Raw genomic sequence first — 112,537 nt, 5'->3', positions numbered from 1 at the left:
GTGAAGGGCGCGAGCTGGTGCTCGGGGTCGGCGGCCGGCCAGAACACGTAGGTGTCGAAGCCGAGTTCCACGGTCCACTCGGTGAGGGTGTCCACCCACTGGCGAACCTCGCCCACGAGCCCGTGGCCGGTCCGGTGCGCGCCGAGCGAGCCGATCGCGCCGGTCACGTTGTAGACGCGGCGCAGTGTGCTCGGGTCGCGGCCCGCCGCCACGGCCGCCTCGTCGATGATCCGCTGGCGGGACGGCACCTCCTGCGGCGGGACGTAGATGTTCAGCGGGGAGATCCAGCCGTCGGCCGCCCGGCCGGCCAGCGCGAGCATCTTCGGTCCCTGGGCGCCGAGCCAGAGCCCGACGGGCTCCGGGGGCACCGGCCCGGCCTGGTAGCCGCCGACCGCGTGGTAGGGGCTGTCGAGCCGGACGGCGCCGCCGGCCAGGGCGGTGCGCAGCAGTCCGAGGGACTCCTCGGCGTACGCCACCATGTCCTGGCCGCGCCGCGCCGGGCCGCCCATCGAGGCGATGGCGTCGGGGATCCCGCCGCCGCCGACACCGAGATGGACCCGTCCGCCGGTGAGCACGCTCAGCGAGGCGGCGGCCTTGGCGAGCATCACCGGCGGCCGCAGCTGGAGGTCGGCGACGTCGGTGAGGAAGGAGATCTGGTCGGTGAGGGCGGCCATGTGGGAGATCAGGGTCCAGGCGTCCAGGTGGCCGGGCTGGTAGGGGTGGTCCTGGACGGCGATGTGGTCGAGGCCCGCGTCCTCCGCCCGGCGGGCCAGGAGCCGGGTCAAGGGCCATGCCACGGCGGCGGGTTCGAGGCTCACTCCGAAGGAGAGCGGCCGTTGGTAGTCGGTCATGGGTCTACGGTCCTCCGGATCGCTTCAAAGCCGAAGCGACGGGTAAGGTGCTAATCTTTGGTAAGTGGATGCCATTCATGACGACACCTGCCCGAGCTTCGCGGGCACCCTCGAACTGATCGGGCGCCGCTGGACCGGCTCGGTCCTTCAGGCCGCCGCCCAGGGCGCCCGCCGCTTCGGCGAGTACCGGGCCCTGATCACCGGAGTCTCCGACCGGCTGCTCTCCCAGCGCCTGAAGGAACTGGAGGCGGCGGGCCTCGTCGAACGCACCGTCATCCCCACCACGCCGGTCCAGATCCTCTACCAACTGTCGCCGGACGGCCAGGAGTTGGTGGACGCCCTGCGGCCGCTCGCGGCGTGGAACACACGGCGCGGCGCGCACCCCCGGGGCGCCGGGCGGGTCCCGGCGGCGTGACCAACCGGCATCGGGCCGCGCACGCGCGGGACGGCTCCGGCCACTCAGGCGGGAGAGTCGTAGCCGGTGGACAGGGAGAGTCCGCGCCAGACGGCGAGCTCATCGGCGACCGCCGCGAGTTTGGCCTCGACCCGGGCCACGCAGTCCGCGCCGAGCTGCAGGCGCAGCGGCGGCTCCTCGGCCCGGGCGAGCGCGACGATGGCGGCGGCGGCCTTGGCCGGGTCGCCGGGCTGCGCGTGGTTGGTCTGCCGGGCCCAGTCGCGGGTCTGGCCGGCCGAACCGGAGTAGTCCTCGATCGTCTGCCGGGTGTGGTGCAGGGAGCTGCCGTCGAGGAAGTCGGTGCGGAACACGCCGGGCTCCACCACCGTGGTGAGGATGCCCAGGGGCAGGAGTTCCGCCCGCATCGCCTCGCTGATGCCCTCCACGGCGAACTTGGTCCCGGCGTAGACGCCCCAGCCCGCGCCGGCCGTGAAGCCTCCGACCGAGCTGATGTTGATGACGCGGCCGGAGCGCCGGCGGCGCATGACGGGCAGGACGGCCCGGCTGACGGCCAGCAGTCCGAAGACGTTGGTGTCGAACACGGCCCGGGCCTCCTCGTCGGAGGCCTCCTCCACCGCGCCGACGAGGCCCCGGCCGGCGTTGTTGACGAGGACGTCGATCCGCCCGAAGCGTTCCACCGCCGCCGCGACCGCCTCCCGGACGCCGGCCTCGTCGGTCACGTCGAGGGCGACGGCCAGCAGCCGCTCCCCGGCGTCGGGCAGCGCCTCGCGGACCGCCTTCGGGTCACGTGCCGTGGCGACGACGGCGTCGCCGTCGGCCAGTGCCCGGCGGGCGATCTCCAGGCCGAATCCACGGGACGCCCCGGTGATGAACCACACCTGCACAACAGCCTCCGATGATCGTTGATGCCCGGACGGACCCCCTGTCCGCCGGGTGCCGGCGCCGGCCCCGCTGTCCGTCACCGGTCACGCGGACCGGTGGGCGGCGGTGGACGCCACCGGCCGGGGACGGGGCGGCGGAAGCCGTTCCCCGTCCCGGTGGATGGGCAGGCGCGTGCCCGTCAGGGGCAGCCCGGTGCCCCCGTGCCGCTCGGCGATGATCTCCGCCACGATGGACACGGCCGTCCCTTCCGGGGTGCGCGCGCCGAGATCCAGACCGATCGGCGAGCGCAGCCGGCCGATCTCACGCTCCGAGAGACCGGACTCGCGCAGCCTCGCCAGGCGGTCCTCGTGGGTACGCCGGGACCCCATGGCCCCGACGTAGGCGACCGGCGACCGCAGCGCCCGTTCGAGCAGCGGCACGTCGAACCTGGCGTCGTGCGTCAGGACGCACAGCACCGTCCGGTGGTCGACCTCGGTGGCCTCCAGATAGCGGTGCGGCCAGTCGGCGACCACGTCGTCGGCCTCCGGGAAGCGCGCACGGGTCGCGAACACCGGGCGCGCGTCGCACACGGTGACGTGGTAGCCGAGGTACTTGCCCAGCCGGACGAGCGCTGCGGCGAAGTCGACGGCGCCGAACACGATCATTCGCGGCGGCGTGACACGAACCTCGACCAGGAGGGTGAGCGGCCGACCGGGGTTTGTCTCGTCCCCGCCCAGCACGACCGTGCCGGTGCGCCCGGCGTCGAGCATGGCCCGGGCCTGCGCCGACGCGCTGCGGGTGAGCGGGCCCTGACCGTCCAGGGTGCCTTCGTACGATCCGTCGGGGCGGACGACCAGCCCGTGTCCCAGCAGCTCAGCCGGCCCGTCGACGACCCGGGCGAGCGCGACCGGCTCGCCCGAGCGGACGGCGGACAGGGCCGAGGCGACCACCGTCCGCTCCGGTCCGCCGGCCCGGACGGGTACCACGAGGACGTCGATGACGCCGCCGCAGGTCAGGCCCACCGCGAACGCGGTCTCATCGCTGTAGCCGAAGCTCTCGCGCACGGGCCGGCCGTCCTCCAGGGCCTGCCGGCACAGCTCGTACACGGCGCCCTCGACACACCCGCCGGAGACCGACCCGACGGCGGCGCCCTCGCGGTCCACGGCCAGCGCGGCGCCGGGTTCCCGGGGCGCGCTTCCGCTGACCCCGACGACGGTCGCCACGGCGAAGTCCCGGCCCTGCCCGAGCCACCCGTCGACGGAGCCGGCGATGTCCAGCAATGTCTTCCTCCTTACGGTTCCCCGCGGTTCGGAGCACGAACGCGGCTCAGAGCATGAGCTGGTCGATGGTGAAGGGCAGGGAGCGCAGGCGCCGGCCCGTGGCGTGGCGGACGGCGTTGCCGATGGCCGCGGCGAGCCCGACCAGACCGATCTCGCCGACGCCCTTGGTGCCGACGGCCGTCGCGCGGTCGGGACCGCCCACGAACAGCACGTCCATGTCGGGCACGTCCGCGTTGACGGGCATGAGGTAGTCGCCGAAGGTGGCGTTGGCGATGCGCCCGGTGCCCTGGTCGGTGAGGGTCTCCTCGAACAGGGCCTGGCTGATGCCGCCGACCGTGCCGCCGATGATCTGGCCTGCGGCGGTCCTCTCGTTGAGGATCCGCCCGCCGTCGATCGCGGACACCACCCGGGCGACGCGCAGCAGGCCGAGCGCCGGGTCGACGCGCACCTCGACGAACTTCGCTCCGAAGGCACCCGCGAGGGCCATCCCCAGGTCCTCGGACCGGGGAGGTGTGCTCCTGCCGTCGGCGCTCAGCTCCTCCAGTCCGTGGCGGGCCAGGATGTCGACGAAGGACTCTCCCCCGGTCGGGTCCCCGGTGCGGTGGAGGCGTCCCCCGGCGATGGTGACGTCGCCGGGCACCGCCCCCCGCAGCGGGGAGGCGGGGTCGTCGGCCACCACGTCCAGGAACTCCCGCACCAGCCGCCGGCACGCCGCGTGGACGGCGTTGGCGAGCGCGCCGGTGAGGCCGGAGCCGCCCGCCTGGGGCGCGTACGGCATGTCGGAGTCGCCGAGGTCGAAGCGGACCCGGTCGATCTCCAGGCCGAGGAGCCCGGCCGCCAGCTGGGTCATCACCGTGTACGTACCGGTGCCGATGTCGACGGCGGCGCTGCGCACATAGGCCGAGCCGTCCCGGCGCACCGAGACGCGTGCCTGGCAGGGCACCTGGTAGAAGGGGTAGGAGACACCGGCCACGCCGTATCCGACGAGCCAGCGGCCGTCCCGCATCGAACCGGGTTCCGGAGTGCGCCGGGACCAGCCGAAGCGCTCGGCGCCCCGCAGGTAGCACTCCCGCAGCGCGTTGCTCGACCAGGGCAGGCCCGACAGCGGGTGCTCCTGGGCGAGGTTGCGCAGCCGGAACTCCACGGGGTCCATGCCGACGGCGTGGGCGACGTCGTCGATGGCCGACTCCAGGGCGAAGTTGCCCTGGCCCTCGGCCGGTGCCCGCATGGAGCCGGGGCAGGGGATGTTGAGCCGCGCCTGCTTGTCCTCGGTGAGCACATGGGGACAGGCGTAGGCGACGGCCGAGCCGAACGACACCGGTTCGTAGTCGTCGTCCTCCATGGCCACCGAGGACAGGCCGTGGTGCTCGATGGCGAGGAGGTCGCCGTCGCGCGTGGCACCGATCCTGATCCGCTGGACGCTGTTCGGCCGGTGTCCCACCGAGGTGAACATCTGGGGGCGGGTCAGGACGAGCTTGACGGGCCGCCCGACCTGCCGGGCCGCCAGCGCGGTGAGGATGACGTGCGGCCACACCCGCAGTCCGGCTCCGAAGCCGCCGCCGACGAACGGCGCGAGGACCCGGATGCCGCTCTCGGGCACCTTGAAGACGACGGCCAGCGTGGTGCGGACGTTGTGCGGCCACTGGGTGGAGTCGTGAACCGTGAGCGCGTCGCCGTGCCACGACGCCAGCGTGGTCATCAGCCCCAGCGGGTTGTTGGTGTTGTCGGGGGTGGTGTACGTGCCCTCGACGACGACGTCGGCCCGGGCGAAGCCGGCGGCGACGTCGCCCTTGCGGGTGTCCAGTCCCCACGGATCGTCCACGATCTCGGCCCGGGGGTCGTCGAGGTCGAGCACGGCCTTGGTCGCCTCGTAGTCGACATGCACCAGCCGCGCCGCGTGCCGCGCCTGCTCGGCGCTCTCGGCGACGACGACGGCGACGTGCTGGCCGTGGTGGAGGATCCGGTCGTCCTGCAGCGGCGCCGGCGGCGATCCGCCCAAGAGCGTCAGCGGACCGCGCGCCAGCTCGGGCGCGGTAAGGTGGGTGATGACCGCCAGCACGCCCGGGGCCGCCCCGGCCCGCGACACGTCGATGTCCCGGATGCGTCCGGCGGCGACGGTGCTGCCCACCAGGGCGGCGTGGACCATGCCGGGCAGGGAGAAGTCGTTGGGGTAGCGCGCCCCCCCGGTCACTTTCAGCGGGGCGTCCACGCGCTCGATGCCCGCGCCGACGATGCCACCGGTCCCGAGGGTCGTCATGATCGTGCTCCTGCCACCGTCTCGAGGGTGCGGACGAGGGTGCGCTCGGCCAGGTCCACCTTGAACGCGGTGCCCGGCAGCGGCCGGGCGCCTTCCAGTGCGGCCCGCCCCGCCGCGCGGAACACCTCCGCGGTCGCGCGGGAGCCGCGCAGCACCTCCTCGGCGCCCCAGGCACGCCAGGGCACGGTGCCCACGCCGCCGAGCGCGACGCGCGCCTCCCGGACGAGCCCGTCCTCCAGGACGAGGGCCACGCCGGCCGAGGTCAGGGCGAACTCGTACGAGGCTCGGTCGCGGACCTTGAGGTAGTGCGAGCGCGCGGCGGCCGGAAGGAGCGGGATCTCGACCGCGGTGATCAGCTCGCCGTGCCGCAGCACGTTCTCGACGTGCGGGGAGTCTCCCGGCGGGAGGTGGAACCGGGTGAGCGGGACCGACCGCGGGCCGTCGGTGCCCTGGAGGTGGACGACGGTGTCGAGGGCCGCCAGGGGCACCGCCAGGTCCGAGGCGTGCAGGGCGATGCAGTGGTCGCTGGTGCCGAGGACGGCGTGCATGCGGTGCATGCCGTCGACGGCGGCGCAGCCGGACCCGGGTGCGCGCTTGTTGCAGGCGGGGACCGTGGGGTCCCGGAAGTAGCGGCAGCGGGCCCGCTGGAGCAGGTTGCCGCCGATCGTGGCCATGTTGCGCAGCTGGGTCGACGCCCCGAGCAGCAGGGCCTCCCGGACGAACGGCAGGCGTTCGCGCACGACGGTGTCGGCGGCGAGTTCCTCCATCGTCGTCAGCGCGCCGACCCGGATCGTGGTCCCGGTGTGCGTGATGCCGCCGAGCGGGAGGCGGGTGATGTCGAGGAGCCGCCCGGGCCTCAGCACCCCGTCCTTCATGAGGTCCAGCTGCGTGGTCCCGCCGGCGAGGTACGAGGTGTGCGGGTCGGCGGTGGCCTCGGCGACCGCCTGGGCGACGTCGGTGGCCCGGGCATAGGCGAAGGGATGCACGATCAGCGCTCCCCGGTGACGTCGCGGATGGCCGCGCGGATGTTCGGATAGGCGCCGCAACGGCAGAGGTTGCCGCTCATGAACTCGCGGATGTCCTCGTCGGTGCCGGCCCGTCCCTCGGCGAGGAGGCAGACCGCGGACATGATCTGTCCCGGAGTACAGTAGCCGCACTGGAACGCGTCATGGCGCGCGAAGGCGGCCTGCACGGGGTGCGGCCCGCCGTCCGGGGACAGCCCCTCGACGGTGGTGACCTCCCGGCCCTCGCACTGGGCGGCCAGGACGAGGCAGGCGACCACGCGCTTCCCGTCGACCATGACCGTGCAGGCACCGCAGGCGCCCTGGTCGCACCCCTTCTTCGCGCCGGTGAGGCCCAGGTGGTCACGGAGCGCGTCGAGGAGGGTGACGCGAGCATCGACCCGGAGGGCGTGCGCGGTGCCGTTGACGGTGAGCGTGACGTCGACGTGCGGCACGACGGGAGGCGACTGCCCGGAGCGGCGTGCCTCGGTCGCTGGGTGCTTCATGGCGCCTCGATTTCTTGAGCCCCGGGGAGACCCTGGGGAAGGACATGCATGACTATTCCCTGGGAGCGGGGCCCACGTACCAGGGGTGACCCCTGGTCGAGCCCCTGGGGTACCCGCGCCACCCGCCGTCTCGCCGTCTCGCCGTCTCGCCGCAGGGCTCGCTGTCGCACAATGTGCGTCAGCGCCCGACGGCGAATCAGCTCGGCCTCCGCGAAGAGAAAGGGCCAAACGGACGGTGTCACCGCCTCATGTGCTGGGACGAAGCGCCGAGTGCGCGCTGCTCGACGACCTGCTCTCGGCGGTTTCGCGCGGCGAGAGCCGGTCCCTGGTCGTCCGCGGTGAAGCGGGCGTGGGAAAAACGACTCTGCTCGACCACCTCGTCGCCGGCGCGCTGGGCTTTCAGGTCGTCCGCGTCACCGGTGTGCAGGCCGAGATGGAGCTGGCCTACGCGGGCCTCCACCAGCTGTGTTCCTCGATGGCCGAGCAGGTCGCCGTGCTGCCGGCCGGTCAACGCGATGCCCTGCAGGGGGCGCTCGGCCTCGGTTCGGTGCGTCCCCCGGACGGCTTCCAGGTCGCCCTGGCCACGCTCGGCATCCTGTCCGAGGCCGCCCGTGAGCGGCCGCTGCTCTGCGTCGTGGACGACGCGCAGTGGCTCGACCGCGCCTCGATGCAGGCCCTGGCGTTCACCGCGCGAAGGCTGCGGGCCGAATCGGTCGCCCTCGTCTTCGGCGTACGGACCCCGGACGGCGTGGAGGACGGGGACAGCCGGGCGAGCGGAATCCCCGAGCTCCTCGTGGAGGGGCTGCCCGATGAAGCGGCGCGCTCGCTCCTCATGTCGCTGCTGCCCGGCCGCTGGGACGAGCAGGTCGTCGACCGGATCGTCGCCGAGGCCCGTGGAATCCCGCTCGCCCTGGTGGAGCTGCCCAAGGAGTCGACGCCGACGGAGTACGCGGGCGGCTTCGGCCTGCCGCGCGCGACCCCGGCCGGCGACCGCGTCCGGGCCGCCCATGCCGGCCGCATCGCGGGACTGCCGCCCGAGACCCGCCGCCTGCTCCTCGCGGCCGCCGCGGAGCCGACCGGCGATCCGGTCCTGCTCTGGCGCGCGGCCGAGCGACTCGGCTTGAGCGCGGCCGCCGCCTCACCCGCCGTCGCCCTCGGGCTCCTCGTGATCTCCGACCGGGTCGGCTTCTCGCACCCCACCGTCCGCTCCACCGTCTACTGGCAGGCGACCCACGACGAACGCTGCGCCGCGCACCGCGCGCTCGCGGACGTCACCGACCCGCTGACGGACCCCGACCGCCGTGCCTGGCACGCGGCGCGGGGCGCCGAGGGCCCTGACGAAAGGATCGCCGCGGACCTGGAACAGTCCGCGGCGCGGGCGCGGGTCCGCGGGGGCCTGGCCGCCGCGGCGGCGTTCATGTCCCGGTCGGCCGAACTCACCCCCGACCCGGTCCGCCGTCGGGAACGGGCCTTGCGGGCCGCGCGGGCGGCCCGTTCCGCGGGAAGCCCCGACGATGCCCTGCGACTGCTCTCCATGGTCGAAGCGGGCCCCGTCGACGAGCGCCGCCAGGGCGAACTCGACCTGCTGCGGGCCCAGATCGCCTTCGCCACCAAGCGCGGCCGCGACAGCGCCTCCCTGTTCCTGCGGGCCGCCCGCCGGCTCGAACCACACGACGTCGAACTGGCCCGCGACACCTATCTCGAAGCGATCAGCGCCGCCATGTTCGCCGGGCCGCAGGACGCCGGCGGCCAGGCCGAGATGAGCCGGGCGGCCCTCGACGCCCCGCCCGCCCCTCACCCGCCACGCCCCGTCGACCTCCTGCTCGACGGTACGGCGACCCGGATCGCCCTCGGGCACGCCGCCGGCGTCGACACCCTCAGGACGGCGCTCGCCGCCTTCCGCGACCCGGCACTCCCCGAGCCGGACGGGCTGCGGTGGCTGTGGATGGCCGGCGCGACGGCGGTCGGCCTGTGGGACCAGGAGGGCTGGGACGACCTCTCCGGCACGTACCTCAGGCTCACCAGGCGGACCGGCCAGACCGCCGCGCTGCCACTCGCCCTGACGATGCGTACCGTCATGCACACCTGCGTCGGCGAGCTGGACCTCGCGTCCGCCCTGGTGGAGGAGGTGCAGCTGGTCTCGGAGGCCGTCGGCACCCCGCCGCCGCTGTACGGGGCCCTGCTGCTCTCCGCGTGGCGGGGCCATGAGGCCGAGGTCGCCCGGCTGAGCAGGACCGCGGAGGCCGAGGCATCACGTCGGGGCGAGGGCAACGGGCCCGTGATGGGCAACCTCGCGCGGGCCATCGTCGCCAACAGCATCGGCCGCTACCAGGACGCGCTGGCGGCGGCGCGCGAAGCGTGCCGGGGAAGCCGGCCGCTGGAGGTGGGCGGAGCGACCTGGGCGCTGTCGGAGTTCATCGAGGCCGCCGCCCGCGCGGGGGCACCCGGCGAGGCGGCGGACGCCCTGCGGCGCCTGACCGAGGTGACCGGCCCCAGCGGCACGGACTGGGCCCTGGGCGTCGAAGCCCGCGCCCGGGCCCTCGTCGGCGGCTCGGGCGAAGCCGAGGACCGGTACCGGGAGGCCGTCGACCGGCTCTCCCGGACCCGGATCCGCGGCGACCTCGCCCGTACGCACCTCCTGTACGGCGAGTGGCTCCGCCGCAAGCGCCGCCGCCAGGCGGCCCGGACGCAGTTGCGGACCGCGTACGACCTGTTCACCGCCATGGGCATGACGGCGTTCGCGGCCCGATCCGCGCGCGAGCTCCAAGCCGCCGGGATGACCGTGACCATGCCCACGGCCGTCGCCGCGAGCGAACTCACGGCTCAGGAGAGCCAGATCGTCCGGCTGGTCCGCGAGGGACTCACCAACGCCGAGATCGGGACCCGGCTGTTCATCAGCCCCCGCACCGTCGAATGGCACCTGCGGAAGATCTTCGGGAAGCAGGGCCTCTCCTCCCGCCGTCAGCTACGGAACCCCGCGAACCACGGCAGGGGCTGACGGCGTCGGCCTACGACCGCAGGCCGGGGGTGTTCCCGATGAAGTGGTCGAACCCCAGCGGGGGGCGTCCGAGCAGCTCGGCAATGTCGTTCGTGGCCCGGTCGTACCGGTTCTCGCCGTGCAGCCGTGCCATCGTGGCGATGTGCTCGAAGACGTGGGGCGGCAGGTCCTGGGCCCTGAGGTCGCGGTCCAGCCACTCCTCGTACGGCACGTCGACGTAGGTGACGGCATGGCCCAGGGCGGCGGAGAACTCGGCCGCGACGGCCGTCATGTCACGCGAGCGCGCCCCGGTCAGTTCGTAGACGCGGCGGGCCGGCGGCGCCGGATCGAGCAGGAGCCGGGCGACGACCTCCGCGACGTCGGCCGCGGCGACCGGTGAGGTCCGGGCCGAGCCGAACGGCAGGCGGATCGTGCGGTCCCGCAGGATCGAGGCGACGGCGATCCGCGCGAACAGCGGATTCTCCATGAACACCGTGGGCCGGACATGGACGACCGGCACGCCCGACCAGTCGAGGACCTGCTCGGCCAGCCAGTGCAGCCGCTGCTGGCGGGACTCGGCACCACTGGTGAGGTCCATCTGCGAGACCGTCATCTGCGAGATGCTCACCAGCAGATCGAGGCCCTCGCCGTCCCGCGCGGCCGCGGCGACCGTCGTCGCGGCCTCCAGGTACGCCGGCGACACACCCATCCCGAAGTAGGCCCGGCGGCAGCCCGCCAACGCCCCCACCACGTCGGCGCCACGGGTGAGGTCACCGACCACCACCTCGACGCCGTCCACCGCCCGCAGCGCCGAGGCCCGCTCGTCGTCGTGGTGCACGAGCGCCCGGACCGGCACTCCCCCGGCCCGCAACCGGTCGAGGACCGCTCGTCCGACTCCGCCGACGCGCCCACCGACACCAGTGACGAGGACAGGTTCGATCCCCACCGCGACCACCTCCTGCCCTCCGGACCGGGCAGCCACTCCGCTCGGCCGTTCGGGACGACCCTACGGCCGGCGGGTCGTCCACGCAGCCACCTTCGGCAGGAACCGCCCGCTCTCGGTTGGATGACCCGCACCTGTGCACGGTGCGGGCCGCGGTGACGCCGACAGGCGTGGACCGCCCTGCGCCGACCGGCCCCGCTTCGTCTGCGGCGCAGCGGGTGGTCTCAGCTGTGGCCGACGATGACGGAGATGCCCCAGCCGATCGACGCGAGCACCACCGCGAAGAGCAGGCCGGCCAGGGCGTAGCCGACCGGGCCGGGGGTGGTCCGTCCGGTCGACGGGCCGTCGGCGGGGCCGGGCGGGTTGAGCAGGCGCAGGCCGAGGGCGAACAGTGCGGGCAGTCCGGCGCCGGTGAGCAGGCCCACCACGACGATCCTCCACACGGCGTCCAGGTTGATCCAGGAGTTCACGAGCCCACCTCGTCCTTGGCCTTGCCCTTCGCCTTGGCTGCGGCGGACTCCGGGATCACCGAGCCGGTCCACGCGGCGTTGACGTTCTCGGGTGTCACCGCCGGGTAGCGGGAGGCGGCGAAGAAGGCGACCGACGCCAGCACCAGCACCACGAAGATCACCACCACGCCGGCCGTCCCGCCGATCCCGTTCGCGACCCAGTAGGCCGCCGCGCCGACCAGCGCCGCAGCCGGGAGGGTGAACAGCCAGGCCGTCACCATCCGGCGGGCGAGCTGCCAGCGGACCACGGCGCCCTTCCAGCCGACTCCCGAGCCCAGGATCGATCCGGTGGCCACGTGCGTGGTGGAGAGCGAGTAGCCGAAGTCGGTGGAGCAGAGGATCACGGCGGCCGACGCCGACTCGGCGGCCATCCCCTGGGGCGGCGCGATCTCCACCAATCCCTTGCCCAGCGCCCGGATCACCCGCCAGCCGCCGGCGTACGTGCCCAGGGCGATGGCCACCGCGCAGGAGAGGATCACCCAGTCGGGGGCCTTCGCCCCGGCCGGCAGGGTGCCGTTGGCGATCAGGGCGAGGGTGATGACGCCCATGGTCTTCTGCGCGTCGTTGGTGCCGTGGGCGAGCGAGACCATGGAGGCCGAGCCGATCTGGCCCAGCCGGAACCCGCGCTCGCGCGGGAGCTCGGACACGTCCCGGGTGATGCGGGCGACCAGCAGGGTGCCGGCCACGGCCACCAGACCGGCGATGAACGGCGACAGCGCCGCCGGCACGATCACCTTGGAGACCAGGCCCTGCCACTTGACGGCCGAGGAGCCGGCCGCCGCCACCGTCGCCCCGATCACCCCGCCGATCAGCGCGTGCGAAGAACTGGAGGGAATACCCAGGTACCAGGTGGCCAGGTTCCACAGGATGCTGCCGGTCAGACCGGCACACACCACCGTCAGGGTCACCTCCCCGCTGGCGACCAGGCCGTTGGCGATGGTCGCCGCCACCGCGGTCGACAGGAACGCGCCGACCAGGTTCAGCACCGCCGAGACCGCGACCGCGACGCGCGGCGGCAGGGCCCCGGTGACGATCGAGGTCGCCATCGCGTTGCCGGTGTCGTGGAAGCCGTTGGTGAAGTCGAAGCCCAGCGCCGTGACGACCATCAACGCCAGGACCGCGTCGTTGCCGGTCACGCACCCGAACCTAACCCGCCCGGCGGAGCCGTCCCGGTCCCGTACCGCCCCGGCACGCCGGACGGCGGCGGCCCGCCATCCGGTCGGACCAGCACCGGGGCACCATGGCACGCTGCGCTCCGGGACGGCCTACCGGCCCTGCGACAACAGGTCGCACGGGGCATCCGTACTCGAACACCAGGTCGTCCGCCAACAGTGGCGGCTCACCCGATCGGGTCACTTTCACCACCGGTACAGGACGGTGACGATTCGGGTGCGGAACACTCGGGTCCCTCCCGCCCGGGGCGCTGTGCGGCGATGGCGGGCCGGGGCGCACCGATACCGGAGGGTGGCATGACCGTTCAGGACCCCTCGGATGACGGGCCCGCCCGGCGCGACGAGTTCACCGAGCTGTACCGGCGGGTGGCAGCGGCCGGTCTGCTGCGTCGGCGCCCGCTGTACTACGCCTGCCGCGCCACGGTGCTGTTCGCCGCGCTGGCGGGGCTGCTGGCCGGCTTCGTCGCGCTCGGCGCGAGCTGGTGGCAGCTCGGCCTGGCGCCGCTGTTCGCCCTGCTGTTCGGCCAGTTGGCGCTGCTCGGCCACGATGTGGCGCACCGCGCGGTGTTCGCCGACCGCCGGGCCACCGACCTGGCGGGCATCGTGCTGGGCAACCTGGTGGTCGGCATGAGCTACGGCTGGTGGGTCGACGACCACAACCGGCACCACGCCCATCCGAACCGGGTGGGCCACGACCCCGCCGCCGACTCCCTGCTCTTCGTCCGCAGCACCGAACAGGCCCGGCGGACCAGGGGGTTGCGGCGGCTGGTGGCGCGCCACCAGGCGGAGCTGTTCTTCCCGCTGCTGTCCCTTCAGGCGCTCGGCCTGCTGGTCGCCACCGGCGTGACCCTCGTCCGCGGCACCGTGCGCCACCCGGTCCTGGAGCGCACCCTCGCCGCCCTGCACCACGTCCTCGCCGCGGCCCTCACGGCCGTCGTCCTCGCTCCGCTCCAGGCGTTCGCCTTCACCGTCCTGTTCGCGGCACTGCTCGGCGTCTACCTGGGCTGCGTCTTCGCCCCCAACCACAAGGGCATGCCGCTGACCGGCCCGGACGCCGGGCACGCCGGCTTCCTCCGGCGGCAGGTGCTGCCCTCCCGCAACCTGCGGGCGGGCCGGGCCGTCCACGTCCTCTTCGGCGGCCTCGGGTACCAGATCGAGCACCACCTCTTCCCGGCCATGCCGGCGGCGGCGCTGCGCCCGGCCTCGCACCTGGTGCGCGCCTACTGCGCGGAGATCGGCGTGCCGTACGCCGAGGCCGGCCTGACCAGCAGCTTCCGGGAGATCCTGCGGGACCTGCGTGCGGTCGGCCGCTCCGTCCCGGCCCGCCCGGGGGCCGCGGCCGCGGCGGAGACCGCCCGGTGAGCGGGCTGCTGCCCCGGCCGGTGGCACCCGCCGGGGCCGGTCCGGCCGCGGCAGGCGGGCGGCTGCGGGTGGTGATCGTCGCCGAGGCCTTCGCCCCGCAGCTCAACGGCGTGGCCCACAGCGTGCTGCGGACCGCCGAGCACCTGCTGGCCCGGGGCCACTCCCCGCTCGTGGTGGCACCGGCAAGCCGCGGCGCGCCCCGGCACCGCGCCGGCTCCGACGACCGGGCGTACGGCTACCCGGTGGTCCGCGTCCCGTCGCTGCCGCTGCCCGGCTACCCGGAGGTGCGGATCGCCGTCCCCGGGCGCCGGGTGGCCGACGCCCTCCAACGGCACCGCCCGCACGTGGTGCACCTGGCCGGCCCGTTCGCGCTCGGGGCCGCCGGCTCCGCCGCAGCCCGGCGCGCGGGCGTCCCGGTCGTGGCGGTGTACCAGACCGACCTCGCCGCCTACGCCCGGACCTACCTCCCCGTCGCCGGAGCGGCCGGGGAACGGCTGGCCTGGCACCGGCTGCGGCGCATCCACGCGGCGGCCGCACGGACCCTCGCGCCGTCCCGGTCCTCGCTCGCCGCCCTGACCGCCCACGGGATCCCCCGGATCCACCTGTGGCCGCGCGGCGTCGACCGCGACCGGTTCCACCCCGGCCACCGCGACGAGGGGCTGCGCCGGCGCCTCGGCGCGCCCGGCGACGTCCTGGTCGGCTACGTCGGACGCCTGGCGCCGGAGAAGCAGGTCCACCGGCTGGCCGAGGTCTCCCGCCTCCCGGGCGTCCGGCTGGTGGTCGTCGGCGACGGCCCCTGCCGGGCCCGACTGGCCGCCGCCATGCCGGACGCGCTGTTCCTGGGCCCCCGCACCGGGCCGGAACTCGCCCGGCTCTACGCCTCGTTCGACCTCTTCGCGCACCCCGGTCCGTTCGAGACCTTCGGCCAGACCCTCCAGGAGGCGATGGCCAGCGGCCTGCCCGTCATCGCCCCGGCGGCCGGCGGACCGCTCGACCTCGTCCTCCCCGGCCGCACCGGCTTCCTCGTCCCGCCCGGACCGGGGCCCGGTTTCCGGGAGGCGGTGGAGCGGCTCGCCCACGACGCGGACCTCCGCGGGACGTTCGGCCGGGCCGGCCGGGCCGCGGTGGCGGAACGCGGCTGGGAGGCGGTGGGCGACCGGCTCGTCGACCACTACCGGCTCGTGGTCGCGGAGTCCTCCGCGACAGAGCGCACCTGAGACCGCGGAACGGACCGTCATGAACCAGCAGCTCGCCGCCGCCTACGTACCCGGCGCCCGTCCGGACGCCGAGACCGCCGTGTTCCTGCACGGGCTGGGCGGCTGGACCCACAACTGGGCCGCGCTGATCGACCGCCTCCGGGCGTCGGTGCACTGCCTGGCCCTCGACCTCCCCGGCTTCGGCCGCTCCGCTCCCCCGCCCGACGGCCGGGTCACCGTCGGGCGCCAGGCCGCGGCCGTTGCCGGCCACCTCGCGCGCGCAGGGCACCGCCGCGTCCACCTGGTCGGCAACTCCCTCGGCGGCCTGACCGCCCTCCACCTCGCCGACCGCCACCCGGAGCTGGTCGCCACGCTGACCCTCGTCTCTCCGGTCCTGCCCGCCCTCCCGCCGCTCCAGGCCCTGCGGATCGCCCTGCTCGGCCTGCCGGGCGCCTCCCGCCTGCACACCCGGCGGCTCGCCGCGCGCGGCCCCGACCGGGACCTCGACGACCTCTACACCCTGATCTACGCCGACCCGTCCCGCGTCGACGCCGCGCAGCGCGCCACCGAGGCCCGCGAACGGACGCGCCGGGCCGCGCTCCCCCATGCCCAGGACATGCTGGCCGAGGGCGTGCGCGCGGTCGTCCGCGCCCACCTGCGGCCCGGCGGGGCGTCACCCTGGCGCCAGGCCACCCGGGTGACCGCCCCCACCCTGCTCGTCTACGGCCGCGACGACCGCCTCGTCCCGTTCCGCACCGCGGCCCGGGCCTACGCCGCGTTCCCCGACGCCCGGCTGCTCACCCTGCCCGGCGTCGGCCACGTCGCCATGCAGGAACGCCCCGACGCCGTGGCGGCGGCCTTCCGCACCCTGATCGCCCGGTCCCCCGCCGCCCACCGGTGACTGTCGCACCGCCGGACCGTCCGGTTCCGGGGGCGCGCGGAGCCGGTGCACTCCTGCTCGTGTCGGGCAGCGCGAGGATCGGGAGGCGTGCCTACCGGTCGAACGGCCGTGGTCATCGGTACGCTCCTCGACACGACGCTTCCTGACGGGAAGCAGACTCCTTTGACGGTGGCTACCGCCCCGCGCGACACGGTCGGCAGCGACCGGGGCGGACGCCGGCGCCCCGGCGCTTTCGCCGCCGGCCACGGCGGAACAACAACTCAGGAGGGCATCGCATGGACAAGAAGGCCCTGCCGCTCGTCCTCGTGGGCGCCGCACTCGCCATGGTCGTGGCTGCCGGGGCAGCGGGGGCGAGCACGAACGCGGTGACGGCCACGCCGCGATCGTTGAAGTGGGGCCCGTGCCCGCCGGAGGCCGCCACGTCCCCCCGGCTTGAGTGCACGACGCTCGACGTACCGCTGGACTACCGCGATCCCGACGGCCGGCAGATCGAGATCGCCGTCTCCCGACTGGCGAGCGAGGCTCCTTCGAAGCGCCGCGGTGTGCTGCTGACCAACCCGGGCGGCCCCGGCAGCGCCGGGCTCGACTACCCGGCCCTGCTCGCCGGCGCCGGGCTGCCGGAGGACGTCCTCGACTCCTACGACGTGATCGGCTTCGACCCGCGCGGCATCGGCCGCAGCACGCCGGTCACCTGCGACCTGACACCGCAGCAGCGGGCACGCGGCAACTTCCCGCCGTACGCGCACACCTCGGCCGACGTCGCCCGGGAGGCGCCGTTCGCGCGGGCCGTCGCCGAACAGTGCGCCACGTCGCGGACCGCGTGGATGCTGCCGTACACCACCACCGCGAACACCGCGCGCGACATGGACCGGATCCGGGCGGCACTGGGCGAGCCGAAGGTCTCCTACCTCGGCGCCTCCTACGGCAGCTACCTCGGCGCGGTGTACACGACGCTGTTCCCCGCACGCGGCGACCGGATCGTGCTCGACAGCAACATGGGCCCCGACGGCTACGGCCTGGAGAACTTCCGCCTGCTCGGCCGCGGCATGGAGGACCGGTTCCCGGACTTCGCCGCGTACGCGGCCGCGCACCCCGAGTACGGCCTGGGCACCACACCGAAGCAGGTGAGCGCCAAGTTCTTCGAACTCGCGCAGCGGCTTGACGCCGAACCGGTCGGCGGCATCGACGGCAGCCTGTTCCGCGGGGTGACGTTCGAGCGCCTCTACGTCGAGGCCCTCCTGCCCACACTGGCCACGGAATGGCAGGCGCTGGACCAGGGCGAACCGCTTCCGACTTCCCCGCCGCCGATCCCGGAGAACTTCCTGGCCGGCCACCTGTACGTGACCTGCGGTGACTCGCGCTGGCCCGGCGAGGTCCGCGACTACCAGCGCAACGCCGCGATCGACCGGCTGAGGTACCCGATGCTCGGCGGGATCACCGGAAACATCAAGCCCTGCGCGTACTGGCCGGACAACCGGGTCGAGCCCCCGGTGCGGATCGGCGACCACGGCCCGTCGAACATCCTGATGGCGCAGAACGAACGCGACCCGGGGACACCACTGGTCGGTGCCCTGAAGCTGCGTCGGGCACTCGGGGCCCGGGCCACGATGGTGACCGTCGACCAGGGCGGACACGGCGTCTACCCGTTCGGCCGCAACATGTGCGCGAACACCGTCGTGACGGCGTTCCTGGCCGACGGGCAGCGCCCGGCCGAGGACCTCGCCTGCACGGCGGAGCCGAACAGGTGACGCGAGCGGACGGGTTCCCCGTGCGCGGCCGGCCGGACGGCCGCCTGCCGCCCCTTCGGGCGTGCGGCCGTCCCGGCGGTGTTCCTCCCGGACCGGGGAACCCCGGTCGTCACCGGTCGTCCGGGCCCCCGCCGGCGGCCTCCTGCTCCCTCCTGGAGACCTGGTAGAAGGCGATGGCCCAATCGGCGGCGGTCCGCTTCAGCAGCACACCGAGGTGGACGTGGATCGCAGGGCGGTCGATGAAGGAGAAGTCGGCGTTCAGGTAGCCGAGGACGAGGTCGTCGGCGAGGCGCCTGGTCTCCAGGACGCGGTACTCGGCGGTCATGCCCAGGGGCTGGGAGTCGTAGTAGGCGGCGATGCCGGGGCGTCCGACGCTGTAGGGGTGCAGGCCCTGGAAGACGGCGTCGTCGGTGAAGTGGGCGGCCGCCCGGTCGGGCTGGTGCTCGTCGACGGCGGCCTTCCAGCCGTCGAGGACGCCGCGCAGGATCGTCTCGCCGTCCGCGGTGCGCTGGCTCATAGCGTTTCTCCCGGGGGGGGGGCGGGTGCGGGTGGTCAGTGGCCGGCGCTCATGCCACCGTCGACGTGGAGGATCTCGCCGGTGACGAACGGCGCGTTCTCCAGGAAGACGACCGCCTCGACGATGTCGCCGATCTCGCCCAGGCGGCCGACGGGGTGCAGGCCGGCGAGGAACCGGTGGGTCTGCGGGTCGTGCATCGGGGTGCGGATGGTGCCCGGGGAGACGGCGTTGACGCGGATGCCGCGGGTCGCGTACTCGATGGCGAGGGACTTGGTGGCGGACTGCAGGCCGCCCTTGGTGAGCGAGGCGAGGACGGACGGGACGCGGGCGTCGGCGTTGTCGACCAGGCTGGTGGTGATGTTGACGATGTGTCCGCCGCCCTGGGCGAGCATCTGGCCGACGGCGAGCTGGGTGAGGCGGAAGAACCCGGCCAGGTTGATGCCGGTGACGGCGGCGAAGTCCTCGGCGGTGTAGTCCGTGAACGGCTTGGCGACGAACACGCCCGCGTTGTTGACCAGGGTGTCGACGCGGCCGAAGCGCTCGACGGCGGCGGAGATCACCCGTTCGGCGGTGGCCGGGTCCGCGATGTCGCCCCGGACGGCCAGGACGCCCGCGTCGTCGGCGGGGGCGATGGTGCGCGAGGTGGCGACGACCGCGTGGCCGAGCTTGCGGTAGGCCTCGACCAGGCCGGCGCCGATGCCTTGCGAGGCGCCCGTGATGACGGCGACCTTCTGAGCGTTCATGCCCATGACATACCTCCGGAGGGGTGACCGAGCGCGAGCTCGGCGGTTGGGGGGCGGGACTCCTCGACCTCGGCTTCCGCCGCCGGTCGACTCCTCGACGGTAGGCCGCATCCGGCGCGCGCAACAAGGCGAAACCGCCCCGGCGCCGCGACCGGCTTCCTCCCTGCTGGAAGGCCACGCCTCCCAGCCCTGCTCAGCGCCCCTCACGCGTCCCGGGGCGGTACGGGTCGCCGGCCGGCAGCCAGACCTCCCCGCCGCGCAGGCCGAGGTCTCCGACGCCGTCACAGAGCGCGTCGACCGCGGCCAGCACCGCGGCCCGCCGCTCGTCCGCGCGCCGCACCAGCGACCACGTCCAGTGGACCTCCGGCGCCACCACCGGGCGCCGCACCAGGTCCGGCGGCAGCGCCGAACCTTGTCCCTTGGGCGAGTTGACGACAGGTCGGCCGAGCCGGCGGACGTGGTCGAAGAACCCCGGGCCGGTCACCCCGCCGTCCGCGATCCGCTCCGCCCGCGCACCCGCCTCCCGCGCCAGCTCCTCGGCGAAGACGTTCCAGGACGCCCAGGAGGTGGCGTCCTCGTCCACCAGCACCACCGCCTCGCCCGCCCGCACCGCACCGGCGCCCGGCCCCGGGGACACGGCGTACAGCCGGTCCGCACCCACCAGCCGCGCCACCAGGCCCAACCGCTCCAGGTCCTCCTCCCGCACCCAGCACACCGCCAGGTCCAGACCCCCGTCCGCCACCCGCACGGCCTGGGTGTGCGAGGGCGCGACCCAGGCGTCCACGTGCACCCGCGCCACCGCCGCCGTCCGGGCGGACAGGTCCGGCGGCAGCCAGTTGACGTACCCCAGCCGCACGGGCTGCGCATCCGACAGCCGCCCGGCCCGCCGCCGCAGGTCCTCGGCCCGCTCCAGCAGGGCGCGCGCGTGCGGCAGCAGCGCGGTCCCCGCCGGCGTGAGCGCCACCGAACGCCGGTCCCGGTCGAACAGCACCACCCCGAGATCGCGCTCCAGCGCCTTGACCTGCTGGGACAGGGACGGCCCGGCGATCAGCAACCGGGCGGCGGCCCGGCCGAAGTTCAGCTCCTCGGCGACCGCGACGAAGTACCGCAACTGGCGCAACTCCACGCCCCCATGCTACGGCGGTAGGAGCCTGCGCCTACCAGCAACGAGCACACCGGTCGTGGCGCCGCACCGGCATCGGACGCACGATGGGCAGAGCGAGAAAGGAGCAGAACCCATGAACGAGTTCCTGGTCGAGATCACCACCACCGTGCCCGAGGGAACCACCCCCGAGGAGGTCGACCGCCGCCGGGCCGCCGAGGCCGCCCGCGCCCGCGAGCTGGCCGCCGCCGGCCACCTCACCCGCCTGTGGCGCCCGGTCGGCGAAGCCCGCAGCATCGGCATCTGGCGGGCCGCCGACGAGGACGAACTCCACGAGAAGATCCTGGGCACCCTCCCCCTGCGCCCCTGGATGACCATCACCGTGACCGCGCTCGAACCCCACCCCAACGACCCCGCACGGAAGTGAGGCCCAGTCGGCATTCGGCGTCGGCGCGTCCTCCTCCACGACTGTTTCCGGACATCCCGAATGCATGATCGGCCGTCCCGCCCGAAGGTTGATCATCCGCCGCGGGGAATGGGTAGCTTGTCGCGCATGCGAGAGATACCCGACGCTGGGCATCGGGAAATGGTGATGGAGGTCCTGAAGGAAGACTTCCTCGGGATCCCCGTCGCCGAGGCCGCGAAGTGCGTTCCGCGCATCGACCGGCCACAGGCCGAATTCTGCGCCATCACGATCGACAATGAGCTGCGGAACGCCGGATTCCACTGCCCACCCTCCCTGATTCACGACCTCGTGGCGATGCAGCAACTGCTGGTCCCCGCCCCCGACGATGCACTGGCATTGGCACTGGCGCGCGCATACGTCTTCTGGGTCCACCTGGACGACACATGCGGCCGCAGCAGGAGCGGCGTGCTGGACCTCTTCGCGGACATCGGGACCGGCCCGAGGCCGCCGGGCCGGCACGCGTCCCGCTTCAGCGACTACGCCGAGCTGGTGTTCGCCGACCTGGCGGGCTTCTGCAGCCCCGCGTTCCTGGGTATATACCGGTCATTCATCCACGAAGCGCTGACCGGCGTCCTCCTGGAGACGGAGTGCGGGACGGATCGTCATCGCTTTCTGGACACCGGATACATTCGCTCCCGGTCCGGATTCTGCGAGGCGTACGCCACGGCCCTGCAGTTCGTCGACCCTTGTATGGATTTCGTGGAAAACCTGGCCTTCTGGGGCGCCGCCATGGGCCAGCTCGTGGTGTTCCTCAACGACATCAACGATGTCCTCTCCTTCTACAAGGAGGCCCTTGACGGTCGGGATTTCACCGTCAGCAGCATCTACGGTGAATCGGTCCGGAACGGGATCCCTTACCGCGACGCCTATCGCGCGAAGCTCGACAGCGGCCTGCGTGCGCAACGGCGCATCATCGAGCTGGCCGGCCCCGAGCGGACACCGCATGTCGAGAACTACCTGCACGGGTACTGGTACTGGCACCTGCACGTCGACCGATACGGCTGGGGCGACCTGATCCCGGGCTTGGAGCGAATCGAAATCTGACAGGAGCCGCCATGGCCTCGGCCTCCGCACCAACCCCGCCCCGACCGCCGCTCGCCCCGCGCGCGCTGCCGATACTGGGGCACAGTCTCGCCCTGGTGAGCGATCCGCTGGCATGGCTCCGGGAGTGCGACAGCACCGAACCCGTACGCACCGTCAGAACCGGTACGCGCGAGGCGTTCCTGGTCTGCCACCCCGAACTCGTCCACCGCATGCTCGTCACCCACGTCGACGCCTTCGACAAGGGCGGACCGTTCTTCAGCCGGGTCAGGGAACTCCTCGGCGACGGTCTGGCGTCGGCCTCGCACAGCGATCACCAGAAGCAGCGGCGGATCGTCCAGCCCGCCTTCGCGTCCGACCATCTCGCACGCTACGAACAGGCCTTCCGCGAGGAGTCCGAGGCGCTGACGGCGTCGTGGCAGCCGGGCGAGACCGTCGATCTCCTGGCCGACGCACAGGCGATGATGACGAGGGTGCTGTGCCGGACCGTCGTCCCCGGCATCGAATCCGCCGAAGCCGCGCTGATCGCCGCGCAGTTCCCGGTGCTGATCGCCGGACTCTTCACCCGGACCGTCGTCCCGTACCGCTGGATCAACAGCCTGCCGACACCCGGCAACCGCCGGTTCTCCCGCGCTCGTGACGGGGTGTGGGCCGCGGCCGACCGCATCGTGGCCGCCGCACGCACGGACCCCGAGGCCGAGGGAATGCTCGCCGCTCTCGTCGCCGCCAGTGCCGACAACCCCGACCTGGCGATCACCGACGAGAACCTCCGCCACCAGATAGGCACGTTCTTCCTGGCGGGCATCGAGACCACCGCAAGCCTCGTCGCCTGGACGTTCTTCCTCCTGACCGGGCACCCCGCCGTCGAGCAGCGGCTGTACGGGGAGATCGATGCGGCGCCCGAAGCCTCCACCCGCCGACCCGGAGGACTCCGCGGCCTTCCCCACCTGCGCAACGTGCTCACCGAGGCGCTGCGCCTCTACCCGCCGGTCCCCATGCTCACCCGGGCCTCCACCGCGCAGGTGACCCTGGACCGCTACACGTTCCCGCCCGGGACGGACTTCTACTTCAGCGCCTACCAGCTCCAGCACGACGAATCCGTCTTCGCGGAGGCCGAACGCTTCCTCCCCGACCGCTGGAACGCCCCACCGACCGCCGCCCAGCGCCAGGCGTTCATCCCGTTCGTCGCGGGGAAGCGCAAGTGCATCGGGGACACCTTCGCCCTGACCGCCGCCACCCATCTGGTCGCCGCCATCTGCACGCGCTGGCGCCTGCGCGCTCGCCCCGGGAGCACCGTCCGGCCCGTGATGCGTGCCAGCCTCACCCCCGCCGGCCTGCGCCTGATCGCCGAAGCACGATGACCGACGACTCCCTACACCGGCCCGGCGTGCGCCTCGCGGTGCTGGACGTGGACGGCACGCTGCTGCCGCAGAGCCCCGGAGCCGAACTGCCGGGCAGGCTGGCGGCCGCACGGCTGGTCCGGGACGACGGGTGGCAAGCACTGTCGGACTTCCTGAGCACCCTGCCGGAGGGCGCCTTGGAACAGTCGGCGACCGCGGCAACGGCCTACTCCCTGTTCGGAGCCATGCTGAAGGGAGCGTCGGCGGCCGCGGTCGAGCAGGTGACGGCCCGGCTCTGGGCGTCACGCCGCGATCAGGTGTTCGCGTTCGCCCACCCCTTGGTACAGACCCTCCGCGCCCGGGGATTCGTCCCGGCACTGGTGTCCGTCGGCCCGCACGGGCTCGTCGCCGCACTGGCACGGGAACTGGGCATCGCCCTGTACCGGGGCACCCGGCTGGACGTCGCAACCGGCCGCTGCACGGGCCGGGTCCAGGACGTGGCGGGCCGAAAGCCCGAGGTGGCGGAGGAACTCGTGGCCGAGGCCGGGGACGGCACGGTCGACTGGCCCGGATCGCTCGCGATCGGGAACTCCCTCGCCGACGCCCGGCTCCTGGAACGCGTCGGCACCCCGTTGGCCTTCGAACCGACCCCGGCGCTGCGGAGCCGCGCGCAGGCACGTGGATGGCCCGTGGTGGACCGCACCACGCTGCTCCCCCGCCTGCGCCGGCCGGGCCTGCGACCGGCCACCCGGCCAGAGCGGAACCTCGACGACGGACCCGCCGCCGGGGCCCGCGCACGGCTGGTGGAACACGTCAGCCGTCAGGTCGGTGCCGACGGCGCGGTGGCCGGCCGCTGCCGCAGCCGGGTCATCGAGTCTGCGCTGATGCTGGAACTGCTCCGCCGGGAGGACGCCGAACCCCTCGCGCGCCGGAATCTGACCGGCTTCCTGACCCGGGCGGCCTCGGCACCCGCCGCCGGCCCGACGGGCGAGTTCGACACCGCCCTCGTCGCGGCCGTCCTGGACGGCAGGCCGGTCCGTGAGCCGGCCGCGCTGATCCGACGCGTCCTGGAGGGATTCGAGCACGGCACCTCGGCCCGCAAGACCGCGGCCCTGCACGCGATCCTCGCCGTCACCGGCGCCGCTCCCTGGCCCCGCCCCCTCACCGTCCCGCACGACACGGCGACCGAGGCCGGCTGGACCCGGCTGCTGCTCGCCGCGCTGGCCGTGCTCGCCGAGCCGCACGCCCCGGCCCCCTCCTCCCCCGCCGCGACCCGGCTGCTGGGGCTGCTGGAATCGCGGCCGGACGCCGTGTGGGAGCAGAACGTCCTCGCGCACCTGGTCGCCCTCCTGGCCGTCCACCGGATCCGGCCCGGCCACCCCGTCGTGCGCCGCGGCATCGCCGCGCTGCTGGCCTGCCGCAACACCGACGGCGGACTGCCGTTCATCGCCGCGGAGGAGGTGTTCTGCACCGCCACCGCCGGGCTGGCCCTCGCACGGTCCGGCGCCGCCGACCCGGCGCTGCTGCGCACGATGGGCGACCAGCTGGCCGGGCTCCAGGCCCCGGCCGGCGGCTGGGGCTACGCCCGCGGTGTCACGCAGACGGACGCGGACGACACCGCCTACGCGATGCAGTTCCTGCACACGCTCGACCCCGCGCGCTACCGCGAACCCCTCACCCGGGCCCGCGCCCACCTCGCCACGCTGCCCGGCCCGGACGGCGGTGTGCCCACCTTCCTGCCCGGCGGGCCGTCCGAAGCCGCCATGACCGCCGCCACGATCACCGCCCTCGCCCCCTACCACCGCCATCACCGGGAACTCCTCACCCGCGCCACCGCCCACCTCCTCTCCGCACAACACCCCGACGGCACCTACGAACGCAGCTGGAGCCTCGCCGAAGCCAACGCCGTGTTCCGCGCGCACCTGGCCCTGCGCACCGCACAACGCCTGAACACCGGCCCCGCGAACCGCACGGCCGAAGCGATCCGCCGCACGCACGAAAGGCTGATCCGGACCCAGCACCCGGACGGCGGCTGGGGCCACACGCCCGAGCGCCCCAGCGACGCCACGAGCACCGCGTACAGCCTGATCGCGCTGGCCGACTCCGGCCACACCACGGCGTGCGCCCGCGCCGTGGCCCACCTCGTCGAACGACAGGATCCGGATGGGGGCTTCACCGACATCACCGACCAGGCGGCCCCTCGTCCCCTGCCCTACGCCGTCCCCGTCCTCACCGGCAACTTCGTCCTCCTCGCCCTGAGCTGCATGCCATGACCGGCCCGGCCCCTGATCCGGCCGCGCGACCCTCGAACGGCACTGCGCGTCGCCCCGCCGCCGTCGGCCGTCGGAGCGCCGCTCAAATATGACCGGCCGTCTTGATAAGTTCAAGGAACTCCGCCGCGGGCTCGCGCGGCGGCTCCGGGCCACAACTGCCCGGCGTCCGTGAACCGTTGGGAGTCAACATGGGCTTCGACCACCCCTCGATCCGCACCCGATCGGAAGGCGGTGTCCTGTTCGCCACCCTCGACGCCGGCCCGCTCAACCTGATCGGCGTCGACCTGGTCCGCGACCTGGCCGGGCTCATCGACACGCTGTACACGGACGTCAGCGACGTGCGGGTCGTCGTCTTCGACAGCGCCTCCCCCGAGTACTTCTCGGCACATGTGGACCTTGCGGCCGTTCCGCAGTACACCGCCGAGGCCGCGAAGGCCGGCGGCCCGGGCGACGCCTCGCTCGGCATGCTCCTGCACAGGCTGGCGCGGGTCCCGGTGATCACCATCGCCAAGGTGCGCGGTCGGGCCCGCGGCGGCGGCAACGAGCTGGCCCTGGCCTGCGACATGGTCTTCGCCTCTCGACAGAACGCGGTCTTCGGGCAGTTCGAGGTCGGCACCGGCGCCCTGCCCGGCGCCGGCGGCATCCAGCACCTGACCCGGCGGCTGGGCCGGGCGCGGGCCGTCGAGGCCATCGTGGGCGCGGAGGACTTCGACGCGGACCTCGCCGAGCGATACGGCTGGATCAACCGCGCCCTGCCCGACGACGAGCTGGACGGCTTCGTCGAGCGACTGGCCCAGCGCATCGCCGGCTTCCCGCCCGAGGGGGTCAGGGCCGCCAAGCGCGCCATCGGCGATCTCACGCTGGCGGACCCCGCGCAGGTCCGCTCCGACGCCGCCGTCTTCCAGAGCCTCGTCGCCCTGCCGCAGACGCGCGAGCGCCTGGACCGTCTCTCGCGCCGGGGCCTCCAGACACCCGGCGACCTTGAGGCCGACCTGGGCAAGGCCGTGGGACGGCTCCCCCACCGGCCCGACGCCGGAAGCACTGCTTGACAAATCGAAAGACGACCGGCCATATTGCAAGCAGTAGAAGGAGTGTGCACCATGCCGCGACCCAGCATGCGCGAACACCTGATCGAAGCCGCGCACGATCGCTTCCACGAGTACGGCTTCAACGGCATCGGCATCAAGGACATCACCGACACCGCCGGCACGCCGAAGGGTTCATTCTACAACCACTTCGACAGCAAGGAGGCCATGGCCGTCGAGGTCATGCGCCGCTACGCCGACTCGCGCGGCATGGACATGCTCGCCGACAAGTCCGTACCTCCCGTCGAGCGCATCCGCGAACACTTCGCCTACCTGATGGCGGACTTGGAGCGGTACGACTACGCCCGGGGCTGCATGTTCGGCAACTTCGGGGTGGAGCTGTCCACACAGAGCCCCGCGATCCGGGACGAGGTGGGCGACCGGCTCGGGCGGTGGGCCTCCGCGCTCGCCTCGGCGCTGGACGAGGCCCGCGCGGCCGGGACTCTGGCAAGCGACGTGGACAGCTCGGCCCTGGCCCGATTCCTGGTGAGCGCGTGGGAGGGGGCGTCCATGCAGGCGAAGGTCGTCCGCGGCAGCGCACCGCTGGACGACTTCTTCACCGTGTTCGATTCGCTGACCACCTGACCCGGCGACCGGCACCGGAGACGGACGCCGGCCGCCCCCGGATCGGTTCTGCGGAACGTCGACGGCCGAGCCGATGACCTCGGGGCCGAAGCAGTCGGGAACGGGCCGGGCCGGCAGCACGGATCAATGGACGCCCCGAGGGGACGGCCCCAGGTGAGGCGCGCACGGCCTCCCGTGGGGCGGCGCCTAGTTCGCCCGCCACCACCGGGTGATGACGTCGGCGTAGTCGTCGGCGTTCTCCTCCCAGGCGAAGTGGCCGGCGTCGATGATGTCGAGCCTGCTGTGGGGCAGGTTCGCGTGGAGGTACTCGGCGTTCTCCGGCGGCACGACCGCGTCGTCGCGTCCGGCGAGAATCTGGACCGGCGTCTCCAGAGTGGGCAGCAGTTCGCGCAGGACCGGCAGCTCGGCCGGATAGGCGCGGACGTAGGGCAACTGCTCGACGAAACGCTGACCGACATAGGAGGCGAGGTAGTCCTCCCGCACCACATCCGGCAGCCGGTAGCCGTTGATGGTCTGGATCGCGACGGTGACGGCCGCCTTGGCGCCCATGGCCCGGTACGGGGCCAGGTCCTCGGCCAGCACCCAGTCCTTCAGGGGGTTTCCCAGCGCCAGGGGGACGGCCGTCCCGCCCGTGCCCACGACCAGGGTCCGGAACCGGCCGGGATGCCGCGCGGCGGCGAACAAGGACGCGGCCGTACCGATGTCCGGGCCCACGACATGCGGGCTCACCAGTCCGAACTCATCGGCGATCCGGACGATGAACTCGCCCATCGCCGTGGGCGAGAGCAGGTCGGCGCGGAGCTCGGAGTGCCCGAACCCCGGCAGGTCCACCGCGACCAGGCGAGCGTACCGGGCCAGCTTCGACCAGGTCGCGTCATAGGAGTAGAGGCTCTCCGGCCAGGGGCTCAGCAGCAGCGCCTCGCGCTCGTGCGGCTCGTCGCTCTCGGCATACCTGATCGACAGCCCGTCGATCGTGCGGAACCTGGGCTTGATCTCGGTCATCGCGTTGCCCTTCCTCTGTTGCGTTCTAGGCATCCAGCAAATCTAAGATGACCGGTCATATTCACTCTGTCAACCCTGGCACGAATGAGCCCGTGGCCGATGGGGCCTCGGGCGCCCCGCCGAGGCGGATCGCAATCGCCACCGCCCCGGAGACCGAAGCCCATCGACACAACGCCCGCCCCGGCCTCAGCCGAGCCGCACGGCAGCACGACCGGCCGCCGGCCCGACCGGCCCCGCCGGAGAAGCCACCGGCCCGAACCCGGCTGCGGCCGTCGCCGATCGCACTGATCATTGCCGCTACCTCCACCGGCAAGCCGGCAAGCCCCTCAGCACCTTCCTCGGCGCGGCGGGCACCCCCGTCCCCACCCCGCTGCGTGCCCAAGGCCTGTCCGATAGTTGATCTTGTGGCGGATCGAGATGAGCTGACGGACACGGCGTGGGGGCGGAAAGAGCCGCCCTCGGCCGGTCGCGAGGAGGACTGACCACCAAGCTCCACCTCGCCGTCGACGGGCGGGGCACTTCGCTGTCGATCGTGCTCACCCCGGGCAACGTCAACGACACCACCGCGTTCGCGGACGTCCTCGACGGGTTCCGGGTCGCACGCGCCGACACAGGCCGCCCACGCACGACACCGGACCGCGCGCTGGGCGACAGGGCCTGCTCCGGCGCCGGGGCATCGCCATAACGATCCCCGAACGCCTCGACCAGGCGGCCGACCGACGACGCCGAGGGCGTACCGGCGGCCATCCACCCACCGGTGCGAGGCCTCCTTGCATGCTGGTGTCGTCGCCGTGTGTGACAGCGGCGGGATCGCGCCTGCCACGATAGGTGCCCGTTCACGGCGCCGAGACCGTCGCCGACCTGGTCGAGATCCTGCCGGGTGGGCCGAGCACCGAGTCGACCGTCGAGTCCGTCAACGGACGTGCCGGCCCGGCCGTGCACCACGGACGCCGTGCCATCGCGGTGATCGGCTTCGAAGTGGCCAGGGCAGCGTCACCAGCCTGTGGATCGTGCTCAACCCGGCCAAAATGCACGACTGGCATCGTCCACTGACGGGCCCGGGCGAACATCCGCCGCGCGGGCCCGTCGGGTCAGCGCGCGAGCCAGTCCTGATAGGCAGTCCCGGCGATGACGGCGCCGTCCTTGGCGATGAGGGCCTTGCCCCGGGCGGCGGCGAACATACCGGCCGTGTCGTCGGTGACGACGGTGCGGTGGTCGCCGTGGGCGACGAGAGTGATCCTGCCCAGTTCGTCGAGCCGGAAGACCTCGGGGCCGGCAACGTTACGGGTGCCCCGCAGCGGGACACCCACGCTGACGTCGGCCACGGCCTGGGCGACGTCAGCCGAGGCCATCGGCTGGACGAGCGTGGGGGGCAGGCGGACGCTGTGCTCGTCGGAGGTCCAGGACAGCGCCGGGTCGATGAACTCGAAGAACTGCGTGGCGCGGACAATCGAGTACGGCACGGGGCCGGCCTTGAGGATATCCTCCTGCAGCACCTTGGCGCGGTAGTACACCAGGTCCGGCACCAAGTCGGCGCCCACGATCGAGAGGATGACCGCGTGGCCGACGCCGGCGGCCTCGGCGGCTGTCAGCAGGTTGTCCATGGTCTGCTGGAAGAACGCGGGTGAGGCTTCGTCGAAGGTCGGCGAGTTCGTCACGTTGACGACGACGTCGGCGCCGTTCAGTGCCTCCGCCAGGCCCTCCCCGCTGAGCAGGTCCAGACCGGTGGACGGAGAATGCGGCACTGCCTCGTGCCCGTTCGCCTTGAGGATCGTGACGACCTGCGATCCGATCAGCCCGGTCCCACCGATGACTGCGATCTTCATTTCTTCACCCTTTCTTGCCGACTTTTTTTAGGAGTAGAGCAACGGCTTCTACACCTCGACGAATCCGACCGTCTCGTCGAGCGGCGCCCGGCCGGTACGGGGGTGACTTACCGTGACATCCTCGAATCCGATCGACATTCCGCAGAAGAGGATCAGTTCGTCCGGCGGTGACAGGATCTCGGCGACGGTCCCGTGAAACTTCGCCCACGCCATCTGCGCGCAACTGTGAAGCCCTTCGGCGCGCAGCAGCAGCATCACGGTCTGCAGATACATGCCAAGGTCGGACCACTGGGGTCGACCCAGGTCGCGGTCGACGTAGCAGAACAGGGCGGCGGGTGCACCGAAGCAGTTCCAGTTCTCGGACGCGGCCCTCTGTCGCGCCTCCACGTCCTCGCGCGAGATGCCGAGCGCGCCGTAGCGCTGCTTGCCGAAATCGGATCGGCGCTCGTGGTACGGGGATTTCAGTGTGGGCGGGTACATCTCGTACTCCGGCTCGTCCCAGGGATCGCCCGCGGCGAGGCGCTCGCCTGCGCGCTTCTTGAGCGCTGCCAGCGGGGCGCCGGTCAGCAGGTAGGCGTGCCACGGCTGGAGGTTCGATCCGGATGGCGCCCAAGCCGCCGCGGACAGCACGCGCGTCAGTACCTCCCTCGGGACTGGTCGGTCGGTGAATCCACGAACCGCCCGTCGGCTCATGACTGCCTCGTAGACGTCCAAAGTCTCCTACCTTCCGAGCGGATCAGCATGTCCGCCGGCTGCTGGGAAGTCCTGTTCCTGGCTGGCCGTCTCGTGCGGCGGACTGCCGCAGCACGTGGTGGAGCGCGGCCTCTTCTGTTGCGGTCAGGGGCGAGGCGCGCGATGATCCCGCCGCGGTGCGACTTCCTCCGCACTGACGGGGACGCGCATCGGCAGCCCTGCCCGGGTACTCATCCGCCGAGGGCCGCCTCGCCCCGGTGCCGGATCGGGATGTCGGCTCCGGCCGGAGTCGGTCAGTAGTCCCAGACGGCCGGCACGAAACGGAAGGCGTCGCCGGCGACCGCCACGTGGCAGACGGACGGGAACGGCACGTGGGCCGCCAGCAATTGTTCGCCGGTCGCCGCCATCTCTGTCAGGAGACGGACCCGGACGCGGGCCGATTCCTCGGGGTCGTGCTCGAAGCCGTTGTACCAGCCGGGTTTGTCGAACCCGCACTGGAACACGGCGTCGCCGACGAATGTGAGCCGGTCGCCGCCGGACTCCAGGCGGACGATGCTGTGGCCGGGGGTGTGGCCGCCGGTACGAACGACCCTCACTCCTGGCGCCACCTCGTGCTCCTTCTCGAACGGCTCGAGCCGGCCGCGGTACAGCTCCAGGAACTTCGAGGCGGTCGTACGCAGTACCTTCGGCACCGCTTCCGGCATGGCGGTGCGGGAGAAGTCGGGCGCTTCCCAGAACTCGGCCTCGGCGGACGCCAGGTGGACCCGCAGGTTCGTGCGCAGCCGGCCCCTCAACCCCTCGACGAGCAGCCCGCCGATGTGGTCCATGTGCAGGTGGGTGAGTACCACGTCGGTCACGGATGCCGGATCGATCCCGGCCGCGTCGAGTCGCATGGCCAACTGCCCGGCCCGCGGGAAGCCGGGGAATTCCGTCCCCAGCCCGGAATCGATGAGGATGGTTCGGCCACCGCTGCGGACGACGGCCACATTCACCGGATAGACGAGCATCTCCGGCAGGAAGTTCTCGCCGAGCCAGGCGGACAGGTCGGCCTCGGCGGCGTTGGTGGCCAACGTCTCGGCCGCAATCTGCAGTGTTCCGTCGCTGATCACCATCACATCGATGTCGCCGACCTTCAGCGCATAGCGGGACGGCACCAGTTCGCCGTGCACCGGCGAGTCCGGGTGTGTGGGCTTCATGGTGTTCTCCTCGTGAAGAGCGTCGACCGAAGCACCGACGGCGCCATGGGGTACGCCGTCCTGTCATTCCCTATGACCGGACAGCAGCCCGATCCGTGACAGCCGCTGTGGCCCTCGCCCCCGCCCCGCCCTCACGATCACATCCGGGGTCGGCCCAAGCGATTCCGCGACGCGGAGACATCGGTGATGTCTCGCTGACACGCTCAGTAGCAGTGTCGGTGTCGGAGTCAGGTGGGTCAACTCGCGACGGTTGAATACCCGAGCCCACCAGTACCTCGGCCGGTCTACGGCCACACCCCTCGGGCACCGCGGTCGACACGCCGGACGCGCTGCTGTTCGCGGCCCGTACGGGGGTGCGCGCCCTGGAGCGAGGAGGTACCACTGGAGGAGACTGTTCAGGTGGTGGCGAAGGCGGCCTCGGGCCGAGTGCGGTTCCGCATGGTCGTCACCACCGGCGGCTGAATGGCCTCCGCCATCCGGCGCCCGACACGAAGGAGCCGAGATGCAGGTAGCAGTGGTCACGTTCGACGGGTTCAACGAGCTCGACAGCTTCATCGCCTCAGCCCTGATCAACCGGTGCCGGGAGGACGGCCTGGAGGCCTTCATCACGACGCCGACACCGGTGATCAGGTCGATGAACGGCGTGGAGGTGACCGGTCAGCGCCCGATCGAGTTCGCGGCCGAGGCCGACGCCGTGCTGATCGGCAGCGGTATCCGGACCCGCGACGTGGTCGCGGACGACCGGCTGATCTCGATGCTGCCGCTCGACCCCACGCGGCAGTTGATCGGCTCGCAGTGCTCCGGCGCGCTGGTCCTGGCCCGTCTCGGGCTCCTGGCCGGCATGCCGGCCTGCACGGACCGCACCAGCCGCCCCTTCGTCGAGGCCGGCGGCCTCACCGTGCTCGACGCGCCCTTCCACGCCGAGGGCAACATCGCCACCGCCGGTGGCTGCCTGGCCTCCCAGTACCTCGCCACCTGGGTCATCACCCGCACCCTCGGCGAGGGCGCCGCCCGCGACGTCCTCGACTACGTCGCCCCCGTCGGCGAGAACCGGGAGACCGTCGACCGCGCCCTGCACGCCATCCGCACCGGCCGGCCGGCCCTCCGCTGACCGGCACCCCCGTGAACGTCCTCACCACGGCGGCTCGCACGGTCACCCACACGTCCGGTGCCTCGGTCCCTTCGCCCCCGAGCCGCCGGGTTGGATAGGGACTGCGGTCAGGTCACGCGTAGTGCCGCCACCACAGGTTCCACATCCCGTCCGACGACCGCTGGGCGCAGTAGTAGTACTGGACGCCGTCACCGTAGGGGTTGCCGTACGTGTTCTGGTTCTCCTGCTGCGCAACCCAGTTGCACGTGGACTGCGAGACGTACGCGGCCCCCGTGTAGTCGTTGACGATGGACACGCTCGGTGCCGCCGAGGCGGACCCCTCCCCCGCCACGACCAGGCCGGCCGTCGCGGCCCCGGCCAGGAAGACGGCAGCCGACGCCCGCTTGATTCGATCGTTCAACAATGTGCTGATCCCCTCGGTTCGGCAGCTGGTTCAGGAGCTGACGCGCGAGCTGGACACGAATGGCGTCAGCCAGGTGTGCATGCCCGACCTCGGCTCGGCGAAACCATCCTCCTCGAAGGTGCCCCTCGTGGCGCCGAAGCCGAGTTGGCGGCCGAACAGTGCGGCGATCTCGTCATTCTGGCAAGTCCCGGCGCTTCCTGACCTCCCGTCGTGCCGCCACGGTGCCGCGAGTGCGACACGGGACAACTACCACCGAGATGGTGAGGGTGTGTCAAGGGCACCCCCGCGCCCACCTGGTTCAGCCGGGAGCTCACAGGGACAACCAACCCCGCTCTCAGAGGCCACAATGTCCAACCGCAAGCACCCACGCACTACTCGACGCGGTCTTCAGTGCGAGCGCCGTCGCGACGGGCTGGTTCGAGCCGCTGTCGTGGCATTCTCGACCACCGCGCCCGCAGCCCTGGTCGGCCTCACCGTACGGCTTCTCCATCTCCGATGACCGGAGGCCGGGCAATCGGCACAGGCCAACCCAGGGTGGTTCAGCCAAGGAACCCGATCCTATCCGGAATAGCACGCTCCTCTTCATGATTGACCTATCCGTATGGTCACAGGAAGGGGGCGAGGGTGACCGACCTGAAGGTGTTCCGGCGGAACGCCGGCGGCCGTGAGGTCGAGCTGCGGGGCTCGACGGTGACACGGGAGCGCGATCTGCAGCGGCGGGTCGAGGAGGCGCTGGAGGCGATGCTGGGGGTGCGGCTCCTGGCCTCGGAGTATCCGACCGGGCCGTGGCACCAGGGGCGGATCGACACGCTTGGCCTGGACGAGAACGACACCCCGGTGGTGATCGAGTTCAAGCGAGGTCGCGACGCCGGGGTGATCACGCAGGCGACGTCCTACCTGGTCTGGTTGACGGCCCACCGGCACGAGTTCGAGGCGCTGGTGTGCAGACAGCTGGGGTCCGAGGCGGCGGAGGCGGTCGACTGGCGCCGGCCCCGGGTGATCTGCGTGGCGGGCGAGTTCTCCCGCCACGACCGGGCTGCCGCATCCCTCCACCAGCGGGATCGCCGGGTCGACCTCGTGCGGTACCGGCTCTTCGGCCCCGACTTGCTGACACTGCAGTTGGTCGAGACGGTTCCCGGGTTCGCCGGGTCGGCACAGTCGGCACCGTCGGTGCCGACCGAGCCGGTCGTCGAGGTCGACCGCACGCCGGAGGGGGCGGGGGCGCCGGCGAACGAGCAGGTGGCGGTGCCCGAGTGCCTGCGGGAGCTGTACCGCGAGCTGGACGAGGCGCTGACCGCGGCCGGCGAGCTGGAGGTGGTACCACTCAAGCACTACATCGCCTACAAGCGGCTGCTGAACGTGGCCTCCGTGATCTTCCGCTCGTCGCCGTCGCACCGGGCGATTCTGCTGTACCTGCGGCTGGACCCCGACACGGTGGAGCTGGAGGAAGGCTTCACGCGGAACGTGCGCAACAAGGGCCACCTTGGTACGGGCGACCTGGAGGTGCGCATCGCCTCGTCGGAAGACGTCGAGAAGGCGGTGCCGCTGATCCGGCGGGCGGTCGAGGAGTCCTAACCCGAGTGGAAGGGGCGGCTGGAGCCTGGTGCTCCGGCCGCCCCTTTACGTCTACAGCCGGTCGGCCGGGTGGTCTCGGTCATGTCACATCTCCGGCCCGGCGAGTTCGAAGTCGTCCTGGGACAGCTCTGCCCGCAGCCGCCGCTCGGCGATCTCGGCGTAGTGCGGTGAGAGTTCGACGCCGACGAAGCGCCGGCCTTCGCGCAGGGCGGCAATGCCGGTCGATCCGCTGCCGGTGAAGGGGTCGAGGACGGTGCCGTCCTCGGGGCAGATCCGGACGAGCTGCTGCATGACCTCCAGCGGCTTCTGAGTGATGTGGACCCGGTCCTTGCGAGGCTGGCTGGCCGTGAAGTGGCCTGGCAGGTAGAGGTCCCGGGTGTTGTCGAGGGTGCCCTTGACGCCCCAGGTGATGAACTCGGCGGACTGCTTGAAGCCGCCCTTCCTCGGCCGGCTGGCGGGCTTGATCCACGGGATGGTGCCCTGCCAGGTCCACCCGGCCATCTGGAGAGCGTCGACTGTGGTGGGCTCCTGCCTCCAGTCGGTGAAGACCATCGCGACGGCGTGCTCGGTGCTCGCCCGGTAAGCCTCGGTGAGCAGTTCGGTGAGCCAGGAGCGGTAGGAGCGCTGGTCGCGGTTCTCTCCGGGGAAGGTCTTCAGGTCGTGGGCGGAATTGGACGTCACGTACTTGGCGCGGGCGTCGCGGCCGGTGCGCTCGGAGCTGGTGCGCCCACCGCTGTTGTACGGCGGGTCAGTGATGACCGCGTTGACGGACTCGTCGGGCAGGGTCTTCAGCACGGTGAGGGCATCGCCTCGGTGGAGGGTGAAGCGGCTCATGGTGGCCTTCCTCGGAGCAGGGTGAACCCGCTCCGGGCGGCGCCCTGCGGCAGCCGCGGGGAGCGGGGATGCAGGGGAAGGTAGTCGCGATCGGCGGCCGTGCCTAACGGGCGGCGTTGCGTATTCCCGCTGGTCCGGCGTTGTTTGGTGCGGCCGGGATCGGGCTCTACTGTCTCGCCATGCCAACCGGGCAGCGGGCCAAGCCGGCCGCATCCGACGCGTTGGTCTGTCGTGTCCCCCGTCTGGTGGGCCTGCGGCTTCTCCCCTTGCGCATTCCGAGGAGCGATTCGTGTTCCGCCTGAGATTACGAGCGCGGCCGGCTGCCGCGCGTGACCCGAGACCGGCGTCCGGGAGCTACCAACTCCTCTGACCCGGGCCCGCCCTGAGAGGCGGATTCACCACCGGTGCGGTGCCGGCGACTTCTTCGCACGAGGGGCCGGCACCGCGTCTCCTACGAACCCCGAGGAGCCGCTGCGATGCAGCACGCCCTGGCACAGCCATGCCTCGACCCGCCGGCCCCGGTCGTCCCGGCCGGCCGCCCCGCCGAACGGCGGCGACGATGAGGAAGTCCGCGGGCGCCCTCGTCAGCCTCATTGCCGTCGGCCCGCTGGTCCTGGCCCTGCCGATCGTGGTCGCCGCCGGGAGCGCCTCCGCCACCTGCCTTCCCGGCGGCGATGCGCAGGCGGTGGACACCGCCGTCGTCGCCCAGCAGGTCAAGGCGATCCTGAACGGCTCCAGCCCGCTCAGCGGACCGGGCGTGGCCGGGCTGGACAAGCCGGACGAACAGGTCCCCAACGCCCAGGCCATCCAGGCCACCGGTGTCGCGATGCACATCCCCGTACGCGGGCAGGTCGTCGCGCTGGCGACCGCGCTCCAGGAGAGCGGACTGCGCAACATCAACTACGGAGACCGCGACTCGCTGGGGCTGTTCCAGCAGCGGCCTTCGCAGGGCTGGGGCACGGCCGAGCAGATCATGCAGCCGGTGTACGCCTCGACGAAGTTCTACGAGGGACTCAAGCGGGTCTCCGGCTGGGATTCGATGACGACTACCCAGGCCGCGCAGGCGGTGCAGCGTTCCGGCTTCCCGGACGCGTACGCCAAGTGGGAGCCGTTGGCGACGGCGCTCCAGCAGGCGATCGCCCCGCTACTGGCCGATCCTGGCACCGGCCCGGCCTCGTCGCCCGGGCCCAGCGCGAGCCAGTCTCCCACCGGCCCCTCCACCGCGAGTCCGCCGGCGAGCGGTGGCTGCTCGACGTCGGGCGGCGACGGCAGCAACTTCGGGGCGATCCCGCCCGGCACCCTCCCCGAGGGGTACTCGATCCCGGCCGACGCACCACCCCAGGTGCAGACCGCGATCCGCTGGGCGCTCGGCCAGCTCGGCACGCCCTACCAGTGGGGCGGTTCCTGCGCCGACTCGCACGGCGCCGACCCGATGGGCCGCTGCGACTGCTCCTCGCTCATGCAGATGGCCTACCGGGCGGCCGGGGCCACGTTGACCCGGACGACCTACACACAGGTCAGCGAGGGCACGGCCGTCTCGGCCAGCGCCCTGAAGCCCGGCGATCTGCTATTCACCCGGGGCAACGCCCTGCGGCCCGAGCACGTCGGGATGTTCATCGGCGGCGGGCTCGTCGTGCACGCCCCCAAGACCGGCGACGTGGTCAAGATCTCGACCCTCGCCGAGTGGCAGCCGCAGGTTCTCGCGGCCCGCCGAGTCGTCTGACCGGCGCTTCTCCCCCCTCCCCTTTCTGCTCCGCCCTGGCACGTTCTTTGCGCGCCTGAAATCGAACTGAGGTTCCCCTTTTGCTTCTCGCCAACGCGGCCACGCTGCTCGCCTACGACCCTGGGATCACCCCTAACGAGGGCGGCCTGCCCGGCCTCACCGTCCTCAAGCAGGTCATGGGCAGCCTGAACCTGTTCGGCATCATCGCGGTCGTCGGCGCGCTCGCGGTCAGCGCCGGAGTGTGGGCCTGGGGCCACCACTCCGGCGGCCACCAGGCCGAGGCCAACGGCAAGAAGGGCGTCCTCGTGAGCGCGGGTGCCGCCCTACTCCTCGGCGCGGCCAACGGCGTCGTTGCCTTCTTCAGCGGACTCGGCAGCCAGGTCAAGTAGCCATGCAGAAACGTTCCTTCTCTTCTGTCTGGCGCAGCGGCACCTCCGGCGGTGCCCTGGTGCGCTGCCGGGTGCTGCTGGGCACCGTCGTCCTGGTGGCGCTCGTCGCCCTGGCCGGCCTGCTCTCCTACGCCACCCGCGAGAGCCGTACGCCGTCCAGCCGTCCTGCTGCGGCTTCGAGCTCGCCCGCTCTGCCCACTTCGTCCCCATCTGCGTCTGCGGCGGCGGGGAGCCGGGCGGCGGCGCTACCGGTGCCGCCGGACACCCGCGACCCGATCGCCTTCGGGAAGGCCGCGGCGGTGGCCCTGTGGTCGTACGACACCCGGTCGTACTCGCAGCCCGAGTTGGCGGCCGCGCTCCACCGGTGGCTGACGGCCGAGGGACAGTACGTCGACGCCGACTCGGTCGAGCGCCAGGTGCCCTCGCCGCTGCTGTGGGGGCGGATGGCCGACTCCGGCCAGTTCGCCACCGCGACCGCGGCCGAAGCCCACTTCCCGGGGGCCTTCACCCGGGCGCTGCAGTCCGATCCGGGGGCGATCACCCGGGCGTACGTCTACGCCGTGACCGTGTCCGGCAAGCAGTCGATCTCGTGGAACGGCGCGCCCGAGGGCGGCGCCGAGGACCGCTCGACCACCCTCGCCGTGCAGTGCCGCCCCGACCGTCCCTGCGCCCTGGTCGGCGTGATGCCGTCCGTCGCGCCGTAGCTCCGACCCGAGAAAGGAGGTACCCCTCGTGGGTGTCTGCGACATCCCCCTGATGAGCCAGGTCTGCACCGTGGTCGACGCGGTCAGCTTCGCCTCGAACCCCGGCAAGTCCATCACCGACGGCATCGGCGCGTGGATCGCCAAGAGCATGGGTGAGCTGGCGGCCAGTGCCGTCGACCTCGCCGCCAAGGCGGTCGACCAGACCACCGCCATCGACCTGTCCGCCCCCTGGTTCCGGGACAACTACCAGCTCATCCTGCCCATCGGTCTGATTCTGACCGTCGGCACGTTCTGCGCGCAGCTGATCCTGGCCGCCTGGCGACGGGACGAGCGCGCTCTCGCCCAGGCTGCCTGGGGCACCATGACCGGTGTCCTGTTCTCCTTCGGCGCGATCAGCTTGACCGCCGTGGCCGTCACCGTGGTCGACGCGCTGTCCGCCGGGCTGTTCAAAGCCGCGAACACGAGCGTCGACGACGCGATCCGGCGTCTGGTGAAGGTGTCCCAGCTGGGGGCGATGTTCCCCCTCGGCTGGGCGATCCCCTCGCTCGTCGCGGTCGGCTGCGCGGTCGGCGCGTTCCTCTACTGGGCGGTGATGGTCGCCCGCAAGGTCGGTGTCCTGGTCCTGGTCGCGCTCGCCGCGTTCGCGGGTGCCGGCGGAGGCTGGGAGGTCGCCAAGCGCTGGCGACGCGGCTGGATCGAGGCCACCGCCACCCTGGTCGTGTCGAAACTGCTGATGACCGTGGTGTTCCTCGTCGGCGTCTCCGCGATCGGCAAGACGGACGCCAAGGACGGGCTCGGCGCGCTGTCCGACGCCATGGCCGGCATCGTGATCATGGCTCTGGTGCTCCTGTGCCCTTACGCGGTCTACAAGTTCGTCCACTGGGCGACCGACAGCGGCGGCCACGACGACCTCCACCGCACCGGCGTCGCGGGCATGGCGGTCGCCGCCGGCGCGGCCAAGACCGCCGGCAGCCTTGCGATGCAGGCGGGCACCGGGGTTCCCGCGCCGCAGGGCCCCAGCGAGGTCCCCGGCGTGGACGGCGGAGGTGTCTCCTCCGGCATCGACCCGACCGGACGGATCAGCAAGGAGGGCATCGACGCCGGCCCCGCGCAGCAGCCGACGACCTTCCGATTCGGCGAAGACCCGAGCGCGCCCGGCGACCGCGGCCGGTCCCTGGTCACCCGGCCCGGCCTCGCGGCCCTGGTCACCCGCCCCTCCTCCGAGGGCGACGGCGGGCAGCCGCAGGCCGACGGCGACGCGGCGCAGAACGCCGCGTCCGCCCCGAGCACCCGGGGTTTCTTCAACGCTGGGACGGTCACGCCGCCAAGCTCGGGTTCGCCGGCCCCCTCGGTCCCGGCCACGCCGTCCGCATCAGCGGCCACCCCGAGTCCGGAGAGGCCGCCTGCCGACGGGCCACCGCCGGCCGGGATGTCCACGCCGGATCCGGTCCGGTTCATCTACCCGAACGACCCACCCGCGTCCGGTTCCTGACCGGACCGCCACCCGGGGCGGGCCGATTCCTCCGGCCCGCCCCGGCCCCACCCCCCTGTGCCCACTGCCCGCACGCTCACAGGCTGGATCGCCCCATGCCCTCCGCACCGAAGTCCGACGCCGCTCCTGCGACGGTCAAGTTCCCCCACCGCTCCAGGCGCGGCATCCTCCTCGGCCTCAGCGCCTCGCAGTTGATCGCCGTCTCGGCGACCGGACTGCTCCTGCTCGCCGTGCTCGTCGCCCGCGGTGTCGTCGGCGCCCTGCAGCTTGTCCCGCTGTGGGCGTCCGTGGCCGCGTTCGTCTTCGTCCGCTACCGGGGCCGCACGCTCGCCGACTGGGCGCCGATCGCCGTCCGCTACGCGCTCCGCCGCTTCCGGGGCCAGCTGGTCTGGCTCGCCCGTCCCTCCCGCCGGCCGGTGCGCGAGGGTCTGCTGCACCTGCCCGGCAGCGCGGCCAGCCTGCGCGTGGTCACCGCCCCGGACCGCCGGTACGGCGCCGTCCACGACCCGCACGCCGGCACCCTCACCGCGGTCGTCAAGGTCTCCTCCCGTGCCTACGCCCTGCTCGACCCCGGCACCCAGAACGCCAACGTCAACGGCTGGGGCCGCGCGCTGGCGGCGCTCGCCCGCACCGGGCACGTCGCCCGTATCCAGGTGATCGAGCGCACCGTCCCCGACTCCGGCAACGCGCTACGCCGGTACTGGGAGGAGCACGGCGCCCGGGACGCCCCGCTGGCCGGTGCCCTCTACGGCGAGCTGATCCGCAACGCCGGACCGGCCGCCGCCCCGCACGAGTCCTACGTCGCCATCGCGCTGGACTTCAAGGCCGCCCGGCGCCTGATCAACCAGGCCGGCGGCGGCCTCGCCGGAGGCTTCAGCGTGTTGGCTCAGCTGACCTCCGCGTTCGAGCAGGCCGCCCGCACCGCGGGCCTCAACTCGAACGGCTGGCTGTCCGCCAACGAGATCGCCGCCGTCGCGCGCACCGCCTACGACCCCAAGTCGCTCGCAGCGCTGGACCGCTGGTCCGAGGACGGCCGCCCGGCCGCCGACCCGGCGGCCGCGGGCCCGGTGGTCGTGGTGGAGAAGGCCGACCACATCTCGACAGACTCCGCCCACCACTCCACCTACTGGGTGGAGAACTGGCCGCGCACCGAGACGTCACCGGGCTTCCTGCACCAGGTGATGTTCGCCTCAGGGGTGCGCCGCACCGTCTCCCTGTCCTACGAGCCGAAGGACCTGGACGCCGCGATGCGCGACGTCCAGCGGAAGAAGGCGAGCGTGATCGCCGACTCGGCCGAGCGCGCCCGCAAGGGCCAGGTCGTCTCCGAGGCCGACTCGGTGGAGTACCAGGACATCCAGGCCCGCGAGCGGCAGCTGATCGCCGGGCACGCCGACGTCGCCCTGACCGGCCTGCTGACCGTCTCCGCCGACACCGAGGACGAACTGCGCTCCGCCTGCGCGGTGGTGGAGACCGCCGCTGTCGGCGCCCAGCTCGACCTTCGTCCGCTCACCTGGCAGCAGGCCGAGGCGTTCACCGCCTCCGCCCTGCCGTTCGCCCTCGCCGCCTGATGCCGGTTCCCCTCCCTGCTGAAAGAGCACCCCGATGCCGGCCACCACCCCGACCGCGCAGGACTTCGTCCCCTACGCGACCGCCGCGATCGACTTCCACCGCGCGCTGAACGTCCCCACCGGTCCGCTCGTCGCTTCCCGGGCCGAGCTGGACTCCCTGCACGCCCACCTCGTCGCCCTGCACGGCCTGCTCGACGCCCACGCCCAGCGCACTTCCCCGCTGCTGCCGGGCGAGGGCGACCACCTGAAGGCCACCCGCACCCGCTTGTGGCAGGCCGCCGAGCACCTGCACGCCGCCTACCACTCCTCGCCCCGGCCGGGCAGCGGCGAGGTCCCCGACGCCGAAGCGTGCCGCGCCCGCCGGCCCGAGGGCGCGCCAGAGCTGACCATCTGCCGCCGCCACCAGGAGGCCGCCCGGCTGGTCCGCCGCCGTGCCACTCCCGCCGACCTCCACTCCCCCTTCACCGGCCTCGTCCGCCGCTGACCCCGGAATCCGTGATCATGCCCAGGAACCGCGCCACCGCCAGCCCCCTGTTCGTCCCCCAAAAGACCACCCGCACCCAACAGCGCGCCGCCCGAGCCGAGTTCGCCAAAGCCCGCTCCAAGGCCCGCCGCGCCCAAGCCCCGGCCAAACGCCGCGTCATCGAAGGCGTCGACCCCGAACTCCAGGCCACCTACCCCGCCTCCGGCCGGCCGGGCCGTGCCTCCGCCCGCGGCGGCAGGCTCCGCCTGCCCAAGCACCGCATGACCACCGCCGTCGCCGGCGGCGCCTACCCCTTCCTGGCGGAGGCCGGACTCGGCGCCGAGGGGATCTTCATCGGCCGCGACCTCCACGCCGAAGGCTCCTTCTGCTACGACCCGTTCACCCTCTACAACTCCGGCCGCATAGAGGGCTTCACGAACCCCAACGCGGTCCTGTGCGGCGTGATCGGCATGGGCAAGTCCGCCCTCGCCAAATCCATCGCCACCCGGGCCGTCGCCCACGGCTACAAGATCTACATCCCGTCCGACCCGAAGGGCGAGTGGAGCGGCCTGGCCGAGGCACTCGGCGGCCAGACCATCGCGCTCGGCCCCGGCCTGCCCGGGAAACTCAACCCGCTGGACGCACCCGCGCGTCCGGACGGCGTCGCAGAGGACGACTGGACCGGCGAGGTCCGCAAGCGGCGCCTCCTGCTGCTGGCGAGCCTCGCGGCCACCGTCCTCAAGCGCGACCTGCTACCCATGGAGCACACTGGCCTCGACGTCGCACTCGACCTGGTCGTGGCCGAAGCCGAAGCGTCGCGGACGGTGCCGCTACTGAGCGACGTTGCCCAAGTCCTCGGCCATCCCGAGCGCCTGGACACGGCGCTCGGCACGGACGCCGGCGGCCTCGGCCGCGCCGTCGACGACCTGGCGCACGCCCTTCGCCGGCTCGTCCACGGCGACCTCAGCGGCATGTTCGACGCGCCCTCCACGGTGATGTTCGACCCGAACGCGCCGATGCTGTCGATCGACCTCTCGCGGCTCGGCAGCAGCGGCGACGACACGGCCCTGGTGCTGGCCATGACCTGCGCGAGCGCGTGGATGGAGTCCGCGCTCGCCGACCCCGGCGGCGGCCGGCGCTGGGTGATCTACGACGAGGCGTGGCGGATCATGCGGCACGTCGGCCTCCTGGAGCGCATGCAGCAGCAGTGGAAGCTCAGCCGAGGCCTCGGCATCGCCAACCTGCTGATCCTGCACCGGCTTTCCGACCTACTGTCGGCCGGTGACGCCGGATCGCGCGGGCGCGTCCTCGCCGAGGGCCTCCTCGCCGACTGCAGCACCCGGATCATCTATCGGCAGGAGCCGGACCAGGTCTCGGCGTCCATGGTCCTGCTCGGCCTCACGGGCGTCGAAGCCCAGGCCATCGCGGCGCTTCCCCGCGGCCGGGGCCTGTGGAAGGTCGCGGGCCTGTCCTTCATCGTCCAGCACCTCCTCCACCCCGCCGAACGGCCGCTCTACGACACCGACTTCCGTATGGCCGCCTGATGGAGGACGCGATCTGCCACTCCACGGGCAGACTGCGTTCCTGGGCTTACGAGGGCGGCCAACGCCGGCCCCTGCCCGGTCGCAACCGACGTCCGGCTCGCCGCGCAGGCGACCTCCCGGTCGGTCAACCCCCGCCCTCACCGGCCAACCCGCGGAAGCCGTCCAGCCTGCCTCCGTCATCTCGATCCGCTCAACGGGACCGGGCCGCTGACCTCCGGAAGGAGCCCTCCCTGCTCCGCCCAAGCAGACCCCGCTTCGCCGAAGCCCATCGTCCACCGCCCGAAGCGGAGTCCCATCATGCCAGCCGAAGCCCCCCGCAACCTGCCCGACGTCGCCGTCGGACACCATCCCGACCACGGCATCGTCGCCGCCCTGCCAACCCAGTCAGCCGCCGCCCAGTGGATGCTGGAACGGCTGGAGTTCCAGCGCGTCCCCGACCATCCGAGCCTGTACGCGCTGACCGACCAACACCGCCAGGCCTCCGAGCGGGCCGCCTGGGCCGTCAAGCTGCTCAACGGCGCCGGCTACCGCGTCGACACCGACATGTCCCTGGCTCCCGAGAACACCGACAGGCGAGAACGGACGCAGACGCGGCCAACCGCCGTCGAACCAGAGCACGCCCAGGCGCCGGACACCGGTCCGGACGTCGCTTTCGCCGAGCACCCGACCCTGGGCATCGTCGCTGCCGTCGGAAACCACTACCCCTTCAGCCCGGGCATCTTCCTGGACACCGACGGCTGGCGCCACCACCGGGACCTGGACGTCTACCTCTCCCCGCCGGCCGCCACCCGAGCGGAGTCGCTCGACGCCGTGGCCCGCACCGTCACGGGGCTGCGGCGCGGGAGCTTCCAGGTCGCAATGGAGCCCCGGCTCGCTCGGGACATCGCTGCTCGACGTGACCCGGTCAGCAGCGCGTTCACCACCCACAAGTTCCGCGTCGACGGGGCCGCCCTCGCCGACAGCCCCGGCGTCCGGCCGGCCTCCACCGCGAAGTCCGCCGGCCCCGCCGCGCCACCCCCTGCCCCGGTAGACCCGCGCATCGCGTTTGTGCGCGCCCGATAGACACCGCCCCCATGAGCAAGGAGCAGACAATGGCCGTGAAGAAGGTTTGGACGATCGCCCACACGTGCGGCCACGAAGACGAGAGGGACCTCGGCGACCGCCCGGCCGACCGCCGGGCCGGTTTCGCCGACTGGCTCTCCCGGCAGGACTGCATCGACTGCTGGCGCGCCGCGAGGGACGGCGGTGAGGCGGACAAGGCCGCCTGGCTGGCCGCGAAGCGCACCGCCGAGCAGGTCGAGTCGGAGGCCTGGTCCGCGCAGTACCGGATGCCGCCGCTTGAGGGCACCGAGCGGGGCATTGCCTGGGGCGTGCGCTGCCGCCACCAGGTCCTGGCCGCCGCCTACACCACCCTCGTCCTGGAGGGCGGGATGCCGGAGGCCGAGTGGGAGCAGGTCGAGGTGCGGGCCCGCACCGTCACCCGCGCAGGCTGGTGGATCGACCAGCGCTCCTCCGAACCCGGCGACCTGGAGGAGCTGCTGGAAGCTGCTGCGGACGCGGACCGGCCGACCGAGAACCCCTTCGTATGACCGCCTGGTGCCCTGCCCCAGCAGGCAGCGCACCAGACCAGTTCCCCTCCGCCAGTCCCCGTAGCGGGAAGTTCTCGCTGCTTCTCGTACGTCTGCCGCACGTTCGGTCGAGGCGGTCGTGGAGGGCCTCCCGCTGCTCCCAGCTGAGGTACGTCCCAGCCGAGGGTCGTCCCGCAGGGCGCCCGTGCCCCGGATGGAGCGGAGTGAGACAGCCGCTCGGCGCGCTCACAGGGCCAGGGCGGGCTTGGTTGCCCACGTCTCATCATGATTACTTCGTTGCGCCGCGGAGTTCAGTCGTCCTAGCGTGCCGGTACGAGAAGTGGCGGCTGTCGGGAGCGGCCTGAAAGCACTAGAGGGGTCCATGTATCTGGCACGCGTGCAGGCCGAAAACTTCCGTATCTTCGGCGGGCCCGCCACCGGCTCGGATCCCGGGTCGGCTCTGGACCTCACTCTTCGGCCGGGCCTCAGTGTCCTGGTCGGGGAGAACGACAGCGGCAAGAGCGCCGTGGTCGACGCGATCCGGCTGTGCCTGACGTCGAACGCCGACTTCACCCGCGTCACAGCGGACGACCTCCACTATGGTCCTGGGGGCAGGGCCGACTACCTGCAGATCAGCTGCACGTTCGAAGGCCTCGACGAAAGCGAGCTCGGCTCCTTCGGGGAGTTCTTGACCTCACTGCCGGGTGAGGCCCCCCGGCTGACCGTGACCCTGCGGGCCGAGCCGTTCGACGCGGATGCGCCCCACCGCCTGTCGGTCAGGGTCCGCGCAGGCGACACGCCGCTCGACGGCGAAGTCCGCGAGCGACTGCGCGCGACCTACCTGCGGCCGCTGCGCGACGCCGAAGGAGAGATGAGGGCCGGCCGCAACTCCCGGCTGTCGCAGATCCTCACTCAGTACCCCGGGATGAAGGAGCAGCGCGCGGACGACTTCAAGCCCGCCGAGGACAGTGCCGGCACCCTGGTGGGCATCCTTCAGCGCGCCGACCACCACATCAACGCCAACGCGTTGGTGCAGAAAGCCCGCAACGAACTCAACAGCGGATACATGAGCCGATTCACCATCGGCCAGGACACCCTCTCCGGCGCGATCAGCATCGCCACGACCGCATCGCTCCAGAGCGTCCTCGAACGCCTCGAGCTGGCCTTCGCACCCGATCCCGGCCTCACCGAGTCCACCCGTCACGGTCTCGGCTACAACAACGCCCTGTTCATGGCCGCCGAACTCCTCCTGCTGGGCCGGGAGAGTACCTCCCCGATCCTCCTCATCGAGGAGCCCGAGGCCCACATGCACCCGCAGTTGCAGACCCGCGTCGTCGACCTGCTCCAGGAACGCAGCCGGGGCGAGTCCCCGGTCCAGATCGTCGCCACCACTCACAGCCCGCACATCGCCTCCAGCGTGCCGGTGGAACGCCTGACTCTCGTGGCCCAGGGACAGACCTTCCCTCTCCGGCCAGAATGCACCGAACTGGACCCCTCGGACTACGCGTTCCTCAGCCGGTTCCTGGACGCCACCAAAGCAAACCTCTTCTTCGCCCGGGCCGTCGCCATGGTCGAGGGAGACGCGGAGGTACTGCTCCTGCCAGCTCTCGCCCGCGCTGCTGGCCACTCGTTCGCCGAGAACGGCGTGAGCATCGTGAACGTCGGCAGCACCCGTCTGTTCAGATATTCCCGGATCTTCCAACGCAAGGACTCCGTCCTCCCCCCGGTCCGCGTGGCCTGCGTCACGGACATGGATCTGGCCCCCGACAGAGCGGACGACAAGATGGCCAAGGGACTCAAGCGGTGGAGCGATCTCACCGAGGCCCAGCGGAGCGAACTGATCGTCGAGAAGCAGGAGCATGACGGCGGGGTTGTCCGGACTTTCGTGTCGAACTGGTGGACCCTCGAATATGACCTGGCCCGTGCATCGTGGCCGATGGCGACGCTGATGCACCAGGCGATCAGTGCGGCTAAGGGCACTACGTGGCCGACTGCGGAGGACCTCGTAGGGATCGAGGAGACCGCTGCGACGGAGGTGAGAAAGTGGCGGGAAGACGAGCTCACCCTGGAGCAGTGCGCGCTCAGAATCTACCGTCCGCTGCGTGTGGGGGGCACCAGCAAGCCGATCGCGGCCCAGCATGCTGCCCGCCTGCTGGAGACCTCAGGCATCACGTCCAATGACCTGCCGGCCTACCTGGTAGAGGCGGTCGGCTACCTGTGCGGGAGCACCCAGCCGTGACGCTGCCTCTGTCCCTCACGGCCCTGGATCGCGCCAGCATCGAGGCCACGGCCCGGAGCATGGGCCTCGTCCTGGCGCTTCCCGAACAGTTCGCATTCTTGGAGGCCCGCGGCCCGCTGCACCTGCAGGCAGCCCCAGGCTCGGGCAAGACCACCCTGGTCGCGCTGAAACTCGCGCTGGTGGCGGACGGCTGGTCGTCCGACCGCCAGGGCATCTGCGTCCTGTCCCATACCAACACCGCCACCCAGGAGATCACGAGCCGGCTGACCGGGCGGGCACGGCGGCTGGAGCACTACCCGCACTTCGTCGGGACGATCCAGTCGTTCGTCCACACCTTCCTCGCGCTCCCGGCCCTGCGTTCGCTGAAGATCTCCACCCGCAGCGTCGACGACCGCGCCTTCGCCGCCCAGGCCCGCAGGCTTCTGGACCTGGGTCGGTTCAGAACGCTCAGGACGTTCACACGGCAACGGGAGGCCGACGGGCTCAGAATTGTCACCGAGGCCACCTACCTCTTTGACCCTGCCGAGCCGGAACTGCAGATCCAGGTCGACAACCTCAACCGCGGCACAGCCAGCTACAAGCAGCTGATGAAGCTGAAGAAGGACCTCTCCCTGCGCGGTGTCTTCCGCTACGCCGACATGTACGCGATCGCCGCGCGCCACCTGCACCAGCACCCCCGCCTGGCCGCCGGCCTGCGCTCCCGGTTCCCCTTCGTCCTGATCGACGAGATGCAGGACACCGGCGAGGAGCAGCTCCGCCTACTGGAGGCGGTGTTCGGGGAGGGCGCCGTCGTGCAGTGCGTGGGAGACGTCAACCAGCGCATCCTCGGCGCGGACGGCGACGGGCCGGCGGCAGGAGGGTTTCCCTGCGAGGAGGCGATGGAGCTCCCGGTGAGCCTGCGTTTCGGCGCGGGTCCGGCGAGAGTGGCGAGCAGGTTGGCGGTCCACCGACCGCAGGAGATCCGCGGCCACGGCCCGGAGAGCGCTCTGGCCGTCATCACCTTCACCGAGGACAGCATCGCCCGCGTTGTGCCCGCCTTCGGTGAGCTCGTCCGGCAGACAGTGCCGGACGAAGCCGCCGCCTCGTACCCGCCGAAGGTCCTCGGCGCCCGCGCGAGCCCGGGAACCTCACAGCTCTTTCCCCGCGCGCTCGGCTGCTACCTGCCACGGCCGGACACCGGAGCGACAGTGGAGGTGAGCCGGCTGCTGCACGCCTACCGCAGCGCCAGGACGGTCCTGCTGAACACCGGCCACACCGGCCCCGCGATCACGGTCCTGTGGGGAGCCGTCCGCGCATTGCTCTGGGAGCTGCAGCCGCCGACCACCGCCCCGACGCTGCCCGACAGCCTGCCGCCGTTCCCTCAGCTCGACCGCACCCCCGGCACAACCGGCCACCGCCTGCGCGTGCTCCTGGTCAAAGCGCTGCACCGCGACTGCGACGACCCCGCAACCTGGCGTGCCTTCCTCGACCGCCTCGGGGAACTCATCCAGGAGGCTGTCGGCGCCGGTGTCTGGATGAACGACGACACCCGAGCCCGCTGGCTGGCCTACACGCCGGCTCCGGCTGCCCCGGACGGGTCTCCGCCGCCGATGCTCACGGCCACCGTCGCAAGTGCGAAGGGCGAGACGCACTGCGCGACTCTTGTCCTCGAGTGCGCCACCAAGAACGGGAGAGGCCACGATCTGGGCAGCCTTCTCCCCGTGATCACCGGGGAGAATCCCGCCAGCGCACTCAAGGCCACCGGCCGGCACGCCGCGATGACCACCTTCGTCGCGGCCACCCGCGCCAGACACCTGCTCGCACTCGCCGTCCACGAGGACCGCGCGAACCCCCACCTTGGAGCCCTGGCACGCGACGGCTGGTCCATAATCAGCCTCTGAGGGGGCACGTAACGCGGGCAATCAACCTGACCAGAAGTGGCAGCAGCGTGGCGCCACGCTCCACAGCCACGAGAAGCTGCCACATGGTTCCGACCCCCGGGGTCGGAACCCTATCTCCGGAAGTAATAGCGGATCGCCAACCTCCGCAGCCACGCCGGACATTCCCGAGCAATCGGCGCCGCCATCCGTACCGGGCTGGCGTGTGGCAAGTCCGAAGGGGAGACCGCCGCAAGGGTTCGGGTGGCAACCAAATGACGCCCATCGAGCGTCTGGTGACCGCGGCACCCGCGCCCGTCTATCGGACACAACGAGTGTTGTAGCACCCTGCGGAGGACGCCTACCCGCGTTGCCCGGCGGATGAAGCCATCCCCCTCCAAGAAGAACTGTCGAAGTGCGAAGTTCAGTCCCAGCCACGACTTCTACCGCGCTGGCGCCTGCGCCCTTCTCCGGGCCTGGCCGCCCCTTGGATACCACCGATCCTCGGCCGGGCCAAACCGCCAGCTCTGCGGACCCTCTCCCTATCAGCCCGCCCGCCGGGCCCCGCCGCCCGTCCGAGAGGCTCGCCGTGATCGCCCATCTGCAGCGTGCCACCACCACCGGCGCGCTGATTCCCGCCCTCTACGGGCAGGACGATCCCCGCTACCGGCTGCGGCCCCGGCTGATCACCGCGGACTACCGGGGCGCCGACAAGCAGCTCCCCCTCTTCCCCGACCCGCAGGAGGTCCTCGGCCGCGGTGTCCTCGACGCCTCGGCCGCACGGATCGGCGCCCGGGCACCCGAGCGGCCGGTGTGGATGTGCTCCGTCCGCTCCGATCCCCGTCACCCGGACCTAACCGACGCGCAGTGGGCCGATGTCTCACGGCGGCTGGTCGCCGCAACCGGGCTCGCCCCCGAAGACGACCCGGACGGCTGCCGGTGGGCCGCGATCCGCAACCTCGACCGTTCCGTGCACATCGTCGCCACCGTCGTACGCAAGGACGGTGGCGTCCACAACACCTACCGGGACGCCTTCCACGCGCAGGCCGAATGCAACCGCATCGCCGCCGAATTCGGGCACCTCACCCGATCCGTCCCCTCCGTCACCACCGCCAAGGACTACCGCATGCCCACCCCAGTGATCAGCATCAATATCGAGCCGAGCGGCAGCGCCGTCGCGAAGGGCTCCAGCGACAACCTGTCGGCCGCTCTGCTCAAGCACGCGGGCTTCCAGGAGAAGGCGGACTGGTACGGACGCCGCCACCGGCTGCCGTCCACCACCGCTGCGGCCGACCGCGCGGCCATCGCCACGCACGCCACCGAGATGCTGCGCGCCGCCCGCTACAGCGTCGACCTCGACCCCCGGCTCGACACCGCCCTACCGGCCGCCACCGCCGCCCGACACGGACTCGCCACCGCCGGCGAACAGATCCTCCAGCTCACCGATCAGATCCGCGGCGCCACCGACTTCGCGGAGTTCTCCGAGGTCCTCGACCAGCTGCTCGACCCGGACGACGGTGTGCTCCTCCGGGTCCACGAGGCCTTGGAGGCCGCGTCCGAGCAGATCACCGACCTCGATCCCGACCAGTTCGCGCTGTCCGACCGCTTCGGCGTCGCGTCCGACTTGGTCGCCGCCGCCCAAGGCGAGCTGGGCGAAGCGCTCGACGAGGTACAGCGCGCCCGGTCCCACGAGACCCGCTTCGACAGCGCCTGGGCCGCTACGCCCTACTCCGCTGCCGCCACCAACGCGGCCCGCGCCACCTCGCCCGCCGTCGCCGCCCGCGGCGTGAACGCTGCCGCACTGCCCGCCGCCGCACCATCGTCCGCAGCACGCCCCGCCGGCCGCAGCCGCTGACCCGCCTTCTCTCAACGCACAGGAGCAGAACCGTGATCCGCGCAAGAGCCGAGCGCGCCTCACCCCCGCCCGCTCGACACCTCAGGAACCGCCTTGCCCTCCCCGCGCACCAGCGCGCCGTCAACGGCCACCGGGTCCGACGCGCTCCTCTACCTCCTCTTTGGCATCCTCGGCGCCGCACTCGCCTTCGGCTCCCTTGCCTGGCTGACCGGCAACCTCGCCAACTCCTTCGTCGGCAGCGGACCGTGGGCCCCGTTCCGTGCCACCGATGCCCTCCTGCACCCCGACGTACTGTGGCCGAACCTGAGCGACATCGCGCTGCTGGTCGGTGCCCGCGTCGTCCCCGGTCTGCTCACCCTGGTTCTGAGCACGACCGGCCTGGTGCTGTGGATTCGCTGGCGCGGCGGCGCCCGGACCGGACTCGCCCGCAAGGCCGACCTCGCCCCGCTGCTGGACAAGGAAGTCACCGCGAAGGCCCGCAGCCTGCGCCCGAGCCTGAACGACCGGGAGTGCAAAAGAGGTCGCGCCGAACGACCGGGGCATCCTGGTCGGCACGCTCTCCCCCGGTAGGGCCAAGGTGCGCGCGTCCTGGGAGGACGTCCTCGTCGCCATCATGGCGCCGCGCTCCGGGAAGACGTCCGGCCTGGCGATCCCGGCGATCCTCGCCGCACCCGGCCCCGTCCTGCTCACCAGCAACAAGGCCGCGAACGACGCCTACACCACCACGGTCGACGCTCGGGCGCAGGTGGGCACGGTGTGGACGCTCGACCCGCAGCAGATCGCCCACCACCCGCGCGAGATGTGGTGGGACATCCTCGCCGACGCCCGTGACCTCGCCGGTGCAAAGCGGCTCGCCGGACACTTCGTGACCGCCTCGGTGGACGAGTCCAGCGGCTCGGACTTCTGGTCGACCGCGGCGAGCAACACCCTGGGCGCGCTGTTCCTCGCCGCCGCCAGCCACCGGCGCCCGATCACCGACGTCCTCGGCTGGCTCGCGTCCCCCGCCGACCGCACCCCCGTCGACCTGCTGTCCGACGCCGGCCACCACGCCGTCGCCGCCCAGCTCCAGGGCACCGTCAGCGGCGCGACCGAGACTCGTGACGGCATCTACGAGACCGCGCGGCAGTACGCGAGCTGCCTGCTGGACCCGGAGATCGCCGCGTGGGTGACCCCAGCGGACGGCCTGCCCGAGTTCAAGCCGTTCGACTTCGCCACCTCCCGCGACACCCTGTACCTCCTCAGCAAGGACGGCGGCGGCTCCGCCAGCGCGATCATCGCGGCGGCGGCCGACGCCGTGATGCGGGCAGCCGTGATCGTCGCCGAGCGCTCCGGCGGCCGCCTCGACCCGCCCGCGCTGTGCATACTCGACGAGGCCGCCAACGTCTGCCGCATCAGCGACCTCCCGGACCTCTACTCCCACCTGGGAAGCCGGGGCGTCATCCCGATGACCATCCTGCAGTCCTACCGGCAGGGCCAGCGCTGCTGGGGCGAGGCCGGCATGGATGCCCTGTGGTCCGCCGCCACCGTGAAGGTGATCGGCAGCGGCATCGACGACGCCGACTTCGCGGACAAGCTATCCCGGCAGATCGGCGAACACGACATCCAGACCACCTCGGTCTCGACGAGCGACGGCGGTAAGTCCACGTCGGTGTCGATGCGAACCGAGCGGATCCTGCCGCCGGACCGGATCCGCGCCCTGCCCAAGGGCAAGATCCTGCTGTTCGCCACCGGCATGCGGGTCGCGATGCTCGACCTCAAGCCCTGGTACAAGGAGCCGTCGGCGAAGACGATCGCCCCGGCCTCCACCCGCGCCACCAAGGCCATCACCGCGCGTGCCCTCGCCAAGGCCGCCAACCGCGACGACTTCGGACTCGCATCGTGAGCCTCGCCGCCGGCCGTGCCACCGCCATGCGCGGGCAGGCCCGCCGCTTCTCCCCATCCATATCCGCCGAAGGGCCGTCCCACATGTCCGCTTCCGTCCCTCCCATCACCCCTGGCCACCCGACTTCCGCCGTCGGTCGGCCGGCCCTCCGGGTCCTCTCCCTGGGCGCCGGGGTCCAGAGCACCTCGCTGCTGCTCCTGGCCGCCGATGGGCATCTGCCCGGTCTCGACCTCGCGATCTTCGCCGACACCGGGTGGGAACCCCAGGCCGTCTACGACCACCTCGACCGGGTCGAGCGGGAGATCGCCGGACCGGCCGGCATCCCGATCCTGCGGGTCTCCTCCGGCAACATCCGCGATGACGCGCTCGACCCGACCAAGCGCTTCGCCTCGATGCCGCTGCACATCCTCAACCCCGACGGCGGCGAAGGCATGTCGCGAAGGCAGTGCACGGGCCAGTACAAGATCCGGCCGATCAAGGAGAAGGTCCGGGAGCTGCTCGGCCATCCGCACCCGCAGCGGATCCCGGCCGAAGTGTTCGTCGAGCAGTGGATCGGCATCAGCGTGGACGAATTCCACCGGGCGAAGGACGCCGACGTCGCCTACATGAAGAATCGATTCCCCTTGATCGAGGAGGGCTTCTCCCGGTCGGACTGTCTGCGGCTGCTGCGCTCACGCGGCTTCGGCTCGACGCCCAAGAGCAGCTGCCTGGGCTGCCCGTACCACGGCAATGCCCAGTGGCGCGCCCTGCGTGACGATTCGCCCGAGGAGTGGGCCGACGTCGTGGCGTTCGACCACGCGATCCGCGCGGGCAATGCCAGGGCAACGGCGGAGGGCACCCCGCTGCTCGGGCAGGCGTACCTGCACCGCAGCCGCCGCCCGCTCGACGAGGCGCCGGTCGACCGGGTCACCGCCCACGAATGGTCCGGCCGCCAGGGGGACATCTTCGACGCCATCGCCGACGCCGAACTGGAGAACGGCGAGGCGGACGGCTGCTCCCCGTGGGCCTGCCGCTCCGGCACTCCGATAACAGCCGATCTCACTCTTGCCGCCTGAATTCCTATCCAGCCTAGAGGAGTTGGCAATGCCCGAGCGCATCCCTTCATTCCGCCCACCGCCCTCCGAGCGCTTGGCGGGCTCCCCGGCCGTCCGCCGGGGCGGCCAGTGGTGGCTCGTCACCGGCACCGGGTCGATCCTCGCGACCGACCCAACGTTCACCGGTGAGCTGGATCGCTTCGCCGCCGCGATGGCCGCCGCCGACCGCCAGGTCACCCGCATCCGCGACGAACGGGCCGCCAGCCTCAAGGACAGGCGGTGATGGACGCGCTGTTCAAGGGCGAGCAGGCCGTCCTCGGCGCGGTCCTGCTCGACCCGGCCCAACTCCACACGCTGTCCTGGCTGGAGCCCACCGACTTCTACCGACCGGCCCACCAGGCCCTCTTCGCCGCGATGCGGACGCTCAGCGCCCAGGAGCGGCCGACCCGCGGGGCCGACGGCAGCGTGCCGCTGTCCTGGGTGACCGACACCGTGTCCGAGGCCGGTCACCGCGTGCGCGGGCTGAGCGCCTCGTACGCGCACACCCTGATCGCCGCGTGTCCGCGCCCGCAGAACGCCCCGGTATACGGCCGGATGGTGCTCGAAGGGTCCATACACCGAACGGTGACGGAGCACGCCGTCCGACTGGAGCACATCGCCCGGACCGACGCCGAGCAGCACCAGGTCGACGACGTCCTCCACCACGCCGATTTCCTGGCGGGCGTACTCGGCGACCTTGCAAGCCGCTGGGGCATCGAGCCCCGGCTCATCCTGCCACCGACGAGCCGGAGGATCGCGACGCCGTCCGCGCCGCAGGTCGGGCCCGAGCACACCGAGGACGAGCGGTTCCTGCTGGCCGTTCTCATCGACCAGCCCGCGGCGATGGCGGAGGTCTACGACTGGCTGCGGCCCGGCGACTTCGCCGACGCCGGCCACGGCCAGATCTACCGCTGCCTTGGCGCCCTTCACCACCGGGGAGAGCCGATCGACGAGGTGACCGCCCTGTGGGAGATCCAGCGGCGCGGCCTGCTGGCCGACGGCTCGCTCTCACGCGAACACGTCGAGAGCCTCTTCGGGGGACCAGGCGCGGGCTCGGCCGAGTGGCTGGGTGACCAGGTCATCCGCGCCTCCGTCGTCCGCACCGCCGCCGCAGCCGCCACCGCGATCAGGGCTCTCGCCGAGAGCGAGGCCGTGGCGCCCGGCCGTCTCATCGGCCACGCCCTGCACGCCTTCGGGCCGCTGGACGACGTGCGAGCCCGCTGGAACAAGGCTGTTCGTCCACCACAAGCGCCCCCGCCCGAAGCCGACCGCGCCGTCCAGGTAACCGCCGCGCTCGCCCGCAGCCCAACGCCAGCGATCAGCCGCTCAACCGCGCTCCCCTTGCCCGACACGGCCGCAGGTCTGCCTACGCGCCGAAGCCGCGCCGCCGGCCACCCATGAGGGCGGACGGCTGCGCGCCGAGTCCGTGGAGAGCCTGGAGCCCGGCTGGGTGACCGCCACTCCCGGGCTCGGCCGCCCAGCCCGGCTCACCGCCCTTGGCAACGGCGTCGTCCCGCAACAAGCGGCCGGGGCTCTGGAGTTGCTGGCCCCTCCTCCTATGCCTCGCTGCCTCCGCCGCCGGGTCCGGTAGGCGGCTTCTACCTGCTCTTTCCGGCCGTACCAAATCGCGGATTCTCCGGACTCTTCTCCCCGGCAGCCGCACGGACCGAAGGGGGCTGCCGTGCCTGCGCACGCTCCGGCCCGCCGGGCTCGCGCCCGTGCACCGCCGACCGCCGCACGACCGAAGGACTCCCTTGAGCACCACCCTCGCCAAGCAGGCCCAGGGCAGCAGCTACCGAGCTGTCCTGGGCTCGCCGCACGTCACCCGCCTGCTCGTGGGCACCCTGATCGGCCGCCTGCCCACCGGCATGGCCCCGGTCGCGATCCTGCTGCTGGTGCGGTCCGAGCACGGCTCCCTCGCCCTGGCCGGGCTGCTCGGCGCCCTGTACGGTCTGGCCTCGGCGATCGGCCAGCCGCTGCTCGGCCGCCTGGTCGACCGCTACGGCCAAACCGCGATCCTCTACGCCTCGGCGCCGGTGGCGAGCGCGGCGTTCCTGCTGCTGCCGTGCACCGGCCCGACCCGGCACCCTGCACTCGCCTCACTGGTCGTCCTGGTCGCCGGCCTCGCGACTCCGCCTCTGGAGGCGGGCCTTCGAGCCTTGTGGCCGCATGTCCTGCCCGACCCCGATCGCCGGCGCGCCGCGCTCTCCCTGGACAGCAGCACCCAGGGCCTGGTGTTCGTGATCGGCCCGCTCCTGGCCACCGGCTTCGCAGCCGGCGCCGGAGCCACCGCCGCACTGGCCGCGACCGCGGCACTCGGCCTGCTCGGCACCGGGATGGTCGTCACCGCCGAGCCCTCTTCCTCCTGGACACCGAACGCCACGGCCGGCCGTACGCACTCGCTGGGCCCTCTGCGGGTGCCGGGTCTGCGGGTCCTGTTCGCCGCGCTCGCCGGGACCGGCGTCGCGCTCGGCGCGGTGAACGTTCTCGCCCTCGCCGCCGCTGAACGTCACCACGCCGGGTGGCTGGCCGGGGTGATGCCGGCCGCGCTGTCCGTCGGCAGCATGCTCGGCGGCCTGGCCTACGGCCGGCGCGTGTGGCCCGGCGCTCCGGCCCGGCACCTGGTGACCGCCGCGACCGGCTTCGCCGCCGGGTGGGTGGTGCTGCTGCCCGACCCGGTGCCCGTCGTCGCCATGCTCGGCGCCGTCCTGCCCGGAAGCTTCCTCGCCCCGCTGCTGACCGCCGCCTTCCTCACCGTCGACCGCCTCACGCCCGAAGGCGAATCGACGGAGGCGTTCGCCTGGCTCATCGCCTGCATCGGCGTCGGCCAGGCCGCCGGCACCGGCCTCTCCTCCCTCGCCAGTGCGGCCGGTCCGCTGCTCGTCGCCGTCGTCCCGCTCGCCGGGGCCTGCGTCGCGCTCTGGCTGCTGCGCCGCTTCAACGACCTGCTCTCCGCCTGACCCACCCCAGCTGAAAGAACCATCATGAACGCCACTCTCCTCGCCGTAACTCCCCTCCCCACCATGCACGTTGTGTGGGACTGGAACGGGACGATCAAGGACGACCTCGATGACCACGTCAACGCGCTGAACGCGACCCTGCCCGCGCTCGGCGGCGACCTCGTCGACCGCGAGACCTACCGGGCCAAGCACACCGTGCCGATCCCGAACTTCTACGCCCGGCTGCTCGGCCGTGAGATCACCGAGCAGGAGTGGCTGGACAGCGACAGCGCGTTCCTCGATCACCTGCGCGCCCAGCCCGTCCGCATCCGGGACGGCGCCGTCGAGCTGATGACGGCGCTGCGCGAGGCCGGACACACCCAGTCGCTGCTGTCACTGTGCCCGCACGACACCCTGCTGCGCGAGGTCGACGAGGCCGGGATCGGGCACTTCTTCGTCCGCGTGGAGGGCCGCACCGGTGCGTCCGGCGGCACCAAGGCCGCACCGCTCGCCGCCCACCTCTCCGCCCTCGGTCTCACCGGTCAGGGCCGCCGGGTGCTGCTGGTCGGCGATGCCGTCGACGACGCGGACGCAGCCCACGCCAACGGTGCGCACGCGGTCCTCCACACCGGCGGCCTCCACCACCCCGCCAAGCTCGCAGCCGCCGGCCACCCCTTGGCCGACGCCCTCGCCGACGCCGTCGCGCTCGGGTCGCGCCTCATCGCCCGGGCCGCTCACCCGGCCTGCGTCTAGCGCGAACTGACGGCCTCACCAAACCGCCGGATCTGCGGATCCTCCTCCCAGCCGATCTCCCTGGAGCACACCCGTGGCCCGCCGCCGAAGAAGAGCGTCCCCACCCACCGCGCGCACCCCGTCCACCGGAACCACCTGGATGTGCCATGTCCGAGCCGATCGCGGGCCTCCCCGAGCCCGAACCGATCCGTATCCCCGACGAAGACCTCGACGACCTCGCCAGCACCCTGGCCCGCACCATCGCCGAGGTCCGCCAACATGGCGTCATCCTCGACCGCCTCGGTGCCGACTCCGACCCGCTCGGGTATGAGGAGCCGGAGAGCACCGACGCTGAACCCGAAAGCCCGGCTTCGGTGTTCATCCTGGCCATGGGCGGCGCGGAGTACACCGCCGAGCTGGCGGCCCTCGCCAACTGGGTGACCCACGTGCTCCTGCCGACCTACGGCCGGGAGATCAGCTCCACCCGGCCCTGGTGCTCGCGCTGGCACGAGCACCAGGAGGCCGTCGCCCGCCTGCACGGGCTCTGGCTCGCGTGGCAGCAGCTGACCGACGCGGAAGCCGGCCTCACCGGCCCCGCGACGTGGCACCGCGACCACCTCGACCACACACTCCTCCAACTGCGAGCCCCGGACGGCCCGTTCGCCGCGTGCACCACCAGCCCGGCCCGGGCCAACCACCGCGTCCTGACCACGCCCGACCAGCTGGGGACCGCCGCGTGAAGGACACCGACTTCCGGCTCGACGGCCTGGAACCCGCCGACGAGCAGACGGCAGCCGTGTACGACTGCACCTGGATGCACGACTACCAGACGATCTCCCAGCACGACGCGGGCGACCGCAGTTTCATCGTCGCCTTCAACCCCGTGGCCACCTGGGACGTCCCCAACATGCCCAACATCGTCTCGTTCGACGTCGTGCGCGACAGCAGGCAGGCAACGTTCAGCATGCACAGCTTCGAGCACGCCACCTTCGCGTTCGCCCAGAACTGGCTCGTCAACCGCGGCTGCCCCCCGGACGCGCTCGCGCCGATCGCCGACGTCCCCAAGCCCGCCGACGAGCTGACCGTCCGAGTCGAGGACCGCATCCGGAACTCAGGCGAGCGACTTGAGGTCGTCGAGCGCCAGGTCATCGACGGGGACGACACCGAGGGCTGGAGCATCGCCGTTGACCGCCAGGACAAGGACCTGCCCGTCCGGCTGTTCCTCGAGTCGCTCAATCCGGACCAGTACACCTACACGGTACGCGAGGGAGCGTTCGCGGACTTCGCCGCCGCCGGGGAGTGGCTGGAGGAGCGCTTCACCCCGCTGCCCGAGGCGCCCGAGTACCGCCTCGAAGCGGAGGCGCTGCGGACCAGCGCCGCCCTGTCCCGAACCGCCGCGCTCCCGCTCGCGCCAAGTCCCGTGACGACCTCCGCCGCCACGCCCGTCAGCCCCGCGCAGTCCCCCGGAAGGTCTCTGTGAGCGCCAAGTTCGCCTTCGCCGCGCACCCCGACGCCATCGCCGACCTGCGCCAACTGCCCCAGGCCATCCGGGACCAGGCCCTACTGCACCTGCAGGACCTGGTCCACGGCGAGCGCGTCGCCAGCCGCCTCGACGGACGGCTGGAGGGCTGCCACAAAGTCGTCCTCGGTGCGGGCGGCGAATGGGCCACCCACCGCCTGGTCGTGCAGTTCCGCGACGCCCCGCCCACGTCCAAGCACGCCCGCGAGGTCTACCTCGTCGCGGCCGGCGCCCGGCTCGACTACGCGGTCTACCGCTCCGCCCAGAACCGCCTGGGCCGCACCGGGCTCAGCATCACCCCCGGCATGGACCCGGCCCAGGAAGCCCGCATCCGGGCTGCCCAGGAGGCCCGTGTCCAGGCCGCCCGCGCCCGCTCCGCGCGCGCCCCGCAGAGCCGTGGCACCGCCGCTGCCGCTTACACCACCTCCTCGCCCGGCTTCGCCCCCGCTGCTTCCCGAAAGGCCTGATGATGACCTCCGACACCACTCCCAACCGCTCCTCCCTCGCCGGTTGGCTCACCGAGGCCGCCCATACCGTCGCCGGAACCCTCACCGCCGAGTACTCGGTCCCGGCCTCCCGGTCCTACCTGCATCCGGTGCTCGGCCCGCTCGCCGCCGGGCCCCGCGTCGTCGGCGAGCTGAACGACCGGCTGGAGGACCTGCTCGACGAGCCGCTGCCAACCACTCCCGCCGGCCTGTTCGCCCTGGCCTCCTACGCCTCCGCCCTCGGCTGGCTGACCGAGTCACTCGCCGAACTCACCGCCGCCGTCGATGCGATCTGCACGCGCGCCGGAATCCCCGCGCTGGAGCCCGGCACCGAGGCCGCGCTCGTACCGGGCGAGGACGATGAGGGCTTCGACTACTCCTTCAGCGCCCGGGAGTTGGCCGCGATCCGCTCCGCCGCCGAGGCCGCAGGAATGACACCCGGTGCCTACGTCGAGGTCCTCGCCGACTCCCTGCGGGCCGCCGCCGTCATCACCGACGCCTGCATGGAGATCAGCAGCGGCCTGATCGAGGACGCCCAGTACATCCTCGACGAGGCCACCAGCGACGTCCGTATCAGCGACGGCCCCGGCAGCCTCCCCACCCTGGTCCGCTCCCTGCTGACCCGCATGGAGGCAGCCGAATGAACCCCCACGACCCGCTCAAGAAGCCCGGCGCCCACCTCGTCCACGAACGGCTCGGCGTCGACAATCCGTGGGAACTGCACCGCCGCCACCCCGACGACCGTGCCCTCGCCCGGCTGGGTTTCGCCGTCGCCACCGCCGCCCGCGACTTCGACACCCTCCACACGGAACTCGTCGCCAAGGCGCAGCAGGTGATCGAGCGGCTGGATCCGATCGCCCGGGGCGACCACGCCTCGATGCTCGGGATCAACGGCATCCTGCAGTCCGCCGGCCTGAAGGTCGAGATGCTCACCGCTCGGCGGGGAGCGGCCTATCAGCAGCTCACCGGCGCCCTGACCGCGTACGAGCTGTGCACGGACGCCTCCGGGCTGCCGTCCGCCGAGCCCGCGCTCACTCGTGGGCAGGCGGAGAGGCACACACGAGCCCCCGGTGCGCCGGACCTGCTGAACGTCTCCTCCCGGTACGGCCGGCACCTCCTGGAGTTCAACGCCCTGGTCGCGATCGATCGCGGGGACCTGCGGCTGTGCGAGAGCCCCACCGGCGGCTACACGTACCTGTCGGGTCTGCGGGAGGAGGGTCCGGCGGTCTGGGTGGACACCGTCGAGGAGTTGATCGACGAGGGTCTCGTCGCCGCCGACGCCAGCACCTCGTCCTACCGGCCTGGTCATCTCCTGTCGCTGACGGAGAGCGGCCAGGCGCTCCTGGACGCCGCCCGCGCCGACGACCGGCGCGTCCTCGCAGCCCGGTCCCGCACCGCCGGCCCCAGCACGCCACCGGCCGTCGGACCGGATACCGCCGCACCGATCGCGGCCAGCCGCCCCTCCCGCTCCCGCTGACCAGGAACCGCCGCCATGTCCGAGCAGCCCCTCACCGAGTTCCCCCGCACCGACGCCCAGCAGGTCGAGGTCGCCCTGCGTCGTCTGGCCCCGAAGTGGACCACCCACGTCATCCACACGATCGCCAAGTACGGTCCCGAGCTGCGCTGGCGCGACATCAGCCAGCACCTCCCCGAGCTCATTCCCACCAACCTCAGTAAGCGCCTCGCCGGTATGACCGAGGCCGGCCTGCTGAGCCGGGACGCCGAGTTCGACCGCTGGGCACCCTTCCGGCTCAGCAGCCGTGCGCGCACGCTGGGGCCCGTCTACCGCGAGCTGGTGCAGTGGTCCGCCGACCACCTCCCCGGCGCGCCGACCGGCCGCTACGACCGCATCGAAGACGCGTTGCAGCGCCTGCAGTTGACGGGCACCACCAAGCTGGTCGGGCTGCTGGCCGAGAACGGCCGGATGCGCTTCACCCATCTCGCGGACGACGCCGGCCTGCCCGGCACCGCGCTGACGGCTCGCCTCCACCGCCTCCAGGAGGACGGCCTGGTCACCCGCACCGGCCCCGGCGCGGCGACCCCTACGCCCTCACCCCCGCCGGGCGCGCCCTCGGCCCCGTCTACGGGGCCGTCCAGAAGTGGGACGACCGGCACACCGCGCCCCGCCCGGCCCCGGTGCCGACCGCTACCCGCACCCTCACCGACGGGGCGAACGCCGTGCGAACCGCGGCGGCACTTCGCCGAAGTGCCGTTCCCGCCGCCTTCTTCAGCCACGCCCAGCAGCCGCAGCCGCGCGTACCCGCCGCCGCGACCGCGGCCTCCCATCCCGCCCGTGGACGGTGAGGGCCCTGCGCACCTCCATCAGTCCGTTGATCATCCGCCCGCTGGCCGCCGCCGGCTGGTTTCCCACACCAGCGCCCGGCGGCGGTGCCCGCTTCACCAGCCCCTGCCGGACTGCTGTCCTCACCTGCGAGGGCCCCGGTGACGGTCCAGGTGCCTGGACCGTCACTGGCTTCGCCGCCCCGGGTGCCGCTCCCGTGTGGCGCGCCCGGTTCGGCCTCGGTACTCCCGCCGAGATCACCGCTGCTTTCACCGCTGTCCTCGCCGCCGGCCTGCGCACCCGCCACCGCGACTACCTGGTCGGCGGCCCGCGCCACCGCCCCGGCACGCCGGCCTCCGTCCTGGCCGACCGCGGTTGGCGGCCCGAGCCCGGTCCCAAGGGCTTCCACGACCAGGTCGCGCCGGACCAGACCGCCGTCTACCGGCACCGCCTCGGCCACCAGTCGCACGACGCGGAGGCCGCCGGCCGGACCCCTCCCACCTGGAGCATGCTCGCCGGCGACCCGACGGCTCCCTCATGGCGTGCGGAGTTCACCATCGGCGTGCCCTTCTACGCGCTGGTGAACGCCACCCTCGCGTTCAGCGACCCGGCACCCGGGCAGCGGCCCTCCATCCGCGCCCGTGTCCGCCAAGCGCCGAATGGCCCGACCGCCGCATCCACCGCGTCCGTTTCCCGGCCCGCGCCCGCCGCCGCGCGCCGCCGCTGACCCCGGAAGGCCTCCGATGCCGAGCACCACCGCCAGGGCGCGCGAGTACCAGGTCGCGCCCCGCTACCTTGCCGGGTCCACCCACACCGGCGACCCCGGTCTGCAGCCCCTGCTCGACGCCGGCTGGGCCCTGAGCCGCGACGAGCTGGGCAACGTCTTCGTCACCTCGCCCGATCACACGGTCCGCACCGGATTCCTGCCCAAGGGCGAGCGCGGCGACCTGTGGATGATCACCGCTCACCCCAACGCCTTCGCCCCGCCCTCGTGGCAGGTGACCCTCGACCTGTCAGCCCCACCCGAGATCGTCGGTGAGTTCACCACCGCCCTCGCCACCGGACCAGACTCCGTCCTGGCCGGCGCCACCGGCGGCTACGACGTGACGGACCGCTTCCTCGACGAACACGGCTGGCATCTGGCGCGCGAACGGGCGACGGCCGTCTTCCGCTCGCCCGACGGGTTGGTGGCGCTGCACCGGCAGCTCGGCTACCTGCGCCCCGAGGCAGAGGTGGCCGGCGACGTCGAGCGCTGGCTGTTCGAGGTCGGCCCGCCCGGCCATCGCTGGTACGCCACCGCCACCTCGGACCTCCCCGACCACCTCCTGGAGACGCTCACGATCGCCGTCGCCAGCCCGGAACTGGTCCAGCGCTACCTGCGGCACTCCGAACTGGGACACCTTCCGGCCCAGGCCACCGCGGTGCCGACCGCGCCGAGCCCCCTGGAAGTCGCGCGGATCCGGGCGGCGACCGCCCGCTCCGCACCGGCCCCGAGGGCGGCGGGCGCATCCGTGCTCGCCTACACCACCGCCACCCGGCCCGCCGCGCTCACGATGCCCACGCCCGCCGGCCGTGCCCGCTGACCCGCCGCGAGGACCTGCCATGCCCGACACGCCCGACAAGCCCCGCGCGTACCGGATCGCGCCGCGCTACCTCGCGAACGCGGACGCCGACGGGTCCGGAGCCGTCCAGCCGCTGCTCGACGCCGGGTGGGCCCTCAGTCGGGACGACGAGGGGAACACCTTCGTCACCGCGCCGGACCTGCGCGCCCGCCTGGCACACCTTCCCGAGAGCGACGGCCGGACCCTGTGGAAGATCAGCGCGAGCCCGGACGCCTTCGCGCCGCCGGAGTGGCTGGTCACCTTCGACAACCAGACTCCGCCCGAGGTCGTCGCGGACTTCACCACCGCACTCGCCGACGCCTACACCCGCGGCCCCAGCGCCTACCTCGGCGGCGACGGTCAGACCGTCGGGGTCGACACGTGCCTCCAACTCCTCGCCGAGGAGTGGAGCTTGGACCCCACCACCCCCTTCCTCACCTACCAGTCCCCCGACCGCCTCGTCCGGCTCCAGGTCCGGGACAACCCCTTGCGGCACGAGGCCCAGATGGCCGGGGACACCGAGCGCTGGCTGTTCGAGGCCGGACCGCCCGGCCAGGTCTGGTACGCGACCGCGTCCTCGCGCCTGCCCGAGCACCTCCTGCAGGCCCTGACGACCGCCGTCACCGACCCGTCCCCGGTCCAGCGGTCCATGCGGCGCATCGACCTGGAGCACCTCCCCGCCGAGGCCACCGCGACGCCGACCGCACCGACCCCGATGGAGGTCGCGCGGATTCGCGCGGCCACCGCCCGCTCGGTCTCCTCCGCTTCCTCACGCCAGCCCCCGCCGGCCGCACAGCTCTTCCCGCCCGTGCCCATCAGCACGATCGCCGCCACAACTCCCCGAAGGAGCCCACCGTGAGCAGGCCCCTGCTCGGCCAACCCCTCGACCCCGCCGAGGCCAGCGTCCTCCGCTACCTCACGGAGGGCTACACCATCGCCGAAGTCGCCCACCGGCAGGCAACCCGCACCGCAGCCGTCCACAACCGCGCCGCCAGAGCCCGCCGGAAGCTGGGCGCTGGCACCCTCGACCACGCCGTCCAGCTCTACGCCGAGCAGCAGGCCGCCCAGGCCGCTACCGCACGCGCTCCCACTGAGCAGGCACCGTTGGAGAACACCGTGTCCGACCCCACCGCCCTCGACCACGCTGACGCCCTGATCGAGTAAGCCTGGGGCCGTCCGATCGCCGAACGGGAGAAAGCAGCGGTCCGCCGGCCTGTCGAGGACCCCCTGCTCCGCGCCGCCATGCACACCAGGAGCCACCTCACCGTGGTCTCCAACTCCGTCGCCGTGCACCGGGACCGTCTGCACGCGCTCACCCGGCCCGGTCACGTGCCGGCCTTCTACGAACTCGACCGCATCACCGACACCGCGAGCGCGCTGCGGACGGCCTACGCCGAGAGCAGCACCGCTCTCACCGCGATCCGCGACCTCGTCGACGCCCGCGAGCACGCGCTCAAGGCCGGCGGCGGCCGGGACGCTGAGCGCGTGCGGGCCGCCACCACCCGCACCGCGCCCTCCCGTCCACTGGGCCTGTCCGCCGGCCAACCCGCCCCTCCACCCGCCGTGCGCACGCCTGCACCGATGAACCGCCGGTAGCCGCCGGTCAGTCCGCTGCCCGGCGGTGGTCGTCGCCGGGGTCGACCGCGCCCACCACGCGGGCCAGCTCCTCCAGCGTCAGCTCCACCCTCTGCCCGTCCTCCAGCCGGGCCTGCACCGCGTCGTCCCGGGCCTCGGCGGCGCGGCCTGCCGTGGGAACGGCCCACTGCCCGTCGGCGATCATCACGACGTCGCCCATCGTCCACGGCCGCCCCGCGCTGCGGAACTTGCGCTCCAGCGCCGCCATGTCTCGGCGGCCTCTGCTCGGCCCCAATGCCGTTCTCCCCCTTCGGGCCTCGGTACGGCCCCGCGCCGTAACCCTTCTCCAGCACCTCGCGCCTCCGGCGCATTCCCCCAGTTCGCCCACGGCAGACCGGACGGCCCCGGAAAGGACTACGACCTTCAGCGTGAGCCATGCCAACGTACTCATGTCGCCGAAACCGCAGGTCAACGACGGGACCCGGCCCCGTGAACACCTCCTCCAGCATCCTCCCCTCCCCGTCCGTCCAACCATCGATCAGCGCAGCTGGCTCTCCTCCGGCGGTTCCGCCGAGCCGGTCCTGGCCCTGCTCGCCGGTCTGGGCTGGCCTGTCATGGACACCCACGAGGGGGACGTGCACTGCACCAGCCCGGACGGACTGGTCTACGTTGGCTGGCTGCCGGAGGACCCTTCCGCCTGGCGGCGCGGGATCGTCTGGCGCATCCAGGTCCGTCCCTCCGCCGGCCCACCGTGGGCCCAGGAGTTCGGCGCCACCACCCCGTCCGAGGCCTTCGCCGGATTCCTGGCCGCACTCATCGCAAACCCGGGCCACTGATCCACAACCCCCACTACCGGAGGACCACTTGGACACCCCCCGCCTCGACCACACCGTCGCGCACGGCACACCCCGCAACCACCTCGGCCTCGCCCTCCACGACTCGCAGATCATCTGCACCGACGGCTTCCGCCTCTCGGTGCTCGCCCCCGACCCCGCCGACGCGCTCCTGCTGCCCACCGAAACGCTCGAAATCGGCTTCCCCACCCAGCGCCCGGAGCCGTGGACGCAATGGTGCACCTACCTCGAATCGGACGACGAGGACGACCCCACCGAATCCGTGTACCTGCACGTCCCCGTTCCCCTGGTCCGGGCCCTGATCGAGGCCCACGGCGGCGAAGCCCCCCTCGTTCCACGCCAGCGCACCTAACCGACCTGCCCCCAACGACGTTCAACAAGGAGTACACACCTGAAGCTCACCATCGATCCCGCGCGCGTTCCCCGCCCCGCCATCGGCGTGGTGGGCCCGGCCAACGCCCTCTCCGTCCCGCCCAATCCACCACCTTCGTCCTGGGTCTCGCCCTCGGCGCGAGCGGCCTGCTACCGACCCTCAACGATGCCCGCGACAACGGCCTGCGCCGCGACACCAGGGTGCTCTCTCGCCTGGCGAAGACGCCCAGCGGTGCTACCGCCCACCAGATCGGCGAAACCCTCGGTCTTCGCGACCGCGCGGTCGCGAGGTCCCCTCGCCCGCCTGGCCGCCGACGGCCTGGTGCTCCTGCCGCCCGAGAACGCCCCGCTGCCGCTGCGCTTCTACCGCCTGGCGGACTGAACCCCGCTGCAATCGACCGAGAGAACCTGATGGCCACCCATACCCCGCCTGCCCCGAAGAGCCCGGCCGTCCTGCGCGACCTGCTCCGCCTCGACCTCCCGTGATCACGACCCGATTTCCCCTTCCTTCCTGGAGGCCCGCCATGCCCCAGCACTTCACCGTCCGCGACCTCCTCGCCCAGCTCCAGGGCATCGACCCGGACCTGCGGGTCCGACTCGCCGTCAACCCCGACTGGCCGTTCGCCCACTACATCGGCGCCGAGGTCGTCGTGCACGGCGGCATCGCCTACATCAGCGATGACGGCCAGGACGGCTACCTCCCGCCCGCCGTCCGCGAGCACCTCGCCTGGGCCTGAATCCGCCGAGCCCCCTCGCCCGAAGGAGTCCCGAATCCCCACCGGCTTCCGCCCCGGCCTGCCCCGCCCCCTCGACCGCTTCGCCGTCCACCCCATGCCGTCATGGGCCATCGGAGCGACCGTCCACAGCGTTCCCGCCAGCCCCGGCCATCCCATCAAGGTGTTGTGGACCCCACGCACCGTACCCAGACTCCCCTTCGGCCGGATCCTGCTCCGATGGGAACCCGCTTCAAAGGCCGGCTGGGACGTCACCGCCCGCCTCGGCCTCGCCACCACCGACGTGCATCTCGCCACCTGGCCCGCCGCTGACGACGACTGGCCCGGCCTCATCCGTCCCACCCTGCGCGAGGTCACCGGGCTGTGCTCCGCCCTCGCTGTCGCAACCTCCGCCCTCGACTTCGCCAACCGGCTCGCCGAATCCTGACCGAGGCCGACCGAGGCCGCCCCGCCCACCGGCGGGGCGGCCTCGCCGTACAGCCGGCCGCTCCGCCCCGCGCACTCTCGGCACCGGAGATCGAGCAGAGGTCAGGGGAGGACGAGCACGTCGGCCGCATTCCGGATAGGACTGCCCAAGTCGACCGCTCCTAAGCTGGCCGAGGCTTCGCCCCCGGCCAGGAAGGACCGCTGCATGCCTATGAGCAAAGATCCCTACCGCCCTCGGCCGTTCGCACTGTTGGCCTTCGGCCTTCTCGCCACTCTCGGTGCCACCACCGCGATCGCCGCGGCGTTCTTCGACACGTACGCGTTGTGCGCCGTCGGCTTGTTCGTCCTCGGCGGATCCGCCCTCGGCGCCTACCGCACCGCCCAAGCCGCCGACGTCCGAACCGACCACGTCGTCCTCCAGCGTCTGCGGCAGGCCCCCGTCCTCGACGCCGATGCCCTGGCTACCGACCTCGACCTACGCCCGGCGGCCGTCCGGCTGAGCCTTCACCGGCTATCCCGGAACGGCGACCTTCCCGCCTCCAACGGCTCGTCCGCCAGGCGGTGACCAACACGACAGCGAAGGGGACCGCCACCTGCCCGGTGGCGGTCCCCTTCGCTGTGTCCTATACCGGCGGAGAGTTCTTATCCCGCGCGCGTCGTATTCCTGGTCTGCCCGGGCGCGGCCGGCCAGGCTGCCCCTGCCGCGCCAGGACTTGCAACCGGTACCCAGGTACAGGTTTATGGTCGGAGACGTCCCCGCCGCACGCTGCGGAGACGGAATGGGAGCGAGCCATGACTGGCCTGAGCTGGGTTCCGACGTCCTGCACCCTACCCACCGAACAACAGCCGCTGCGGATCGCGGAGTGGGACCAGCTGTTCACCGAGACCCTGACCGAGGTAACCCGCCCGTGCCAGCTTCGGCTGCACCTGGTGCTCGCTGGCGGTCTGGGAGTCGAGGAGCGGGTGCGCGACCTGGCCTCCCGGGAAAGCGGATGCTGCTCGTTCTTTACCTTCACCGTCACGCCGGACCACGGTGGCACCGACGACGTGCACCTGGACGTCGAGGTCGACGCGGCGCACGAGAGAGTGCTGGCGGCTCTGCACCTACGAGCGGCGGACGCTGCGGTCGGCGCCGGGCGGTCTCAGTGAGCGCCGAGGGCCTGCGCTCCGGCCAGGTCGCCGAGGCGGCCGGGGTCAACGTCCAGACGCTGCGCTACTACGAGCGGCGCGGCCTGCTCCCAGAACCGGATCGCAGTCCGGGCGGCCACCGTCTCTACGACGACCAGGCCGTCACCGTGCTGCGGGTCATCAAGGCCGCCCAACGCCTCGGCTTCACCCTGGAGGAGGTCGCCGAGCTGCTGGAGACCGGCCGCCACCGCCACGGCCGCCCCGTCCCCGGGCTCCAGGAACGCGCCCGGGCCAAGCTCGCCGAGGTCGAGCAGAAGATCGCCGACCTGACCACAATCCGCGACGCCCTGCTTGCGGCCGTCGACGCCGGCTGCGACGACCTGACCTTCTGCGCGGGCAGCCCCTGCTGCCCCATCCCCTTCACCGACCTCGCCCAGGAGAACCGCCATGCCGGACCCTGCTGCTGACCAGCCCACCGCCCGCACCCCCAAGGCCCTGGGAGCACTCGCGGCCCTGGCCTGCGTGGCGTGCTGCGCGCTACCCGTCCTGATCACCGCCGGGGTCGTCGGCGCCGGAGCAGGGGCGGTAGTGGGCTGGTTGCCCGCGATCGCCGCCGCCCTGGCCATGCTCGCCGCCGGTACCTGGTGGTACAGCCAGCGCCGACGCTCCTGCTCCTGCTCGCCGAAGGCCGATGGACAGGGCGGGTGCGGCTGCGGGAAGACCGCCGACCCGCTGAAGATCAGCGCCTCGGACTCGAGGCAGAACCGGTAGACGGGCGCGACGGCCCGTTCCCACCCCCTGATGCGCCAGCGGACCGAGTGCCCTGGCGTTCGTGTCGGCATCGTCTTCTCGGATCGGAGCTCTCAGTTGTCTGTAGACGTACGTAGCGGGGGCGGCTTCCTGGGCCGGGTCGCGGCCCGGCCTCCGGCGGCGGTCATCGCGGGGACGGTCGCCGCGGCCCTGGGGGCCAACCTCGTCCTGTGGCTGGTCGGTCTGGGCTTCGGCGGCTCGTTCCAGTTCACCGAGGCCGACGGGTCGCTGCACACCACCACGGCGCCACAGGGCGTCATCACCATGACGGTGCTGCCCATGAGTGCCGGCCTGGTTCTGGCCGCGCTGCTGGCGGCGGCCGGGAAGCGGCGTGCCGTCCTGCGGTCGGCCCAGGCTGTGGGGGCGGGTGCCGCGTTGGCCACGGCGGCGAAGCCGTTCACCGCCGGTTTCGATGCGCCCAGCACGATCGCGCTCACCGGCATGCACATCGTGATCGCCGCCCTCGTGGTCCTCTGCCTGGAAGCACTGGCCTGCCGTGAGGAAGCCGCGGCCGGCGACCCGCTGACGATCACCCCAGCCGGACGTCCGTAGGGTTGCCGGTCATGACCGTCCTGCGCTCCATCGCCCTGTTCGTGGCCGCCGCCCTGTTCGAGATCGGCGGGGCCTGGCTGGTGTGGCAGGGTGTGCGCGAGCACAAGGGCTGGGCCTGGATCGGCGCCGGCGTCATTGCCCTCGGTGTGTACGGCTTCGTCGCCACCCTGCAGGAGGACGCCAACTTCGGGCGCATCCTCGCCGCGTACGGCGGCGTGTTCGTCGCCGGGTCCCTGGCCTGGGGGATGGCGGTGGACGGCTACCGGCCGGACCGCGCCGACGTGATCGGTGCCCTGATCTGCCTGGCAGGCGTCGCCGTCATCATGTACGCACCGCGCGGTCACTGACCTGCTCGCCATGCACCGGCTCTGATTCCTCGGCGGTCGGCAAGACGCTCTCAGGGGTAAGAGCTCGACGGCCAGCCACGTATCCGCTCCAGTCCCGGACAGCGCGTTTGCTCCAGTAGACGGCGGTGTTGATGTGCAGGTCCAACAGGTCACTGACTACCGGTGCAGGCAGGTCCTCGGAATCGATCCCCTCATAAAAACAGCAGGTCAGCAGCCTGCGCCGATCACGCCGAGTGTTGCATCGGATGCAATACCGCCCATTACTCCAAGTACAGCCCGGCGAACGTGCCGTCGAACCCCAGGGCGATCTGTCCCTGGGCGAGCGTCGGGTAGTGCGTCCAGCTCGGGTCGGTGAGCATCGAGTCGAAGTCCTTGCGGGTGATCTCGGGCTCCAGCCACTGGTTCCCGCAACGACAGCGGACCCAGACGTTGCGACGGTGGTTGATCAGCAGCCAGTCGCGCCTGGCCCGGCAGGCGGAGCACTCCACCGGCATACCGCGCAGCGCGAGCTCGTGCGGGCACTGTGCTCCGCGGACCGCATCCGGCCCGTTCGGCGGCGCCTTCTCGTACTCCAGTTGCAGCAGGGGGTCACTGTCCGTCGGCTGCGTGATGGCCGCGGTTGGGGCGGCAGTGGACTGTTCGGTGGTTCTGGGCACGGGCTCTCCGTTCGGGCGGTGCGGGTTCTGCCTAGCACCTGGTGGAACCGGGTGTCGAGGGGTTTCGGGGTGCTGGTCCGGCGAACGGCGCGTCCGCCGGACCAGCTGGTCAGCGTCGGGGTGCTGGGCGTCGGGCGTCGGTGGCCGAACGGGCGGGTGCCGGCGGTTCCGCGCGGGTGGGCATGCGGCTGGAGGCCGGCTTGACGTGGGTGGTGCCGGTCGTCGGTTTGTCGGAGCGGCTGGGGGGCGAGGGCAGATCAGCGATGCGGCGGATGCGCCAGACGAGCACGTCTTCGGTGTTGCGGGCGGTGCCGAGTTCCCGCCAGGAGGTGGCTTCCTCCAGGAGGGCCTGTGGGTCGTGGCCGGCCTTCTCGGCTTCGGCGAGGGTGGCGGCCAGGGCGTCACGCCGGGCGGGGGGACCGGTGCGGTTCTCCGGTTCGCCGAGGGCGGCTCGGATGGTGGCTTCGTGGCGGCGACGTTCGGGCTCGGGCAGGGCCTGGCCCAGCTCGCGCATCGCCCGCATCGGGGTGGCGGCGGTCTGCTGGTAGGCGGCGCGGAGGTGGTCGGCCGCCTGCCGTGAGGCGGCGGCCTGTTGGGCGTGGCCCCGAGCGGAGTGCCAGCGGGCGGCGGCCAGGGTGAGCAGGACGAGGGTGGACAGGACCATCGCGGTGGCGCCGCCGTCCTCTCCGCGTCCCAGCGCGCCGCCAGCCTGGACGATTCCGCGGGCGGCGGAGCGCAGGGCGCGGATGTCGGCGTTCTCGGCGCGGACGTGGCTGCGGGTGGCGCGTTCGAAGGCTCGGGCGGCGTCTCGCAGGGCGGCGCGGCCGGCGGCCGGGGAGGTCTGGGCGAGTGCATCGAGGAGTTCACCGGCGCCGACGAGCTGGGCAGCGGCTTCGTCGCCGCCGTTGCCGAGGAGTGCGGTGGCGTGTTCGGCGATGCCGGCGGCGTCCCGGCGCTGCCGGGCGGGGGCGGACCGGCCGGTGCGCGGCGTGTCGGTCCTGGGCTGGGCGGTGTCGGCGGGGCTGTCGGTGAGGCGGCGGCGGATCCGTGGCAGGGAGAGGTCCGGGGCGAGGGTGGACCCGGCGAACCAGACCGGCTCGCTGTCGCGGTTGCGGTCGCCGGGGAGGGCGACGTTGTAGCCGAGGACATCGCCGGAGGGGGCGTGGCGGAGCTTCACCCGCAGACCGGCCTCGCGCAGCCGGGTGAAGAACTCGTCCTCGGTGGCGGCTCCGACGATGGCCTGGCGGACGGCTTCGCGCAGGACTTCGCGTGGGGTCTCGGTGCGGCCGGTGCGTTCGGCTTTGAAGCGTTCCTGGCTGGTGGGGGTCTTGGCGGCGGTGCCGTCGCCGGGGTTGAGCCGGCGCAGGCCGTAGTCCTCTTCGATGCGGCGGGCTTCCGCCTGGGCCTTGCGGCGGTCGAAGGAGAGGTTGGCGAGGCGGCCGTCCTGGCGGACGAGGGTGGCGGCGATGTGGATGTGGTCCTCGGCGTGGCGGACGGCGACCCAGCGGCAGGCGGTGGTTTCGCCGTTGGGGGCGATGCCGGTGGCGTGGACGATGCGGCGGGCGATGGTGGCCCAGTCGTTGTCGTCGAGGTGGCGGTCGCCGGGGTCGGCGCGAACTGAGCAGTGCCAGATGGTGGTGTCCGGGGCGCGGTCGCCGATGGCCTTGACGGGCTGGTCGAGTTGGGTGGCGAGCTGGGCGATGGTGTGGTGGGGGTTGCGGCCGGGGTCGGGGGCGAAGTCGTTCCAGGAGGCGACGAGGTGCTGGTCGGTGTGTTCGTCGCGTTTGCCGGGGCCGTAGAGGTAGCGGACGAGGCCGTAGGTGCCGCCGGTGCCGGTGCGGATCTTGGGGATCACCGGCGAACCATCCAGGCGACGGCGTCGTCGACCGCGCCGATGGAGGCTTCGATGCGCTCCAGAAGGTGACGGAGGTCGGCGGCGGACCGGCCGCCGGCGTTGAGGAAGTGGGCGACCTGGTTGAGGTTGTTTCCGATGGCGCCGAGTTGGCGGTTGGACTCCATGAGTTCCTGGATGCCGCGGCGGTAGTCGGCGACGGCGGCGTTCGGGTCGGTGCTCGCGGCGGCGGCGAGGACGGCGGCGGCGGTGTAGCCGCCGGGGGCGAGGCCGGCCTGCTCGGCGGCGTGCTGGAGGAGGGACCACTCGGGGTCGCTGAAACGGGGGCAGACGCGGTTGGTGCGCGGGACGGGCTGGCGCAAGCGGCGGCGGGTGGCGGCGCGGGCGGCTTCGGCGGGCGGCGGGTTCTGCGGCTCCTCCCCCTTCGTCGGCACCCCTGGGCCGACTCCCCGGTCGGCGGCAGGCCCCCCTGGGTCTGCCGCCCGGGGAGCCTCCGCACCCTTGGGGGCGGAGGCGGGGTAAGGACTCCTTACCCCACAACTTGCTCCGCCAGGAGCCCCATTGGGGTCACGTACCGGCCCCGGGGTGGCACCGTCTCGGCCGGACGCGGTCACCGGCTGGCCTCGGCGTCGCCCTGTCGGATCTCGCGGACGAGGTCCTCCACGAAGTCGAGGGCGAGCACCGGGTGGCGCAGAGTCCAGGTGCGGCAGTTCTCGCCGCGCTGGACGGTCCGGGTGCCGTCGGGCTGGGTCTCGACCTGGTGGAGGTGGCCCCGCTGGTGCAGGACAGTGAGCCAGGAGTCCGCCTCGGCCCAGGTGGCGGGGGTGGTGCGCACGGTGGTGCTCCCGTTCGGTGGCAGTGCGGGTGGGCGGCCGGCCGGGGTGACCTGCTCGGTCACCCCGGCCGGTGCGGTGTAGGTCAGGTGCGGTCGGCGGTGACCGGCTGGGCCTCCGGGTTGCGCAGCTGGGCCATCAGCTGGGTCAGGGTCGCGCTGGACAACGGGATCTGCTGACCGCGGATCGCCTGGGCGACGACCTTGCGGGTCAGCTTGTTGTCCTCGGCCGCGACCGCCTCCCGGGCGATGGCCAGCAGTTCCTCGGTGTCCGGGTCAACGCGGCGGTCGTCTGCTGCGCGGTCACTGACCGGCCGGACGCTGTCCGGCTGACCGCCCAGGTCAGAGGGACTGGGCGCGGTGACCGGGGCGGAGCGGGCCAGCCGACCGACGGCTGCCCGGTCACTGGCCAGGCGGGCGGTGACCGGCTGACCGCCCAGGTCGGAGGAGCTGACCTCGGTGACCGGGGTCAGCCGTGGCCGGAGCTCGGCCAGGTTGACCGGCTGGCCGGACTGACCGGCGGTCAGCGGGCTGGTCTGCCCGGAGCGGGGTGTCCGGGCGGTGTCCGGGGCAGCGTCGTTCTCGGCGTTCCGGTCAGCCGAGGTGACCGAGCCGCGGGCGATGAGGATGTAGAGGTGGACGGCGCCGGCCAGGGCGAGCGGGGCGATGGTGGAGAGCACCGCGACCACCATGTCGCCCAGCCGCAGGCCGCCGTCGCCAGCGTGCAGCTGGTTCAGCCGGATCGCGTGCAGGGCGTTCGCCCACAGGCTCGCCCCGGTGGCCGCGCCGAAGAGCAGCCACACGTAGGCGCGGGCCCGTAGCGGGGCGTCGCGCAGCACCAGCAGGGTGCGCACGCCATAGCCGACGAAGCCGTCGATGATGAGCGGGAAGAGGTAGCTGAGCGGCTCACGGACATGGACGGCGACGGCCATCTGCTGGAGCGCGTCGTACGACAGCGCGCAACCTGCGGCGCCGAGGGCGATGACGACGGCCCGGTCCCAGCCGGTGACGTGCGCGGGCGTCGGGGTGGTCTCGGTGGCGGTGCTCACGCGGCCGTCCCGAAGGCGTGGCGGCCGAGCTGGTCGGCGGAGTCGCCGGTCGTGGCGGCGCGGGCGGCGTCTTCGGCGATCCGGCGGTGGCGGATCGCGCGGCGGGTCTCGCGGTAGAGCTTGAGGGCGTGTTCGTCGCTGATCTTGAGGAGTCGGGCGAGGCGGTCGACGGGGACGTCGTGGCGGTAGGCGGCGAGGACCACCGCGCGGCGTTCGGCCTTGGTGAGGTGGATGTCGCGTCCGGCGAGGGTGTCGTTGACGCGGCTGTGGTCGAGGCGTTCGACGATCCGGGTGTGCAGGGGCTCTCGCTCCTCCTCGGTGAGGCCACCGCGGACGCCGTGGGTGTCGCCGGCTTCGAGGGCGGCGTCCAGGCAGGCTCGGGCGACGGGGCACTGGGCGCACAGCGCCTTGGCGGTGGCGATCTTGTCGGTGTCCTCGGGGCCGGGGAAGAAGGTCTCGGGGTCGACGGGGTTGTACTCGGTCGGGTTGCAGACGGCCTGGTCCTGCCAGGTGTGGTCGCCGAGGGAGCGGTGGCGGACCAGGGTGGTCGGCGTCGTGGTGCTGGTCATGCGGGGTTGCTCCGATCGCTCTCCGCGCGCAGGGCGGCGTCGGCAGAGAGGTGTGCTGGGTCGGTGAGGGATGTGCGGCGCACCGGGGCGGCCGGGGCGGCGGCCGTTCAGGCGGCGCGCTGGGGGCGTCTGCGGTCGACCGGCTCGAACTCGACCCGGGTGGTCATCTGGGCGAGCCGGGAGGTGACGCGGTCACCGAGGTAGGCCTTGAGGTCTCTGATCTGCAGGTTGGTGGTGATCAGGGTCGGCAGGCAGTGGTTGTAGCGGCGGTTGATCAGCCGGTAGGTCTGTTCTTCGACGAACTCGCTCGACTTGGCGGCGCCGAGGTCGTCGAGAATCAGCAGCGGCACCCGGCTGTAGGCGGTGAGGACCCGCTCGGCGTCGGTGTCGGAGCTGGGCCGCAGCTCGGCGTAGAGGTCGGCGGCGGTGGTCGCCCGCCAGCGCACGCCGATGCCGGCCTGCACCAGCGCCCGCACCGCGCCGTACGCCTGGTGGGTCTTGCCGGCGCCGGTCACCCCGGCCATCAGCAAGCTGGGGCCGGTGGCCACCTGCCGCCGGGCGCCCTTGCTCGGGGCGACGGCCTGGTCGGCGACCTGCCGGGTCCAGGCGAGGACCAGGGGGTGGTCGGCCACCGCGTCGCGGTAGCGCGGCGGCATTCCGGCGGACAGGGCCTGCTCCGCCGAAAACGGCTCCGGCTCGTCGGGGAGGGCGTCGACCGTGGCGCGGTCGATGCCCCGGGCGGCGAGGATCCGGGCCATCCGGTCGAGAACCGACGGGCCCTCGGCGAGGGTCTGCGGATCGCGGTGGGTGCGCATCACAGCTCCTCGGCGTAGGCGGCGGCGTCGACCGGGTTGGTCCACCCCTGGTGGGCGGGCACGTTAGGCCAGGATCCCGGCCGCGCCAAACCGCGGCCGTGTGCGTTCATGGCGTCGTTGACCAGGCTCGGCAGCCGGGACGGGTGGCCCTGGATCTCGGCGAACCGGCGCAGTCCGGATCGGATGTGCTCGACCGCGATGCCCTCGTCCAGCAGCGTCTTGACGACCTTGCCGAGGTGGCCGAGCACGCTGCCCGGTGGGCGCTGGGCGCAGGCGGTGACGTATTCGCCGACGAGCTGGTTGGCCGAGACGGTGGCAGCGTCGGGCGCCTGGCGCCCCGTAGGTGAAGACGATCCAGGATCCAAGATCCTGGATCCGGGCGTCGAGTCCTCGGAGAGGGTTCGACGAACCTTCGGGGAGCCTTCGACGAATGCGGCTTGACCTGTGGTTTCCTCGTCCGCCGGAACCGGCGGCTGATCGGGGACGGCCGCCCGGGAGATGTCGGCGGCAGGTGCCGTCGGCGCGGGCACCGAGGGCTCGGGGTGCTGCTCGATGGCCGCGGGAGCGTTCGCCGAGGGTTCGGCGAACACTCGGGGAGCGCTCGCGCCGTCCTCGCGAGAAGGGCCCGCCGCGTCGGCGAGGGCGGACCGCTGGATGCACGGCCCCTTGCAGACGCCGCACCGCTCCGGCTCGCAGTGCGGGCAGGCGGGAAGGCGGCTGAGCGAGGGCTTGTCGATCTTCTGGTGGTTGCGCCAGGTCGGGTAATGGAAGTACCGGCGGCCGTCACAGCCGGTGTACCGGCAGATCGCTCCGGCGGTCGCGAGCTGCTGGAGGTGGTCTTCGACATCAGCGCGGGTGATCTCCTCGCGCAGCGGCCAGACGAGGCCGTAGACGATCGCCGCGACGTCGCGGTGGCGGCCGTGGTCGTCGGCGTGGTTGGTCATGCCGAGGAAGGTGACCATCGCCGGGATGGAGACCTCGGCGAGCGTCTCGCTCACCCAGGTCTCGGGCTTGACGGAGCGGATGCGCGCCATGTCAGCGGCTCCGAACCGCGTCGTTCGTGCGGACGGCGAGCTGCCCGTCGGCGAGGTGGAGAGTATGCGGACGCGTCCAGTCGGTGTCCGGGTGGGCCCGGACGATCCACCGGGCGACGACCCTTCTGGCGACGGGGCTCAGGTGGACCGGGCGGCCTGCGGCGTCGGTCGCCCGGGCGTACGCGTGGGGCCACTGCGTCGCCGGGTCGGTGAAGTCGACGGTGATGGCGGCGGCGCCCGGGATCATGTCCGCGAGCTTGGCGGCGAGGCGAGGGCCTGCGCCCGTGGGCGGGCAGGCCAGGGTTCCGCTGGGTATGGCGGGCATGCAATACTCCGTGCTTCGTAGGAGCGTGCGCGGCGGTCCTCGTGCGAAGAAGTCCCGCTGCGCGCGTGGTAGCGAATCGACGCCTTCCGGGGCGTCGGCCCGGCGTCCGGAGTTGGTAGCTCCAGGGCGCCGGTCTCATGTCAGGGCGCGGACGGCCCGGTCCTTCGGGCCGATCCCTCCCCTTCGTCCGCCGGCCCTCGCGGCGGGAGCAGCACCATAGGGGCAGCGCGGTCCACAGATCCACCCCCTTCCCGAGCGCCGGACACCGCATCCGCGACGACGAGCGCGCTCTCACTCACGGTGATCCCGCCGACGCCGCATCGACCCACCGGTGACCGGAGGCGCGGCAGCCGTCCAGGCCGGGATTGAGCTGAAAGTTCATTATGTGATTCCCCATCACGCAGGCCATGGACGATCACGGTGCGAGGTCGACATTAAGGATCACCCCGAATATCGGTCAATAAATTCCAGCCGTCTACGCGGGTAGGAGTGCCGACTTTTCGGAGACTGAGAAACGATCTTGATTGGCCGGCCCGGCAACGCTCCGCAGGCAAGGTCACCCCGAGAGACAGGGCGATGACCTCGACTTCTCACTGTGAGCAAGCAGCCGATTTCAGATACTTAGCGTTACGTGACGAATACCACTCGCAATCCGCCGCTCGTTCGTACCCCTATATGCGTCACCGAAGCAGCATTCTTCCGGCAGGTATATTCACTGCCCGAGGCCGCCGAAGAAGGCACCTCACCGAGAATCAGGCATGCACTATTTAGGGTTGAACAAGATGCGCGCAATAGCCGTGCGGGAGTTCGGCGGCCCAGAGGTACTGGAGCTGACCGAGATGCCCGAGCCGGACGGCCGCCCCGGCCACCTTCGACTCCGCACCCGGTTGGCCGGCGTCAACTACGCCGACATCCACCTGCGCGAGGGCACCTACCCGGCCCCGATGCCGGCCCCGTTCATCCCGGGGAACGAGGTCCTGGGCATCGCCGAGGACGGACGGCGCTACGTCGCCCTCGGCCGCGGCGGCGGCTACGCCGAGACGACCGTCGTCCACCGCAGACTCGCCTACGAGGTACCGGACAACGTCGCCGACCACGACGCCGTCGCCCTGACCCTCCAGGGCAACACCGCCTGGCACCTGCTCTTCACCGACCTGCGCGTCACGGCCGAGGACACGCTCCTGGTCCCGGCCGCGGCCGGCGGCGTCGGCTCGCTCGCCGTCCAGCTCGCCAAGCACGCCGGTGCGAAGGTCGTCGCCATGGCCTCCAGCGAGGAGAAGCGCCGCACCGCCGTCGAGCTGGGCGCGGACGCCACCGTCGACTCCTCCACCACCGACGCCCTCACCGAGCGGATCCTCGACGCCGCGGGCGGCCCCGTCAGCGCCGCCATGGAGATGACCGGCGGCGACGTCTTCCACGCCACGCTCGCCGCGCTCAGCCCGCGCGGCCGGATGTCCGTCTTCGGGGCCGTCACCGGGTCGGAGGGCCTGGTGCCCATCGCCAGCCTGCTCGCCGCCTCGAAGGCCGTCAGCGGCTTCTGGCTCCCCAACCTCTACCCGACGCGCACGCACCTCAAGGACTCGATGGCCGCGCTGTTCGCGGCGGTCGCCGAGGGCTGGCTCAAGCCCCTCAACGGCCCGGTCTACAAGCTCGGTCAGGCCCGTCAGGCCCACCACGACCTCGCGGCCCGTCTCACCGCCGGCAAGGTCGTCCTTGACGTCGACCGCTGACCAGCCACTCACCCTCAGCACTCGCGCACCCGCACCCGCACCCGACGGGTTAACGCGAGACGGCGCTCTCGCGCCGCCGCGCGGCGCAACGACTCCCCCGGAGCCGCTCATGCAGACCACCACCACACCCGCGATCGATGCCGTGCCCGGGCAGCGCCCGAGCGACGCACCGAGCAAGCCGCCGTCCTCTCTCGCGGCCCGCGCGTTCGCCGTGCAGCAGGCCTTCACCCGCCTGCCCGGCGACGTGCACCCGCTGCGCGCCATCGCCGGCGCCGCCGGCCTCGACGACGCCACCACGCACCGCATCCTGCAGACCGGCGTCGGCGACGGCGTCTTCGAACAGGTCGGCCGGGGCCGCTACCGCCTCGGCACCGGCACCGCCCGCGCCGGCGTCCAGGCCATGGCCCACTCCCCCGGCGCCGCCTCCACCCACGGCATCCTCGAACGCCTCCACCAGGCCACCGGCGGCCTCGCCCTGCTCTACGTCCTCTCCCCCTTCGGTGGCGCGAAGCGCCTGTGCACCGACTACGCCATTGGCGACACCGACCCGGCCGAGGTCGGCATGACCGCAGAGGACGTCGTCTCCGTCTCCCGCTCCCTGCGCACCGGCGCCTCCGGGCGCGCCATCCTCGCCTACCTCCCGCAGACCATCCAGGACCTGGTCCTCGCCGAAGAGATCCCGCCCACCGCGGGCCCGGGCGTCATCCGCGACAACGACGCACTCACCGCCTCCCTCGACGAGATACGGCGGCTCGGCTTCGGCGTCGGCCGCCAGGAGTGCATGCCCGGCTGGGACTCCGTCGCCGCCCCGGTCCACTGGCACGACTCGATCATGGGCGCCGTCCTCATGCTCAAGCGCTCCACCGAGATGCCGACCGACCTGCGCCCGCTGATCTTCCACACGCTCAAAGCCGCCGAGAGCATCAGCGAACTGACCACCAGCCCGCTCGCGGCCACCCTGTAGCCGCAGCGCGCGAGGAGGCTCGGCGCTGCCGCCCGTGACCGACATCGGGCGGCAGCGCCGAGGTCTGGGGCTGCAGGCCCGCCAGGAGGCAGGCCACCCGGCCGATGCTCCGGCCTGACGCTCAAGCCGCCGCAAGGGCGGGAAGAGCGCACTCACAAGGGTGCGTGCGTGGGAGAACACCCAGGCTGTGCAGCAGGTGAACGACCAGGCCGGGTGAAGAGGGGGCCGCGCCCGCGCCCAGCCGCGCGTAGAAGCGGGTCATCTGCGACTTGAGCGCGCGGTGGCTCGGACCGCCGTGTTCGGCGAGGTCTGCGAGCGTGTAGCCGCGGACGAGTTCCCTCATGACATCCAGATCCTGCGGCTTGACGAGCTCCCGGGCGTCACGCGGATCCGCCGAGGGTGTCAGGAGGCGCGTACGGCAGCCGATGTCAACCGCCTGGACCCGGGTGGCCGCGCCCAGAGCCCAGAGCGTCTTCCGGACCCGCCGCGTTCCGCCGGTTCTAGAGGTGTTGTAGTGCTGGCCGACCTCCTGGTCAGTCATACCGGTGGCGAGCAAACCGAGGACAGTGCGTTCGGCGGTGGCCAGCACCGGTCGGACCCGACAGGTGGGGCAGGCGGTGCCTCGGACCCAGCGTCCGACGGCCCCGTCCGAAGTAGCCCGGCACCGACAGGGGTGGCCGTCGGGTAGCAGCCGGGCCCCGTGCAGGCGGTGGATGGTCATGACGGTACGTCCCGGGCCTTCGGGGATTCCCAGCTCGGTGCCGAGCTGACCGAGGACGTAGACGATCTTCCCACGTGTGAGCCCCAGCAGGCCGGCGGTCTCGGTGACGCTGTGGCCGAGGACCAGGCGCCGCGCGATCTCGCGCTCGTCCTCGCTCAGGTCGCGATTGAGAAACCTAGGCCGGACGGGGGCGGGCAGGAGCATCACCCGGTGCGCGATGTCGATGCCCTGGGATCGGCTGGCCGCTCCCAGGTTGTCCAAGGCCCGGGCCACCAGCTCGTCGGCCGCGGTCTCGTTCGGGCTCGCGACACCGAGTCCGAGTCGGCGGGCGATCCCACGGCTGGACACCCCGCGGGCGACGAGCGCCATCGCCTGCTGCTGGTCCCAGGTCAGGGCGAGGCGCTCGCCGCAGTACGGGCAGGCCCAGCTAAGGACGCGACGTGGCAGCGGACCGTCGGCTGCACGGATCAGGAGGTTCGTCATGCCTCCGGCCAGGATCCGCACGCGCATGGGTGACCGTTCGGTTCTTCCTGTCCGGCACCGCCGAGACGAGTGCGGAGGGCAAGGCCGTCGTCCGTCAGCAGACGGGCTGCCAACAGCAGGACCAAGCCCAGCGCGTAGGCGGTGCCCGCCAGCACCACGGGTCCGTGGATCGCCTGCTCGTGGTGGAGTGCCGCCATCGTCGCCGCTCCGCCGGCCAGTGCCAGGAGCAGGCTGGCCGCCCCGGCGAGCAGGGCCGGGAGGAGCCGGGCGCGGTGGGGCATCAGGTCGTCCCGGCCGGCCGCGCGGTCCGGTCGTTCGGTCCGCCGAGCCTGGTGTTCGGCCAGCCGTCGCCGAGCGCGTTCAATGGCACGAGGCCGGTCAGGAGGGCACGGGCAGCGGCCTGCGGCCGGGAACGGACTCCCAGAGTGCGGAGGATGTCCTGGAGGTAGGTCTTGACGGTGCCCTCCGTCAGGTGGAGCCGCTTCGCGGTCGCCTTTGGGTCCTCCCCGCCGACCAGGGCGGCGAGCACCTCCCGGTGGCGGCGGGGCAGCGGCAGTCCGCTGGGGTTGAGCACCGGTACGTCCTCGGTCCGCACCCATCCCCAGGCGGCGCCGAGGGCGGCGGCGTGGTGGCGGTGCGGCGTTCCGAGCTTGAAGGTCAGCGCCGTCACGGCATCGCCGACCCTCGCCTCGGCGATGCCAGTGGCGCGGCTGACCGCCGCGTTCAGGTGACCGCCGGCCACCTGGCGCAGGAGCAGGACCTCGGCCTCGGTCAGGTTCGGCTTGTCGGGCAGGGAATCGGGCATGGCGAAGCTCCTCGCGATGAGATCGAGCGGAGGGAGAGAGTGAGCGAGCGGGGCCGGGTTACGGGGCCAACCGGGGAAGGTCGAGCGCGGCCAGCAGCTCGGGGCCGATCCGGCGGGCGGCGTGCGGGCCGATGGTGAGGATCAGATCGCCGCGACGGGCGAGGGATGCGGCCACGACCGCGGGGCCGGGCCGGCACGGACCGGGCCCGGGAATCACCAGGGTGCCGCCGAAGTCCGCGCGGGCGAGGGCCTCGATGCCGTCGGCGTGACACTGGGAGGGGGCCAGGGTCGAGTGGACGGGCAGCACCACGGTGCGGTTGGCCTCGCGCAAGGCGTCGGCGATCCGCTCAGCGAGCGCTTCGGTGCGCAGGTGACCGACCGGCTCGTACACCGCGATCACCGCGCCCTCGGTGAGCATCCAGGCGCCTTGGATGGCGGCGGCGATCTCGTCCGGGTGCTGGGCGTAGGACTCCGCCACGGCGACACCGCCGACCGTGCCCAGGCAGGTCAGCGACCGCTCGACGCCCGGGAACGCCCCCAGCCCGTCGGCCAGGTCCGTGCCGGACAGCCCGAGCGCCCAGCCTGCCGCGAACGCCGCCGCGACGCCGAGAGCATCCTGGGTGCCAGTGACGGGCACCGTGACGGCGAACCGCTCGCCGTCGGCCTGGAGGGTGATCTGGTGGTCCTCACCGCTCCACAGCGCCCTGAGGACCTGCACGTCCATGCCGTCGCCCCGGCCGACCGCCACCACTCTGGGACCCGGCGTTCGGCGCAGCCGTTCCAGCAGTTCGGCGCAGCCCGGCTGGCCGGACCACACCACCACGGCCTCGCTGCGGCGGGCGAGGGCCTCGACCTCGTCCAGCGCGTCCTCTCGGGTCGCGACCGCCGGCGGCGTCGCGTCGACCGCGGTGATCAGCGTGACCGCCGGCCGGAGCCCCTCCCCGAGGGCGTGGTGGTCCCGCCCGGGCGCGGGGGCTTCGTGGAGCGCGGTGTCCGGGCAGAGGTCGACGACCAGGACCTCGCCGCCGCCGTCGTAGCCGGGGGCGTCGCCTCGCGGAGCGGCGTTGAGGATCCAGCCCGGGTCGCGGACGGCGAGCGCGCAGGTCAGGGCGGCTGCGGCCGTCGCGGTGCTGTGGCTGCCCGCGACGGCGACAACGGTGGGCGCGGTGGCGGCGAGCAGCTCGATCGCCCGACCGTGGCCCATCGTCGGCAGGCCCCGGCCGCTCGCGAGGTCCAGGATCTGCGGCACGGCCGTGTTGTCCCCGCCCCAGATCAGGCTTGTCGTTCGCTGGTCCACGGGCTGGGGCACCGCACCGGTGCGGTCGAGGTGCCGGAGCAGTTCGCTGCGGTGGCCGTCCGGCCGCGATTCGATCGTCACCCGGGAGTTGCGGCGGGCGAGGTAGGCCGCGAGCCCGGCCATTCCGGGGCTGTGGGGGTCGGGGAAGTGAGGGGCGGCCAGGACGTCGGGCAGCGGCAGTGGTCGGGCCGGGCCTCTCCGGTCCGCCGGCGCCGTGCTCACGCCGCCACCGCTGCGGCCAGGCCCTGGTCCGCGAGTTCGATGAGCTGGGCGGCGATTTGTCCCAGGTCCGCGCCCTTGGCGCCGACCACGGCGAGCATGGACCGGTCGGGCGCGCCGACCAGCGTGAGGGTCTGGCCGAGCCGGTCCTCGATCACGCTGTGGCCCCACGGGCACTCGCCCGAGGTGAGAGCGCCGACGATGCCGACGCTGTTGATGCTCACGGCGCCCAGCGCCGACATCGCGGCCGCCCAGCGGTCGGCGTCGTCGGTGCCGATGCCGGGCGAGGTTCCCACGACGAGCCCCTCGGGGCTGACGTGGATGGCGGCGACAGCACCGGCGGTGCCGGCCACCAGAGCGCCGAGGAACGGCGGTTGCGGGTAGGGCTTCACGATGGCTCCTTGGCCAGAAGGTGAGGGACTTAGGGGGCACGACGAAGAGAAGAAGGCCGGGCGCGGCTACCGGAGGTCACGGGCCTCGGGGCCCGCCCAGGGGTTCCGTCCGCCCCGAGCCGTCGGCTGCTGCGCGGAAGGCGACCGGGCCGCCGGACGCCTGCTCTCCGCTACGGCCGTAGAGGGCCTGACCCGGGGTGTCGATCGCTCCCGCCGCCAGGAACCAGCCCAGCTCGCTGAGGAGCACCACCAGGCGTTCCCACGCCTCAGCGCTGTCGACCACCATCGAGCGCGTCCACATGACCACGCCCCGCGCGGTGCCGGTCTCCAAGGCGTTCTGTACGGCGCGCCAGCCGGCCCGTCCCTCCAGCGCGAGCAGCGGCCCCATGTCGGTGAACACAGCGGCCACCACCCACTCGCGGGTCTCCGCGTACTGGCGGGAGTGGGTCTCCAGCACCCCGCCAGGGTCTCCGCTGGGTGAGGCGATGTAGACCGCTACGGGCACCCGGCCCGGCGATCGAGGTACGTCCGAAGGCATGTCATTACTGTCACGCCGACGTCGCTCTCAGCGAACCCGCGCATCGTACGACTTCGGAAGGTCGCGGTGGGGCGAAGTCGTACGGTGCGTAGGAGTTCACGCCGCACCGGTCCCGCCGTACCGTCAGGGACAGACCGCCGGGCTGGGCTCGACGGGGTCCAGGTCCAGCAGCCGGGCCACCCGGGCCGCCGTACCGGGCCCGTCGGCGAACACCGTGGTGATCCCCAACGCCTCGGCGGGCGCCAGGTTGGGACGGTGGTCGTCCACGAACACGCAGTCGGAGCCGGCCAGGCCCATACGCTCCAGCGTCCGCCGGTAGATCGCCGGATCGGGCTTCGCGACGCCTTCCGTCCCGCTGATGACCCGCACGTCGAAGAGGTCCCAGACCCCGGTCGCCGTGTACGGGTTGTACGGGTCGACGCCGTAGGAGTTCGACAGCAGGGCGACCGTGATCCCGGCAGCCCGGGCCCGCTCCGCCAGCTCCACCATCTGCGCCACGGCCCGCACCCCGCTGTGGACGCGCCCCATCAGGTTGTCGCCGGACACACCCAGGAGCACCGCGGTCCGCCGGTTCCACTCGGCCTGCGACATCCGCCCCAGCTCCAGCTCCACGTACAGCGCCCGCCCCGCCGGATCGTCCTCCAGCGTGCGCCGCCAGGCGTCGGCGGGAAGGCCCTCGCCGGCGCACCACGCCTGCGAGGACTGGCCGATCGGAGTGGTCATCACTCCCGCGAAGTCGAGTATCAGGCCGCGGTAGGACACACGCACTCCAAGCAGACGGGTCGGACTCCCCCTCACCGGCCGGTGGGAGAGATCCCCAGGATCCCAGACAACTTCCGGATCCTGGAGGCCCCGGCGCGTCCGGCCCGCTGGATGATCACCCCCGGGATGGCCTGGTGCGTGGCCCACTCGGGATGGGCCGAGCAGACCTCCAGCAGCGTGTCCAGCGAGGCGTCCCACAGCCGCGCGTCGCACTGTGCCAGCGCGACATCGAGCTGCATCCGGTTGTGCGCGGCCTGCGTCAGGCCGGACGGGTCGAACCGGCGGGACAGGTCCAGCGCCCGGCCGGCGTTCCCCAGGGTGACGTTGATCCCCACGGCCTGGGCCCCCGCGTAGGACGGACCGAACTGCAGTCCGTTCCCGAACACATCGCGCCCCAGCCGGGCCGCGACCGCGTGGGCCTGGGAAAGCAGGTCCGCCGCCCGGTCGGAGTCCCCGAGCCTGGAGGCGGCGACCGCCGCGAAGACGATGTTCTTCCCGTATGCCGCCAGCAACCCGGCGCCCTGCTCGGAGAACCTCGGCTCGGCACGTACCGCCGCCGCCTCGGCCTCCCGAAGCGCCTGCTCCACGCGCGCGTCCCGCAGCAGCACACGCGCTCGGGCGGACCCCAGCATCGACACCCGCACCGGATCGGCGGCGAGCTCCGCGTGCCGGATGGCGAGTCCGACGGCCGCGTACGCGAGATCCCGCGCGCCGAGGAAGTTCGCGATCAGCCCGGCCGCTCGGTAGGCGTCGGAGAGCAGGGCGCTCGCGGCGGCCTCCTGGCCGGCCGGCGTCCCCTGGGCGTACAACGCCACCGACCGCAGGAACGGCGCCGCGAGGACACCGGCCTCGGTGTACGCCCCGCGCCAGTAGACCCGCCACAACCGCTCGGCGGCCTCGGCGAGATCGGCGGCACCTGGCGCAGTGCCCTCGGCGGGATCGGCCAGCACGCCTGCGGCGGTGTCGTGGACCGTTCGGGACAACTCTCGGAGCATCGCGCGGTCGTCCCGACCCATCCCGCGCCGCGGAGCCTGCTGGCCGAGGATCACCGACACGTCGGAGTGCAGCGCCTCCGCCAGCCGCAGCAGCGTCGGCAGCGACACGTTCCCGCCCTGCTCCGCCTTCTGGATCGTGTGCAAGGACAGGCCGCTGCGAGCCGCGAGAGCCTCCTGGGTCACCTCCTTGCCCCGGAGCATCTTGATCCGCTCACCGGTGGTGAAGTCCTGCCATTGACTCACTGGTCTCCCCCTCGACTGGAACGGCACACGGTCCGATCGCCCCCGTGCGGGCTGGCGACCGGACCGCGGTGTCACCTGCGACGCGGCAACGCGAAGAGGTGGCCTTGCTCAATGCGGAGTTACACGTTCAGCGCCGGCGGAGGTCGCCGCGCATGATGCCGGCGACGAAGGCGTCGTACTCGGCGTCGTCGAAGATGTGCGGCGGCTTGTGCCTGTTCTTCGAGTCGCGGATCGCCACGATGGCGTTGTCGAGGAAGGCGACCTCTACACAGTTGGTTCCGCCGCTGCTGGCGGTCTGCCACTCGGCTCCGGCGAATTGCTCGTCGAGCCAGGCGGGGTCGAGGTCGTTCTTGTTCATGACGCGAGTTCCTTGGCGATCGTCTTGAGCAGGGATAGAGATGCCTTCTGGCCGAGGGCATCGGACTTCAGGTGTTGGCTGGTGGTGCGGTAGACCCCCACCGACTCCGGGTCGGTCAGGTGGAGCCGTGTACGAGTCGCCTCGATGGTGACCGTGTCGCCACCGGTGGCGAACGACATCAGCATGAACGATCCGTCCATGCCCGCGTGCGCGCCGGCGCTCAGCGGCAGAACCTGGATCGTGGTGTTCGGATCGCTCTTCAGCAGGTCGATGAGGTGATCGATCTGAGCCCTGGCGACCGCCCGGCCGCCGACCTCCTGCCGCAGGAGCCCTTCGGGGATCACGGACCAGATCTTCAGGGGCGGTTGGCGCTCGGCCATGGCCTGCCGGTGCTCCGCGCGCATGGCGATGAAGCGTTCGATGTCCTCGGCGGTGGTCCAGGCCCGGCTGCCTTCCACGATCGCCCGCTCGTAGCCGGGAATCTGGAGGAGGCCGTGCAGGGCACCCGAATTCCAGTGGAACAGGTCGAGGGCTTCCTCGATCTCGGTCAGGTAGTCGCTGAGGGGGTCCTCGACGACGCCCTGGTAGCGCTGGTGCCAGTCCGGTTCGCCGGCGCGTCGGACCAGCTCTCGCCACTGTTCGCGCCGGGCCTCGTCGTGGATCTGCAGGACCTCGAAGAAGTGCGCGAGGGCTTGGAGCTTGACCCCCTGCGTCCCGTTCTCGATCTTGCTGACGGTCGATAGCGCCTTGTAGCCGAGCCGCTGGGCGGCCTCCTCCAGGCTCCACCCCAGCGCCTCGCGGGCGCGCCGGATCTCTGCCCCCAGGCGCCTTCGGCGCGGGGTCGGATCGACGGGCATCGCACCTCCTGAAGTCCGGAACCGCAGCTTCCTGGGGAAAGCGTAGTGCCCCTGCCGCCGTGCGCATATGACAGATCGCCAGAAGGAAAGGTTTTCCTACCCGAGCCCCTTGCCCTTCCGCCAAGGGCGGGCCCATCATCGAATCCCGAACCAGCGCAGAGTGTCCCGACGAACACGGATTGCAATTGTGGACTCCGCATCCACGGCCGGGCCCGGCGGCACCCATCTGCCGGAACTGGCACTGCGACGGACATCTGATGCTCCGTCAGATCACCTAGAATCGTAGGCTCCCCGGCGCCGCCTCGTCGGCCGGCCCCAGGGGCTGGAGCCGCTGTTCAGCGAGCTCAAGACCACGATTCCCGACTACGTGAGGTTGATCGATGCCCGAGAAGGTCACCAAGGAGAAGGTGCTCGTCTACGTCGTGCGCGACGGGCGGCTGCTGGTGTTCCGGCACACCGACTACAGCTACGAGGAGGTCGGCATCCAGGTCCCGGCCGGCAGCATCCGGCCGGGCGAGACCCCGGAGGCCGCCGCGTTGAGGGAGGCCCGGGAGGAGACCGGGTTCGCGGACTTCAAGGTCGTGCGCAAGCTCGGCGAGACCGAGTACGACATCAGCCCGTACCGGTTCGAGATCCAGCACCGGCACGTCTTCCACCTGGAGCTCACCGAGCCCACCCCGGAGCGGTGGACGAGCCAGGAGGACCACGACGGCGAGCAGGAGCCCACCCGCTTCGAGTGCTTCTGGATCCCGCTGGAGGCCGCGCACATCCTCCAGTCCGGCCAGGGCGCCCTGCTGGGACGCCTGTCCGACTAACCCCTCCGGTCACGGCAGCAAGGGAGGCAGCCGATGCACCGCACCACCGAACAGCACCACCCGATCGACCGGCTCTACCGGAGCCTGGAGCCCGAGGACACCGGCACCGCGGTGTCGGTGATCGTGAAGCTGCGCGGGGAGACCTGCGACATCGACTGCCCCCACTGCTACGAGAAGCGCAAGGAGGTACCCGGCGGAGCCCGGATCAGCCCCGACCAGATCGGACAGCTGGCCCGGCTCTTCCGGCACCGCCCGCTCGCCGTCGAACTCCACGGCGGCGAGCCGCTGACCGCCGGCCGCGAGGCCGTCGCCGCGGTCCTGCGCGAAATCGCCGCCCAGCCGCAGGTCATGCGCGTGTCGATGCAGACCAACGGCGTCCAGCTCGACGAGCAGTGGCTCGACCTCTTCGACGAGCTGTGCCCCGGCCTGCAGATCGGCGTCTCCCTCGACGGCGACGCCCAGGGCAACGCCTGGCGCATCGGCTATGACGGCGAACCCGTCTACCCGCGCGTCGTCCAGGCGCTGGAGCTGCTGGCCGCCCGGGGCCGCAAGGTCGGCGTCATCACCACCGTGACCCCGGCCGTACTGGGCCGCGCCGAGCAGGTCCTGGACCACCTCGCGTCCTTCGAGGCAGTCAACGCGGTCAGCTTCGTGCCCTGCTTCGACAGCACCATCCACCGATCCACCGCCACCAGGGCCAGGCGCGTCCCCGCGAGTCGCCTGCTCCAGCAGGCCGCCCTCGCACTCGGCGGCAGCCCGAAGTGGGCGATCCACCCGGACGAGTACGCCGAGTTCGTGCTGGCCGCCACCGCGCGCTGGATCGGCTCCGGGTACTTCACCCGTCTCAAGCTGGAGCCGGCCGTCTCCACGATCCGGCGCCTGCGCGGCCTGGACAGCGGCTTCTGCCACTTCTCCGATCTCAAGTGCGACCACGTCTTCACCCTCTACCCCGACAACCGGTTCGGAAGCTGCGACGAACTTCCCTGGCCCCAAGCACGCCTGGCGCGGCTCGACGAGATCGGCGACCAACACGGTGTGGCCCGGCTTCAGCAGGACAATCTCCTGCTGAACCAAGGCAAGGCGCTGATGGCCAAGTGCACGACCTGCGACTACCGCAGCACGTGCGGCGGCGGCTGCATCGCCACCCGATGGCGCCAGGACCCGGCCGCGGACGGCGACGCCTACTGCGACCACCGGATGCGCATCGTCGACGGCATCGCCGCCCTCCTCTCCCAGCCCGCCCACCCCGAGGGCGCCTGGTGCCGGGCCCTCCGCTGGCGCCCGCGCACCCCGAACAGCATGCACGACGTGAACGCCTTCACCACCCGCTGGGACGACCCCGCCGCCACCCGCATCGAGGTGCGGCTGCACGTCAGCGAGCACGGCAACATCAACACCGTCGGCCTGCCCGGCGTCCACGAGGCCGACGACCTCGATCCCGCCCACCCGCAGTGGCGCGAGGCGATCGAGGCCGGAGTCCGTCCCCTGGTCGACGTCCTCACCAGCCGGTGGTGCCTGATCACCTACGACAGCTGCCAGGGCCACGCCTACCCGGGTCTGGACCTCGAACCCGCCGAACTGCGGGTCGGCCTCCTGCCGCGAGACCGAGCCGAGTACGCCCGGACCGCTGCGGCCCTGTGCCGCGCGGCCACCTCCGCCGCGTTGCCCGGCGGCATCGAGGTCCACACCGCCCGCTCCGAACTGACCTGCGAGACCTCAGGCACCACCACGGCGGTCCTCGACCTCAGCCTCCGTCCGGACCACCATCAGGACTGGGACGCCTACTTCGCCAACCTGGACACCGCTGTCCGTGCCCTCACCGGCGCGCTGACGGCCGAGCGCCCGTCGGGCACCGCCTGCGCCTGCCCGCTGCCGGCCCCGGCCGATGTGGTCGGGGCGGTGGCGGGGTGAGGTCCGGCGACGAGGCGACCGTCCACCAACTGCTCGGGCGCATCGCCTACTTCCATGCCATGTTCATCGAACCCACGCTCGCCGTGGACCCGACCGCAACCGTAGGGCAGCCGTGCTGTAACCACCGTCCCCTTCCGAAGGGCGTGCGGCCGACCGCGGACGGGCTGCTGGCCGACACCGCGTGGGCGGTCCTCGACGAGATCGCCGCAACCCTCAGCGCCTACGCCAGGCAGTGCCCGGCGTACGAGCCGGGCTGCTGCGCGACGTGCCGCGTCGCCTCCTCGACTGCCGCCGTCGCCGAGGCCTGGCTGGTAGCCGAACGCCGCGCCTACCACCGTCCTCCACCGCACGGCCGAACCCGGCAGGCCTGCCGCGAGGCCGCCGCCACCCGCCTGACCCGCGTCTTCGTCCTCCAGCACCACGCGCCCTGCCCTGTGGCCAAGGGCGGCGAGACAGCCGACTCCTGGCTGCTTCCCAGCGCGGACGAGCTGCCACTGACCGGCGAACTGCTCGCCCTGTGGCACGACCCGCCGGCCGGCGGCGGCAGCCCGGTCGTCAGCTGGCTCAACCACTGCACCGACCTCGACGACATCCGCCGCGTCCTCGAAGCAAGGAGACCCACCCCGTGATCCACGTAGCCGAGACCGTCGGCGTCGGCAGCATCGAGAACTTCCTCGCCTCCGACGAGCGGATCCACCTCGCCGCCCTGATGCACGACGTCCTGGCCACCGTCGACGCCGTCCGCTTCGGTGACGAGCGCCGCACCTCCATCCACGAGATCCCCGGCCACAGCCACGAACAGGCGATGGCCGTCTACGAGCCCGCCGGACGCATCGAGATCCCCGGTATCCCCGCCGAGGCGGAGATGATCCTCCAGGACGCCTTCGATCGCGCCCTCCCGGCCCTGGCGCGGATCATGCCCTCCATCACCGTGTGCCGCCCCTGGACGTACGTCGAGTACGGCGAAGGCCAACACATCACCACCCACCTCGACGGCATCGCCCCCGACCCGCTCGCCTGGCCCCGCCAGATCGCCGGCATCAGCGTCGTCATCACCCAGCCCGACGCCGGCGGCGACTTCTACGTGGAGACCTCCTCCAGCGACCGGCTCTGGCACCGCCAGGCCCCCGACGCGCCAGCGAACGGCTACGCGGCGGGCATGTGGCTGGCCCACGACGGCGCCGACGACTCCGCTGGCTGGTTCCAGCAGATGCCCCGCACCCGCTGGTCCGTGGCCCCCGCGCCGGGCGCCGCTCTGCTGTACGGCTCCCAGCTCGCCCACGGAACCCTCCCGGTCACCACCGGGCGGTGCGCGAAGTTCATCAGCTGGCTCGCCGCCGAGCACCCGAGCGGCTGACACCCGTGCTCATGGCCCTGGAAGGCTTACCCGGCGCCGGAAAGAGCACCCTGCGAGACCGCCTCCTCGCCGACGCCCGCACCCGAGGCATCCCACTCGGCCACACCGGCCAGTTCTCCTGGCTCTCCCTGGCCGCCACCCGCACCCTCGTGCGGCTGCGGGCCGGAGTGCCGCCCGACGACCCCGAGGACGCCGTCGAAGCGGCCTGCCGGGACCTCACCCTCCACGCCCGCTTCAACCTCGGCCCCGCACTCGCCCGCGGCCCGCTGATCGCCGACCGGCTCAGCCTGTCCACCGCTTGCCTGCTCGCCCTGGTCCACCGACAGCCGGTCACCAAGTACGTCGAACGCCTCGCGCAGCAGCCGCAGGCCCGCCCGCAGCTGACCGTCCTGCTGACCACCGAGCCCGACCTGTGCCAGGCCCGGCTCGCCAGCCGCCGGACCGCGCCGCGTTTCACCGACCGACCCGACACCTTCGCCCGGCTCGCCGACCTCTACCCGCAGGCCGCCGCAGCCTGGCAGCACTACACCGGCCTTGAGGTCTGGCAGCGCCCCTGCACCGCCCTGGCCGACATCGACCAGCTGGCCGCCGACTTCCTCGCCCGCCTGACCACGCCCATGGAAGCGAGCTGATGAACCTCCACCCTCTCCACCCCGCCGCCTGGGTCGTCGACCAACTCCGAGCAGACCACTGGCAGGTGACCAACCTCCTCGCGTTCACCCGGGCCAGCACCCTGGTCATCGCCCACCGCGCCAGCCGGAAGCCCGTCGTGCTGAAGGCCGGCTTCGGCAGCAACCACGTCCTGGCCGAACTGCCCGCCGAGCAGCAGAGCGCCGCCTACGGCTTCTACTGGTACGCGCAGATGACCGACGCCGAACGCGCCCTGGCCCGGCAGGACTTCCGGCACGAGGCCGACCTCACCTACGTCGCCGGGGACGCCGACCACGTCGTCCCCCTGCTCGACCAGGGCCACGGCGAGCGGTTCGACTGGTACACCATGCCGCTGTGCGACGGCGGGAACTTTCGTACCTTCATGGCCTCGTGCGAGGACACCGCTGAGGGCCTGAACATCCTCGCCGACGTCGCCGAGGGCCTGGACGCCCTGCACCGGCTCGGCATCGTCCACCGCGACGTCTACCAGGAGAACATCCTCATCCACCAGGGCTGCGGGCTGATCACCGACCTCGGCGCCGCGCGCCGTCTGGCCAGCCCGCGCGGCCCGGAGCACCGCGGCCCCGAGGTCCACTGGCCGCCCGAGTACCTCACCGGCTACCACCGGGCCGGCACCGCCGCCGACGTGTTCAGCCTCGCCGTTCTCATCTACCGCTACCTGTGCGCGGACATCCCCCGTCTTGGCGGCCACGCCAACCTCACCCGCATCCCCACGGTGTTGCGGCCCATGGTCGTCGCGGCGCTCGCCGACCAGCCCGGCGACCGTCCCGCCATGAGTGACCTCGCCACCGCCCTGCGCACCACTCAGAACTGACCGGGGAAGCCCACCATGCCCAGGGCCAGATCACCGCCCGGTGCCCGAGCACCAACCCGCCGAGCAGCAACCACAACCACCGGAAAGGAAGTACCGCCATGAACCGCATCACGGAGTTCCTGGACGCCGTCGAGGACCTGCGGGGCGAGGACGAGGACGTCCGCACCACCGCCCACACCTCCAGCGTCTCCGCCGACGGCTGGCCGGCCGTCGAGGGCGACGCCGCCTGAACACCCGTAGCCGTCCGGCGCGCTGAACGCCGACGGTGACCACCCGGGGCCGGACCAGACCGCGGCGGGCCCGGCCCCGGGCCACCCTCACCCGACCAGGAGTCGACATATGGACAACCCCGGCCTCTTCAACTTCCCACCGATCAACCGCCTGCACCGCGACCGCACTGGCAAGATCCACACCATCCTCAGCCCCGACGCCCAGCCCCGGCCCTCGGGCCTCGGCCCCGCCGCCGACTACTGCCTGGCCCACCACGCCCTCGAAGGCGCCGAGGCCGCCGCTCGCTCCGGCGAGCAGGCCACCTTCGACTGGTACACCGCCAACCCCCACGCCGACGCCGCCGCCAGCTCCGCCCCCACCGCCCTCGGCCCTCGCGTCGTAGTCGCCCCCGACCTCATCACCCTGCCCCGCTCCCCGATCTCGGAGACCCCGTACTACGTGCTCGGCCCCGGCAGCGAACCCGCGCCGATTGCCCTGCGAACGCTGGCGGCCGACGCGTTCGCCACCGCCGCCGAGACCGGATTCGGCAACCTGCTGGCCTCCCACGCCGTCGTAGCGGTACTGCTGCGAACCAAACAGCTCGGCGAGACCCTCGACAGCTGGACCATCACCCGCCTGCCCGGCACCGTCTTCCTCGACCACGTCGCCGACCCCGTCGTCCTGGCCCGCGACCTCATCCACGAAGCCGGCCACAACTGGCTGAACGACGCCCTCACCGCCAGCGGCTGCAAGATCGACGACCAGGCCGCCTTCCCCTCCCCGTGGAAGCAGAGCATGCGGCCCGCCTTCGGATTCCTCCACGCCTGCTGGTCCTTCCCCCTCACCATGCTCTACACCGCCCGCGCCCTGGAGCACACCGATGGCGCCGTGCGGCGCTTCCTGGCCGCCCACCTCGATCAGCAACGCGTGCAGCTCGCCAGCACCATCGCCAACCACCCCCGCGCCCTCGAACTCGTCAGCGACGAGGCCCTGCGCGAACGGCTCGCCGCCGTCCACCGCCAGGCACTCACCCTGTGACCGCCGACCGGCCGGAGGCCCCCGGCCTCACCCTGCTCGTCCGACGCCCCGGCCAGGCGCCGGTCCGCTGGCACACCGGCCTGGCCAACATCGAGCACCGCGTCCCGATCGGGCCCGGCACCGCCTTCAACGCCGGCTCCGTCGCCAAGCAGATCACCGCCCACCTGGTCCTGCTCGCCGCACGCGACAGCCTGATCCACCTTCACCAACCGGCCGCCGACCTACTGCCCCGCCTCCAGCTCACCGGCGTGACCATCGCCGACCTCATCACCCACACCTCCGGCCTCCGCGACGCCGAATCCCTGCTCTCCCTCGCCGGCCTACGCGACCTCGACCACTACACCGCAGCCGACCTGCGAACCCTCGCCTACCGACAGCGCGAACGCGCCGTTGCCGAGGGCCAGTTCCTCTACAGCAACACCAACTACCTCCTCCTCGCCGAACTCCTCGAAGCCGTCCACCACACCTCGCTCCCCGACCTCGCCCGCCTCCGGATCTTCGCCCCGCTCGGCATGCACGCCACCCACTTCCAAGCCGACCCCCGCCAGCTCATCCCCGACGCCGCAGCCGCCTACCGCCCCACCGAGGACGGCTGGCAACACACCCAGACCCCCGTCGCCCTACCCGGCCCCGGCACACTCTTCACCACCACCGGCGACCTCGACCGCTGGCTCAGCCACCTCCATCAACTGTGGCAGCACGACACCAACCCGCTGCCCTGGGAGAAGGCGCTCGGCTACCAGCCAGCCGACCACGATCCGTACCGGTACGGACCAGGCCTATACGCCGACCCCCGTCCCGGGCACACCACCGTCTTCCACTACGGCCACGAGCACGGCTTCTCCGCCGCCACCTACCTCGCCCACGACGGGCTGCGGATCATCTGCCTGGCCAACACCACCGGCCTGGCCGCCGACCACGCTGCGGCGGCCATGCTCCATGCCCTGGAACAGGACCCCGGCCGAGATCTGGACGGCCTGCTGCCCGTGGCTGCCGAACGTGCGCAACGGCCCGCCAAATCCACCACAGCCGCGCACGAGAACGACGAGCCGCTCCCCCACGAACTCGGTCGCTTCACCTGCGACCAAGTCCCGGGAACCCTGCGGCTCACCCGGACCGACGACACACTCCACCTTTGGCGCCGCGGCACCCCGGACCTACTCTCCCGCACCGGCCCCGCCACCTGGGCCGGCAGCGGCTACACCCTCACCCTGACCAGCGGTACCGATGCCATCCAGAGCTTCACCCTCGACCTCGACCGGGCCCCCAACCTCGCCTACGTCCGCCTGCAACCGTCCTAATGACCCTTAGCCGATCACCCCGGCCCGCCGGCCGCAGCGTCGTCCCGCCACGCCCGATTCCCCAACCACCCCCGTGTGGCAGTCGGCCGGACAACCTCCAAGGGCTCGATATCGCCGTGGTCGCTATCCCCGGCATCGCAGGGTTCGTCCGAGGCCGACACCCGTAGGCCCCCGCACCTGAACGCACGGGTGGCGACTCCCTCGCGAGTGGACGAATTCCCGGGGCGAGTCTGGAAGGTCCGTAGTCCTCGGCGACCAACCAGCCCTGCCCATCAGCGGACAGCGAGGTCTCGGGATGTCCAGCAGTCGTACCGTGACGGGCGCTCCTGGTCGTTGGTGACGACGGCCAGCTGCTCAGGCCGAGCTTCCATGAGCAGCCCGACTCTTGACTTCGGCTTCGGCGAGCTGTGAGGCGAGGATCCTCAGCTTTGGGAGGTAGGACTCAATGTCGTCGATCACCCGGCGGAGGTCGGCGGCATTGAGATCCGTCCAGTTGTCGAGGAGCATTCCGCAGGTGGGTTCGCCGTCGTAGGTCGCCAGGTGTGCGCTGAGATACGGTCTGCCGCGGCCAGGGTTGCGGGAGTCGACAGCCTCAAGGGTGATCTCGACACTCTCGCAGTCCGGGTGCGGTTCCCCACCCTTTTCGCACCACGGATGAGCGCGGCAGCCGTTGTCGGCCTGCGGGGATCCGACAGCGGCGAGATATTGAGCCTCTTCGTCGATCCGGTTGGCCTGGTTGCGCAGCTGTGCGGCGAAGTCGCGAGCCTCGTTCTGGTTCATCTCCAGGTCGGCGCCCTGGCCCCAGCCTTCGGTGATCGGCTCGCAGCCGTCGTCTGCGAGCCACGTGCGACGGATGGTGAAGACCGGAACTCCGAGGGGCCCGTGGATCGTGTGCTGGGGGCCGTGGTGGTCGAACTGGTTACACGGGACCGGCCGGGTCCGCGTGGTCGACGATGCAGCCGGGCAGCGGCCGTCGCCATCCCACACCCCGCCCCGCCCCGCCGGGCCCGTCTGCACCCGGCCGCCCAGAGAGGCGACCTCTCCGCAGAAGCCGTACCAAAGCTGATGCAAAGCCAGGAAAGTCAGCAATGGGTCAGCATCCATACGAGCAGACCATGCGACAGAAGCCCAGAGCTGAGAATCGACAGGCCTTAGCCTGCTCCTCCAAGGACGGTGCGTGGCGGCGGCAGCGCGGGCCAGTTGGACAGGGGCGTGGACGCATCACGGCCGGAAGCCGACCCGTCCTGCCGCACGACAGGCGGGCGGCCGTGTGGGGTCGACGGCAGAGGTTCACTCGGTGGATTGAACCTGGCGTGTTCGGCTGTCGATGTGCCCTGGTACTCCACCAACCGCTGGTAAACGCGCCCTGCGGGGGCCTCCGCCGCGTACCGACACAAGAGATATCACACGGTCGATGCGGAGCGCGGTACGGAACGTGCTGCAATCGGCCACTTCCCCGGTTTCACGGTGAAGGGCGGACACGTCATGCATGTGCACCCCGCAGTCACGGCACCCGGAGCAGGTCGGGACGAACCGGTCGCGGTCGTCGGAGCCGCCTGCCGGTTCCCCGGCGGTGTCCATTCCCTCGGCTCACTGTGGCGGTTGTTGGCCGCACGTCGAGACGCCGTGCGGGAGGTGCCGCCGGAACGGTGGGAGCAGACGGAACTGCTCGGCCTCCCCGCCGAGGTTGCGGCGCGGCTGCGCTACGGCTGCTTCCTCGATGACGACGTCTACGCCTATGAGCCGGAGTTCTTCGGGATCAACGCCCAGGAGGCGCCCTGGGTCGATCCGGAGCACCGGCTGCTGGCCGAAGTGGTCTGGGAGGCCATCGAGCACGCCGGCATTCCCGCCGGGCGGCTCGCGGGTACGCCGACGGGGATGTTCTTCGGCCTGTACCAGAAGGACTACATGCTTCGCGTGCAGCGGCCTCTGGCGGAGACCGGCGCCTACGCGATGTACACCGGCTTCGACAGCATCGGGCCCGGCCGCGTCGGCTTCATGCTGGACCTGCGGGGGCCTCAGGTGGTCGTCGAGAGCGCCTGCGCGTCCGGACTGGTCGCCGTGCACGCCGCTTGCCAGAGCCTGCGGACCGGTGAGTCGGACGTCGCCCTGGCAGGAGCCGCCATGCTCACCCTGGGGCCGGAGGGAGTCGTCGCTCCTGCGCTGTGGGGCGTGTTCTCCCCAACCGGCCGTTGCCACGCCTTCGACGCCGCCGCCGACGGCTACGTCCGCGGCGAAGGCTGTGGCGTGGTCGTGCTCAAGCGGCTGGCGGACGCGGTGCGTGACGGGGACCGGGTGCTCGCGGTGCTGCGCGGTACGGCGGTCAACCAGAACGGTCGGGGCACCCGGTTGAGCGCGCCCTCCGAGCGCGCGCAGATCGACCTGTACCGGCTGGCGCTGGAGCGCGCCGGCGTCGAGGCCGGTGACGTCGGGATGGTGGAGGCGCACGGCCCGGGCACGGCGGTGGGCGACCCGATCGAGTTCGCGGCGGTGGCCGCGGTCTACGGCAAGGGCCGGGGCCGGTGCGCGCTGGGTTCGGTGAAGACGAACATCGGGCACACCGAGCCGGTGTCGGGCGTGGCGGGTCTGCTGAAGGCGATCGCCGCCCTCAGGCACGGAATCGTTCCGGCGAGCCTCAACTTCCATGGCTGGAACCCGCAGATCGACCCCCGCGGCACCCGGCTGTTCGTGCCCAGCGAGAGTACCGAGTGGCCGGTGCGGGGACGGACGCCGCTGGCCGCCGTGTCCTCCTTCGGCATCAGCGGTACCAACGTCCACGTCGTGCTGGAGCGCGCCCCGGTACCCCGGCGCACGGTTCCGGTCGGCAGCGTCCGGCAGTACCGGGCCCCTCTGGTGTTCCCGCTGTCGGCGGGCACGCCCGGGGCCCTGCGGTCGGCGGCCGGGCGCCTGGCCCGGTGGTTGGCCGGAGAAGGGGCAACGGTGCCGTTGGGGGATGTGGTGCACACCCTGGCCGTGCGTCGCTCGTCGGCGAGGGAGCGCGCTGCCGTCGTCGCGAGCGGCCGGCCGGAGCTGGTGGCGCGGCTGGAGGAACTGGCGGCCGGGGCCGCGCCCCTCGGTGTGGCGACCGGCAGAGCGGTTGCGGGCGCCGGACAGGGTGTGGTGTGGGTCTTCTCCGGGCACGGCTCGCAGTGGGCGGGCATGTGCCGTCGACTGCTGGACCACGACGCGGAGTTCACCCGGGTCGTCGACGAGCTGGAGCCGCTGGTCGCGGAGGAGTCCGGCTTCTCCCTGCGTCGGACGATGGGCCGGCCGGAGGTGGTGACCGGGTTCGACCGGGTCCAGCCGGTGATCTTCGCCATTCAGCTGGGCCTGGTGGCGATGTGGCGGTCCCACGGCGTCGAACCGGCGGCAGTGATCGGCCACTCCATGGGGGAGGTCGCCGCCGCGGTGGCCGCGGGAGGGCTGAGCGTCGAGGACGGCGTGCGGGTCATCTGCCGGCGCTCCCGGCTGATCCTGCGGACCGCCGGGCAGGGCCTGATGGCATCGGTGGCCCTCGGCCGCGCCGAGGTCGTACGGCTGCTGGCGGAACAGGACGTGCGCGGGGTCGCCGTGGCAGTCGTCGCGTCCCCGGAGACCACCGTCGTCGGCGGCGACGCCGACCGCATCCGCCGCCTCGCCGAGGAGTGGGACGCGCGGGGCATCGGCATCCGCGTGGTCGAGGTGGACGTCGCCTCGCACACCGCCCACATGGATGCAGTGCTGCCCGATCTCGCCGACGCACTCGCCGAGGTCTCCGGCAGGAGGCCGGACGCGCGGTTCTACAGCACCGTCACCGACGACCCGCGCGAACTCCCGGCCTTCGACGCCTCCTACTGGTCGTACAACCTCCGCCGGCCGGTGCGCTTCTCCGACGCGGTCCGAGCCGCGGCCGAGGACGGGTACCGGCTGTTCGTCGAGATCGGCCCGCACCCCGTCCTGGCCCACCCGGTACAGGCCACGCTCGCCGCGCACGGCCACGGCGACAGCGCCGTGGTGCCCTCCCTGCTGCGCGACGCCGACGACGCGCTGGCGTTCCACACCCATGTGGCGGCGCTGCACTGCGCGGGCCACCCGCTCGACTGGGCCGACCGCTACCGCGGCGGCGCCCTGGCCGACGTGCCGCCGACCACCTGGGAGCGAACCCGGTACGTCGTCGATCCCTCACCGTTGCGGCAGTCGTCAGGGCATCCGCACCCGCTCACCGGCCCGCACACCGAGGATCCCGACGGCGGGGGCCGCCACCTGTGGCAGACGCGCATCACCCCCGCGACCCTTCCCTGGTTGGACGCCCACCGCGTGAACGGCGTCGTCGTGGTGCCCGGCGCCGCGCTGTGCGAGATGGCCGTCGCCGCCGCCATCGACCTGTACGGCACGGGCCCGGAGCGCCTGCGCATCACAGGCATCGACCTCCAGCGGCTGCTGCTGCCGACGTCCGACGGCACGACCGTCACCGCCACCGCCGAGGCGGCCGGCCCGGACACCGCCCGCTGGCGGGTGGCCGGCACGGCGCCCGACGGCACCCGCGTGCAGCACGCCGAGGCGTTCCTGCACCTCGTACCCGAGTCGGAGCCCGTCCCGGACGGTCGGGACCCACACGGCCTGACGGCGGAGTTCCCACACGCCGTCGACGTGGCGGACGTCTACCGGCAGATGCGTGAGGAGCGCGGCGTGCACCACGGCCCGCCGTTCGTCGCCCTGCGAGCCCTGTCCACGGACGGGAGGGCCGCGGACCGCCCGGGCGCCCGGCTCCTGGCCCGGCTGCGGGTACCCGACGGGGGACGGATCGGAACGCAGGCGCTCCACTGCCACCCCGTCATGCTCGACGCCTGTCTCCAGGCCGTCGCGGGAGCCGTGCTGCGGTGCGGTTCCGTGCCCGCGGGAGGCATCCTGCCGCGGGGCATCGAGGCGTTGCGGCTCTACGGGACGGTCCCGCTAGGCGGGTACTGCCTGGTCACCCTCACCGGCATCGACGGTGACCGGTACCGCGCGGACTTCCGCCTGTGGGCCGAGGACGGTTCCGTGGTCGCCGACGCGACCGGGGTCGAGTTCCGCCACATGCCCGCCGAGAGTGCGGAGCAGCGGTTCGCCGCGCGCCTGTTCCGGGCGGTCTGGGAGCCCTGCGAACGCCCGGAGCCGCGAGAACCGACCGGAGCCTGGACCCTCCTTGTGGAGGACGGGCGGGAGTCCGACGCGATCGCCCTGCGGAAGGCACTGGAACAGCACGGGGCCACCGTGCGCCTCCGGAGGCCCGCGCCGGACGGCACGATCCCGCTGTCGGCCGCCGACGCGGGAGTGGCGTCCCAGGCAGTGGTGTACCTGCCGGCGTCGGGCGACGGACCGGACCGCCCATCGCCCGACCGCCTGGCGTTGGAGCAGGTGGCCCGCCTCGCCGGAGCAGCGCGCGCACTCGCCCCCACCACGGAGGGTGCGACGGCGCCCCGCCTGTGGACCGTCACGTCCACAGCGCAGCAGGTCCTGCCCGGGGACCGGCCGGACCTGGGGCAGGCGGGTCTGCGCGGCTTCGTCCGGGTCCTGAGCCACGAACAACCCGAACTGCGCCCCGCGGTCCTGGACGTGGAGCGGCGAACGACGGCCGAGGAGGTGGCCGCAGAACTGCTGTCCTGCCCCGACGAGCAGGACGAGGTCGCCCACCGGGGCGGGACGCGGTACCTGGCGCGGCTGCGCAACGCCCCGCTGGACGAGCGCGAGCGCCGTCATTCCGCCGTCGACCGCCGGTGCGACCGGGTCGCACTGCACCTCGCGCGCCCCGGTGATCTCGACTCCTTCGAGTTCGTCGCCCAGTCCCGGCGGAGGCCCGGGCCGGGCGAGGTCGAGGTCCGGGTCGACGCCACCAGCGTCAACTTCATCAACGTGCTCCAGGCCATGGGCGTCTACCAGCGCTTCAACGCGGGCGAGGAGCGGGCGGATGTCTGCGCGTTCGACGGCGCCGGCGTCATCACCGCCGTCGGGGACGGCGTGCGGAACGCCCAGGTGGGGGACCGCGTAGCCGCGATGTTCGTGGACGGGGCCGAATCGGCCGTGATGTCCTCCTTCGCGACCGTCCGCGACGACTGCCTTCTGCCGGTTCCCCGGGCGGTGCGGACGCGGGACGCCGCCGGCCTGCCGTGCGCCTACCTGACCGCCTGGTACGCCCTGCGGCACCTGGCCCGACTCCGGCCGGGCGAGAAGGTGCTCATCCACTCGGCGAGCGGCGGCACCGGTCTGGCTGCGCTGAACCTGGCGCGGGTGCTTCGCGCGGAGGTCTGGGCCACCGCGGGCAGCGAGGCCAAACGGGACTACCTGCGCGGTCTGGGCGTGGAGCACGTCATGGACTCCCGCACCCTGGACTTCGCCGAGCAGGTGCGCGAGCTCACCGGCGGCCGAGGCGTCGACGTCGTGCTCAACTCCCTCACCGGCCCGGCACAGTCCGCCGGTCTCGGCCTGCTGGCGCACCGGGGCCGGTTCATCGAACTCGGCAAGCGGGACATCTATGCCGACACCCGGCTGGGGCTGCTGCCCTTCCGGCGCAACACCAGCTTCGCCGGCGTCGATGTGCTGATGATGATGCGCCAGGACCCTGCCCTGCTGGCCGAGGGCTACCGCGAACTCACGGCCCTGCTCGCGGACGGCACCCTGCCGCTGCTGCCTGTCACCGAGCACCCCGTGGCCGAGGCGGCCTCGGTCTTCCACACCATGGCCGCCGCCCGGCACACCGGCAAGCTCGTCCTCACCTGGCCCGCGGACGGCACCGACGCCCTGCTGCCCGTGCGGCCCGGGGACGTGCCCGTCGTCCGACCCGACGCGAGCTACCTGGTCACGGGCGGCCTCGGCGGCCTGGGTCTCCTGGTCGCCCGGTGGCTTGCCGAGCGGGGGGCCGCCGCCGTGGTGCTCACCTCCCGCAGCGCCCCCACCCGGTCCGTGCGCACCGCCCTCGACGCGGCCACCGCCGACTTCGGTACCCGCTTCGAGGTCGTGAGCGCGGACCTCACCGCGCCCGGCGTCGCCGACACCCTCGTACGGACCGCGCTGGACACCGGCCACCCACTGCGCGGCATCGTGCACGCCGCGGCCGTCGTCGAGGACGCCACCGTCGCCAACCTCACGTCCGCCCTCCTGGAGAAGGCCTGGCGGGCCAAGGCGACCGGGGCCTGGCTGCTCCACCACGCCGCGGCCGGCCAGGAGCTGGACTGGTGGGTCGGCTTCTCCTCCGCAGCCTCGTTGCTGGGAAACCCGGGGCAGGGCGCCTACGCGGCCGCCAACGCCTGGCTGGACGAGTTCACCTCCTGGCGCCGGGCCCAGGGCCTGCCGACCTTCTGCGTCAACTGGGGCCCCTGGGCGGAAGTCGGGCGCGGTGCGGGGTTGGAGGAGCGCGGCTACGCCATGATCGCGCCGGCCGAGGGAATTGCGGCCCTGGAACGCATCCTCTCCCACGACCGCGACCGCACGGCCTATACCCCTGCGGACTTCGCCCGGTGGCTGGAGTCCTCTCCCGCCGTCGGCCGCACCGCCTTCTTCGCCGAACTGGCGGATCCCGCGGCGGGCACGGACGCCGCCACCGGCAGCCTCCTGCTCGCGTCGCTGCGGGAGACGGCCTGCCCCCAGCAGCGACAGCGGCTGCTCCAGCCGCGGGTCGTCGAACACATCGCCGCGGTCCTGCGCGTGGCAGCCGACCGGTTCGACGCCCACACGTCCCTCGTCACGATCGGCCTGGACTCGCTGATGGCGATCGCCCTGCGCAACCGGCTGCAACGGGAACTGGCCCTGGACATCCCCACGACGGTGATGTGGACCCACCCGACCGCCTCCGCTCTCACCCGGTACCTCCTGGCCCGCCTCCACCCCGCACCGCAGCTGGACGACGCGACGCCCGAGGCGGCACCGGCCGTCACGTCCCCGGCCGGTTCCGGGTGACGTCCCACCGCCCGTTCCGCCCCCACCGAGAGGTGACCACCCATGTCCCCGTCCTCCGGCCTCACCCGCCGCCCCGGCATCTGGGACGTGATCGTCGTCGGAGCCGGCCCGGCCGGCACCACCGCCGCGCGCGTCGCTGCCGAGAACGGCTGCCGGACGCTCCTGCTGGAGCGTGCCACGATCCCCCGCTACAAGACGTGCGGGGGCGGCCTCATCGGAGCCTCCCTCGCCGCGCTGCCACCAGGCCTGTCACTGAACGTCCACGACACGGCCGGGCGGTTCACCTTCGGCCTCAACGGCCGGAGGGAGCGCACCCTCGCCTCCGCCTGCCCGACCATCGCCATGGTCCACCGCAGCGAGTTCGACGCGGCCCTGACCGAAGCCGCCGCAGGGGCCGGCGCGGAAGTCCGGGACGGCACCGTGCTGGCCGCCCTGGACCAGGACGGCGACACCGTCACCGTGCGGACCGGCCGCGGCGACACCCTCCGCGCCCGTGCCCTCGTCGGAGCCGACGGCAGTGCCGGCAAGGTCGCCCGGTACGTAGGAGTCCAGTGCGCCCAGGTCGACCTGGCGCTGGAGGCCGAAGTGCCGGTCGACGACAGGACGGCCGACCGATGGCGGGGCCGTCTCCTCATGGAGTGGGGGCCCCTGCCCGGCTCGTTCGGATGGGTCTTTCCCAAGGGGAACGTCTGCACTGCCGGCGTGGTGGCTGCCCGGGGGAATCCCGTCGCCCTGCGCGCCTACAAGGAGGACTTCCTCGGACGCCACGGTCTCCTCGGTCCCCGCCCCCTCCACGACACCGGCCACCTGACCCGGTGCCGTCGCCCCGGTTCACCCCTGTCGCGGGGGCGGGTGCTGGTCGCCGGCGATGCCGCGGCCCTGCTCGACCACTGGTCACGGGAAGGCATCTCCTACGCCCTGCGCTCCGGAGACCTGGCCGGCAACGCCGCCGTCGGCCTCGCTCGCACCTCCGACGCGGCGCAGGCGCACCTGGCGGCCGACGGCTACCGGCAGCAGATCGAGGACGTCCTCGGCGTGGAGATGCGGGCCAGCAGCACGCTGATGGACCTCTTCGTCCGCAACCCCGCTCTCGTCCACACAGCCCTGACCCGGCTGCCCCTCGCATGGCGTCGCCTCGACGCCTACATCGCCGGCCGCACCAGCGTCGCCGGGATCATGACCGCGCCGGTCGTGCGCGCCGCCGTCGCCCTGACCAGCACGTTCCCGTCCCGGGGTGGGCGGCCGCCGGGCACCGGCCGCTGACAGCACCCGGCCCCGGCCGGTTCAGCACGAAAGGTCCTGCCACCACCAGGAGATGCTGGGAAGGCGGCGGGGGTCGAGGGCACCGGTGAGCGGTCGCTCGGCCCAGGGGAGGGCGTCGGGGGCGCCGGGCGCGCCCGGGCCGGAAGCGGCGTCGCGGAGGCCGAGGTAGCGGGGGACGCGGAGCGCCCACTCGATGTTGCCGCGGATGCCGTGGCCGAGGTCGTCGAGGTACCGGCGCAGGTCGGCGCCGGCGCGTCGGGCGACCTCGGCCCGCAGCGCGAGGAACCTGTCCAGGACGGCGTCGCGCAGTGCGACGGCCTCGCGGACCGCCTGCCGGGAACCGAGGGCGTGCCGCGTCGTCAGGACGGCGACGATGTTCTGGTCGGTCTGACCGTGGCCGGTCTCCTTGGCGTGGGAGTGGCGGTCGTTGTCGAGGGCGGCGACCAGGATCGCCATCTCGGTCAGCGCGCAGACGGCGGGGGAGTCCATCTCGGCGGCCGGTACCTCGATGCCGTTGGCGATCTCCAGCATGGCGTAGGTGGGTTCGCCGCCCGCCGAGTGCAGACGCATGCTCAGGTAGCCGTCCAGGTCGGGCATGCGGCCGGCGGCGCGGTTGCCGATCTGCCACTGCACTCCGCTGAGCCAGGCGCGGTGGGCCTGCTGGAAGCGCCGGTTCTGGACCGGACCGGCGCAGGCCCGGAAGCGCTCGCCGATGTCGTGCAGCGCCGCGGCGTACGGGTCGCCGGTGTCCAGGGAACCGGGCAGCTCCAGGGCCCGCTGGACGGTCCCGGCCATGGCGGCGAAGCCGGCCGGGTCCGCGGCGAGCGGGCCGTCGTCGCAGCGCGCGTCGTCGAAGGCGAACCCCCAGTAGACCCAGCAGACGGCGATCCACAGGCGGTCGGGATCGGCGTCGGGGGCGAAGCGGGCGTAGAACTCGGCGCTGTTGGTGCCTGCGGTCCAGGCCCTGGACGCCGCGGTGGGGCACAGCCCCGTCCGGTCGAGCCAGGCGCGGGCCCGGCGCTCGACCGCGTCGACCTGCGGGTGGATGGCGGAGGGGACGGGGCAGTAGAACGGCAGGAAGTCGAGGGTGGTGCCCACTGTTCCTCCGGTGCGTCGTGGTCGGAAGGCAGGTCGGCCGCTGGGGCGCCTCACGCGCTGCGGTGGACGGTGGCGGCGGCGAGGCCGCGCAGGGCGGAGACGGCCTCGGCGGGGAAGCCGGACCGGTCGAGCGCGGCGAGGGCGACGTCGTAGCGGTCGGTGATCATCCGTTCCACGGCAGCGCGCGCTCCGGTGCCGTCGAGGATCCGGCGCACCCGCGCCACGCCCTCCTCGTCGAGGCCCGGGTCGCCGACGAGCCGGGCGAGCTGCTCCCTGTCGGCGCGGCCGGCCCGGCGTACGGCCAGGGCCGTCAGGACGGTGGCCTTGCCGGACCGCAGGTCCTCGCAGGCGGACTTGCCGGTGAACCGCGGGTCGCCGAAGGCGCCCAGGAGGTCGTCGCGCAGCTGGAACGCCTCGCCCAGCGGGAGCGCGAAGGCGGAGCACGCGCGGAGGAGGCCGGGGGGCGCGCCGGCGAGGGCGGCGCCCAGGTGCAGGGGCCGCTCGACGGTGTACTTCGCGGTCTTGTAGAGGTTGACGGCCATGGCGCACTCGATGTCGGGGGTGACGGTTCCCGTGGTCAGCAGGTCCAGGTACTGACCGTGGACCAGTTCGGCGCGCATGGCGTCCATCAGGGGCAGGACGGCCCGGTACTCGCTCCCGGTCAGCTGCGCGGTGTGCAGCAGTTCGTCCGCGCGGACCAGTGCGAGGTCGCCCAGGAGGATGGCGGCGCCGGTTCCGAACGCGTCGGCATCGCACCGGCCGGCGTGCCGGGCCGCGAAGGCGCGGTGGGCCGTGGGAAGGCCGCGGCGGGTCTCACTGGCGTCCATGATGTCGTCGTGGATCAGCGCGAAGGCGTGGAAGAGCTCAAGGCTGGCGGCCAACCGGAGGACCCGCTCCTCGTCCCCGCCTCCGCCGGCGGCGTGCCAGCCCAGTACGCACAGCACGGGCCGGATCCGCTTGGCCGGGGCAAGGACGAAGTCGCCCAGGGCTCGTGCGAGTTCGCCGGCCGAGCCGTGCTGGGCGGGCACGGCGGCGGACGGGGCGTGCCGGAGGAACTCGGTGAGGACGGCGTCGATGCGGGTACGCAGGCGGGGCGGGTCGAGGACATCGGCGGCGGGAGTGTTCGGACTCACCTGGACTCCTTGTGGTGCGAGGCGCGGGCGTGCCGCGGGTGCTGCTAGCCGGTCCTCGACTGGTGGCGCCAGAGCAGCGCGGCGCCCAGCGTCAGCGCGACCTCCGCGGCGCCCAGGCTCAGGGCCGGTTCCCGGCGGGCCCCGCGCACCGCGTCGTTGAGGGTCATGCGCATCGTCAGGTCCCGGTTGGACAGGTCCCGGGTGACCCCGCGCAGTTGCTGGGGCGCGGCGGCGCCAGCGGAGATGATCTCCAGGGCGGTGCGGACCGCCTGCTGAGGTGCCAGGGACTCCTTGACGAGATCGATCACGATGCCCGTGAGCTCCTCGGAGAACACGTCGATGATCGAGATCTCGGGCGCCAGGTGGCGGATGGACCCTTCGATGTTGGCGAAGGACTTGCCGAGGACGGAGACCATCGGACTGGTGCGGATACCGCGCCGCGTGGAGTGTTGCAGGACCGCCGTGAGCGTCACCCCGAAGTTGAGGTCCTCCAGGGACGCGGTGGCGATCTGGGGCACCAGGGCCGCCATGTCCCCGGCGAACGCGGAGGCGTTGCTCCAGGACGTGGTGCTGCCCATGTCGATCCACGCCCGCGCGGTGCCGGCCCCGTCGTTCATCGCCAGGTTGAGCAGCAGGAGCAGGATGCTGTTGCTCATCGGCCGGTCGATGCGGCCCACCATGCCCCAGTCGATCAGCGTGGCCGGCTGCCCGGGGTGGACGAAGACGTTCCCGGGGTGCGGGTCGGCATGGAAGACCCGGTCGACGAAGAAGCCCCGGTACATGAACGCCAGGAGATCGCGTCCGATCGCCGCGCGCTCCTCCGCGCTGAACGCGTCGCGGTCCGCCTCGCGGATCGGCTTTCCCGGCGCGAGGCTCTGCACCAGGACCCGCGGAGTGGCCCGGACCACCTCCGGTACGGCGATGTACTCGAAGTCCTCCGCGGCCTTGGCGGCCTCCGTCATGTTGCGGGCCTCCATGACGAAGTCCAACTCCGGCCGCATCGCGTCGAACACCACGCTCAGCATGGCCTCGACGTCGATGACCTCGTTGAACCGGCGCGCCCGGCGGGCCGCGAATCGCGCCAGTGATCCCATCAGCTTCATGTCCGCGGCGACGGTCTCGCGGACCCCAGGGCGCTGGATCTTCACGGCGACCTGGCGCCCGGAGGGCAACTGGGCCCGGTACACCTGCGACAGCGAGGCGGTTCCCAGCGGATTGCCGGTGTCGATGTCGCGGAAGCCGCTCCGCCACAGCGGTCCCAGCTCCTCGGTGAGGATAGGCTCGAACTGGGTGAAGGGGGCGGGAGCCGCCCGGTCCTGGAGCTTCTCGAACTCGTCGATCATCTCCTGGGAGACGATGTCGGGGCGGGTCGCCAGCATCTGGCCGACCTTGATGTAGAAGGGGCCCAGCCGCTCCAGCGCGTCACGCAGGTCCCGGGCGCGCCGGACGGCTCCGGAGCCCTGTCCGTTCACGAGCCCCTGGTGCGGCCTGACCGCGCGCGCCGCCTCCTGCCCGGCCAGCTGGGCGAGGATCCGCATCAGCAGCCGGCCCCGGCCGCCGCTCACCACGGGCGCCGCCGTCCGGAACCGGGCCGGCCCGCCCGGCGGTCAGCGGTCGCCATCGGACAGCCGGTCGATGCGGTTGGCGAGGTGCATCAACTGCTCTTTGAGCGAGCGCAGTTCGCCGCTCTCGCGACCGTCCCGCCCGTCCGTCCGGTCGTCTCGGGGGCCGCCGCCCTCCCGGGGGCCCTCCCATTCCCGGGAATCGTCCCGGTCCCGGTCGTCGCGACGGGGGTGGTGCCCGTGGCCGGGGCCGTGGTGCCCGTGGTCGTGGCCGTGGTGGCAGTCGTCGTGGTCGTGGTGAGGATGGCCGTGGCCGTGCCCGCCGTGGGGGCCGTGGTGGCAGCCCCCGCGGTCGTGGTGGCAGTCGTCGCGGTCGTGGTGGTAGTCGTCGCGGTCGTGGTGCCGGGGGTGGTGGTCGTGGCGGTCCGGGTCGTCGTCCAGGGCGCGGCTGACCGAGTGGCGCATCCCCCGCTCGAAGTCACCGGCTCTGTCCAGGGTGTCGTCCACCAAGTCCTCCGCCGCGTGGACGATGCGACGGAGGGCATGGCTGAACGAGGACCGCTGATGGCGGGACATGGGGCCTCCTCGAAGGACCGGCGCGGCTCGGCCGAGGGAATTCTCGACGCTCCGGCGGAATTGATCGGCTTTCTTGAATGGTGTCCCGCGGGCGCTTCCGGAAACGTGTGCCCAGTCGCGCTCTCCGAAGCAGGGGAGCGCGTCAGAAATTGTGCGCCCGGCGTGTGCGTGTGCGGGAGAAGTGAATTCAGAACCGAGGGATCATCGGCACCTCGGCGTGGGAGAGGTTTCGGGTGCGGACGTCGACTGTGCGGTCACGGCAGGAGAGTTCCCTGCTCGTGGCGGTATGGCGAGCGTGCGCGGGTCGGGTTTCCGGGCGGTGGCGGCCGATGGCGCGGAGCGATGGTCGTACTTTCGCCGGCGCATCAGCAGGGGCGTCGGCAGGGGAGGTCCATGATTCTGGTTCGAATTTCACACTGCGAGGAATAATCGGGCGTAGATCGTGCACGTTCACGAGGCGTCAAGGACGTCGACGGGAAAAGGAGGATCAAGGTGGCTGACATCAAGAAGATCAAGGCCCGCGTCCGTACCGCGGACGTTCCGAACGCCGGCACCCACGGCTGGGTCTACCTGGGCATCGCGGGCCGGGAGTTCCTCCTGAACGCCGCCGACACCAGCGCAGGACTGGAGCGAGGGGACAACTGGACCTTCGTCCTGGGCGAGGACTCCAACGTGGAGAACCCGAGCCGCAACGATCCCCGCAGGCCGCAGTTGGACACCGACGACCTCGACCGCTTCCCGACGTACCTGCGCCTCGAACCGGACGGCCACCGCCCCGCCTGGTGCCTGGAACGCGTCTGGGTCACCGTCAACCCGGAATCCGACTTCCCCCACACCTTCGACAACCCCCGACTCGCGGACTTCGGGGAGCACCGGCGCCTGTGGCTGGCCCAGGAGTGCGGCAAGCAGCTGTTCCTGAAGCGGTACAACCCCTGAAGCGTGCTCCGGCACTCACGCACAGGTGCGTGAGTGCCCGCCGGCCCGGCGGCCGCAGGAAGGGCGGCCGGCGGGCCGGCGGCCCTGCCGAGACAGAACGCGCTGAACCGTCGACTGCGCCTACGCGACCGTTCCCCCGGGAGGCCCGAACGAGCGGCACCGCGCGGTCGAGGCCACATCCGAGCCCCGGAGCCGGCGCAGCGGGGCCCACCACTCGTTTGCGCGGCGATTCGTTTGGCGGCGGCGATCCAGGGTTACCGGGCATTGGACACAGCAGCCCTGAGGAGGACGTCGTGGTGGAGCCCGGACCGGTGAAGAAGATCGTGCACAAGGTCGTGGAGGCTGCGGAGGGCATCCCTTCCATGGAGCGGCCACGGCGGCGACCACGGGTGCCCGGTGCACCCGATGCTGAGCATCCGCAGGTGGCGGAGCCAACCGAGCCGCGGGCGCCGCTGCCCCCGAAGCCGGATCAGCGGGCGCCCGCTCCGCTGTCCGCGACCGGACGGGACACCGGCGCGCCTGCGGACGCCGCGGCGCACCTGCAGCAGCACCGGCCCCCGCGGGCCAGCCTTCAGCGAGTGGTCCGAGTCCGGCAGCCGAACGCCCTGAGCGGTCGTCAGGTAGCCGCTGGTCCGGGATCCTGAGCGCGTCCTCCACCGCGTTCGGTTCGGCGTTCACCGGCGGCGCGGTCACGATCACCGAACGCCTGGAGGCCTCGGGCCCGGTAGGCCTCCTGCGCTCCGCACGGGAAGCCCTGCCAGGCGGCCCGTGTGGGGCGTTCGACGCCGAGACCGACGGTCTGCTCGCCTGCACCGGCGAGGCCGCGGGCGAGCTCCAGTTGATCGTGCGCGGCGGCGGGGCGCCGCTCAACCGGAACGCGGGAGCCGTTCGCACAATGCTGGCGGACCTGCCGGCCTGCTCGCGCCCATACTCGGCGGCAACCCCGTCATCTGGGGTGTGCACTACCCGACCTGCGGGAAAGCCGAAGCACCGGACATCGCGTCGGTCTGCGCCACCCGCGAGACCTGCCGACCGCTCGCCGACAAGGTGCTCGCCTACTGGTTCCCGTTCGGCCGCTGACCAAGGAGATCCGTGGATCCGCCGCTCGACATCGAGCTCTCCACCGTGCCCGACCAACTGCTCGCCAGCCCTGAGCAGGGTGAGCTACTTCGCGCCGACCTGCGCCTGACGGTCACCAACCTGTCCGCGGCGCCCGTCTGGTGCAGCGCGCTCACGGTGGTGCCGCGCGTCGGCCCGGGGGCACCGCAGCTGCCGCTGCTCGCCCCGGGAATCGTCGGCTGGACCTCCCCCGCCACCTGGACGGTCGTCGCCCCGCAGGAGGACGTGCTGCTCGTGGTGCCGCAGGACGGGACGGCCTGGCATCGCCGGACCGAACAGGCGTCCGGCCCGTCATCAACTGATGCCCCATCAGGAAAGTCAGCAAGAAGTCAGCATCAATACGAGCAGACCGTGCCATGGACTCCCAAACTTGAGAAATGAGAGGCCACCCATATCACCTCCCGCGAGCAGCTGAACCGGGGAGTGACCACTCGCCGCCGGGGAGCCGGATAGCCCCACTCGACCCCGTCGAAGATGACAGTCGAACACGCCGTCAGGTCACCATTCTCGCAGGTCAGCGCACCCGACCGCGCGCCTTCAGGGGGATGTCGGGCAGTTCCGGCGCCCGCAGTCGGGCACCGTCGTAGCCGTGGACTTCACCGAAGCGAATTCCCTTCTCCCAGTCGTTTCGTGCCTGTACGATCTCGTCACCGGATCGGCCGATGAAGTTCCACCACATGACGAGTTTCTCGGGGAAGGGTTCGCCGCCGAGGAGGAGGAAGGCGGTGTCGGTGGTGGCGTGGAGGGGGAGGTGGGGGCGGCCGGTGCCGAGGTAGAGCATGGCGCCGGGGGTGAGGGGGACGCCGTCGGCGGTGAGGGTGCCGGACATGGTGAGGACGGCGT

At 72.4% G+C, this 112,537-nt stretch carries 113 protein-coding genes and 2 pseudogenes (1 of these 115 cut by a window edge); 71 read left to right on the top strand and 44 right to left on the bottom strand.

What is annotated here, in order from left to right:
* Window positions 1-851, bottom strand: the 5' portion of a protein-coding gene (locus tag ABTX81_RS06065) for an LLM class flavin-dependent oxidoreductase (protein WP_350541830.1). The gene continues 58 nt to the left of window position 1, outside the view; 851 of the gene's 909 nt are visible here — the first part of the coding sequence; it begins with the start codon at window positions 849-851; its stop codon lies beyond the left edge, outside the window.
* 64 nt (window positions 852-915) lie between these two features.
* Here ABTX81_RS06065 and ABTX81_RS06060 point away from each other — a divergent pair, with 64 nt between their 5' ends.
* Window positions 916-1,266, top strand: a complete 351-nt coding sequence (locus tag ABTX81_RS06060) for a winged helix-turn-helix transcriptional regulator (RefSeq protein ID WP_350541828.1) — start codon at window positions 916-918, stop codon at window positions 1,264-1,266.
* Window positions 1,267-1,310: 44 nt separating this feature from the next.
* Here ABTX81_RS06060 and ABTX81_RS06055 read toward each other — a convergent pair whose 3' ends face one another.
* The 5 genes from ABTX81_RS06055 to ABTX81_RS06035 all read right to left on the bottom strand — a co-directional run bounded on the left by ABTX81_RS06055 (window position 1,311) and on the right by ABTX81_RS06035 (window position 7,171).
* Window positions 1,311-2,150 (bottom strand): oxidoreductase, encoded by an 840-nt coding sequence (locus ABTX81_RS06055; protein ID WP_350541826.1) that lies wholly within the window; start codon window positions 2,148-2,150, stop codon window positions 1,311-1,313.
* An 81-nt stretch (window positions 2,151-2,231) separates the two neighbouring features.
* The gene (locus ABTX81_RS06050; RefSeq protein WP_350541824.1) at window positions 2,232-3,407 is read right to left on the bottom strand and encodes an XdhC family protein; all 1,176 of its coding nucleotides are present in this window, start codon (window positions 3,405-3,407) and stop codon (window positions 2,232-2,234) included.
* Window positions 3,408-3,453: 46 nt separating this feature from the next.
* Entirely contained in the window at window positions 3,454-5,664 is a 2,211-nt protein-coding gene (locus ABTX81_RS06045) for a xanthine dehydrogenase family protein molybdopterin-binding subunit (RefSeq protein ID WP_350541822.1), read from the bottom strand.
* Complete coding sequence (locus tag ABTX81_RS06040) at window positions 5,661-6,650, bottom strand: FAD binding domain-containing protein (protein ID WP_350541820.1); 990 nt, start codon at window positions 6,648-6,650, stop codon at window positions 5,661-5,663. The genes ABTX81_RS06045 and ABTX81_RS06040 overlap by 4 nt, the downstream gene beginning before the upstream one ends.
* 2 nt (window positions 6,651-6,652) lie before the next feature.
* Complete coding sequence (locus ABTX81_RS06035) at window positions 6,653-7,171, bottom strand: (2Fe-2S)-binding protein (protein ID WP_350541818.1); 519 nt, start codon at window positions 7,169-7,171, stop codon at window positions 6,653-6,655.
* Window positions 7,172-7,421: 250 nt separating this feature from the next.
* Here ABTX81_RS06035 and ABTX81_RS06030 point away from each other — a divergent pair, with 250 nt between their 5' ends.
* A complete protein-coding gene (locus tag ABTX81_RS06030; RefSeq protein ID WP_350541816.1) occupies window positions 7,422-10,169 on the top strand; it encodes an ATP-binding protein in 2,748 nt (915 codons plus the stop codon).
* 10 nt (window positions 10,170-10,179) lie between these two features.
* Here the strand turns inward: ABTX81_RS06030 and ABTX81_RS06025 are convergent, their stop codons facing one another.
* The 3 genes from ABTX81_RS06025 to ABTX81_RS06015 form a co-directional block, all read right to left on the bottom strand.
* Window positions 10,180-11,094, bottom strand: coding sequence for an NAD(P)H-binding protein (locus tag ABTX81_RS06025; RefSeq protein WP_350541814.1), 915 nt, complete (start codon window positions 11,092-11,094; stop codon window positions 10,180-10,182).
* A gap of 221 nt (window positions 11,095-11,315) precedes the next feature.
* On the bottom strand, window positions 11,316-11,561 hold the full coding sequence (locus ABTX81_RS06020; protein WP_350541812.1) for a hypothetical protein: 246 nt from the start codon (window positions 11,559-11,561) through the stop codon (window positions 11,316-11,318).
* Entirely contained in the window at window positions 11,558-12,736 is a 1,179-nt protein-coding gene (locus tag ABTX81_RS06015) for an inorganic phosphate transporter (protein ID WP_350541810.1), read from the bottom strand. The genes ABTX81_RS06020 and ABTX81_RS06015 overlap by 4 nt, the downstream gene beginning before the upstream one ends.
* Before the next feature lie 333 nt (window positions 12,737-13,069).
* On the opposite strand from ABTX81_RS06015, the gene ABTX81_RS06010 reads away from it, so the two are divergent.
* The 4 genes from ABTX81_RS06010 to ABTX81_RS05995 all read left to right on the top strand — a co-directional run bounded on the left by ABTX81_RS06010 (window position 13,070) and on the right by ABTX81_RS05995 (window position 17,979).
* Window positions 13,070-14,134, top strand: a complete 1,065-nt coding sequence (locus tag ABTX81_RS06010; RefSeq protein ID WP_350541808.1) for an acyl-CoA desaturase — start codon at window positions 13,070-13,072, stop codon at window positions 14,132-14,134.
* Window positions 14,135-14,196: 62 nt separating this feature from the next.
* A complete protein-coding gene (locus tag ABTX81_RS06005; RefSeq protein ID WP_350542241.1) occupies window positions 14,197-15,351 on the top strand; it encodes a glycosyltransferase family 4 protein in 1,155 nt (384 codons plus the stop codon).
* A gap of 19 nt (window positions 15,352-15,370) precedes the next feature.
* Window positions 15,371-16,231: an alpha/beta hydrolase gene (locus ABTX81_RS06000; RefSeq protein ID WP_350541806.1), complete on the top strand. Its 861-nt coding sequence runs from the start codon at window positions 15,371-15,373 to the stop codon at window positions 16,229-16,231.
* Window positions 16,232-16,506: 275 nt separating this feature from the next.
* A complete protein-coding gene (locus tag ABTX81_RS05995; protein WP_350541804.1) occupies window positions 16,507-17,979 on the top strand; it encodes an alpha/beta hydrolase in 1,473 nt (490 codons plus the stop codon).
* 109 nt (window positions 17,980-18,088) lie between these two features.
* Here the strand turns inward: ABTX81_RS05995 and ABTX81_RS05990 are convergent, their stop codons facing one another.
* The 3 genes from ABTX81_RS05990 to ABTX81_RS05980 all read right to left on the bottom strand — a co-directional run bounded on the left by ABTX81_RS05990 (window position 18,089) and on the right by ABTX81_RS05980 (window position 20,365).
* Entirely contained in the window at window positions 18,089-18,496 is a 408-nt protein-coding gene (locus ABTX81_RS05990; protein ID WP_350541802.1) for a nuclear transport factor 2 family protein, read from the bottom strand.
* A 35-nt stretch (window positions 18,497-18,531) separates the two neighbouring features.
* On the bottom strand, window positions 18,532-19,245 hold the full coding sequence (locus ABTX81_RS05985; RefSeq protein WP_350541800.1) for an SDR family NAD(P)-dependent oxidoreductase: 714 nt from the start codon (window positions 19,243-19,245) through the stop codon (window positions 18,532-18,534).
* Window positions 19,246-19,432: 187 nt separating this feature from the next.
* The gene (locus ABTX81_RS05980; protein ID WP_350541798.1) at window positions 19,433-20,365 is read right to left on the bottom strand and encodes a LysR family transcriptional regulator; all 933 of its coding nucleotides are present in this window, start codon (window positions 20,363-20,365) and stop codon (window positions 19,433-19,435) included.
* Between the two features lie 112 nt (window positions 20,366-20,477).
* Here ABTX81_RS05980 and ABTX81_RS05975 point away from each other — a divergent pair, with 112 nt between their 5' ends.
* The 6 genes from ABTX81_RS05975 (at window position 20,478) to ABTX81_RS05950 (ending at window position 27,131) form a co-directional block, all read left to right on the top strand.
* On the top strand, window positions 20,478-20,768 hold the full coding sequence (locus ABTX81_RS05975) for a muconolactone Delta-isomerase family protein (RefSeq protein WP_350541796.1): 291 nt from the start codon (window positions 20,478-20,480) through the stop codon (window positions 20,766-20,768).
* A 126-nt stretch (window positions 20,769-20,894) separates the two neighbouring features.
* Entirely contained in the window at window positions 20,895-21,851 is a 957-nt protein-coding gene (locus tag ABTX81_RS05970; RefSeq protein WP_350541794.1) for an isoprenoid biosynthesis enzyme family protein, read from the top strand.
* 11 nt (window positions 21,852-21,862) lie between these two features.
* Entirely contained in the window at window positions 21,863-23,209 is a 1,347-nt protein-coding gene (locus ABTX81_RS05965; RefSeq protein WP_350541792.1) for a cytochrome P450, read from the top strand.
* Window positions 23,206-25,461, top strand: a complete 2,256-nt coding sequence (locus ABTX81_RS05960) for a haloacid dehalogenase-like hydrolase (protein WP_350541790.1) — start codon at window positions 23,206-23,208, stop codon at window positions 25,459-25,461. Before ABTX81_RS05965 ends, ABTX81_RS05960 begins: the two co-directional genes overlap by 4 nt.
* A gap of 188 nt (window positions 25,462-25,649) precedes the next feature.
* Window positions 25,650-26,510 (top strand): enoyl-CoA hydratase/isomerase family protein, encoded by an 861-nt coding sequence (locus ABTX81_RS05955; RefSeq protein WP_350541788.1) that lies wholly within the window; start codon window positions 25,650-25,652, stop codon window positions 26,508-26,510.
* Window positions 26,511-26,561: 51 nt separating this feature from the next.
* Window positions 26,562-27,131 (top strand): TetR/AcrR family transcriptional regulator, encoded by a 570-nt coding sequence (locus ABTX81_RS05950; protein ID WP_350541786.1) that lies wholly within the window; start codon window positions 26,562-26,564, stop codon window positions 27,129-27,131.
* A gap of 186 nt (window positions 27,132-27,317) precedes the next feature.
* Here ABTX81_RS05950 and ABTX81_RS05945 read toward each other — a convergent pair whose 3' ends face one another.
* The gene (locus tag ABTX81_RS05945) at window positions 27,318-28,166 is read right to left on the bottom strand and encodes an alpha/beta fold hydrolase (RefSeq protein ID WP_350541784.1); all 849 of its coding nucleotides are present in this window, start codon (window positions 28,164-28,166) and stop codon (window positions 27,318-27,320) included.
* Between the two features lie 421 nt (window positions 28,167-28,587).
* Here ABTX81_RS05945 and ABTX81_RS05940 point away from each other — a divergent pair.
* Window positions 28,588-28,886 (top strand): annotated as a pseudogene (locus ABTX81_RS05940) (transposase); the annotation flags it as partial.
* 338 nt (window positions 28,887-29,224) lie between these two features.
* Here ABTX81_RS05940 and ABTX81_RS05935 read toward each other — a convergent pair.
* The 3 genes from ABTX81_RS05935 to ABTX81_RS05925 form a co-directional block, all read right to left on the bottom strand.
* On the bottom strand, window positions 29,225-29,959 hold the full coding sequence (locus ABTX81_RS05935; RefSeq protein ID WP_350541782.1) for an SDR family oxidoreductase: 735 nt from the start codon (window positions 29,957-29,959) through the stop codon (window positions 29,225-29,227).
* 48 nt (window positions 29,960-30,007) lie between these two features.
* Entirely contained in the window at window positions 30,008-30,673 is a 666-nt protein-coding gene (locus tag ABTX81_RS05930; protein WP_350541780.1) for a nitroreductase, read from the bottom strand.
* Window positions 30,674-30,945: 272 nt separating this feature from the next.
* The gene (locus ABTX81_RS05925) at window positions 30,946-31,848 is read right to left on the bottom strand and encodes an MBL fold metallo-hydrolase (protein WP_350541778.1); all 903 of its coding nucleotides are present in this window, start codon (window positions 31,846-31,848) and stop codon (window positions 30,946-30,948) included.
* Between the two features lie 502 nt (window positions 31,849-32,350).
* Here ABTX81_RS05925 and ABTX81_RS05920 point away from each other — a divergent pair.
* Window positions 32,351-32,959, top strand: a complete 609-nt coding sequence (locus tag ABTX81_RS05920; RefSeq protein WP_350541776.1) for a DJ-1/PfpI family protein — start codon at window positions 32,351-32,353, stop codon at window positions 32,957-32,959.
* Window positions 32,960-33,071: 112 nt separating this feature from the next.
* On the opposite strand, the gene ABTX81_RS05915 is transcribed toward ABTX81_RS05920, so the two are convergent.
* Entirely contained in the window at window positions 33,072-33,359 is a 288-nt protein-coding gene (locus ABTX81_RS05915) for a hypothetical protein (RefSeq protein ID WP_350541774.1), read from the bottom strand.
* Between the two features lie 627 nt (window positions 33,360-33,986).
* On the opposite strand from ABTX81_RS05915, the gene ABTX81_RS05910 reads away from it, so the two are divergent.
* Window positions 33,987-34,937, top strand: a complete 951-nt coding sequence (locus ABTX81_RS05910; RefSeq protein WP_350541772.1) for a DUF5655 domain-containing protein — start codon at window positions 33,987-33,989, stop codon at window positions 34,935-34,937.
* An 84-nt stretch (window positions 34,938-35,021) separates the two neighbouring features.
* Here the strand turns inward: ABTX81_RS05910 and ABTX81_RS05905 are convergent, their stop codons facing one another.
* The gene (locus tag ABTX81_RS05905) at window positions 35,022-35,771 is read right to left on the bottom strand and encodes a DNA-methyltransferase (RefSeq protein ID WP_350541770.1); all 750 of its coding nucleotides are present in this window, start codon (window positions 35,769-35,771) and stop codon (window positions 35,022-35,024) included.
* A 559-nt stretch (window positions 35,772-36,330) separates the two neighbouring features.
* Here ABTX81_RS05905 and ABTX81_RS05900 point away from each other — a divergent pair.
* The 29 genes and pseudogenes from ABTX81_RS05900 to ABTX81_RS05760 all read left to right on the top strand — a co-directional run bounded on the left by ABTX81_RS05900 (window position 36,331) and on the right by ABTX81_RS05760 (window position 65,280).
* Window positions 36,331-37,494, top strand: coding sequence for a C40 family peptidase (locus ABTX81_RS05900; RefSeq protein WP_350541768.1), 1,164 nt, complete (start codon window positions 36,331-36,333; stop codon window positions 37,492-37,494).
* 80 nt (window positions 37,495-37,574) lie between these two features.
* Window positions 37,575-37,883 (top strand): DUF6112 family protein, encoded by a 309-nt coding sequence (locus ABTX81_RS05895; protein ID WP_350541766.1) that lies wholly within the window; start codon window positions 37,575-37,577, stop codon window positions 37,881-37,883.
* Window positions 37,884-37,885: 2 nt separating this feature from the next.
* The gene (locus ABTX81_RS05890; protein WP_350541764.1) at window positions 37,886-38,587 is read left to right on the top strand and encodes a hypothetical protein; all 702 of its coding nucleotides are present in this window, start codon (window positions 37,886-37,888) and stop codon (window positions 38,585-38,587) included.
* A gap of 28 nt (window positions 38,588-38,615) precedes the next feature.
* The gene (locus ABTX81_RS05885; protein ID WP_350541762.1) at window positions 38,616-40,079 is read left to right on the top strand and encodes an SCO6881 family protein; all 1,464 of its coding nucleotides are present in this window, start codon (window positions 38,616-38,618) and stop codon (window positions 40,077-40,079) included.
* A gap of 95 nt (window positions 40,080-40,174) precedes the next feature.
* Complete coding sequence (locus ABTX81_RS05880) at window positions 40,175-41,647, top strand: SCO6880 family protein (protein WP_350541761.1); 1,473 nt, start codon at window positions 40,175-40,177, stop codon at window positions 41,645-41,647.
* Between the two features lie 34 nt (window positions 41,648-41,681).
* Window positions 41,682-42,131, top strand: coding sequence for a DUF6238 family protein (locus tag ABTX81_RS05875; protein ID WP_350541759.1), 450 nt, complete (start codon window positions 41,682-41,684; stop codon window positions 42,129-42,131).
* A 17-nt stretch (window positions 42,132-42,148) separates the two neighbouring features.
* Window positions 42,149-43,654 (top strand): putative type IV secretion/conjugal transfer ATPase, encoded by a 1,506-nt coding sequence (locus ABTX81_RS05870; protein WP_350541757.1) that lies wholly within the window; start codon window positions 42,149-42,151, stop codon window positions 43,652-43,654.
* Between the two features lie 297 nt (window positions 43,655-43,951).
* On the top strand, window positions 43,952-44,716 hold the full coding sequence (locus tag ABTX81_RS05865; protein ID WP_350541755.1) for a hypothetical protein: 765 nt from the start codon (window positions 43,952-43,954) through the stop codon (window positions 44,714-44,716).
* Window positions 44,717-44,745: 29 nt separating this feature from the next.
* Entirely contained in the window at window positions 44,746-45,243 is a 498-nt protein-coding gene (locus tag ABTX81_RS05860; RefSeq protein ID WP_350542239.1) for a hypothetical protein, read from the top strand.
* Window positions 45,244-45,604: 361 nt separating this feature from the next.
* Window positions 45,605-47,461, top strand: coding sequence for an ATP-dependent nuclease (locus ABTX81_RS05855; RefSeq protein ID WP_350541753.1), 1,857 nt, complete (start codon window positions 45,605-45,607; stop codon window positions 47,459-47,461).
* Window positions 47,458-49,341 carry a UvrD-helicase domain-containing protein gene (locus ABTX81_RS05850; RefSeq protein ID WP_350541752.1) on the top strand — a complete coding sequence of 628 codons (1,884 nt, stop codon included), beginning with the start codon at window positions 47,458-47,460 and terminating at the stop codon, window positions 49,339-49,341. Before ABTX81_RS05855 ends, ABTX81_RS05850 begins: the two co-directional genes overlap by 4 nt.
* A gap of 565 nt (window positions 49,342-49,906) precedes the next feature.
* Window positions 49,907-51,172, top strand: a complete 1,266-nt coding sequence (locus ABTX81_RS05845; RefSeq protein WP_350541751.1) for a hypothetical protein — start codon at window positions 49,907-49,909, stop codon at window positions 51,170-51,172.
* A gap of 93 nt (window positions 51,173-51,265) precedes the next feature.
* A pseudogene (locus ABTX81_RS05840) lies at window positions 51,266-53,054 on the top strand (type IV secretory system conjugative DNA transfer family protein).
* Between the two features lie 188 nt (window positions 53,055-53,242).
* Entirely contained in the window at window positions 53,243-54,109 is an 867-nt protein-coding gene (locus ABTX81_RS05835) for an adenine nucleotide alpha hydrolase family protein (RefSeq protein ID WP_350542237.1), read from the top strand.
* Between the two features lie 28 nt (window positions 54,110-54,137).
* Window positions 54,138-54,371 carry a hypothetical protein gene (locus ABTX81_RS05830; RefSeq protein WP_350541749.1) on the top strand — a complete coding sequence of 78 codons (234 nt, stop codon included), beginning with the start codon at window positions 54,138-54,140 and terminating at the stop codon, window positions 54,369-54,371.
* Window positions 54,371-55,528: a DnaB-like helicase N-terminal domain-containing protein gene (locus ABTX81_RS05825; protein WP_350541747.1), complete on the top strand. Its 1,158-nt coding sequence runs from the start codon at window positions 54,371-54,373 to the stop codon at window positions 55,526-55,528. Before ABTX81_RS05830 ends, ABTX81_RS05825 begins: the two co-directional genes overlap by 1 nt.
* 353 nt (window positions 55,529-55,881) lie before the next feature.
* Entirely contained in the window at window positions 55,882-57,087 is a 1,206-nt protein-coding gene (locus tag ABTX81_RS05820) for an MFS transporter (RefSeq protein WP_350541746.1), read from the top strand.
* A gap of 24 nt (window positions 57,088-57,111) precedes the next feature.
* Window positions 57,112-57,819 carry an HAD family hydrolase gene (locus tag ABTX81_RS05815; RefSeq protein WP_350541745.1) on the top strand — a complete coding sequence of 236 codons (708 nt, stop codon included), beginning with the start codon at window positions 57,112-57,114 and terminating at the stop codon, window positions 57,817-57,819.
* Window positions 57,820-57,965: 146 nt separating this feature from the next.
* Window positions 57,966-58,538: a DUF4913 domain-containing protein gene (locus ABTX81_RS05810; protein WP_350541743.1), complete on the top strand. Its 573-nt coding sequence runs from the start codon at window positions 57,966-57,968 to the stop codon at window positions 58,536-58,538.
* Window positions 58,535-59,278 carry a glycosyl hydrolase gene (locus ABTX81_RS05805; RefSeq protein ID WP_350541742.1) on the top strand — a complete coding sequence of 248 codons (744 nt, stop codon included), beginning with the start codon at window positions 58,535-58,537 and terminating at the stop codon, window positions 59,276-59,278. The genes ABTX81_RS05810 and ABTX81_RS05805 overlap by 4 nt, the downstream gene beginning before the upstream one ends.
* On the top strand, window positions 59,275-59,784 hold the full coding sequence (locus ABTX81_RS05800; protein WP_350541740.1) for a hypothetical protein: 510 nt from the start codon (window positions 59,275-59,277) through the stop codon (window positions 59,782-59,784). Before ABTX81_RS05805 ends, ABTX81_RS05800 begins: the two co-directional genes overlap by 4 nt.
* Window positions 59,785-59,786: 2 nt before the next feature.
* Window positions 59,787-60,446 (top strand): hypothetical protein, encoded by a 660-nt coding sequence (locus tag ABTX81_RS05795; protein ID WP_350542235.1) that lies wholly within the window; start codon window positions 59,787-59,789, stop codon window positions 60,444-60,446.
* On the top strand, window positions 60,443-61,279 hold the full coding sequence (locus ABTX81_RS05790) for a hypothetical protein (protein ID WP_350541738.1): 837 nt from the start codon (window positions 60,443-60,445) through the stop codon (window positions 61,277-61,279). The genes ABTX81_RS05795 and ABTX81_RS05790 overlap by 4 nt, the downstream gene beginning before the upstream one ends.
* 15 nt (window positions 61,280-61,294) lie before the next feature.
* Window positions 61,295-62,248 carry a winged helix-turn-helix transcriptional regulator gene (locus tag ABTX81_RS05785; protein WP_350541737.1) on the top strand — a complete coding sequence of 318 codons (954 nt, stop codon included), beginning with the start codon at window positions 61,295-61,297 and terminating at the stop codon, window positions 62,246-62,248.
* Window positions 62,133-62,810: an SPDY domain-containing protein gene (locus tag ABTX81_RS05780; RefSeq protein WP_350541736.1), complete on the top strand. Its 678-nt coding sequence runs from the start codon at window positions 62,133-62,135 to the stop codon at window positions 62,808-62,810. The genes ABTX81_RS05785 and ABTX81_RS05780 overlap by 116 nt, the downstream gene beginning before the upstream one ends.
* A 16-nt stretch (window positions 62,811-62,826) precedes the next feature.
* Complete coding sequence (locus ABTX81_RS05775; protein WP_350541734.1) at window positions 62,827-63,666, top strand: SPDY domain-containing protein; 840 nt, start codon at window positions 62,827-62,829, stop codon at window positions 63,664-63,666.
* A 19-nt stretch (window positions 63,667-63,685) separates the two neighbouring features.
* A complete protein-coding gene (locus tag ABTX81_RS05770; RefSeq protein ID WP_350541732.1) occupies window positions 63,686-64,543 on the top strand; it encodes an SPDY domain-containing protein in 858 nt (285 codons plus the stop codon).
* Window positions 64,540-64,848: a LuxR C-terminal-related transcriptional regulator gene (locus ABTX81_RS05765; RefSeq protein WP_350541730.1), complete on the top strand. Its 309-nt coding sequence runs from the start codon at window positions 64,540-64,542 to the stop codon at window positions 64,846-64,848. The genes ABTX81_RS05770 and ABTX81_RS05765 overlap by 4 nt, the downstream gene beginning before the upstream one ends.
* Window positions 64,849-64,926: 78 nt before the next feature.
* Window positions 64,927-65,280, top strand: coding sequence for a hypothetical protein (locus ABTX81_RS05760; RefSeq protein ID WP_350541728.1), 354 nt, complete (start codon window positions 64,927-64,929; stop codon window positions 65,278-65,280).
* A gap of 7 nt (window positions 65,281-65,287) precedes the next feature.
* On the opposite strand, the gene ABTX81_RS05755 is transcribed toward ABTX81_RS05760, so the two are convergent.
* Entirely contained in the window at window positions 65,288-65,527 is a 240-nt protein-coding gene (locus ABTX81_RS05755) for a hypothetical protein (protein WP_350541727.1), read from the bottom strand.
* A 160-nt stretch (window positions 65,528-65,687) separates the two neighbouring features.
* Here ABTX81_RS05755 and ABTX81_RS05750 point away from each other — a divergent pair, with 160 nt between their 5' ends.
* From ABTX81_RS05750 to ABTX81_RS05700, 11 genes are all read left to right on the top strand, one after another.
* Window positions 65,688-66,095: an SPDY domain-containing protein gene (locus ABTX81_RS05750; protein WP_350541726.1), complete on the top strand. Its 408-nt coding sequence runs from the start codon at window positions 65,688-65,690 to the stop codon at window positions 66,093-66,095.
* Between the two features lie 28 nt (window positions 66,096-66,123).
* Window positions 66,124-66,465 carry a hypothetical protein gene (locus ABTX81_RS05745; RefSeq protein WP_350541725.1) on the top strand — a complete coding sequence of 114 codons (342 nt, stop codon included), beginning with the start codon at window positions 66,124-66,126 and terminating at the stop codon, window positions 66,463-66,465.
* Between the two features lie 252 nt (window positions 66,466-66,717).
* On the top strand, window positions 66,718-66,867 hold the full coding sequence (locus ABTX81_RS05740; RefSeq protein ID WP_350541724.1) for a hypothetical protein: 150 nt from the start codon (window positions 66,718-66,720) through the stop codon (window positions 66,865-66,867).
* Between the two features lie 142 nt (window positions 66,868-67,009).
* Window positions 67,010-67,222 (top strand): hypothetical protein, encoded by a 213-nt coding sequence (locus tag ABTX81_RS05735; RefSeq protein ID WP_350541723.1) that lies wholly within the window; start codon window positions 67,010-67,012, stop codon window positions 67,220-67,222.
* A gap of 160 nt (window positions 67,223-67,382) precedes the next feature.
* The gene (locus ABTX81_RS05730; protein WP_350541722.1) at window positions 67,383-67,646 is read left to right on the top strand and encodes an esterase; all 264 of its coding nucleotides are present in this window, start codon (window positions 67,383-67,385) and stop codon (window positions 67,644-67,646) included.
* Window positions 67,647-67,856: 210 nt separating this feature from the next.
* Window positions 67,857-68,210 carry a hypothetical protein gene (locus tag ABTX81_RS05725; protein ID WP_350541720.1) on the top strand — a complete coding sequence of 118 codons (354 nt, stop codon included), beginning with the start codon at window positions 67,857-67,859 and terminating at the stop codon, window positions 68,208-68,210.
* A 227-nt stretch (window positions 68,211-68,437) separates the two neighbouring features.
* Window positions 68,438-68,794: a hypothetical protein gene (locus tag ABTX81_RS05720; protein WP_350541718.1), complete on the top strand. Its 357-nt coding sequence runs from the start codon at window positions 68,438-68,440 to the stop codon at window positions 68,792-68,794.
* A complete protein-coding gene (locus ABTX81_RS05715; RefSeq protein WP_350541717.1) occupies window positions 68,791-69,240 on the top strand; it encodes a MerR family transcriptional regulator in 450 nt (149 codons plus the stop codon). The genes ABTX81_RS05720 and ABTX81_RS05715 overlap by 4 nt, the downstream gene beginning before the upstream one ends.
* Window positions 69,221-69,544: a mercuric ion transporter MerT gene (gene merT, locus ABTX81_RS05710; RefSeq protein WP_350541715.1), complete on the top strand. Its 324-nt coding sequence runs from the start codon at window positions 69,221-69,223 to the stop codon at window positions 69,542-69,544. Before ABTX81_RS05715 ends, merT begins: the two co-directional genes overlap by 20 nt.
* A 30-nt stretch (window positions 69,545-69,574) precedes the next feature.
* Complete coding sequence (locus ABTX81_RS05705) at window positions 69,575-70,135, top strand: DUF6069 family protein (RefSeq protein ID WP_350541714.1); 561 nt, start codon at window positions 69,575-69,577, stop codon at window positions 70,133-70,135.
* An 11-nt stretch (window positions 70,136-70,146) separates the two neighbouring features.
* A complete protein-coding gene (locus ABTX81_RS05700) occupies window positions 70,147-70,482 on the top strand; it encodes a YnfA family protein (RefSeq protein ID WP_350541713.1) in 336 nt (111 codons plus the stop codon).
* Between the two features lie 260 nt (window positions 70,483-70,742).
* Here the strand turns inward: ABTX81_RS05700 and ABTX81_RS05695 are convergent, their stop codons facing one another.
* The 9 genes from ABTX81_RS05695 to ABTX81_RS05655 all read right to left on the bottom strand — a co-directional run bounded on the left by ABTX81_RS05695 (window position 70,743) and on the right by ABTX81_RS05655 (window position 77,614).
* Window positions 70,743-71,138, bottom strand: a complete 396-nt coding sequence (locus tag ABTX81_RS05695) for a hypothetical protein (RefSeq protein ID WP_350541712.1) — start codon at window positions 71,136-71,138, stop codon at window positions 70,743-70,745.
* Between the two features lie 109 nt (window positions 71,139-71,247).
* Window positions 71,248-72,993, bottom strand: coding sequence for a relaxase/mobilization nuclease domain-containing protein (locus tag ABTX81_RS05690; RefSeq protein WP_350541711.1), 1,746 nt, complete (start codon window positions 72,991-72,993; stop codon window positions 71,248-71,250).
* A complete protein-coding gene (locus ABTX81_RS05685) occupies window positions 72,990-73,424 on the bottom strand; it encodes a MobC family plasmid mobilization relaxosome protein (RefSeq protein ID WP_350541710.1) in 435 nt (144 codons plus the stop codon). Before ABTX81_RS05685 ends, ABTX81_RS05690 begins: the two co-directional genes overlap by 4 nt.
* A gap of 176 nt (window positions 73,425-73,600) precedes the next feature.
* Window positions 73,601-73,825, bottom strand: a complete 225-nt coding sequence (locus ABTX81_RS05680) for a hypothetical protein (protein WP_350541708.1) — start codon at window positions 73,823-73,825, stop codon at window positions 73,601-73,603.
* Between the two features lie 83 nt (window positions 73,826-73,908).
* Window positions 73,909-74,871: a DUF2637 domain-containing protein gene (locus ABTX81_RS05675; RefSeq protein ID WP_350541707.1), complete on the bottom strand. Its 963-nt coding sequence runs from the start codon at window positions 74,869-74,871 to the stop codon at window positions 73,909-73,911.
* On the bottom strand, window positions 74,868-75,440 hold the full coding sequence (locus ABTX81_RS05670; protein WP_350541706.1) for a WhiB family transcriptional regulator: 573 nt from the start codon (window positions 75,438-75,440) through the stop codon (window positions 74,868-74,870). The genes ABTX81_RS05675 and ABTX81_RS05670 overlap by 4 nt, the downstream gene beginning before the upstream one ends.
* A gap of 107 nt (window positions 75,441-75,547) precedes the next feature.
* Window positions 75,548-76,255 carry an ATP-binding protein gene (locus tag ABTX81_RS05665; RefSeq protein ID WP_350541705.1) on the bottom strand — a complete coding sequence of 236 codons (708 nt, stop codon included), beginning with the start codon at window positions 76,253-76,255 and terminating at the stop codon, window positions 75,548-75,550.
* Complete coding sequence (locus ABTX81_RS05660) at window positions 76,255-77,289, bottom strand: hypothetical protein (RefSeq protein ID WP_350541704.1); 1,035 nt, start codon at window positions 77,287-77,289, stop codon at window positions 76,255-76,257. The genes ABTX81_RS05665 and ABTX81_RS05660 overlap by 1 nt, the downstream gene beginning before the upstream one ends.
* 1 nt (window position 77,290) lies before the next feature.
* Window positions 77,291-77,614, bottom strand: a complete 324-nt coding sequence (locus ABTX81_RS05655) for a transcriptional regulator (protein ID WP_350541703.1) — start codon at window positions 77,612-77,614, stop codon at window positions 77,291-77,293.
* Window positions 77,615-78,396: 782 nt separating this feature from the next.
* On the opposite strand from ABTX81_RS05655, the gene ABTX81_RS05650 reads away from it, so the two are divergent.
* Together ABTX81_RS05650 and ABTX81_RS05645 are read left to right on the top strand one after the other, a co-directional pair.
* Entirely contained in the window at window positions 78,397-79,344 is a 948-nt protein-coding gene (locus tag ABTX81_RS05650) for a quinone oxidoreductase family protein (RefSeq protein WP_350541701.1), read from the top strand.
* Between the two features lie 109 nt (window positions 79,345-79,453).
* Entirely contained in the window at window positions 79,454-80,308 is an 855-nt protein-coding gene (locus tag ABTX81_RS05645) for an IclR family transcriptional regulator (RefSeq protein WP_350541700.1), read from the top strand.
* Window positions 80,309-80,429: 121 nt separating this feature from the next.
* Here the strand turns inward: ABTX81_RS05645 and ABTX81_RS05640 are convergent, their stop codons facing one another.
* The 10 genes from ABTX81_RS05640 to ABTX81_RS05595 form a co-directional block, all read right to left on the bottom strand.
* Window positions 80,430-81,512: a hypothetical protein gene (locus tag ABTX81_RS05640; RefSeq protein ID WP_350541699.1), complete on the bottom strand. Its 1,083-nt coding sequence runs from the start codon at window positions 81,510-81,512 to the stop codon at window positions 80,430-80,432.
* The gene (locus ABTX81_RS05635; protein ID WP_350541698.1) at window positions 81,509-81,793 is read right to left on the bottom strand and encodes a hypothetical protein; all 285 of its coding nucleotides are present in this window, start codon (window positions 81,791-81,793) and stop codon (window positions 81,509-81,511) included. The genes ABTX81_RS05640 and ABTX81_RS05635 overlap by 4 nt, the downstream gene beginning before the upstream one ends.
* Window positions 81,793-82,317, bottom strand: coding sequence for a helix-turn-helix transcriptional regulator (locus tag ABTX81_RS05630; RefSeq protein ID WP_350541697.1), 525 nt, complete (start codon window positions 82,315-82,317; stop codon window positions 81,793-81,795). Before ABTX81_RS05630 ends, ABTX81_RS05635 begins: the two co-directional genes overlap by 1 nt.
* A gap of 58 nt (window positions 82,318-82,375) precedes the next feature.
* A complete protein-coding gene (locus ABTX81_RS05625; RefSeq protein WP_350541696.1) occupies window positions 82,376-83,737 on the bottom strand; it encodes a Mur ligase domain-containing protein in 1,362 nt (453 codons plus the stop codon).
* A gap of 95 nt (window positions 83,738-83,832) precedes the next feature.
* Window positions 83,833-84,225, bottom strand: a complete 393-nt coding sequence (locus tag ABTX81_RS05620; RefSeq protein WP_350541695.1) for a roadblock/LC7 domain-containing protein — start codon at window positions 84,223-84,225, stop codon at window positions 83,833-83,835.
* 76 nt (window positions 84,226-84,301) lie between these two features.
* Entirely contained in the window at window positions 84,302-84,682 is a 381-nt protein-coding gene (locus ABTX81_RS05615) for a hypothetical protein (protein ID WP_350541694.1), read from the bottom strand.
* Between the two features lie 204 nt (window positions 84,683-84,886).
* On the bottom strand, window positions 84,887-85,525 hold the full coding sequence (locus tag ABTX81_RS05610; protein ID WP_350541693.1) for an HAD-IA family hydrolase: 639 nt from the start codon (window positions 85,523-85,525) through the stop codon (window positions 84,887-84,889).
* Window positions 85,526-85,557: 32 nt separating this feature from the next.
* Complete coding sequence (locus ABTX81_RS05605) at window positions 85,558-86,763, bottom strand: helix-turn-helix domain-containing protein (RefSeq protein WP_350541692.1); 1,206 nt, start codon at window positions 86,761-86,763, stop codon at window positions 85,558-85,560.
* Between the two features lie 127 nt (window positions 86,764-86,890).
* Window positions 86,891-87,121 carry a DUF397 domain-containing protein gene (locus ABTX81_RS05600; RefSeq protein ID WP_350541691.1) on the bottom strand — a complete coding sequence of 77 codons (231 nt, stop codon included), beginning with the start codon at window positions 87,119-87,121 and terminating at the stop codon, window positions 86,891-86,893.
* Window positions 87,118-87,978, bottom strand: a complete 861-nt coding sequence (locus ABTX81_RS05595; protein WP_350541690.1) for a helix-turn-helix domain-containing protein — start codon at window positions 87,976-87,978, stop codon at window positions 87,118-87,120. Before ABTX81_RS05595 ends, ABTX81_RS05600 begins: the two co-directional genes overlap by 4 nt.
* A 380-nt stretch (window positions 87,979-88,358) precedes the next feature.
* On the opposite strand from ABTX81_RS05595, the gene ABTX81_RS05590 reads away from it, so the two are divergent.
* From ABTX81_RS05590 to ABTX81_RS05550, 9 genes are all read left to right on the top strand, one after another.
* Entirely contained in the window at window positions 88,359-88,793 is a 435-nt protein-coding gene (locus tag ABTX81_RS05590) for an NUDIX hydrolase (protein ID WP_350541689.1), read from the top strand.
* Between the two features lie 33 nt (window positions 88,794-88,826).
* Window positions 88,827-90,704 carry a radical SAM/SPASM domain-containing protein gene (locus ABTX81_RS05585; RefSeq protein WP_350541688.1) on the top strand — a complete coding sequence of 626 codons (1,878 nt, stop codon included), beginning with the start codon at window positions 88,827-88,829 and terminating at the stop codon, window positions 90,702-90,704.
* Window positions 90,701-91,333 carry a hypothetical protein gene (locus ABTX81_RS05580; protein WP_350541687.1) on the top strand — a complete coding sequence of 211 codons (633 nt, stop codon included), beginning with the start codon at window positions 90,701-90,703 and terminating at the stop codon, window positions 91,331-91,333. Before ABTX81_RS05585 ends, ABTX81_RS05580 begins: the two co-directional genes overlap by 4 nt.
* Complete coding sequence (locus ABTX81_RS05575) at window positions 91,330-92,061, top strand: hypothetical protein (protein WP_350541686.1); 732 nt, start codon at window positions 91,330-91,332, stop codon at window positions 92,059-92,061. The genes ABTX81_RS05580 and ABTX81_RS05575 overlap by 4 nt, the downstream gene beginning before the upstream one ends.
* A gap of 11 nt (window positions 92,062-92,072) precedes the next feature.
* Complete coding sequence (locus ABTX81_RS05570) at window positions 92,073-92,693, top strand: nucleoside/nucleotide kinase family protein (RefSeq protein WP_350541685.1); 621 nt, start codon at window positions 92,073-92,075, stop codon at window positions 92,691-92,693.
* A complete protein-coding gene (locus tag ABTX81_RS05565; protein ID WP_350541684.1) occupies window positions 92,693-93,547 on the top strand; it encodes a protein kinase domain-containing protein in 855 nt (284 codons plus the stop codon). Before ABTX81_RS05570 ends, ABTX81_RS05565 begins: the two co-directional genes overlap by 1 nt.
* A gap of 98 nt (window positions 93,548-93,645) precedes the next feature.
* Window positions 93,646-93,777 (top strand): hypothetical protein, encoded by a 132-nt coding sequence (locus tag ABTX81_RS05560; RefSeq protein ID WP_350541683.1) that lies wholly within the window; start codon window positions 93,646-93,648, stop codon window positions 93,775-93,777.
* Between the two features lie 109 nt (window positions 93,778-93,886).
* Complete coding sequence (locus ABTX81_RS05555) at window positions 93,887-94,795, top strand: aKG-HExxH-type peptide beta-hydroxylase (RefSeq protein ID WP_350541682.1); 909 nt, start codon at window positions 93,887-93,889, stop codon at window positions 94,793-94,795.
* The gene (locus ABTX81_RS05550; RefSeq protein WP_350541681.1) at window positions 94,792-96,096 is read left to right on the top strand and encodes a serine hydrolase domain-containing protein; all 1,305 of its coding nucleotides are present in this window, start codon (window positions 94,792-94,794) and stop codon (window positions 96,094-96,096) included. The genes ABTX81_RS05555 and ABTX81_RS05550 overlap by 4 nt, the downstream gene beginning before the upstream one ends.
* A 354-nt stretch (window positions 96,097-96,450) precedes the next feature.
* On the opposite strand, the gene ABTX81_RS05545 is transcribed toward ABTX81_RS05550, so the two are convergent.
* Window positions 96,451-97,185, bottom strand: coding sequence for a hypothetical protein (locus tag ABTX81_RS05545; protein ID WP_350541680.1), 735 nt, complete (start codon window positions 97,183-97,185; stop codon window positions 96,451-96,453).
* Between the two features lie 396 nt (window positions 97,186-97,581).
* On the opposite strand from ABTX81_RS05545, the gene ABTX81_RS05540 reads away from it, so the two are divergent.
* Complete coding sequence (locus ABTX81_RS05540) at window positions 97,582-104,007, top strand: SDR family NAD(P)-dependent oxidoreductase (protein ID WP_350541679.1); 6,426 nt, start codon at window positions 97,582-97,584, stop codon at window positions 104,005-104,007.
* Between the two features lie 42 nt (window positions 104,008-104,049).
* Window positions 104,050-105,270 carry a geranylgeranyl reductase family protein gene (locus ABTX81_RS05535; protein WP_350541678.1) on the top strand — a complete coding sequence of 407 codons (1,221 nt, stop codon included), beginning with the start codon at window positions 104,050-104,052 and terminating at the stop codon, window positions 105,268-105,270.
* Window positions 105,271-105,291: 21 nt separating this feature from the next.
* Here the strand turns inward: ABTX81_RS05535 and ABTX81_RS05530 are convergent, their stop codons facing one another.
* The 4 genes from ABTX81_RS05530 to ABTX81_RS05515 are packed head-to-tail and all read right to left on the bottom strand — an operon-like array spanning window position 105,292 to window position 109,639.
* Window positions 105,292-106,368 carry a terpene synthase family protein gene (locus ABTX81_RS05530; RefSeq protein WP_350541677.1) on the bottom strand — a complete coding sequence of 359 codons (1,077 nt, stop codon included), beginning with the start codon at window positions 106,366-106,368 and terminating at the stop codon, window positions 105,292-105,294.
* A gap of 50 nt (window positions 106,369-106,418) precedes the next feature.
* The gene (locus ABTX81_RS05525) at window positions 106,419-107,501 is read right to left on the bottom strand and encodes a polyprenyl synthetase family protein (RefSeq protein WP_350541676.1); all 1,083 of its coding nucleotides are present in this window, start codon (window positions 107,499-107,501) and stop codon (window positions 106,419-106,421) included.
* Window positions 107,502-107,545: 44 nt separating this feature from the next.
* Complete coding sequence (locus ABTX81_RS05520; protein ID WP_350541675.1) at window positions 107,546-109,066, bottom strand: ABC1 kinase family protein; 1,521 nt, start codon at window positions 109,064-109,066, stop codon at window positions 107,546-107,548.
* A gap of 42 nt (window positions 109,067-109,108) precedes the next feature.
* Window positions 109,109-109,639: a hypothetical protein gene (locus ABTX81_RS05515; RefSeq protein ID WP_350541674.1), complete on the bottom strand. Its 531-nt coding sequence runs from the start codon at window positions 109,637-109,639 to the stop codon at window positions 109,109-109,111.
* Between the two features lie 492 nt (window positions 109,640-110,131).
* Here ABTX81_RS05515 and ABTX81_RS05510 point away from each other — a divergent pair, with 492 nt between their 5' ends.
* The 3 genes from ABTX81_RS05510 to ABTX81_RS05500 all read left to right on the top strand — a co-directional run bounded on the left by ABTX81_RS05510 (window position 110,132) and on the right by ABTX81_RS05500 (window position 112,075).
* Entirely contained in the window at window positions 110,132-110,575 is a 444-nt protein-coding gene (locus ABTX81_RS05510) for a hypothetical protein (protein ID WP_350541673.1), read from the top strand.
* Between the two features lie 957 nt (window positions 110,576-111,532).
* Complete coding sequence (locus ABTX81_RS05505) at window positions 111,533-111,655, top strand: hypothetical protein (protein WP_350541672.1); 123 nt, start codon at window positions 111,533-111,535, stop codon at window positions 111,653-111,655.
* A 12-nt stretch (window positions 111,656-111,667) separates the two neighbouring features.
* Entirely contained in the window at window positions 111,668-112,075 is a 408-nt protein-coding gene (locus ABTX81_RS05500) for a hypothetical protein (RefSeq protein ID WP_350541671.1), read from the top strand.
* A 133-nt stretch (window positions 112,076-112,208) separates the two neighbouring features.
* On the opposite strand, the gene ABTX81_RS05495 is transcribed toward ABTX81_RS05500, so the two are convergent.
* Window positions 112,209-112,537 (bottom strand): pirin-like C-terminal cupin domain-containing protein (locus tag ABTX81_RS05495; protein ID WP_350541670.1); only part of this gene is annotated, 329 nt, incomplete at its 5' end.

Source organism: Kitasatospora sp. NPDC097605, from assembly GCF_040302725.1.
Classification (GTDB): Bacteria; Actinomycetota; Actinomycetes; order Streptomycetales; family Streptomycetaceae; genus Kitasatospora.
This window is presented reverse-complemented; position numbering and strand designations above follow the sequence as displayed.

What these genes read in the sequence shown, in the direction of transcription:
- ABTX81_RS06045 (WP_350541822.1), bottom strand. Translation starts at nt 5,664, where the DNA reads ATGACGACCCTCGGGACCGGTGGCATCGTCGGCGCGGGCATCGAGCGC.
- ABTX81_RS06035 (WP_350541818.1), bottom strand. Translation starts at nt 7,171, where the DNA reads ATGAAGCACCCAGCGACCGAGGCACGCCGCTCCGGGCAGTCGCCTCCC.
- ABTX81_RS06010 (WP_350541808.1), top strand. Translation starts at nt 13,070, where the DNA reads ATGACCGTTCAGGACCCCTCGGATGACGGGCCCGCCCGGCGCGACGAG.
- ABTX81_RS06000 (WP_350541806.1), top strand. Translation starts at nt 15,371, where the DNA reads ATGAACCAGCAGCTCGCCGCCGCCTACGTACCCGGCGCCCGTCCGGAC.
- ABTX81_RS05995 (WP_350541804.1), top strand. Translation starts at nt 16,507, where the DNA reads ATGGACAAGAAGGCCCTGCCGCTCGTCCTCGTGGGCGCCGCACTCGCC.
- ABTX81_RS05990 (WP_350541802.1), bottom strand. Translation starts at nt 18,496, where the DNA reads ATGAGCCAGCGCACCGCGGACGGCGAGACGATCCTGCGCGGCGTCCTC.
- ABTX81_RS05985 (WP_350541800.1), bottom strand. Translation starts at nt 19,245, where the DNA reads ATGGGCATGAACGCTCAGAAGGTCGCCGTCATCACGGGCGCCTCGCAA.
- ABTX81_RS05975 (WP_350541796.1), top strand. Translation starts at nt 20,478, where the DNA reads ATGAACGAGTTCCTGGTCGAGATCACCACCACCGTGCCCGAGGGAACC.
- ABTX81_RS05970 (WP_350541794.1), top strand. Translation starts at nt 20,895, where the DNA reads ATGCGAGAGATACCCGACGCTGGGCATCGGGAAATGGTGATGGAGGTC.
- ABTX81_RS05965 (WP_350541792.1), top strand. Translation starts at nt 21,863, where the DNA reads ATGGCCTCGGCCTCCGCACCAACCCCGCCCCGACCGCCGCTCGCCCCG.
- ABTX81_RS05960 (WP_350541790.1), top strand. Translation starts at nt 23,206, where the DNA reads ATGACCGACGACTCCCTACACCGGCCCGGCGTGCGCCTCGCGGTGCTG.
- ABTX81_RS05955 (WP_350541788.1), top strand. Translation starts at nt 25,650, where the DNA reads ATGGGCTTCGACCACCCCTCGATCCGCACCCGATCGGAAGGCGGTGTC.
- ABTX81_RS05950 (WP_350541786.1), top strand. Translation starts at nt 26,562, where the DNA reads ATGCCGCGACCCAGCATGCGCGAACACCTGATCGAAGCCGCGCACGAT.
- ABTX81_RS05945 (WP_350541784.1), bottom strand. Translation starts at nt 28,166, where the DNA reads ATGCCTAGAACGCAACAGAGGAAGGGCAACGCGATGACCGAGATCAAG.
- ABTX81_RS05935 (WP_350541782.1), bottom strand. Translation starts at nt 29,959, where the DNA reads ATGAAGATCGCAGTCATCGGTGGGACCGGGCTGATCGGATCGCAGGTC.
- ABTX81_RS05925 (WP_350541778.1), bottom strand. Translation starts at nt 31,848, where the DNA reads ATGAAGCCCACACACCCGGACTCGCCGGTGCACGGCGAACTGGTGCCG.
- ABTX81_RS05920 (WP_350541776.1), top strand. Translation starts at nt 32,351, where the DNA reads ATGCAGGTAGCAGTGGTCACGTTCGACGGGTTCAACGAGCTCGACAGC.
- ABTX81_RS05905 (WP_350541770.1), bottom strand. Translation starts at nt 35,771, where the DNA reads ATGAGCCGCTTCACCCTCCACCGAGGCGATGCCCTCACCGTGCTGAAG.
- ABTX81_RS05900 (WP_350541768.1), top strand. Translation starts at nt 36,331, where the DNA reads ATGAGGAAGTCCGCGGGCGCCCTCGTCAGCCTCATTGCCGTCGGCCCG.
- ABTX81_RS05890 (WP_350541764.1), top strand. Translation starts at nt 37,886, where the DNA reads ATGCAGAAACGTTCCTTCTCTTCTGTCTGGCGCAGCGGCACCTCCGGC.
- ABTX81_RS05880 (WP_350541761.1), top strand. Translation starts at nt 40,175, where the DNA reads ATGCCCTCCGCACCGAAGTCCGACGCCGCTCCTGCGACGGTCAAGTTC.
- ABTX81_RS05875 (WP_350541759.1), top strand. Translation starts at nt 41,682, where the DNA reads ATGCCGGCCACCACCCCGACCGCGCAGGACTTCGTCCCCTACGCGACC.
- ABTX81_RS05870 (WP_350541757.1), top strand. Translation starts at nt 42,149, where the DNA reads ATGCCCAGGAACCGCGCCACCGCCAGCCCCCTGTTCGTCCCCCAAAAG.
- ABTX81_RS05865 (WP_350541755.1), top strand. Translation starts at nt 43,952, where the DNA reads ATGCCAGCCGAAGCCCCCCGCAACCTGCCCGACGTCGCCGTCGGACAC.
- ABTX81_RS05860 (WP_350542239.1), top strand. Translation starts at nt 44,746, where the DNA reads ATGGCCGTGAAGAAGGTTTGGACGATCGCCCACACGTGCGGCCACGAA.
- ABTX81_RS05855 (WP_350541753.1), top strand. Translation starts at nt 45,605, where the DNA reads ATGTATCTGGCACGCGTGCAGGCCGAAAACTTCCGTATCTTCGGCGGG.
- ABTX81_RS05830 (WP_350541749.1), top strand. Translation starts at nt 54,138, where the DNA reads ATGCCCGAGCGCATCCCTTCATTCCGCCCACCGCCCTCCGAGCGCTTG.
- ABTX81_RS05825 (WP_350541747.1), top strand. Translation starts at nt 54,371, where the DNA reads ATGGACGCGCTGTTCAAGGGCGAGCAGGCCGTCCTCGGCGCGGTCCTG.
- ABTX81_RS05815 (WP_350541745.1), top strand. Translation starts at nt 57,112, where the DNA reads ATGAACGCCACTCTCCTCGCCGTAACTCCCCTCCCCACCATGCACGTT.
- ABTX81_RS05810 (WP_350541743.1), top strand. Translation starts at nt 57,966, where the DNA reads ATGTCCGAGCCGATCGCGGGCCTCCCCGAGCCCGAACCGATCCGTATC.
- ABTX81_RS05795 (WP_350542235.1), top strand. Translation starts at nt 59,787, where the DNA reads ATGACCTCCGACACCACTCCCAACCGCTCCTCCCTCGCCGGTTGGCTC.
- ABTX81_RS05790 (WP_350541738.1), top strand. Translation starts at nt 60,443, where the DNA reads ATGAACCCCCACGACCCGCTCAAGAAGCCCGGCGCCCACCTCGTCCAC.
- ABTX81_RS05785 (WP_350541737.1), top strand. Translation starts at nt 61,295, where the DNA reads ATGTCCGAGCAGCCCCTCACCGAGTTCCCCCGCACCGACGCCCAGCAG.
- ABTX81_RS05775 (WP_350541734.1), top strand. Translation starts at nt 62,827, where the DNA reads ATGCCGAGCACCACCGCCAGGGCGCGCGAGTACCAGGTCGCGCCCCGC.
- ABTX81_RS05770 (WP_350541732.1), top strand. Translation starts at nt 63,686, where the DNA reads ATGCCCGACACGCCCGACAAGCCCCGCGCGTACCGGATCGCGCCGCGC.
- ABTX81_RS05760 (WP_350541728.1), top strand. Translation starts at nt 64,927, where the DNA reads ATGCACACCAGGAGCCACCTCACCGTGGTCTCCAACTCCGTCGCCGTG.
- ABTX81_RS05755 (WP_350541727.1), bottom strand. Translation starts at nt 65,527, where the DNA reads ATGGCGGCGCTGGAGCGCAAGTTCCGCAGCGCGGGGCGGCCGTGGACG.
- ABTX81_RS05735 (WP_350541723.1), top strand. Translation starts at nt 67,010, where the DNA reads ATGCCCCAGCACTTCACCGTCCGCGACCTCCTCGCCCAGCTCCAGGGC.
- ABTX81_RS05725 (WP_350541720.1), top strand. Translation starts at nt 67,857, where the DNA reads ATGAGCAAAGATCCCTACCGCCCTCGGCCGTTCGCACTGTTGGCCTTC.
- ABTX81_RS05720 (WP_350541718.1), top strand. Translation starts at nt 68,438, where the DNA reads ATGACTGGCCTGAGCTGGGTTCCGACGTCCTGCACCCTACCCACCGAA.
- merT (WP_350541715.1), top strand. Translation starts at nt 69,221, where the DNA reads ATGCCGGACCCTGCTGCTGACCAGCCCACCGCCCGCACCCCCAAGGCC.
- ABTX81_RS05705 (WP_350541714.1), top strand. Translation starts at nt 69,575, where the DNA reads ATGCGCCAGCGGACCGAGTGCCCTGGCGTTCGTGTCGGCATCGTCTTC.
- ABTX81_RS05700 (WP_350541713.1), top strand. Translation starts at nt 70,147, where the DNA reads ATGACCGTCCTGCGCTCCATCGCCCTGTTCGTGGCCGCCGCCCTGTTC.
- ABTX81_RS05670 (WP_350541706.1), bottom strand. Translation starts at nt 75,440, where the DNA reads ATGACCAGCACCACGACGCCGACCACCCTGGTCCGCCACCGCTCCCTC.
- ABTX81_RS05665 (WP_350541705.1), bottom strand. Translation starts at nt 76,255, where the DNA reads ATGCGCACCCACCGCGATCCGCAGACCCTCGCCGAGGGCCCGTCGGTT.
- ABTX81_RS05660 (WP_350541704.1), bottom strand. Translation starts at nt 77,289, where the DNA reads ATGGCGCGCATCCGCTCCGTCAAGCCCGAGACCTGGGTGAGCGAGACG.
- ABTX81_RS05655 (WP_350541703.1), bottom strand. Translation starts at nt 77,614, where the DNA reads ATGCCCGCCATACCCAGCGGAACCCTGGCCTGCCCGCCCACGGGCGCA.
- ABTX81_RS05650 (WP_350541701.1), top strand. Translation starts at nt 78,397, where the DNA reads ATGCGCGCAATAGCCGTGCGGGAGTTCGGCGGCCCAGAGGTACTGGAG.
- ABTX81_RS05645 (WP_350541700.1), top strand. Translation starts at nt 79,454, where the DNA reads ATGCAGACCACCACCACACCCGCGATCGATGCCGTGCCCGGGCAGCGC.
- ABTX81_RS05640 (WP_350541699.1), bottom strand. Translation starts at nt 81,512, where the DNA reads ATGACGAACCTCCTGATCCGTGCAGCCGACGGTCCGCTGCCACGTCGC.
- ABTX81_RS05635 (WP_350541698.1), bottom strand. Translation starts at nt 81,793, where the DNA reads ATGCCCCACCGCGCCCGGCTCCTCCCGGCCCTGCTCGCCGGGGCGGCC.
- ABTX81_RS05630 (WP_350541697.1), bottom strand. Translation starts at nt 82,317, where the DNA reads ATGCCCGATTCCCTGCCCGACAAGCCGAACCTGACCGAGGCCGAGGTC.
- ABTX81_RS05625 (WP_350541696.1), bottom strand. Translation starts at nt 83,737, where the DNA reads ATGGCCGGGCTCGCGGCCTACCTCGCCCGCCGCAACTCCCGGGTGACG.
- ABTX81_RS05600 (WP_350541691.1), bottom strand. Translation starts at nt 87,121, where the DNA reads ATGAACAAGAACGACCTCGACCCCGCCTGGCTCGACGAGCAATTCGCC.
- ABTX81_RS05595 (WP_350541690.1), bottom strand. Translation starts at nt 87,978, where the DNA reads ATGCCCGTCGATCCGACCCCGCGCCGAAGGCGCCTGGGGGCAGAGATC.
- ABTX81_RS05590 (WP_350541689.1), top strand. Translation starts at nt 88,359, where the DNA reads ATGCCCGAGAAGGTCACCAAGGAGAAGGTGCTCGTCTACGTCGTGCGC.
- ABTX81_RS05585 (WP_350541688.1), top strand. Translation starts at nt 88,827, where the DNA reads ATGCACCGCACCACCGAACAGCACCACCCGATCGACCGGCTCTACCGG.
- ABTX81_RS05570 (WP_350541685.1), top strand. Translation starts at nt 92,073, where the DNA reads ATGGCCCTGGAAGGCTTACCCGGCGCCGGAAAGAGCACCCTGCGAGAC.
- ABTX81_RS05565 (WP_350541684.1), top strand. Translation starts at nt 92,693, where the DNA reads ATGAACCTCCACCCTCTCCACCCCGCCGCCTGGGTCGTCGACCAACTC.
- ABTX81_RS05560 (WP_350541683.1), top strand. Translation starts at nt 93,646, where the DNA reads ATGAACCGCATCACGGAGTTCCTGGACGCCGTCGAGGACCTGCGGGGC.
- ABTX81_RS05555 (WP_350541682.1), top strand. Translation starts at nt 93,887, where the DNA reads ATGGACAACCCCGGCCTCTTCAACTTCCCACCGATCAACCGCCTGCAC.
- ABTX81_RS05540 (WP_350541679.1), top strand. Translation starts at nt 97,582, where the DNA reads ATGCATGTGCACCCCGCAGTCACGGCACCCGGAGCAGGTCGGGACGAA.
- ABTX81_RS05535 (WP_350541678.1), top strand. Translation starts at nt 104,050, where the DNA reads ATGTCCCCGTCCTCCGGCCTCACCCGCCGCCCCGGCATCTGGGACGTG.
- ABTX81_RS05515 (WP_350541674.1), bottom strand. Translation starts at nt 109,639, where the DNA reads ATGTCCCGCCATCAGCGGTCCTCGTTCAGCCATGCCCTCCGTCGCATC.